Origin of the sequence: Chitinophaga filiformis, assembly GCF_900102545.1 — a bacterium.
GTDB classification, from domain to species: Bacteria; Bacteroidota; Bacteroidia; order Chitinophagales; family Chitinophagaceae; genus Chitinophaga; species Chitinophaga filiformis.
In genome coordinates this window covers 173,015-273,444 of record NZ_FNBN01000010.1, presented here as the reverse complement: position 1 = coordinate 273,444, position 100,430 = coordinate 173,015, and the positions used below count along the sequence as shown (strand labels likewise).

Annotated in this window: 36 protein-coding genes and 3 tRNA genes (1 of these 39 cut by a window edge); 30 read left to right on the top strand and 9 right to left on the bottom strand. The window is 45.7% G+C overall.

Annotated elements, in window-relative coordinates; all coding sequences use genetic code 11:
* From BLR32_RS29830 to BLR32_RS29720, 23 genes are all read left to right on the top strand, one after another.
* The coding region (locus BLR32_RS29830; protein ID WP_143011643.1) for an integrase core domain-containing protein at positions 1–234 on the top strand (234 nt) is incomplete at its 5' end.
* 1,262 nt (positions 235–1,496) lie between these two features.
* A complete protein-coding gene (nusG, locus tag BLR32_RS29825) occupies positions 1,497–2,003 on the top strand; it encodes a transcription termination/antitermination protein NusG (RefSeq protein ID WP_089837606.1) in 507 nt (168 codons plus the stop codon).
* Between the two features lie 92 nt (positions 2,004–2,095).
* The gene (gene sbnA / locus BLR32_RS29820) at positions 2,096–3,112 is read left to right on the top strand and encodes a 2,3-diaminopropionate biosynthesis protein SbnA (protein ID WP_089837604.1); all 1,017 of its coding nucleotides are present in this window, start codon (positions 2,096–2,098) and stop codon (positions 3,110–3,112) included.
* Between the two features lie 23 nt (positions 3,113–3,135).
* A complete protein-coding gene (locus tag BLR32_RS29815) occupies positions 3,136–4,104 on the top strand; it encodes a hypothetical protein (RefSeq protein WP_089837602.1) in 969 nt (322 codons plus the stop codon).
* Positions 4,105–4,127: 23 nt separating this feature from the next.
* Positions 4,128–4,517 carry a hypothetical protein gene (locus tag BLR32_RS29810; RefSeq protein ID WP_089837601.1) on the top strand — a complete coding sequence of 130 codons (390 nt, stop codon included), beginning with the start codon at positions 4,128–4,130 and terminating at the stop codon, positions 4,515–4,517.
* A gap of 17 nt (positions 4,518–4,534) precedes the next feature.
* Positions 4,535–6,289 carry a carbamoyltransferase family protein gene (locus BLR32_RS29805; protein WP_089837600.1) on the top strand — a complete coding sequence of 585 codons (1,755 nt, stop codon included), beginning with the start codon at positions 4,535–4,537 and terminating at the stop codon, positions 6,287–6,289.
* Positions 6,290–6,325: 36 nt separating this feature from the next.
* Entirely contained in the window at positions 6,326–8,377 is a 2,052-nt protein-coding gene (locus BLR32_RS29800) for a tetratricopeptide repeat protein (RefSeq protein ID WP_089837597.1), read from the top strand.
* A gap of 9 nt (positions 8,378–8,386) precedes the next feature.
* Entirely contained in the window at positions 8,387–20,830 is a 12,444-nt protein-coding gene (locus BLR32_RS29795) for a non-ribosomal peptide synthetase (protein ID WP_089837595.1), read from the top strand.
* A gap of 55 nt (positions 20,831–20,885) precedes the next feature.
* Entirely contained in the window at positions 20,886–22,292 is a 1,407-nt protein-coding gene (locus tag BLR32_RS29790; RefSeq protein WP_089837593.1) for an aspartate aminotransferase family protein, read from the top strand.
* Between the two features lie 12 nt (positions 22,293–22,304).
* Positions 22,305–23,183 carry a cupin-like domain-containing protein gene (locus tag BLR32_RS29785; protein WP_089837591.1) on the top strand — a complete coding sequence of 293 codons (879 nt, stop codon included), beginning with the start codon at positions 22,305–22,307 and terminating at the stop codon, positions 23,181–23,183.
* Between the two features lie 28 nt (positions 23,184–23,211).
* Entirely contained in the window at positions 23,212–32,013 is an 8,802-nt protein-coding gene (locus BLR32_RS29780; RefSeq protein ID WP_089837589.1) for a non-ribosomal peptide synthetase, read from the top strand.
* 45 nt (positions 32,014–32,058) lie between these two features.
* Complete coding sequence (locus BLR32_RS29775) at positions 32,059–38,559, top strand: non-ribosomal peptide synthetase (RefSeq protein ID WP_089837587.1); 6,501 nt, start codon at positions 32,059–32,061, stop codon at positions 38,557–38,559.
* Positions 38,556–44,366: a non-ribosomal peptide synthetase gene (locus BLR32_RS29770; protein WP_089837585.1), complete on the top strand. Its 5,811-nt coding sequence runs from the start codon at positions 38,556–38,558 to the stop codon at positions 44,364–44,366. The genes BLR32_RS29775 and BLR32_RS29770 overlap by 4 nt, the downstream gene beginning before the upstream one ends.
* A gap of 19 nt (positions 44,367–44,385) precedes the next feature.
* Positions 44,386–55,080, top strand: coding sequence for a non-ribosomal peptide synthetase (locus tag BLR32_RS29765; RefSeq protein WP_089837583.1), 10,695 nt, complete (start codon positions 44,386–44,388; stop codon positions 55,078–55,080).
* Between the two features lie 39 nt (positions 55,081–55,119).
* Entirely contained in the window at positions 55,120–67,563 is a 12,444-nt protein-coding gene (locus BLR32_RS29760; protein ID WP_089837581.1) for a non-ribosomal peptide synthetase, read from the top strand.
* Positions 67,564–67,589: 26 nt separating this feature from the next.
* A complete protein-coding gene (locus tag BLR32_RS29755) occupies positions 67,590–72,119 on the top strand; it encodes a non-ribosomal peptide synthetase (RefSeq protein WP_089837579.1) in 4,530 nt (1,509 codons plus the stop codon).
* 13 nt (positions 72,120–72,132) lie between these two features.
* Positions 72,133–73,041 carry a class I SAM-dependent methyltransferase gene (locus BLR32_RS29750; RefSeq protein ID WP_089837577.1) on the top strand — a complete coding sequence of 303 codons (909 nt, stop codon included), beginning with the start codon at positions 72,133–72,135 and terminating at the stop codon, positions 73,039–73,041.
* Positions 73,042–73,056: 15 nt separating this feature from the next.
* A complete protein-coding gene (locus tag BLR32_RS29745; protein ID WP_089837575.1) occupies positions 73,057–78,798 on the top strand; it encodes a non-ribosomal peptide synthetase in 5,742 nt (1,913 codons plus the stop codon).
* 13 nt (positions 78,799–78,811) lie between these two features.
* Entirely contained in the window at positions 78,812–79,513 is a 702-nt protein-coding gene (locus BLR32_RS29740) for a thioesterase II family protein (RefSeq protein WP_176842476.1), read from the top strand.
* 20 nt (positions 79,514–79,533) lie between these two features.
* The gene (locus tag BLR32_RS29735; protein ID WP_089837571.1) at positions 79,534–81,195 is read left to right on the top strand and encodes a cyclic peptide export ABC transporter; all 1,662 of its coding nucleotides are present in this window, start codon (positions 79,534–79,536) and stop codon (positions 81,193–81,195) included.
* Positions 81,196–81,229: 34 nt separating this feature from the next.
* A complete protein-coding gene (locus BLR32_RS29730; RefSeq protein ID WP_089837569.1) occupies positions 81,230–82,852 on the top strand; it encodes an MBL fold metallo-hydrolase in 1,623 nt (540 codons plus the stop codon).
* 220 nt (positions 82,853–83,072) lie between these two features.
* Positions 83,073–85,517, top strand: coding sequence for an outer membrane beta-barrel family protein (locus BLR32_RS29725; protein WP_089837567.1), 2,445 nt, complete (start codon positions 83,073–83,075; stop codon positions 85,515–85,517).
* A 118-nt stretch (positions 85,518–85,635) separates the two neighbouring features.
* Positions 85,636–88,122, top strand: coding sequence for a M1 family metallopeptidase (locus BLR32_RS29720; protein ID WP_176842475.1), 2,487 nt, complete (start codon positions 85,636–85,638; stop codon positions 88,120–88,122).
* A gap of 73 nt (positions 88,123–88,195) precedes the next feature.
* Here BLR32_RS29720 and BLR32_RS29715 read toward each other — a convergent pair whose 3' ends face one another.
* Together BLR32_RS29715 and BLR32_RS29710 are read right to left on the bottom strand one after the other, a co-directional pair.
* Positions 88,196–88,627: a GNAT family N-acetyltransferase gene (locus BLR32_RS29715; protein ID WP_089837563.1), complete on the bottom strand. Its 432-nt coding sequence runs from the start codon at positions 88,625–88,627 to the stop codon at positions 88,196–88,198.
* A 92-nt stretch (positions 88,628–88,719) separates the two neighbouring features.
* Positions 88,720–90,198 carry an aminotransferase-like domain-containing protein gene (locus BLR32_RS29710; RefSeq protein WP_089837561.1) on the bottom strand — a complete coding sequence of 493 codons (1,479 nt, stop codon included), beginning with the start codon at positions 90,196–90,198 and terminating at the stop codon, positions 88,720–88,722.
* A 265-nt stretch (positions 90,199–90,463) separates the two neighbouring features.
* Between BLR32_RS29710 and BLR32_RS29705 the strand changes: the two genes are divergently transcribed.
* Complete coding sequence (locus tag BLR32_RS29705) at positions 90,464–91,090, top strand: FMN-dependent NADH-azoreductase (RefSeq protein ID WP_089837559.1); 627 nt, start codon at positions 90,464–90,466, stop codon at positions 91,088–91,090.
* Between the two features lie 108 nt (positions 91,091–91,198).
* Here the strand turns inward: BLR32_RS29705 and BLR32_RS34280 are convergent, their stop codons facing one another.
* Complete coding sequence (locus BLR32_RS34280; RefSeq protein WP_218124276.1) at positions 91,199–91,357, bottom strand: DUF308 domain-containing protein; 159 nt, start codon at positions 91,355–91,357, stop codon at positions 91,199–91,201.
* 167 nt (positions 91,358–91,524) lie between these two features.
* Between BLR32_RS34280 and BLR32_RS29700 the strand changes: the two genes are divergently transcribed.
* Positions 91,525–93,276 (top strand): SGNH/GDSL hydrolase family protein, encoded by a 1,752-nt coding sequence (locus BLR32_RS29700; protein WP_089837557.1) that lies wholly within the window; start codon positions 91,525–91,527, stop codon positions 93,274–93,276.
* Between the two features lie 135 nt (positions 93,277–93,411).
* Here BLR32_RS29700 and BLR32_RS29695 read toward each other — a convergent pair whose 3' ends face one another.
* The gene (locus BLR32_RS29695) at positions 93,412–93,954 is read right to left on the bottom strand and encodes a hypothetical protein (protein ID WP_089837555.1); all 543 of its coding nucleotides are present in this window, start codon (positions 93,952–93,954) and stop codon (positions 93,412–93,414) included.
* Between the two features lie 215 nt (positions 93,955–94,169).
* On the opposite strand from BLR32_RS29695, the gene BLR32_RS29690 reads away from it, so the two are divergent.
* Positions 94,170–95,306, top strand: a complete 1,137-nt coding sequence (locus BLR32_RS29690) for a TlpA disulfide reductase family protein (RefSeq protein WP_176842473.1) — start codon at positions 94,170–94,172, stop codon at positions 95,304–95,306.
* Positions 95,307–95,358: 52 nt separating this feature from the next.
* Here BLR32_RS29690 and lepB read toward each other — a convergent pair whose 3' ends face one another.
* A complete protein-coding gene (lepB, locus tag BLR32_RS29685) occupies positions 95,359–95,634 on the bottom strand; it encodes a signal peptidase I (RefSeq protein WP_143011642.1) in 276 nt (91 codons plus the stop codon).
* Between the two features lie 109 nt (positions 95,635–95,743).
* On the opposite strand from lepB, the gene BLR32_RS29680 reads away from it, so the two are divergent.
* Positions 95,744–96,157 (top strand): sugar-binding protein, encoded by a 414-nt coding sequence (locus tag BLR32_RS29680; RefSeq protein WP_218124275.1) that lies wholly within the window; start codon positions 95,744–95,746, stop codon positions 96,155–96,157.
* Positions 96,158–96,212: 55 nt separating this feature from the next.
* Here BLR32_RS29680 and BLR32_RS29675 read toward each other — a convergent pair.
* Positions 96,213–96,296: transfer RNA gene (locus BLR32_RS29675), tRNA-Leu, on the bottom strand.
* 66 nt (positions 96,297–96,362) lie between these two features.
* Positions 96,363–97,532 carry a sensor histidine kinase gene (locus BLR32_RS29670; protein ID WP_245705554.1) on the bottom strand — a complete coding sequence of 390 codons (1,170 nt, stop codon included), beginning with the start codon at positions 97,530–97,532 and terminating at the stop codon, positions 96,363–96,365.
* Positions 97,533–97,625: 93 nt separating this feature from the next.
* On the opposite strand from BLR32_RS29670, the gene BLR32_RS29665 reads away from it, so the two are divergent.
* Together BLR32_RS29665 and BLR32_RS29660 are read left to right on the top strand one after the other, a co-directional pair.
* Positions 97,626–98,651 carry a glycosyltransferase family 2 protein gene (locus BLR32_RS29665; protein WP_089837624.1) on the top strand — a complete coding sequence of 342 codons (1,026 nt, stop codon included), beginning with the start codon at positions 97,626–97,628 and terminating at the stop codon, positions 98,649–98,651.
* 51 nt (positions 98,652–98,702) lie between these two features.
* Positions 98,703–98,903 (top strand): hypothetical protein, encoded by a 201-nt coding sequence (locus BLR32_RS29660; RefSeq protein ID WP_089837547.1) that lies wholly within the window; start codon positions 98,703–98,705, stop codon positions 98,901–98,903.
* Positions 98,904–99,499: 596 nt separating this feature from the next.
* Here BLR32_RS29660 and BLR32_RS29655 read toward each other — a convergent pair.
* Positions 99,500–99,575, bottom strand: a tRNA-Gly gene (locus tag BLR32_RS29655).
* Positions 99,576–99,729: 154 nt separating this feature from the next.
* Positions 99,730–99,805: transfer RNA gene (locus tag BLR32_RS29650), tRNA-Gly, on the bottom strand.
* A gap of 349 nt (positions 99,806–100,154) precedes the next feature.
* Between BLR32_RS29650 and BLR32_RS29645 the strand changes: the two genes are divergently transcribed.
* A protein-coding gene (locus tag BLR32_RS29645) for an alpha-N-arabinofuranosidase (RefSeq protein WP_089837545.1) crosses the window boundary here: on the top strand, positions 100,155–100,430 show its start. The gene runs 1,263 nt beyond the window's last position; only the first 276 of its 1,539 coding nucleotides appear in the window; it begins with the start codon at positions 100,155–100,157; its stop codon lies off the right edge, out of view.

Here is a 100,430-nt window from a genome sequence, read left to right as displayed (position 1 = left end):
AAGTCAGAATTTGGTCTGGACCGGTTATTTAAAAACTATGAAACCGCGGCGGCTATAGTAACAGCGTCTATCCGCATCTACAATGAACAAAGGCCTCATGCAAGCTGCGACTACCTAACTCCAAATCAGGCACATACAAAACAAGGGGAATTAGTAAGGAGATGGCGAACGAAGAGAAAAGATAGTCCTGGATCAGGATTAACAGCTGATACTGTCAACCTGATCCAGGACTAAAATCTAAACAAAACAACCTTTTTAGGATTATCTTTTAATATTGTAAAATTCAAACGGATTATCTCATCAAAACTGTAAACCTATACCAGGACAAGACAGTTTGTACGGCATTAATACCTGATTTAATACTGGTTCGGTACCATTCGGGAGCACAGAGATGCCTTCTCTACCGAACCTGAAACAAATTATACCATCCCCCACCAATTTATTTTGTTGTACCCACAGAACGCATATTGTTGCTCCTGATCATGTTAAGATTGTTTTCCCAGGTGACATAGAATTTTTTCAGTGGGCTATCCACGCCGATCGATAAAAACAGTAAGTAACATTCAGCGAATTACTGCATAAAAAAAATTGACCGCTGTTGGTTTTGTAAATCTTTTTATCTATTTTTACTCATATCTTGATAAGATACAAACAGGTCAAGAACGAAAGCCTTATTAATTGAAATTGTTGTAACCTGACTCATATAAAATGTTTTTAAATAACAATGTTCTTAGCTCCAAAGAATTCGTTTTATAAAGAGAACAGTGTATTGTCTAATAATATAAGGCCCGGTTTAAGTATCTGCAAAAATTTCAATAAATAGTCTGATTGTAATACTAAAGTTATTTTGTTTGTGTTATTATACTGATGAGATGTATGAGCCCAATAAATGAAATATTTGATCATTAAATGTATATTATTTCCCTTGTCACTACGGTAATGCCAAAATTGGACATTGATTGATGAGATCATCATCGGGGTTGGGATAGTGTGTGGGCGGGAGCGGCTTTGTTCTAAACATCTAATAGTTAAATTACTATATGGGACCAAAGATGCCAACTGGTTAAGACGGTTTTCATAATTATAAAAATTGCGTGCAAATGAGAAATCCAAAGCAAGAAATGATACAAAACTCAAAGTAACGTAGACAACCCAGTCCAGGAAATTCTAATAAGAATATTGTAATGTGATATTTGAGATTTTCCGGATAAAACCCTAAACAGATTGTCCAGATCTGGACCACAGCAAATTTGTTCTCGTTGTATCAACGGAGCATTTATGTTCATTCTTCATTCTAAACTGAAATATAAAGGGCTAGCCGTTTAGGAAGCTTCTTATATTGATTTCAGTTCTATCAAGTTTCATCACTAAGTCTAATAAAAGAGCAGGATTGTTACTCCCGCTAGCGATAGCTATTTTTTCTATTGTTCGTTTACCTATTGCACTCCATCAGAGATATTCCCGTACTCCAATTTTTCCATTAAAGAATACCCGAAATGACTAATCCACATGAAGGTTGGTATCTGATCTATACCAAGCCATGCCATGAAAAGAAAGTGCATGCCCGTTTGTCGGGTATTAATATCCAATCATTGCTTCCTATGCAAAAGACACTCAGGATATGGCATGACAGAAAGAAATATATAGATCAACCCCTGTTCCCCTCATATATATTTGTGTATCTGATGAACCGGAAAGACTATTATGATGTAATGGACCTGGATGGTGTGTTGCATTATGTCAGATCAGGTAAAGAAGTAGCACGGATCAGTAAGACGGTTATTGAGAATATAATGATAATAACCGAGCAAGGCAGGGCATTGGAAGTATCTGATAGTTATTTTGAGCCGGGACAGCAGGTGATGATCACTGAAGGTGCGCTGGCCGGCCTTACCTGCGAGATTGTTCAAAATAATAATAAAAAGAAATTGCTGGTGCGTGTTGATTTGTTGCAGCGAAATGTTTTGATGACACTACCCGTAGATCAACTGGTCGTTATATAAGTTACCCCTTTTTTCTTACCCGTCCCGATGTAAGCAGTGTTGCCGCCATCTGAAACGCCCGATACTGCCTGCATTACTTACCCATCATTACAATGAACCTCCATAGCCTGCCGGAAGGCATTCACAGGTCCGAAGAGAAACTGCTTCTGGACAAGCTGAATTATATTGGCAATTTTATCGGACAAACGCCGGTAAGAGAGCTGCCGCATGATCAGATACGACTGTTTGTAAAACTTGAATACAATAACTATTCAGGAAGTATCAAAGACAGGGCTGTATATAACATACTGTTAAACGGTATACGTAGTGGTGTTATCAATAGTAATACGACTATAGTTGAATCCAGCTCAGGCAATTTTGCCGTATCTCTGGCCTCGATCTGCAAGTGTCTTGGGCTTCGTTCCATCGTCGTGATTGATCCTAATATCAATCGTAGCTATGAACAGATACTGAGACGAATTGCCACAAGAGTGGTAAAAGTGTCAAAACGTGATGCCACCGGCGGATACCTGCTTACGAGACTGGATATGGTAGAGGAAATATGCCGTCAGGAAGAACATATCTTCTGGACCAATCAATATGGCAACGCAGATAATTATCTCGCTTATTACAATGGATTGGGCATAGAGCTCAACCAGACATTTGATAAGCTGGATTATGTATTTATTGGAGTTAGTACAGGCGGTACAATCGCCGGCATCTCCCGCCGGATAAAACAGAAATTCCCGCATGTAAAAGTGGTGGCGGTAGATGTAGAAGGGTCTGTTATCTTCGGAACACCGCCGGCCAAGCGTTATATCTCAGGACTGGGATCCAGTAAAGTACCGGGTATGATCAAAGAGGCGATCATCGATCAAGTAATACATGTATCAGAAATAAATGTCGTAAGAGGTTGCCAGGAATTATTTGACAGGTATGCCATTTTTGGCGGTGGCTCTACTGGCGCAATGTATTATGCTGTGAAGGATTTCTTTGCGGCAGCACATCCCGGCAATAACCATCATGTATTATTCCTTTGTCCGGATAAAGGATATCCTTATATGGACACTATCTATAATGAGGAATGGGTGAATCGTACGCTCCTCAATGCACCTGTCCCGGTTCCTTAATTAATCATAAAAGAAAACAAAGAATGATCTATCTATCTGACGAACACATAGACAGGATCGGTATTTCATGGCAGGATGTGATCAGTGTGATAGGTAATGCTGTGGATATGGTATCCAGAAAAGATTACAGGCAACCCGTAAAGCCCTATCTCCGGTACAGGAATATGGTGAACAGGATCATTGCTATGCCCGCATTTCTGGGTGGTGAGGTGAACGCTGCAGGTATTAAATGGATCGCCAGTTTTCCCGGAAATATACAACAGGGCCTTGCCAGGGCACATGCTGTTACTATCCTGAACGAAGCCGATACTGGTATCCCTTTCTGTATTATTAACACCAATAAAATCAGTGCTATCCGTACCGCGGGTGTAACAGGACTGATCATCAAATCCTTCCTGGAATCCCGCTCTGCTTTGCAAGCACCGCTTGAAATAGGCATCACGGGTTTTGGACCGATAGGAAGGATGCACCTGGATTTGCTCAGACAAATGTGGTGGGATGATATCGCGAAAGTGAGACTGTTTGATATCAGACCTGTAGATATATCCGGGCTTCCGGAAGACGTACTGGAGAAAGTAGAGATCGTGCATAGCTGGGAAGATGCTTATGTGCCTGCTGACATCTTTATCACCTGTACTGTTAGCAGTGCCCCTTATATTAATCTGCCGCCGAAAAAAGGTTCTCTGCAGGCCAATGTATCGTTGCGTGACTACCAGCCTCAGATGAGGGCATATATGGATAGGATCATTGTAGATGACTGGGAAGAAATATGCCGGGAAAAAACAGATATAGAGGTGATGCATCATGAAAATGGTCTGAACCCTGAAGATACTTTTTCCTTTACCACTCACGCACTGGATGAACTGTTTGCCGGTACCGGAACAGACGATGTAATTATGTTCAATCCCATGGGGATGGCTGTGTTTGACATTGCTACCGGATGGTGGTATTACAGAGAAGCAGAAGAAAAAGCAATAAAAGTAGAACTGTAAAATCAAGTATAAAATCCTTTGTTATGGATCATAATATCTTAGATGTTTCACTTGTTGAAGGAATGCAGACAATGCAATTGTTCAGTAAGGAGACTAATCTCGACGGGCTGGATAACCTTGCCGCCATCCCCGCATCACCTGCCGTATATGCTATTTGCGGGCGTGTAAATGGTAAACCTGCCAATCCCCGTTTTGTAGGTGCTACAATGAATCTCCGGGAAGCAGTGATCGCTCATTTTGGCGATGACGGGAAAGATAGTTGTCTGCAGGCATTCCTTCATTCTATCAAACTGAAAGACCTGGTATTTGAGATCATCTCAGAACCATCGCCAGCGGTGCTGGAGGCAAAGGCTGGTCAGTGGAAGGAAACGTTAAAACCTGTATGTAACGAAATTATCAACAAGGTCTACTGATTTTAAGTTCTGCTGTTATGAATATACTGGGTATTTCTGCATTGTATCATGATGCAGCCTGCTGCATACTCCGTGATGGAGTACTAATTGCAGCCGCACAGGAAGAAAGATTTTCCCGTATCAAGAATGATCCCTCCATGCCTTATCATGCAATGCAATATTGCCTGAAAGAGGCAGGGATTACGATAGATGATGTTTCCCTGTTGTCTTATTATGAGCTGCCCCAAAAGAAATTGTCGAGGCAATTGTATAGTGGTTTGCCGGATGTCAATGATGAGATCTTAAAAAGGATATCTCCTTATACGGTAGAACAGGAAATTGCGATCAGGCTGGGATATGAAGGGCCTGTTTGTTATGTACCTCACCACCTGTCACATGCTGCCAGCAGCTTTTGTTTCTCAGGATTTAATGAAGCTGCTATTCTCACGATGGATGGAGTAGGGGAGTGGGCTACCACCACCTATGGAACCGGGAGGGGAGTAAACATTGATCTGTTCGAAGAGGTGAACTATCCGCATTCCGTTGGCCTGTTATACAGTACTATTACCAGTTACCTGGGATTCAGTGTCAATGAGGGTGAATACAAAGTAATGGGATTGGCGCCTTATGGTACGCCGAAGTACCTGGATCAGTTCAGGCGTTTATTGCAATCACTGGATGAAGGACAATTCCAGCTGGACCTTTCTTATTTCGATTTTATGCGTCAGCAGAAAATGTATGCACCTGCGTTGTGTGAGCTGTTTGGTCAGCCGGCACGTGTAGCAGAATCTCCGTTGGAGCAGTTCCATAAAGATATCGCCAAAAGCCTGCAGGTGTTCCTGGAGGAGCTGATGCTGGAAAAAGCCACCTATCTGTATAACAGGACAGGGTTGAAGAATTTATGTCTTGCCGGAGGGGTGGCGCTGAACTGTGTTGCCAATGGCCGCATATTGCGGGAAGGACCTTTTGATGCGCTTTTCGTACAGCCGGCGGCAAATGATGCCGGTGGAGCCCTGGGGGCCGCTGCTGTGGCTTATATACAGGAAACGGGACAACCACTGCCGGAAGGCAAACTGAAGACCGCCTGTCTGGGGCCGGCTTATAGCGATAAAGAAATAATGAATAGTCTGAAAGGGATCTTCCTGAAGGCGAGTAGTTTCCGCCATGAACCGGAACGTTTGGTGAAACGCGTAGCCGAGCTGATTGCTGAAGGCAAAGTGATCGGGTGGTTCCAGGGCAGGATGGAATTTGGCCCGAGAGCACTGGGCAGCCGTTCTATCTTGGCAGATCCCCGTCATCCTGAAATGAGGAACAGGATTAATGCCATGGTGAAGAAAAGGGAAGGTTTCCGTCCTTTTGCTCCTATGGTGCTGGAAGAGAAGAAGGGAGACCACTTTGAACTGGATCACGCATCTCCTTTTATGCTGGAAACCTGCCAGGTGAAGTCGCCACTGGACCTGCCTGCCATCACACACGTTGACGGCTCTGCGAGGGTGCAGACCGTGAACCGCGAGGTAAATCCCTTAATGGCCTCCCTGCTGGATGCTTTTGATGCGCTGACCGGTTGCCCCATATTGCTCAATACTTCCTTTAATGTAAGGGGAGAGCCTATTGTATGTACTCCGCTGGACGCTATCAATTGTTTCATCAAAACGGATATTGACTGCCTGGTATTGGGCAACTATCTGTTCTATCGCGAGGAGAACAGGATGGACGTGATATCCCAGCTACTGGAGCTGTATGCCCAACAGCCTTCTGATGCTATCAGCTCACAGCTGTATACTTTTCTGTAATGCAGATCTTTTCATCAATTATAAATCCGTTACAACATGAGTGTAACTGAAAGTATCCGTAAAGAAGCTGCCGAACAACTGGCAGCATATATATCCAGGAGAGAGAACAGTATACCGGATATACTGGAAAAAATGGAAGCCTTCAGGATACAGCATGCTACCGAAACACCATCATTGTCTCCGGTAGTACAGCAAATTGGTATCTGGAAAGAGGAACACGGCACAGGAGCCTATGTGAGGGATAAAAAGCAAATGGGAGAATGGATAAAATGGGCCAGCCAACACAGGATATCGCTGACAACAGATAATAAGCGCATATTGCTGACCGGAGAATCTGTGGCCAGGGGCTCTTTTTATGGTAATGAATATGCGCCTGCTGCAGTCATAGAGCATGTACTGTCTTCAGTAGCCGGTGGGGAATTTGAAGTGACTGACCTTGCAAAGTCGGGCATGGAACCAGATGAAATGAGATCAGTGCTGAAGAGTGCCGCTGTTCTGCAACCAGCGATGGTGGTGATCATGGCTGGTAATAATTTCTTCTATAAGTTATATGGCGGGTTCCTGAACACACGCCTGGCATCTGATCTGCCAGTGGATGAGATTTCCTGTAAATGGTTGAAAGAAAAGGTAGACAATGCCTTGTCGCTTATCGTGAAAGATTTCCTGCAATATCTGCAGGAGTTATTTGTACAACGTGGCGTGCCAGTGCTATTTGTCATTCCTGCTTTTAACCTGGCAGACTGGAAAGTGACTGCCCATGAAACCAGTACCCCTGTACTTTCTGCAGGAGATACCGCATTATGGGAACAGCTTTGGAATGCCGCGAGGGAAGCCCATAAACAACAGGATTATGCCGGCGTACAGAAATGGTGTGATCAGCTGTTACAGATGGATGATACACAACCCTCCATATATGAACTGATGGGAGAGGCGGCCATGGCAGCTGGTCATTGGGATGAAGCCCGAAAATACCTGGAGGCAGCGAGGGATTATACCCTGTTATTCCGTTCCGTGGGTAAGCCTCGTATCCTATCCATTGTATATCACACCCTGTTGTCGGAAGCAAAGAAATATGGTATCCATACATTGGACCTGGCATCATTGCTGGCAAGGAATACAGACATATCCATTCCCGGCCGTAATTTTTTCATGGATTACTGTCATATGAACATGGCGGGTATCCAGTTGAGCATGGCGGCCGTAACCGCAGCTATTGCCGAACAGCTGCAGATCCCGGTGGATGATCCGGAAGTCTTTTACCAGCATGCAGCGGCAGTAGTTCCTTCTCCGGAAGCTACCTGCATGGCGCATATTTATGCTGCTATACACAACGCACATTACGGACAGGAATACCCGATTGTCCGGTTCCATATTGAGCAGGCTTTTAAGGCTGTTCCTACACTCACTGCCAGCTTCTGCAGGTCTTATGTCGATATGGCTTCAAGAAGGCTTGCTTCGCCACTAACGAGGAGTTTTTCAGACCTGTTCAACAACCTTGATGCAGGTATTGACAAGTATCCCGAAGCTGTCTTTCATCCGGTCAATGGAAAATTGCTGGACCTGATACTGACCGATGCCATGAATGATGTGCTTGAAGAAGCCGGAGAAATCACATCCGGAGAGTTGTCAGCATTAAGACTGTCTGAGCATGCAGTAGAGCAACATCAGGAAGTTGATCTGCTGGAGTCTTTTTATAGCCGGAGTACTTATGATTATTTCCCCGAGCAGTCAGAATATTATATCTCACGTAATGTCAGATCTGAATTTAATTTTTTCTCCCGGGCCACTGATACGCTTATCCTGAAGATCGTATACAGGAGCAAACATGCACTGGGAGGTAATATAAAGCTGGTGTTGAATGGCCGGCCGTTATACGATCAATTGCCTGCGGCTGCACACTGGATCTCTGATGCATTGCATATACCTGCCAATGACCTGCAGCCAGGGCTGAATAAACTGGAGATCCAATGGCCAGGCACTATTTATCAGCCGCCTCTGGAAGCCGTGCTCACCATGAGGGACGTCCTGGATGTCCTGTCGCCCGTAAGAGGAGAGCTCCACTATCTGACATTAGCAGTTTCAAAGTAATTAGCAGGAATGATGAAGGGAACAGCCCCAGGGTCATTGACCCTACCAGCCAGTCTGCGGCAAACTATCCGTGAGAATGGAAGGGACATTGTTTTTATCAATAGTGGAAACAGGGAAGAGACGCTTTCTTACAGGGAACTGTATGATACTGCGTTACAATACCTGGGAGGTCTGCAACAGCAGGGGATCAGGAAAGGCGATATGGCGGTATTACAGCTGGATGATAACAAGGCCTTTCTCCTCTTTTTCTGGGCATGCCTGCTGGGAGGCATTATCCCTGTACCATTATCCATCGGTACACAGGATGACCATAAGCAGAAGTTGTGGAACGTTTGGAAGACCCTTTCCAGGCCCTTCCTGGTAGCAGACCCCGCGCAGTTTGCGCAGATAGGGAAGTATGCTGTGAAGGAGGGTCTGAGCGATTGGCTGGCAGCATTGCAGGAAAGAAACGTGACGCCTGCCCTTATACAGGCTGCTGCCATTGCTGGCGAAGAATATGATTGCGCCCCGGAAGATGTGGCCTTTATACAGTTCTCTTCAGGTTCTACGGGAACACCGAAAGGTGTTGTGCTAACCCATGGGAACCTGTATTTTAATACCCTGGATATTAGTGAGCGTTGTAAGATAACTGCTGCTGATATTGCTTTAAGCTGGATGCCGCTTACCCATGATATGGGCCTGATCGGCTTCCATCTCACTGCTATGTTACGCGGGATACGTCAATGTATCATTGCTACTTCCTTATTTATCAGAAGGCCCTTGATATGGCCAGAAAGGGCCAGTGCTTTCAAAGCATCGTTGTTGTATTCTCCCAATTTTGGATATGAATACCTGATGGGGGCATTGGAGCCAGGTGCCGGTGCAGGATGGGATCTTTCCCCAGTGCGACTGATCTATAACGGAGCAGAGCCTATTTCCATTAACACCTGCCGGAAGTTCCAGGAACGCATGCAAGCATTTGGGATGCCAGCAGATGTCATTGCCCCCTGTTATGGGCTGGCAGAAGCCTCTGTAGCAGTTTCGATACAGGAGCCAGGGAACCCGCTGGTGGTATATAGTCTTCACCGTCAGTACCTGCATACCGGAGACAGGGTGCAGTATGTTCCCGCAGCCAGCAGGGAGGCCGTTGACTTTGTGGAAGTAGGTTATCCTATCACCCATTGCGCAGTCAGGATCTGCGATGATGGCGGGACTCCATTGGAAGACCTGCAGGTGGGCCAGATACTGGTGAGGGGAACGAATGTTACACAAGGATATTTTAATAACCCGGAGGCTACCAGTGCTATCCTCAAGGAGGATGGATGGTTAAAGACGGGAGATCTTGGTTTCATGCATGAAGGGCGGCTGGTGATTACGGGTCGTTCTAAGAACCTGATCATTGTAAATGGACAGAATTATTATCCCCAGGACCTGGAAAGGGCACTCGAAGATATAACTGGTCTGGAAACAGGCAGGGTAGCTGCAGCGGGAACAGTACATACGGGCAGGGATAAGAGCGGTGGAGAGCTGCTCATCTTTGCATTGTTCAAAGGCACTCCGGCAGCGTTTGTACCTGTAGTACAACAGATCACGCAGCGGTTATCGGAACGATTTGGATTATTGCCAGACAAAGTGATCGCTATCCATAGAATGCCAAAGACCACGAGTGGGAAAATCCAGTATTTTCAGCTGGTATCCAGGTATCTGGAAGGAGAGTTTGATGGATTTCTGGAACAGCTGCAGACCGTGCTGGAAGCCGGCGATAAGGATAAAGGATTGTTGCAGATAGCACTGGATTACGTGAGTGGTATTACCGGTAAACAAGTCAGTGAGGCAGATGCTCCTTTATCCATAGGTTTGAATAGTCTGCAAATGATGACGTTGAATAATCATTTGCAACAAAGAACGGGCAGGCAGATGGATGTAGCTGCGTTGTTTGAGCTGACTTCATTTAAAGATCTTGAAAGGCTGGCAGCACCTGTATCAGCAGAGACACAGGTGATCAGTAGTTCGTTTATATCATCCTGTTCGTTATCACATTCACAGAAAAGGATGTGGATGCAATGTGAGCTACAGGATATGTGGCATTCCTTCAACCTGTCTGTAGCCGCTTTTATTAAAGGGCCGCTGGATGTAGCCGCTCTTGAAAAAGCATTGACTAAGATGTTGGAACGGCATCCCGTATTAAGGGCCGTATTCCGGTATCAGCAAGGGGAACCTATACAGGAATTCCTTCCGGTGGAAGTGTTTGCCATTACGAAGATGCAGGCAGCACCTGAAGCAATATCTTCGCTGACAACTGATTTCGCTGGTCAGTCGTTCGGTCCGGAGAAACAATTGTGTAAAGTATTATTGCTGGAACTACCGGAGAGAGAGTATGTACTTCAGTTCACGTTCCATCATCTTATTTTTGACGGTTGGTCGGTGGGCATTTTCATGAAAGAGTTGAACAGCTTTTATGAAAGTTGCCGGCAACAGCAGGAATGTAATTTACCCTCATTGTATTATTACAGTGACCATGTGGCATGGGAAAAGCAATGCATTGAGAAGGGCTTATTTGAGAATGCCCGTCAATACTGGCAACAGGAGCTGGCTGGGTATGTACCGGAGCTGGGAGCGTTGCGGCAAACGAAAGAGGTGCAAAAAGGGCAGCATCCGGGGGCGACGATTTCTTTGGATGTTCCCACTTCACTTTTTGCTTCCCTGCAGGCATTTAGTCAGCAGGAATCAGTGACGATGATGATGTCCTTATTTACAGGGCTTCAATTACTTTATTACAAGCTTACGGGCAGGCAGGATAACCTGTTTGGCCTGGAAACTGCAGGCCGGACCCGCACAGAATGGGAAGGCGTGATCGGTTGCTTTTTGAATACACTTCCTGTGCGGGTACGTTTTGAAGAAGAAATATCTTTTCGTCAGCTGTTGCAGTTGGTAAAACAACAACTGCTGAACGGCTATAAATATCAGCAATATCCGGTAGACCTGTTAGTGGAGGAGACAGCGGCAGATGCTACTTCCGCTTTGTTCGACCTGTTGATTGTGTACCAGAACTTCGAACATGCACTCGAGATCCCTTCGCTAGGGGAACTACAGGTAATACCTCTTGAAATACCGGAACAGACAGCTATCGTTGATCTGCAGCTGGAGTTCAGGGAATATGCCGGCGGTCTTCGCGCCAACCTGCGTTATGATACCCGGTATTATGACCAGGCATTTGTACAGTTTTTCTTTGAACAGCTTTGTACATTCCTGGAGATAGCTATAGCTACACCGGAAACAAGAGTAGCTGATTTCTCTCTTGCGTCACCTGCATCGCATACATTTAATGCACCTGTTATCCCGGCCGCCTTCTTACCCGTTACAGCGCAGATCAAAACGCAGGATCCTGGCAGTATCGCCCTTATCTGCGGAGCACAGCATATCACTTACCAGGAGCTGGTGGAAGCATTTACCCGTCGTGCATCGTATTTGAACCAACTGTATCACATAAGCGGTGAAGACAGGGTAGGTATCCTGATGAACCGGAATGAGCAGATGATCATTGCTATGCTGACGATCATGGAGGCAGGGGCTGCCTATGTGCCACTGGACATTACTTTTCCTGCTTCCCGTATACAATTTATGTTGGAAGATAGTGGTGTGAAATGGCTGATCACCGACCAGGAGCTGGAGAATATCCCTGCGCATATTATGGTATTGCGCTGGAATGAGATAGAAGAAGTAGCTGTAGTGGGTGAAACAGCTATTCATGAACATGATCTGGCTTACCTGTTGTATACCTCCGGTTCTACCGGACAACCTAAAGGCGTATTGATAGAGCATGGTGCAGTAGCTGATTATGTGATGACCTTCCGGACTTACTTCGATATTGGTCGGGCTGACATTGTTGTACAGCAATCCGCACTCACTTTTGATACCCATATAGAAGAAATATATCCGGCATTATGTAGCGGTGCAGCTGTGCTGGTACTACCCGAAGGAGGAAAGGACATTCATGCGATGGTGACTGCCATACAAAAAGAGGGTGCTACCGTTTTAAGCACCACTCCTTTAGTGATCAGTGCATTGAATGAGCTGCCGGACCTGCCGGCGTCCCTTCGTTTACTTATAAGCGGAGGAGATGAGCTGAAGGCCGCTTACCTTGACAGGATCATTGGGAAAGTACCTGTTTTTAATACTTATGGGCCTACAGAATCTACAGTTTGTGCAGCATATCAGGAAGTAAAGACCTTGTCAGATGCAGCGAAGATTGGTAAGCCTATCAGGAACAGAAATATTTTTATTGTTGACAAAAACGACCGATTACTGCCTGTAGGCATAGTTGGAGAGATATACATCGGCGGCGCCGGATTGGCCAGGGGATATCAACGTTTGGAAAAGGAAACGCTTGCCAGGTTCATACACCTGGATGGGGATATCGCCATGCGTGTTTACAGAACCGGCGACCGCGGAAAATGGAATGCTGATGGCAGCATTACATTCCTCGGCAGACAGGATGACCAGGTAAAGATAAGAGGATACCGGATAGAGTTGACGGAAGTAGAAAAGGCACTTGCCGGGCATCCTGGTATAAAGGCGCTTGCAGCGAAGGTATGGGGCGAAGAAGCAAACAGATTTATTGCGGTGTATTATGTATGCAGGGTAGAAATATCAGAAGATGAGATACGGGAATATGCTGTTAATTGCCTGCCCGAATACATGATACCTGCGGCATTTGTGAGGATTGACAGTCTTCCTGAGAATGCCAATGGTAAAACAGATAGGAAGAAATTACCTTATCCATTATTGGAAAGCGGTGAAGGAACTGCTCCTGTTACTATTGAAGAGAAAGCACTCACTGCCGCCTGGAAAGAAGCATTGCAACTGGATACAGTGCATGTAACCACTAATTTTTTCCATGCAGGCGGTAATTCTATAAAGGCGGCAAAAGTAGCTGGCCGGTTGAGGGAAATGGGTTATGCTTTGCTGCGGATGGGGGATTTCTACCTGTATCCCACTGTCGGTAAGCTGGCAGCCAGGCTGACCCAACAGCCATCGACAGCTCTGCAGGGAATCATTAAAAAAGAAGTATATCCTTTAACCAATGCACAGCGCAGATTATGGTTCATACATCAGCTGGGCAATAAGCCTGCTGCCCTGAATCTCAACTGGGCGTACCGGATAAAGGGAGCACTGGATCTGGCCGCTTTTCAGCAGGCACTTGAAACACTGATTGCCCGTCATGATAGTTTACGTACCGTTTTCATTGAGAGAGATGGTGAGCCGCAGATGATGATATTACCGTCATTCCGCTTATCTGACTGGTTTGAACAGATTGAAGAAAGTGATATTGACCAGCTGATACAGCAGGAAGTGAAACGGACTTTTGATCTGGAGTATGGACCATTGATACATGTGACGCTTACAGTAGCTGCTCCGGATGTTTATATTTTCCTGCTCAATATCCATCACCTGATCACAGATGGATGGTCTATTCAGGTCTTCATCAGGGAGCTTTCTCTTTTATACAGATCATTCAAAGAAGGCACACCTTTATCACTGGCACCTGTTAATTTCCGCTTCCATGATTATGCACTTCAGTATGATCATTTTCTGGATAGCTTTCAGATGCAGGAGCACCGCGACTTCTGGCGCAGTGAGCTACAGGGAGAGATCCCGGCATTGGTGTTTCCTGCAAAAGAAGCCAGCCAGGTTCCTGTTACCAACAGATATACCAGGGTGTTAGGAAAGGACTTTATCAGTGGGCTTGAACAACTTGTCGCGGCAGAACAAGTAAGTGCCTTTATCGTTTTGCAATCATTACTCAATGTACTTTTCTATAAATATACTGGCAGCGAAGATATCCTGATAGCAACAGATACTGCACACAGGCCTTATCCGCAAATGGAAACGGCTATGGGCTATTTTCTGCATGAATTGGTCATTCGTACTGCTATTGATTCGAAAATATCTTTCCGGACTATGCTGCAGGCGGTCAAGCAAAAGGTGATCGAAGCATTTTCACATCAGGTATATCCTTATGATCTGGACACATTACCCGCCGGCTATAACAGAACAGCATCACCATTGTTCAATGTATTGTTATTGGTACAGAACTTTGACCGGAGCGACCGGTTTGAGCTACTGGATAGTGGACTCGAAATAGAACAGCTACCGATATCTTTAAAAGATGTACTGGTAGATCTTCAACTGGAATTCCATCTGAAAGCAGCGGGAGAGCTGGTGTTGGAAGCCAGGTACGATACCGCTAAATTTGATCACGCACTGATCGGACAGTTATTCACGCACTTTGAAGTATTAGGTAATACATTGCTGACGGTGCCGGATACCTTGCTGGGGGCTACAACAACAGGCGACTGGCAGCATAACTGGAATAATACGTTTACAGATCGCAGTCCGTTTATTCCCGTTCACAGAAGGATAACAGAGCAGTCTGTTATTCAGCCGAATGCTATTGCCATTACTTGTGAAAAGATACAGTATACTTATCGTCAGCTGAATGAAGCCGCTAATCAGCTCGCCCATCAGCTGATACAGGAAGGTGGTGCACCCGGGCAATGTACAGGCTTGCTGATGAACAGGTCAGCCTATCTGCCAATAGCGATACTGGCAGTATTGAAAGCAGGTAATACTTATGTACCTATGGACCCTGAGTATCCGGTAGTACGCCTGCAACATATGATCGATGAAACGTCGCCCCGTATTATCCTTACGGATCATGATACAGCTATTATTCCACCCGGTATCGCTGTTATTAACTGTACAGATAGCAGTACTTATCCTACACATGATCCTGAATGTGACATCAGGGAAGAAGATATCGCCTATATCATCTATACTTCAGGTTCGACTGGCATCCCTAAAGGTATTAAGATCAGTCATGGGGCTTTAGCAGACTATGTGCTGACTTTTGGGAAAGCTTTCAACATAACGGCAGCTGACAGGATTATACAACAATCTTCTATTTCTTTTGATGTATTGATAGAAGAAATATTCCCTGTACTGGCGGCAGGTGGTGGCCTGTATGTCCTTCCAGCAGGCGGAAGGGACGTTGATCAGCTAACCATGGTAATGCAGCAGCAGGGTATTACACTGCTTAGCACGACGCCTTATGTGATCGGTGAGCTGAATAAAACCGGGCTTGCGTTTCCTGATCTGCGCGTACTTATCAGCGGTGGCGAAGTCTTACACGCAGGGCATATCAGCAATCTGTTAGGAAAGGTGAGTATTTATAATACATATGGCCCTTCGGAATCTACTGTATGTGCTACTTATCATAAAGTAAATAGTGAAGATGATTGTCAATGGATCGGGCGGCCTATTGCCAACAGGCAAGTGTATCTGCTGGACACCGATCTGCAACAGGTACCTCCCCGGGTGAAGGGGGAGATCTACCTGGGCGGCAAAGGATTGACCACAGGATATGTGAAAATGACAGCAGCCCTGCAGGAAAAGTTTATTGAAAATCCCTTCAGGAAAGGAGAGTTACTGTACAGAACGGGTGACTATGGCATTGTAAACGGACAAGGATATCTGCAGTTCGCTGGTCGTATGGATGATCAGTTGAAGATACGTGGTTATAGAATTGAAGCAGGAGAGATCACTCATGTATGCGGTACATCCGGGTTGACGTCGGAAGTGCTGATCACTGTCTGGAAGGAAACAGCACAGCTGGTGATGTATTACACTACAAAGGATGGATTACCGCAGACCGGCTTATATGATTACTTATCTGCCCGCTTGCCGTTTTATATGGTGCCTTCACAATTTATTCACCTCCAGGCATTCCCTTTAACAGTTACCGGTAAGATAGACAGGAAGGCATTATCCACGCCGCAAACAACTGTGGCAGCGGAAGCGGTGCCTTTCCTGACACGCCAGGAAATAGCATTGGCCGATATCTGGAAAGATGTACTGGGTGTTACCGCCGCAGGAAGGAATGATCACTTTTTCCTGTCAGGAGGGAACTCCCTGAATGGAACGAAGCTGGTGAATAAGGTGCGTCAATACTTTTCAAAGGCGGTGCAGCTGCGGGACCTTTTTATGAAGCCTGTATTCCATCAGTTTGCAGAGGTGATCGCATTGGCGGCTGGCAGCACAGATAACGGGATCATACAGCCGGAGGAACAGGAATATTACCCTGTATCATATGCACAAAAGAGGATGTGGATACTACATCAGCTGGATACGCAAAAGACGGCTTATAATATTTCCTTCCAGACTAAGCTGGAAATGGAAGTAGATGAAAGGTTACTGGAGGAATGTGTACAATTATTGGTGAACAGGCACGAGAGTCTGCGCACTATTTTTCCCGTGGTACAGGGGGCGCCCGTACAAAAAATATTACCTGCAGATAAGTGTGTATTCAAACTGCATTTTAGCGGGAATAGTATGCCTGTTTTTAAACTGGATGAATGGCCATTGCTACAGATTACAATAGTAGATAAGTCTACCGTCGTTTGCACCATGCACCATATCATTGCAGATGGCAGCACCGTGAATATGCTGGCGAAAGAATTGTTTACATTATATAATGTTATAGAAGGTGGATTAGCACCGCTGTCCTATCAATATAAAGAATATACCATTGCGCAACAGCAAAGGATGATAGCTGGCGAGTTGTTGCCACAACGTGACTATTGGTATCAGCGTTTTGCAACGCCGGTAGTGCCGCTGGAACTGCCAGGCTGTACCAAACGCCCTGCAGTAAGAAGTTTTAAAGGAAATACACAGACGATCTCCCTGGATGCAACCCAATTGAAGCAGCTACGAGAAACTGCACAACAGGGGGAGGTGACCCTCTTTATGTCGCTGTTGGGAATAATAGGCGCTTTCCTGTACCGGTATACAGGTACAGAAGATATTGTGCTGGGTGTTCCTGTCTCCGGAAAAACTTTACCAGAGGTAGAGAATGTAGCAGGACTATTTGTGAATTCATTGCCATTGCGATTATCTGTGGAGGGTTCCGCTACGCTGAAGGACTTACTGGCAGCAGTCAGGAAGGTAGCGATGGAGGCCTATGAACACCAGGAATATCCTTTTGATCTGCTGGTTGATGGTTTGCAGCTGAACAGGGACCTGAGTCGTTCTCCGTTGTTTGATGTGATGGTCGTGATGCTGGAAGAGACCGGACAGACCTGGAAGCATGAAGATTACAGGCAGGTAGATGCAGGGATCAGTAAGTTTGATCTGAACTTTGATCTGGAAGAATATACAGATCATCTGAATATAAGAATACAGTTCAATGCAGATATTTTTAGTGAGGAGCTGATGACGCGTTTTACCCGATATTTTCAGCAATTTCTGGAGCATTGCCTGGAACAACCAGAAGTGCCTGTCAGTAGTTTATCTTATTTGCCGCTGGAAGAACAACAGGCTTTATCCGCTTTCAATCCGCCGTTTGTTACAAATGATGATCCTCATCTTTTCCATCTGCTGGAGATGCAGGCTATTTCCCGTCCAATGGAAACAGCGCTGATGTTCCGTGAGGAAAGGATCAGTTTCCACGCATTTAATGCACGTGTAAATCAGTTAGCGCATTATCTGATCGCTGTATATAATATTCAGCCAGGAACGCTGATAGGTGTTAGCCTGGAACGTTCTGCGGAGCTGGTGATCGCTATCTGGGCTATCTTAAGGACAGGTGCTGCCTATGTACCTGTTGATACAGTGTATCCGGCAGACAGGAAGGCCTATATCATTTCAGACAGCGGTATCTCATTACTGCTTACTGATACTGCTGTTGATACACCTAAGGTGTCCTGTGCAGTATGTTATCTTGATACGATTGCGCTGGATGGATATACCACAGAGAATCCTGCTATTTATCCCCGGGAAATGGCGCCTGCGTATGCGATCTATACTTCGGGCACAACAGGAAAGCCTAAAGGTGTAGAAATATCTCATGGCGCATTGCACAACCTGGTCATGTGGTTTGGTGAAATGCTTTACAGGTCTTCTGTCGGTATGCGCGTATTACTGACTGCCTCTGTTAATTTTGATGCATCAGTACAACAACTTTTTGCACCACTCGTATATGGTCATACGCTGGTGATTATTGATGAAGAGGTGAGAAGAGACCTGGCAGCATATACCTCGGTCCTTGCAACAGGGCAGATCACGATCACTGATCTGACACCATCATTCTTACATGTATTGTTGACTGCACTTGAGCAGAAGGTAGTATTGCCTCCGCTACGATATGTCATTACAGGAGGAGAGGCCCTGGATCCTGCACTGGTTAAGCGCTTCCAGGCACTATTTGGAAATACCGCCAGGTTGATCAACGTATATGGTGTAACAGAGGCTACCGTGAATTCTACCTGGGAATGGGCAGATGTCAATAGAAGGAAGAGTACTATTGGAAAGCCACTGAGAAACACAGGTATTTATCTGCTGGATAAGGATCTGCAGCCGGTGCCCGTAGGCATACCAGGACAGATCTGCATTGGAGGAGCTGGTGTAGGTACGGCTTATCTGAATAAGCCGGAGTTGACAGCCAGCAGATTTATCAACACTACCATTGATGGACGTCATACAAGAATATATCTGACAGGAGATACAGGACAATGGCTAGCTGATGGAACGATAGAATTTATCGGCAGAATGGACCGGCAGATAAAATTGCGGGGATATCGTATTGAGTTGGGCGAGATAGAATCGGCTATTCAATCACATCCTCTGATACAACAGGCATATGTAGTAGTGAGGAACGAGGAGCTGGTGGCATTTTATCAGTTAAAAACACCTGGAGATGCGTCAGTCATTACGGCTTTCGTTCAAACGCAATTGCCGCAGTATATGGTCCCATCCAGATGGGTGCAATTGGATGCTTTCCCTGTTACAACCAGTGGAAAGATCAATGAGGCGGCCCTGCCTTTCGATAGAGCGGAGCAGAAGACTGCAGATGTTGCTATAGCTGATCCATTCATATCGCAGATACGTACAGTTTGGAAAGAAGTGTTACAACTTGACCGGATAGGTGTTGCAGATAATTTCTTTTTGCACGGCGGGCATTCCCTGAATGCCATGTTGCTCGCAGCCAGGTTATCAGCTGTACTGCAACAGGAGGTGAGTTTACAGAACGTATTTGCTTTTCAGACCATTCAGGAACAGGCCGCTCATCTTAGAAAACAGGCTGCCACACAGCCACAGCTTCACGTGTTTGAAGAGCAGGAACATTATCCGTTATCCTTCGAACAACAGAAACTGTGGATCATAGATCAACAGGGAGGAAGTGAAGCGTATCTGATGCCTGCAGTATATGTCATAAAAGGCAGCTTAAATATTGATGCACTGGAAGCAGCATTTGCGGCACTTGTAGCAAGGCATGAAGTGTTGCGTACCCGTTTCCGTCTGGTAAACGGGATGGTACGGCAGGTGATAGCTTATGATCCATCTGTGAAAATAGCAATAGCTCAGGAGGGCATGGCTACGGCTGATGTATTGCAGGAAATGTTATCCCTTCCTTTTAATCTTCAGGAAGACCTGCTGATGCGGATGACGCTGTTGCAGCAGGCTCCGGAGCAATATCACCTTATTGTTGTGGCGCACCACATTGTTACTGATGGCTGGTCTGTTGGTATTATTATGAATGAGCTGACAGCTTTATATCATCATCTATTGTTGCCTTTAAAAACACGTCAGTATAAAGATGCCGTGTTAACACAACTGCAATGGATGGATACGCCAGACGCGGCAAAAGCGGCCCGGTATTGGTCTATGCAACTTGAAGCTGCAGCCGGGGCCGCAATATTCCCTTATGATCTTATCCCGGATGTGCAAAAGCAATGGACAGGGAAAACAAGCGTGTTTGAACTTGGTGGAGACCTGAAAGAACTCGCATCCATGCATGGCGTCAGCTTACATGCTGCTGTACTGGCAGGTACTTTTTTACTGATGCATGCTTTTGCCGCTCAGTCGCAATTAGTATTGGGCATACCTGTAGCAGGGAGAAGACAAGAGGATATGGAAGACCAGATCGGTTTTTATGTAAACACATTGCCGGTTGTATTGCAAATAAAAGAAAGCGATACTTTCATCACCCTCATGCAAAAGTTGCAGGACCAGGTAAGAGAAATCCTGCTTTACCAGCATTACCCACTGGAACAGGTAGTAGACGCACGTCGGCTGGAACTATACAATATGCTGGTGGTTTTTGAAAATGAAGACCGGCAGGAAATGGAATTACAGGCAGATGATATCGTCATTACTCCACTTGAAGTGGGCGATGAAACTACTAAGTATGACATGACGATCCTGTTTCGCGAGCATGCAGGAGGTATCCGCGTCCGGATCAAATACAGGACTGCAGTATTCAGCGACGCAAGAATAGCGTTTGTAAAGCAGCGATTGAATGAAATTGTGGAGATAGCAGTACAGGAGCCCTGGAAAACAACAGATGAGATCATTCGGTTACAACAACATACAGACCCGTTAACAGTAGGAATGATTGACATTCCTATTAATCTCTAAACAGGTAGTCGCCACCACGACCTCAATTATTTAACTCTTCTAGTTCGTAGAAATTATGGAAAACAAATTTGAAAAGTACCACCTCGCTGCCAGTGAGCGGATCATTAGTGCAAAGCTTCCTGGTCCAAGATCGGAGGCCATTTTGCAGCAGCAGCAATTGAAAGAATCGGAGATTGTGTCATACAGCAGAAGTATGCCTATTGCTATAAAGCGCGCAAAGGGGGCTGTGGTGGAAGACGAGGATGGCAACTATCTGATCGACTTCTTTTCCTTTGCAGGGGTGGTGAATGTTGGACATTGCAATGAATTCGTTATGCAATATGTGCGCCGGCAGCAGGAGAACCTTATACATGCACTCGATTTTCCTACTGAAAATAAAGTACAGTTCATTGATAAATTGCTGGGGCACCTGGATGCTTCAGTAAGGGATGAATTCAAAGTCGCTTTTACAGGTCCTACCGGTTCTGATGCCATTGAAGCAGCGATCAAGCTGGCCAAGCTCGCAACGGGCAGAACGGGCGTCATCGCTTTTCAGGGTTCCTATCATGGGATGAGCACTACCGCTTTGGCAACCACCAGTAGCGTGACATTCAGAACCGGCCTGGGTGCACTGACCCCCGATGTTCATTTTATTCCTTACAGCTATTGTTACAGATGTGCTTTTAATCAGCAGAAAAGTACCTGCAGATTGCAATGTGCATCCTATCTCAGATCAATACTGGAGAATCCACACTCCGGTATACAGAAGCCGGCAGCGATCCTCCTGGAGCCTATACAGGGTGAAGGCGGCATCGTGATCCCTGAAGATGATTTCCTGAGGGAGGTGGTTGCTATTGCACATGAACATGGCATCGTGGTCATATTTGATGAAATACAGGCAGGCTTCTTCCGTACGGGTAAGTTTCTTTCTTCCCAGCATAGCGGAGTAGTGCCGGATATCTATACGATGTCTAAAGGTATTGGCGGTGTTGGTTTCCCGCTGGCCGCCATTGTATATAACAAACGCATTGAGAAATGGAAGAGTGGTAAACATATTGGTACTTTCAGAAGTAACCAGGTGGGTATTGCCGCAGGTAATGGCGCCTTTGATTTTGTGGCCGGCAGCGGCCTGCAGGAGCATGTGGCTAAAATGTCATCCCTCATCCGGGCAAGGCTGAAAGAACTGGAAGGAAATGTTCCTTTTATCGGTGAAGTAAGGGGACGTGGTCTCTTTTTCGGGATCGAGTATGTAAAGGATAAGGAAACCAAGCAACCCGATAATGAGATCGTAGTGAAGATAAAGGAAGCATGCTTCCAGCGGGGACTATTGTTTGAGATCGGAGGGCAATATAACAATGTGATCAGGCTCCTGCCTCCCCTGATCATCACTGAAACTTTGATTGACAGAGCTCTGGCCATCTTTGAAGCGGTGAATTATTCCATGGCGCCTGCATTGGAAGCAAATGAAAATGTAACTGTTTAATGTTTTTTTGCTATGATCTCAATCGTTGAAAATATCGACAGGCACAGTTTCTACAGGGATTATGTAAAGCCGGGAAGGCCATTGGTGGTAAAAGGCGGCATTAGTGATATGCCGGCAGTACAGAAATGGAACAATGCCTATTTTAAGGAACTAGGCACTTCTGTCAACCTGCCTATCAAAACCGGTGACGTGAGTAAAGGCGAAAAGGTGATGATGTCATTAGCCGCTTATGCAGCACAACTGGAAACTTATGAGCGTGAGCTGGCCAGTGGTGTGACACCCGCTGAAAAGCCTGCTTATCTCCATGATGTTCCCATCTTTCATATTATGCCCCATCTGAAAGAAGATGTATCTTCTTTTCCGGTGTCTCTTTTCCCATCCTGGTATAAAGATAACTGGTGGAAGTTTGTACAGTTCTTCATGGGGCCTTCCAATAGTTTGACCCCGCTTCATTTCGATACCTTATGTACGCACAACCTGTTCTTCCAGATCAGTGGCAGCAAGCGGTTTTATATGGTAGCTGCCAGGGACCGTGATAAATGCTACCTGAAAAGCTGGCGCTGGGCAAAGGTGGACCTGGAGCATCCTGATTTTGACCAGTTTCCCTTGTTGCGTGAAGCACAAAGGGATGATGTGGTGATCGATCCGGGAGATATTCTGTTCATGCCTTCAGGCACGCTCCATCAGGTAAGAGGCTTGAGCGCTTCTATATCCTTTAATATCGACTGGCACACCAATGCGAGTGTATTAGCTGGATTGATATCCGGATTTCAGGGAGCTCCTTCAAAGAATGTATTTTATAATGCGGTTACTGCTGCAGGTCTGTACCTGGGTATCCCTTCCCGTTATCTGTTAAAATATTACCAGTCCTATCTCAACTACGTTTCCTGAGTAACCTTAAAATTTATCGTTCCCCATTATGGATCTGCAACAACAATCTGCCCTTGACTACTGGTTCAGGCAGTGTAAGAATAATAGTGATGGTCCTTTCTTTTTAACAGGCAGCCGCAGTTCAATTGCCTGCAACCTGTCTTCTGCCACCCTCGCGAAGCTGGAACAGGCGGGCAACCGACAGGATATGTCAACACTGGTGATCGTGCTGGCAGCATGGCTGGTACTGCTTAAAAGATACGGGCTTGATCAGCAGGTGGTGTTCATGCCGCCTGTGGTGGGTGGCCCGGTGCCTGTACCGGCAGAGAAAGGACAGCAGCTGTATTTCCGGTTTGACATTCATAAGGATACTGTTTTCAGGGAAATGGTCAATGGCTTATCCCTTGCGTTTAAAACAGCCCTGCAGCACCAGGATTATAACGCCGGGAAACTGGATGAACTGTTTGAAGCGAATGGTTTACCTGTGCGGACGGCTCATTATCAGGTGGGGATCGCACATGATAGCCTGCATGATATTCCTTCCTGTACGGAAAGGGCAGCACTGGCACTGGTGATACTCAAGGATCAGCCATGGCAGCTATATTATCAGGAAGGTATACTGCCAGGGCATTTACTGGACCAGTTGCCATTACACCTGGATCGGATATTATCTTCATTACTACATGAACCGGGGAAACCCGTATTGCAAAGTGCGATGCTTTCGGATGAAGAACTTGCACACCTTTATGCATTATCCGGCGAAGCGCAGCAGATACCTGTGAAAGGCCAGCTGTTACATGAGCTGTTTGAACAGACGGTTGAGGAACGCCCCCATGGTATAGTGCTGGTAGATAAAGAGGATAAGATCACTTACAAAGAGCTGGCAGAAGAAGCCAACAGGCTGGCTGGCTATTTATCAGGCGTGGCAGGTGTTCGCCCGGGTGATGTGGTGGCCCTGCTGATGACACATGATAAATGGGCAATCATCAGCATACTGGGTATCTTAAAGGCAGGGGCCACTTATCTGCCAATAGATACAGCATATCCTGCAGAGCGGATCGCTTATATGATCCATGATGCAAAGGCTGTATTGACGATCAGTAATGTGCCCGTATCCATTCCTGGTATACCGGTGTTGGAAATGGAATGGTGGGAAGGGGAAAGAAACCTGTATCCGTCAAATACAACATTGCCGGTAGTGACAGCTGATACAGCCGCCTACATTATCTATACTTCCGGTTCCACTGGTCATCCCAAAGGAGTGGCTATTACACATGTCCAGGTATGTCAGCTGCTGGCATCCCTGCAACATGAAATGGGCTTCGGAACGGGATTACATTATATATTGAATGCCTCCTTATCCTTTGATGCAGCCGTCAAGGAAATATTCCTGCCGCTGGCATACAAGGGTACGTTGCACTTACCGCCTGATTATCGTAACATCCCTCAGTTGGCAGATTATCTGCAGCAACACCATATCAATGTGCTGCATGCATCTCCACTTTACTGGGAAGCATTATTGCCGTTATTGCCATCAGTCCCCCTGCAATATATTTCTTGTGGTGGAGATGTATTGTCTTCCAGGCTGGCGGCCGACATCCGGAAGCAATTGCCTGAAGCAGTATTTATGAATCTGTATGGGCCTACGGAAACATGTATCAACGCCACCGGATACCGGATAAATCATGTAACGACCTCAGTACCTATTGGCAGCGCATTACCCGGCTATAGTGTGTTTGTCGTGGATAGGGAAGGGAGTTTGTTGCCATTGGGTATGGCAGGAGAATTGTGTATTGCGGGGCAGGGGATTGCAGCCGGATATATCAATAATAAAGCTGCTACGGAACAGGCTTTTGTAAGTCTTGAAATCAACGGTGTGCGGCGCTTATATCGTACAGGCGATAAAGTGAAATGGAATGAGCAGGGCGAGCTGGAATTCCTGGGGAGAATGGATCAGCAGGTCAAGATCAGGGGATACCGTATTGAGCCGGAAGAAGTAAGGCTGGCTATTCTGAAAGACAACAGAGTGGCTGAAGCTTATGTAACGGCCGATAATGGTGCTGATGGTGTACCTGTGCTGGTGGCTTATCTGCGCATGACAACAGCAGAGTCGCCGGAAGTGGTGAAAACTTTCGTGTCGGCACAACTACCAGCTTATATGCTGCCCTCAAAATGGGTGGTAGTGAAACATTTTCCAAGGAATACCGCTGGTAAGATCGATAAAACAAAATTGCCCGATCCGGAAGATATACAACAATACATTGCACCCGTTAAGGCCACGGAAAAAGCGTTGGCTGTAATGTGGAAAGATGTATTGAAGATAGACCATGCAGGGTTGCATGATCATTTCTTTGACCGTGGAGGTCATTCCTTGAGTGCTATCCGCCTGTTATCAGTCATTATTCAGCAGTTACAGGTAAAGCTTGAGTTGAACGATATATTTACTTTCCCCGTACTGAAGGACATGGCGGCCAGGATTGATCAGCAAACAGGTGTACCTGTTCTATCAATTCCTATAGCACCTTCGGCGGCTTATTATCCTGTTTCTCCCGCCCAGCAGCGATTATGGATCATTGACCGGTTGGAAGAAGGAAAGGCGCCATATAATATTCCGCTGGCCTTTCAGATCAACGGCAAACTAGATGAGGCGGCGTTGTTCAAAGCGCTCGACATTATTTCCAGGCAATACGATATCCTGCGTACTTCATTTATTGAAATAGATGGCGCACCTTATATGCAGGTGCAGGACGCAAGTACTTTTCAACCGGCGGTAGAGAAAGTATGGTATTCTGCGCATCCGGAAGAACTTTGTGCTGCAGCCGCCGCACGTCCGTTTGTGCTTGAGCAGTCGCCGCTATGGCGGTTGTTGCTTATCTACGTGGAAGGTGGTGTAGTTGGTATGCTAACCTTCCACCATATCATCGCTGATGGATGGTCAATGCACGTATTTACAGATACATTGTTGTCCCTGTATAAAGATATAGCTACGGGGAAATCCCCGCTTCACCAGCCGCTTTCACTACAGTATAAAGATTATGCGGTATGGATGAGGGAAAATATGCAGTCGGAAAAAATGCTGGCTGCGCAACGGTATTGGGAAGGGGAATTTGAAAAGGGCGTAACACCTGTGGCCTTACCGGCAGACAATACCAGACCTTTAGTAAAGGCATACCAGGGGCATGCAATCTATACATCTTTTCCAGCAGATCTGGCAGATAAGCTCCAGCGGTTTTCACAACAACAAGAGGTAACGCCGTTTGTTATTTTACTGGCAGCTTTCCGCTTATTGTTATACCGGTATACAGCACAGCCGGATATTGTGATCGGGGTGCCTGTTTCCGGCAGGGAACAGGGCGCATTGGATCAGCAGATCGGATTCTTTGTCAACATACTGCCTGTTCTGCTACATATCACAGAAGAAGATAATTTTCATACCCTTATACAAAGGGAAAAAGCGCACCTGCTTGAAAGTTACAGGCACCAGGATTATCCATTCGATAAACTGGTGGAGATATTGAAGATAGAGCGGGATAGCAGTCGTTCTCCTTTGTTTGATGTCATGTTTGGTTCCTGGCCGGGTAATGAACTCATGGATAAAGCATTGCTTCCTGATCAACAATTGTCTTCCTTTGAGATGCCTGTTACTACCAGCAAGTATGATCTGCTGCTGAATGTAGAAACAGTTGAAGGTAACTACCGTATCTACACAGAGTACGATACGGCTTTGTTCAGCGAAATGCGTATCAGGCAGATGATGGATCATTACCTGTTATTACTTGATGCTGCACTGGACCATGCAGCAGATACCATTACCTCCCTTGATTATATTACTACTGCTGAATACAATACCTTATTAAATGACTTCCAGTCACAGCGGCTGGTGTATCCTTATCATCCTTCTCTTTATCACCTGTTCATGCACCAGGTGGCATTAGTGCCTGGTCGCAAAGCGGTGATTGCTGATGAGGGAACATTGGATTACGCCACACTTTCCGGAAAGGTGAACCAATTGGCAGCAGCCCTTATTGCGCATGGGATAACACCCGGACAGCCGGTGGGGATCATTATGAAGCGTTCATCAGTATTGTTGATAAGTATCCTGGCAATCCATAAGGCAGGTGCATTTTATGTGCCGTTAAGTCCTTCATTACCGATACACCGTATCAGTTACATACTACAGGATGCAGCGGTAAAAGTAGTGTTGACAGATGCAGATCTGGTCACAGTTGTCGAGAATGAAGCAGATGTACTTATCCCGGAATTATTGCTGGCAGCCACCTATGAAGGAGAAGAGGTGCCCGCGCAAACAGGAAGTCTTGCCTACATGATCTATACATCAGGATCAACGGGAGAACCGAAGGGTGTGGCTATTACACATCAACAGGTGATGAACACCCTGTGGGCATTGCAGGAGCTTTATCCGTCAGGCGAAGAAGATACCTGGTTGTTAAAAACGAACTATACATTTGATGTATCCGTATCAGAGCTTTTTGGATGGATTCCCGGAGGTAGTAAGGTGGCGATATTGCGGGAAGGAGAAGAAAAAGAGCTGCACCTTTTGCTGGAAGCCATCCGAAGAAAGAAGATTACACATATCAGCTTTGTGCCTTCCTTATTTACCTTGTTCTTTGATACGCTGAAAACAGATAAGGAAGCCTTCAGGTTGCTCAGGTATATATTGATCGCAGGAGAAGCCTTCCCTGAGAAGCTGGTTATGGCTATACATGCCGGAGGCTGGGCAGAAAAGGTATTTAATCTGTATGGCCCTACTGAAGCCAGCATCTATACCACCGCCTTTGCACTGGAAGATTATCAGGAAGGAAAACCTGTATACATTGGCAAGCCTTTGCCTAATGTGAAGGTCTATATCCTTGATGCCAATGATCGCCTGGTGGCGTCTGGTGTCTATGGGGAACTATGTATAGGTGGCCCTGGTGTAAGTAATGGTTATTGGAACAATCCTGCGCTAACGGCGGCGCGTTTTACCCGGGATCCTTTTGGTGAAGGTATTTTATACAGATCAGGTGATCTGGCACGCTGGAGTAATGATGGTAATATTGAATACCTGGGCAGGAAAGATGAACAGGTTAAGATCAATGGGTACCGCGTGGAAACTGGTGAAATAGAACACGTACTGGAAAAAGCACCAGGCATCCGACAGGCGATAGTAGTAAAGAAAACGGATCATGCCGGTAATGCCAGGCTAATAGCATATGTCACTACCGATGGTGTTGCCGACACTACATCCCTCAGTGTATTTGCAGGCCAGTGGCTGCCTTCTTATATGATACCTGTAATGTATGTTGTACTGGATGTTATGCCTGTCAGCAGTAGTGGTAAGATCGACAGGAAAGCACTACCTGATCCTGATTTCAGCGTTGGCAGCGAAGAAGGTAGCTATACGCCGCCGGAAGCACCTTCGCAGGAGCAGCTTGCACGTCTCTGGAGCCAATTGTTATCTGTAGATAAGCCGGGCATCCATGATAATTTCTTCCGGCTGGGAGGAAACTCATTACTAGCCATCAAGTTGAGCGCAGCTATCAGAAAGGAATACAATGTGGTGCTGGCGGTAAAGGATATATTTCGTTTCCCTACCATTGCACAGCTGGATACCTTTATGGGCACCCTGAAAAAGGATTCCACACAGTTGGTAGCAGCGGCTGCTCATGGGCCTTTGCCATTGTCCTTTTCCCAGGAACGTTTCTGGCTGCTGGATAAATGGGGACAGGGAGCGACCTATCATATACCGGTTGTATTGCGACTGAAAGGCGATCTTAATATTGCAGCACTGGAAAATGCTTTGTCTGTCGTTATACAAAGACATAGCGCATTACGTACCCTGGTCCGTGAAAAGAATGGTATACCTTTTCAGCATATTGTTGATGCTGCATCATGGAAACTAACAATAACAGAAGATATTCGTTTTAGTGACAGTGCCTACCTGGACACATATATCCATGCGTTTGTTTACAATGCCTTTGATCTTTCAGTAGACCTGCCTGTGCGCGGCAGCCTGTTAAAGATAAATCCACAGGAGCACCTCTTCCTGCTCACGTTCCATCATATTGCTATTGATATATGGTCAGTGTACCTGATGGGAGATGAGATCGGGCGCTTATATAAAGATGGCGCTGCGCAATTGGAACTATTACCAGTACAATACGCTGACTATGCCCTGTGGCAACGCCGGCAAATGGAGACCGGTGAACTGGCGCAACGATTGCAGCACTGGAAGGAGGAACTGAAAGATATTGGTCCGCTGGAAATGCCTGCAGATCATATCCGGCCTGCCGTAAATGAATACAACGGTAATACTTACAGGGCCGTTATTAACCCCGAAATAACCACTCGTATCAGGCAATTGGCAGCTGGTTATAATACGACACTGTTTGTTGCACTGCTATCTGTATTCAAGGTATTACTGCATCGATATACAGGCAAGCAGGATATTGCTGTAGGTGTTCCGGTAGCTAACCGCGACCTGGAGGATGTCTCTTCCCTGGTAGGCTGTTTTATCAATACCATTGTGTTGAGGAGCCAGGTAAAACCTGATATGCCTTTTGAACAACTGTTGCAGGAGTTGAGCAGGCATGCCGCAATTGCTTATGCCCATCAGGATGTGCCTTTTGAAATGGTCCTGGAACAATTGGGTGGATCAGGTGATCGCAATGCACTCTTTGAAGTGATGTTTGATTTGCAGGATATGCCTGCATCCACGCCGCTGGAACTGGATGGTATTGCAATTGAAGAAGTGAAATTTCAAAGGACAAAGGCTTTCTTTGATCTCAATTTTGCGTTGAGCACTGATCGTATTAATGGTACCATTATACTGGATGTGGAATATAATACGGCTCTTTTTGAAGCGGCCCGTATAGAACAACTGGTAAACCATTACATCACATTGTTGCAATCAGTCATTCAGGATCAACAATGTTTAGTAGGTAACATGCAGTTACTGACAGTTGCCGATCATGTCATGCTGACCACGTTCAGCGGAGAAAAAGTGGTGTTCCCTCAAACAAATTCTATCCTGGATATGATCAGAGAGCAGGGTGTACAACATCCTGATAGAATGGCTGTCCTCTTTAATGACAGGGGAATCTCCTTCAGGCAACTGGAAGAACAGTCCAATCAGCTCGCTCATTATCTGCAGGAGCAGGGCATACAAAAAGAAGCAACAGTGGCCATATGGCTCAACCGTTCGGTGGAGGTGGTTGTAGCTATGCTGGGTATACTGAAAGCAGGAGCCTCTTATCTACCCATCGATCCTGCCTATCCACCTGAAAGGGTAGCTTATATGCTGGAAGATGCTGCTGCCACAATGATGATCACAGATTCCCCGGATGTTGTGAAAGAAAATATCCTTGTGATCCCTGTAGATCAGTTGCCGGTTATAATGAGTCGTTATTCTCCTGATCCGGTAGCAACAGATATTCACCCGCAACAATTAGCGTATACTATTTATACCTCCGGTTCCACCGGACAGCCGAAAGGTGTGATGATCGCACACCGTAACCTGGTCAATATTACTTATGGCTGGCGGTGGAAATTTGACCTGGATAAGCAAAGGACGGTCGTGTTATCGCTGGCCAGCATTGCTTTTGATGTGTTTACCGGCGACTTGTGCAGGGCATTGCCCAATGGCGGTACACTGGTGATAGCTGATACCAGGAACCTTGACTGGGGAGAGCTTTATTCGGTCATGCAAAAACATCAGGTTACCTACATTGAATCAACGCCAGCGGTAATTACGAACCTGTTCAGTCATATTGATAAACATTCTCTTGATATCTCCTTCCTCCGGGTGATGGTTTCCTGTGCAGATGCTTTGCCTGCGGAGAAATATATTTATCTCCGGAAGCGGTTCCTGTCTTCCCGTTTACGTGTTCTTAATAGTTATGGCATTACAGAAACGACGATAGATTGTTCCGGCTATGAACAGGATACACCTATCATCGGAATTACGCCTATTGGCCGTTCTTTGCCCAATATCTTCTATTATATCCTGGATGAGCAGCAGCAGCAGGTACCTGTCAATGTATGGGGCGAACTGTACGTAGGAGGAGATGGTGTGGGAATAGGATACCGTAATAAGCCGGTGCTGACTGCTGAGCGGTTTATCAATATCATGATCGGTGGGGAAATGAAACGTGTATACAAGAGTGGCGACATTGCCAGGTGGACACCGGATGGGAATGTAGTGTTTGGCGGCAGAAGGGACGATCAGGTCAAGGTACGTGGATTCAGGATCGAGTTGTCAGAGATTGTTAATAACCTGTTGCAATACCCGTCTGTGAAAAGCGCAGTAGCAGTGGTACATGCTACTCCGGGTAACACAGCGGAAAAATATATATGCGCGTACTATGTTGCAGATGACAACACTGTTGAATCGCCTACTGTGTCTGCACTCCGTAATTTTCTGCAGGATAAACTGCCCCATTACATGGTACCTCAATATTTCATCCGGCTGGATGCTATTCCTGTGACCTCCAACAAAAAAGTAGATAAGAAGCGTTTGCCACTACCTGAAACCGCAGGGTTGCAGTCGGGTCAGGAGATCGTGCTTCCTGCCAATGAAGTGGAGTCAACGCTGTATACGCTATGGACGGATGTGCTGAAAGGAGTTCCCTTTGGCGTTACGGACAACTTCTTTGAAATAGGTGGAAACTCACTGAAGGCAGTGCAGTTGCTTGCATTGATCAACGAGCAATGTTTCACCGATATTAAAATGAGAACGTTTATTGCCAGCCCGGTGATACGGGAGCTTAGTCAGCATGTGATCAGGTTCTATGAAGAGCAGAAGGAATTATTCGAGGAAGCACTGGAAGACGGCGCCGGTGATCAGGCATAAATCATAAACAACGAGCAATTTATTCTTCATTGATACAATCAGGTAATGAAAAATATTTTCAACGAATTACAGCAACTTACTGCTGAGCAACGGGAAAAAATAAAAGAGAAGCTCCGCCAGAAAGGTGTACAGGGCCAGGATGTAGGGCGTATATCTGTAGCTCCCGCACAGCCTTACTATCCATTGTCTTCAGCGCAGAAGCGCATGTATACCATGTTCAGTATTGAACCGCAAACCACTGTTTACAATATGCCGGTGGTATTGATGCTGAAGGGAATACTGGATGTAGCACGGCTCGAAAATGCCTTTTTGAGTTTAGTTGAGCGCCATGAATCATTGCGTACTTCCTTTCATGTAATAGATGGGCAGGTGGTACAAAAGATAAATGATGTATCCTCTTTCCGCATGGAGTATGAGGTCCGGGAAGGTTGGCAGTCCGGCGGTAAAGAGATTGAAGCAATGATAAAAGATTTTATCCGGCCTTTTGATCTTTCCCGCGCGCCACTGGTCAGGATAAAACTGGTAAAGATTGCATCACAGGAAGGAACGATACACCTGTTGTTACAGGATAAACATCACATTGTTTCGGATGGTACATCAGAGCTGCTACTCAATAAAGAATTAATTGCCCTGTATGCTGGTGAAGAGCTGCAACCACTGTCAATACAATATAAAGACTACGCTGTATGGCAACAGGAACAGCTCCATACTTCATGGTTTGAGCAGCAAAGGAAATACTGGATGAACAGGTTCGGTGGACATTTACAGGTGCTTGATCTGCCTACAGATTTTCCCCGCCCGGGTGTCAAATCTTTCAGGGGCGATTATTATGCATTCAGCCTGGATAAGGAGCTTACTACCTCTCTTAATAAACTGGCTATTGCCGGTAATGTTACCTTATACTCGGTACTGTTCAGTCTTTTCAAGGTATTACTGTATCGTTATTCCGGAGAGAAGGAGCTGATCATCGCTTCTGATACGGCTAACAGGACCCGTCCGGAATTGCAGGAGATCACAGGTATGTTCATTAATAAACTGGTCATTAAATCATTCCCTGCGGATGACCTGCCTTTTGATGTCTTTTTAAAACAGGTACACGAAACATTTGCTGCTGCATTGGAAAATCAGGATTACCAGTTTGATATGCTGGTACAGGACCTGAATATATCCAGAGAAACTTCCAGGAACCCCATCTTTGATATTTCCATGGGATTCCAGAATATGGATAAGCTGGAATCTGTAGTATTGCCTGAAATAGAGATATTACCCTATCATCAGGAAGGGCTTGCTTCTTCGCGGCTGGACCTGCACATGGACGGTTTTGAGCGGGATGGTCAATTACATTTTACGTTTGAATACAGTACCGATCTTTTCAGATTGGAAACTATTTTAAGAATGGCGGGACATTATCAGCAGATAGCCCGCGAAGTAGTAGCTGCGCCTGGAACACTGCTTGGAAAGATCAATGTATTGCAACCGCAGGAAACCAATTTCCTGTTACATGAACTGAACAACAGGACACTACCCTATGAAAAGGACAAGACAATACAGGAAGTATTTGAACGGCAGGTATCGCTTTATCCGGATCATATCGCTGTGAGCAGTGATGAGGAAGTGCTTACTTATACACAGCTGAATAGCAAAGCTAACCAGCTGGCACACCTGCTGAGAAGTAAAGGTGTACAGCGTAATCAACCGGTAGCCTTGCTCATGAGCCGGTCTGTTGAAATGGTGATTGGCAGCCTGGCTATCCTGAAGGCAGGCGCCTGTTATGTACCTGTGGATAGCCGATATCCTCCTGAAAGGATCCATTATATCTTAAAGGATTGTGGCGCAGGTATTGTACTGGCCACTATGAATGATGCCTTCCTGAGAATATTCGACAATGCTGATTTCTTTGGTATTGACTGGGTGATGACTGATGATCCGGATATTTTTTCCGGCGATACCGGCAATCCCGAAAATGTGAACATCCCGGATGATCTGGCTTATATTATTTATACTTCTGCTACTACCGGCCAGTCTAAGGGTGTAATGGTAGTTCATCAGGGATTACAAAACCTGGTAGCGAACAATAAGTATAGCTTTAATATCAGTGCCGAGGATCGGGTATTGCAATTTGCCACCCTGAGTTTTGATGCTTCTGTATTTGAAGTGTTTACCGCTTTGCTTACAGGTGCTGCACTATATATCGTACCTGAGGGCGTGATACAGGATTATGGCCGTTTTGAACAATACCTGAATGAGAAAGGGATCACCATGACGCTATTGCCTCCCGTGTATGCGCAGCACCTTGAGCCTGCAAATTTACACAGCCTGCGTGTGCTGTTTACCGGTGGTTCTGCCAGCAATCTTGAACTGGAAAAGAAATGGAAGAGCCGTGTACAATATGTCAATGCATATGGACCAACAGAAGCCACTGTAGTAGCCAGTTATTTTATCAGTGATCCTATGGTATCGCTGGAAACTACATACGGTGTCGTGCCTATTGGTCAGCCGCTCTATAATACACAGTTATATGTGCTGAACGACCTGCTGCAACCTGTACCTGTAGGAGTCACAGGCGAATTGTGTATTGCGGGGGATAGCGTCGCAAAAGGATATTGGGGGCAGGAAGAGCTGACTGTTGCAGCCTTTGTAGATAATCCTTTTGGAGAAGGTAAGATATACAGAAGTGGGGACCTGGTAGCGTGGTTGCCTGATGGGAACCTCGCGTTCAGGGGAAGAAAGGATGATCAGGTAAAGATCAGGGGATTCAGGATTGAGCCTTTAGGAGTAGAGAAGGTACTCTTAAAACATCCGGCAGTAAAAGAGGGAGCTGTGCTGGCTATTGCAGATGAAAGCAACCCCGGTGAAAAATTCCTGTGTGCTTATTATACATTGGAAGATAACAATGCGCCTAAACCTTCAACTGCAGACATAGCCCGTTTTATGGAGCAGTCACTGCCTGCATATATGATCCCGCAGTACTTTATATGGCTGGAAGAAATGCCATTGAATCTGAATGGTAAGGTAGACAGGAAGCTGTTGCCATTACCTGAAGAGCAACCATCCAATGCTGGCGGAGATGAGCAGGAAATGAGCCCCCTGGAGCAATCACTGGCAGCCATCTGGCGGTCGGTCCTGAAGAAAGACAACATAGGTTTGAATGATAATTTCTTCTCATTGGGAGGCGATTCCATTAAGGCCATTACGCTGGTGAGTATGATCAATAAGGAGATGAACCTGGGGTTGGTGATCAATAACATCTTTGCCAATCAGACAGTAGGATTGCTGGCCTCCTTTATCAGCCGGCAATCCGGAGAGGCCGTAGATATTCCTTCCCTGACAGTAGCGCGGGATGCAATTGCCGGATGGAAAGAACGACAACTGCAAACGGAAACTGGCTGGAAGCTGGATGAAAATGTGGAAGACCTGTACCCGATGAGCGATATTCAGGCGGGTATGTTCTTTCACTATATGGTGGATCGCAGGCTGTACAATAACCAGATTGTATTTGAGATCGTTGACGCTGATTTTCAATGGAGCAGGATAGAGGATACTTTCCGGCAGCTGGCACAACGACATAACATATTACGCACCGGTTTTTACCTGAACGGATTTGAAGGCCCTGCCACCCTGCTTTATAAGGAGGTGGATATTGATAGTAAGCTTCATTTTGAAGACCTGTCACATCTGAACAAGGAGCAACAGGAAAATTACCTGCAGGAATATATGGAGGAAGACAGGCGAATAGGTTTTGAGCTGACCACACCAGGTCTATGGCGTGCTGCGGTATTTCAGATATCATCTGCTGTATATGCCATCATGCTTGCCTGTCATCACGCTATTATGGATGGATGGAGTGATGCGGTATTCCTGACAGAATTCAGCCAGCTCTGTCAGGGATTGAAAGAAGGAGTACCAGTTGCGCTTACACCGTTAAAATGTACTTACAAAGATTATGTTGCCGATCAATGGAGATATAAACATGCACCTTCCGTAAAACAATACTGGGCTGGTTTATTGGAAGGATACGAAAGATTGCCATTGCCATTGAGCAAAAAGGTAAAAGACACCGGAGCGATCTCGAAGAGCAGCCACTATTTTTATGTGGATAAAGACCTGCAGGCAGCCATGCTGCGATTTGCACAGGAAAATGATATGAATTTAAAGCATATCTGCCTTGCAGCTTATTTGTGCATGCTGCAGCTTACTACCGGTAAACAGGACCTGACTATAGGCTTACTGACCCACGGCAGACCTGAATTGGAAGATGCTGTAAAAATACTGGGTTGTTTCCTGAATACGGTCCCTTTCCGTACGAGTTTTGACAGGATCTATTATGCACGTGAAGTCCTGGATATGGTCAAAACATCCCTGGATGCACAACAGGGAGTGGACAGGCTACCACTGACGGATATTGTCGCAGCAACAGGCGAGCGATCCAGTGCCCTGAATTCACTGTTCGATGTGTTCTTCGGTTACCTCAATTTCCATGTATATGAGCAGGCTGCAGAAGGTATACAGGCTGGCTCCCTTTCTAAAGGGTTTGGACTGAATAACACCTGGTTTGATTGCCTTGTACAATACTATGATGAGATATGTATTTCCTTTCATTACCTGGATGGGCTGTATTCTTCTGATGAATTGAAGCGACTGGAAACTTACTATGTGAATTTGCTGAAACGTTTGGTGGGCTATCCGCAGGAGGTGATCCGTAACATCGATATCATCGCTCCTGTAGAAACAGAACAGGTACAGCGCCTATTTAACCTGACGGGTTCTGATGAGGGCCGGCAGGAGACAGTAGTTTCCCTATTCCGCCAGCAGGCGAAACTATCCGGGGATGCTATCGCTGTAATAAGCGGTACGCAACAACTGAGCTATGCTGAACTGCATAAAAGATCAGATCAACTGGCTGCCTTACTGGTAGAGAAAGGCGTAGGACGGGATGTACCGGTAGTATTACTGGCGGCGTATACTGCGGAGATGGTAATCGGTGTACTGGCTATACTAAAGGCGGGCGGTTGTTATGTGCCTGTAGATCCGGCTTATCCTGCCGACAGACAACAGGTCATGATCAGGGAGTGTGGAGCTTCTATTATCGTCGCAGAAGATATACGACAGGCCGGTAACTTCGTGGGGCTGGACGTCATTGCAGTGAATCAGGATCTTACTTCAGCGCATGCCCTACCTGCTGTCGATGTAAAGGCGACCGACCTGGCCTATATCATGTATACCTCGGGAACAACGGGTGTTCCCAAAGGTGTGATGGTAGAACACAGGAGTATTGTCAGGCTGGTGAATGAACCAAATTATGTACAGTTAGGGAAAGATACCAGGATATTAATGACAGGCGCCGTGTCTTTCGATGCCACCACTTTTGAGATGTGGGGAGCCTTGCTGAATGGAGGTACATTACATCTGCTGTCTCATGATGAGCTAATGGATGCCGGTATATTGAAACAATATATTCATGCCAATAGCATCAATACAATGTGGTTCACGGCTTCCTGGTTCAATCAGCTGGTAGATCTGGATGTTACTATATTTAATGGTTTGCAGTATATACTGGTGGGTGGTGAAAAGCTTTCACCTGCGCATGTTAACCGCTTATACAGATCCACTGTACCGGGATCATTACAGATCATTAATGGTTATGGTCCTACAGAGAACACAACCTTCTCACTTTGTCTGCCAGTCAGACATGAATACGAAACAGATATTCCATTAGGTTATCCGATCAACGAAACGCAGGTATATATCCTGGACCCATATCGCCAGCCTGTGCCGGTAGGCGTTCCAGGAGAAATATATCTGGCTGGCGAAGGATTGGCCAGGGGATATTTCCGGCAGCCGGTGCTGACGGCAGAAAAGTTTGTAACGCTTTATCTGCCACATCCTGAAAGAGCATATGCAAGTGGTGATATAGGTTATTGGCAGGCAGATGGAACGGTGGTCTTTGCAGGCAGGAAGGACGAGCAGGTGAAGATCAGGGGACATCGTATAGAGCCCGCCGAGATAGAACAGGTACTCCTGCAGCACCCACAGGTGGCGAATGCTGTCGTAAATGTGTTTGTTACAGACCTGAAAGAAAAAGTACTGGTAGCCTATGTAATTGCGAAGGCAGGTGACGGCCTGGAAGCCACCATACTTAAAAAATACCTGAGTGGCCTGTTGCCTCACTTTATGGTGCCAGAGCACTTCTTCTTTATGGAGAAATTCCCGCTTACTTCCAATGGGAAGATCGACAGGAAACTATTGCCTGATCCGGTCATACATACAGCTGGCAATTATGTGCCTCCACGCAACGAGACTGAAACCCTGCTGGCAGGTATCTGGGAAGAGGTATTGGGTATTCGTCCAATCGGTATTGCCGACAACTTCTTTGAGCTGGGAGGGCATTCACTGAAAGCTTCTCTGACCATTTCCAGGATGACCATGCAGGGCGTGGAAGCGGTCTCAATTCGCGATATCTTTAAAAATCCCACCATTGAATTACTGGCAGAAGAATTAGGTAAAAGGAAACGGGTATCTGCTGAGTTAAAAGTGATCGATCTATGAGAATAGCACAATTGATCAACCGCTTGAAGGATGATGATACCTATATCCGGCTAACAGCCGAAGACCGATTGCAGGTAGTATTTCCCGACGGACATGTACCGGATGAAACATTGCTGGGAATATTGAAGGAGAGGAGGGAAGAGGTGATCCTGTACCTGAAGCATGCGGATAAGAAGATCCCGGTAAAACCATTGGAGGAACAAACAGATTACCCCTGTTCTCCCTCACAGAAACGGCTTTGGGTATTACAACAATTGATCGGCGCATCAGCCGCCTATCATGTTTCTGTCGCTTATCGCTTCTCAGGTGTTATTGATCTGAGCCGGTTCGAAACAGCACTGCGTAGGTTGACAGAGAAACATGAAGTCATGCGCACTTGTCTCATCGTTAAGGATAACGAGCCAAGACAGCGTATCCTTCCTGAAGCAGTGCATTACTTTTCTTTTAAAGACGTGGCTGTCACGGAAGAAGCGCTGATAGCCGAAATACAGGCTTTTAAGGAGCAACCTTTCCAATTAAGTGAAGGACAACTCTTCCGGGTAGGAATGTGGAAGAGAGAGGGTGGGGACTATTATTTTATGCTGGTGATGCATCATGTTATCAGCGATGGATGGTCAGTAGAAGTCTTAATGGAGGAGTTGATCCGCTACTATAACGGAGATATGGCGGTGACTGAGATGCCGGCTGTACAATACAAAGAATACGCAGTGTGGCTGAATGCCTTATCTGAAGCAGGTAGGATGGAGCAACACCGCCAATATTGGCTGGATACGCTACATGGCGAATTGCCCGTATTGAATATACCTACAGATCTGCCAAGACCTGTGATACAAACGTATAATGGACAGCATATACAGTATGAGTTTCCCGTAGCTGTGGTGAGCGCATTCTCCGACATGGTGAAAGGAAAACAAGCTTCTGTGTTTATGGGCATTATGGCGCTGATCAACACACTTTTCCACAGGTATACCGGACAACAGGACATTATTGTAGGAACGCCTATTGCCGGAAGGCCGGACAATGCGTTTGAGCGGCAGCTAGGTTTTTATGTCAATACAGTGGTATTGCGTACCAGGGTTTCCGGAGAAGATTCATTCTTCTCTCTGCTGGAACAGACCCGGGATAATGTACTGGCAGCTTATGAGCACCAGCTGTATCCTTTTGATAAGCTGGTAGAAGAGGTAAGTGTACACCGGGATGTAAGCCGTTCGCCCGTTTTTGATGTTATGATCAATTACCAGGAGGGTAGTTATCTTTCAGATAGAACGCCGGTCAATACTGATCTTGAAGTGGCTGCCCTGGTGATAGAAGACAGGACCAGCCAGTTTGATCTGTCTTTTGATTTTACCTTATCGGGCAATGTATTGAAAGTATTGGTAGAATATAATACAGACCTGTTCATGGCCGACCGTATCCATCGTATGATAGGGCATTTGCAGGGATTGATGGATAGTGTGACCTTACAGCCATCCGTGCATATTAATGTGTTGAATTATATAGGCGCCGAAGAGCGGCGGCTATTGTTACACATCCTGAATGAGCAACAGGAAACTATCAATTGTAATCATACTATGCATGGCCTGTTTGAAGAACAGGCAGCCAGGCATCCACAGCGGCCAGCGGTAATACACGGGGCTAGCGTACTGGATTTTGCCACGTTGAATGAACAGGCCAATCAGGTGGCTCACCAGCTCGTACAGCAGGGGATCCAAAAAGGGCAGTTTGTGGGCGTATTCCTCGAAAGGGGTGCGCAGCTGGCAATAGCCATGATGGCCATTTACAAGGCAGGGGGCGTGTATGTACCCGTTGATCATGGTAACCCTTCGTCCCGCATACAGCTGTTGCTGAAAGATGCTACCCCTTTTGCAGTCATCACCAATTCAGCACTTTTGCAACGGGAGTTGCCTTGTTTTGAACAGATTCAACTGGAAGTGCTGATCCTTATGGATGAATGGACAACGGTATTACCTTATCCCATATTCGATAAATCAGCATGGCGCCAGATGTCCACCTCAAATGTGGATGGCCCTTCCACTCCGGAAGACTGGGCATATATGATCTATACATCTGGCACTACCGGAAAGCCAAAAGGGGCCATCCTGCGACATAACGGGGCGCTGAACCATATGATGAATGAGTTCCATGCGCTGTCATTACCAGATGGCTTCCGTTTCCTGCAAAGCGCCAATATCTCTTCTGATATATCAGTATGGCAATTCGTTGCTCCCTGGATGTTGGGAGGCGCCTGTGTGATTGTGGATAAGGAAGATTTGCAGGTGTATGATCGCCTGTTGCAGATATTAGATCAGCAGGCAGTGACCATGACAGAGTTTGTACCGTCTTACTTTAGCCAGCTGCTTTCTTTCATGGAGCGTTATCCAGACAGCCGTCCTCCGCTACAGCATATGCAATGGATGATGTTGTCAGGAGAAGAAGTGACTGTAGACGCGGTAAATGGCTGGAAAAGATTATATCCGCATGTCAATGTACTGAATGCATATGGCCCTACAGAAGCCTCTGATGATATTACACATTTGCTCATTTATGAACCATTGCGGACGGGCATAACAAAAGTCCCTATTGGCAGACCTTTTATCAACCTGAATATATTCCTGGTAGATAAACAGCTGCAGCTGGTACCTTTTGGATATCATGGTGAAATATGTGTATCCGGTGTAGGTGTAGGCGTGGGGTATTGGAACCTGCCGGAAAAAACGAAAGAAGTATTTGTGCCGAACCCTTTTGAAGGAACTGCGGGCGACAGGATATATCGTACAGGAGATCTGGGAAGATGGCTGCCGGATGGGAATCTGGAATTTGGTGGAAGGATAGACCAGCAGGTAAAGATCCGGGGTTTCAGAGTAGAAGTAGCAGAAATTGAAAGCGTATGCAGGGAGCATGATTTTGTAAAGGATGCCGTCGTATTGCTGCAACCGGGAAAAGAGGGAGAAAAGAAATTAGTTGCTTATCTGCTCCCGGCAGATCAGGAGATGAGCGAGCGGCAGCTCATCGAAATCATCAGGCAATACCTGGCAGAGAAACTGCCAGACCATATGGTGCCGCCGGTATATGTAGTGATGGAACAGTTCCCTACAGGATTGAGTGACAAAGTAGATAGAAAAGCCCTGCCCGGACTTGATGAGATCACAGCAACAGAAGTGCTGGCCCTGCCGGAAGGACACCTGGAAATGCAGTTGCAAAAGATATGGAAACAGGTGCTTAACAAGGAAGCTATCGGTGTACACTCCAACTTTTTTGAGAGCGGAGGCCATTCGCTGAAAGCAATACAGATGACTTCCAGGATCTATCATGACCTCGGAGTGAGACTGGCATTGAAAGATATCTTTATTAACCCTACCATCCGGCAGCAGGCGGCACTGATCGAAGCGTCTGTTGTGGAAAAGCTGCCTGCGCTGCAACCTGCACCGGAAGCTACTTATTATCCGCTGTCAAATGCCCAGCAACGCATCTGGATCTCGGAAAGACTATATGAGAACAGTATGGCGTATAACATGCCGATGAAGTATGTATTTAACGGACAACTGGATACTGCTGCTTTAGAAAAGGCATTGTTCACTATTATCGACCGGCATGAAATACTCAGGACACGCTTCTTTGAACTGGACGGTATTCCCTATCAGCAGGTGATCCCCATGGCGGAAGTGGCGCCATATTTCAGCGTACATGCAATAGGTGAGGCTATTACCGTGAATGATATTGTATGGCAACCATTTGACCTGGAGAAAGGAGTGTTGTTGCGTGTGGATATTTTGCCCGTAACAGCCACACAATACCTGCTACTGATGGTATCGCACCATATTATTTCAGATGGATGGTCAGAAGATATTTTCCTGAATGAGCTCGTGTTATTATATGATCACTTCAGGAAAGGGGAAGCGCCTTCCCTGTCGCCACTTTCCTTACAGTATAAAGATTATGCGGTATGGCAACAATCGTTCCTCCGTAGTACTATAGCGGCAGAACAACTGCAATACTGGCTGCGGCAATTTGCCGGACCTGTACCAATGCTGGAACTTCCCATAGACTTTCCCCGGGCAGAGAAAAAGACATTTGAGGCAATAGATTTCAAGCTGGAGCTGGACCTGGTAACAGCAGAGAAAATAAAGATGCTGGCAACCGCCACAGGTTCCAGTACCTATATGATATTGTTGTCCGCTATCTATGTTTTCTTATACAGATATACAGGGCAAACAGACCTGGTCATAGGCTCACCCGTAGCGGCGCGGAACCATTTGCAGCTGGAAGATCAGATCGGGTGTTATATGAATACTCTGGCCCTACGTGTACAATTAGATGCTAATATATCCTTCAGGGAATTGCTGGAACAGGTGAAACAAAATACGCTGAATGCATTTGATCACCAGGATTACCCTTTTGACCTCCTGCTCAGCAAACTGCAATATGAGCGATATGAGAACCGCCTGCCATTGTTTGATGTAGGATTTACCTGGTTGAATACCATTGGGCATGGAGATGTGGAGCAGGTGTATGAACAAGGCGACTACACGGTACTTCCCTATACAGACGGTGCCGGCACTGTAAAATCTGATTGCTGGATACATGCATGGGAAGATACGGCCGGCGCCATCGGCGTAGTGCTGTCATTCAATAAAGGACTTTTCAGGCCACAAACGGCCAGCTCAATGACAGACGACCTGGGTCAGTTGATCCATCATTTTGTTCATCAGCCCGATAGTGAGATCCATTTGATCACAGATATGCTGGTGGCAGCGCATAAAAAATTAACTACAATGAACAGGAATGAAACCAAGAAAAAGAATCTTGAAAAATTCTTTAACATTCAGACGCAGCCTGCTGCAGAAAAAAGCATCATCCGCGAGTCTGTGATCCCTGGAAATGGTGGTGGCCTGAAGCTGGTAACAGCAGCTATGCCGGGCGTGAATCTTCCAAGGTGGCTGGATAGTAACAGAGCAACTGTAGATAAGTGGCTGGCTGAATATGGCGGTATATTATTCAGAGGGTTTAATGTAGACACCAATGAGCGGGTGCAGGAAACTGCTGATAGTTTTAGCGGACAACAGCTGCGCTATTTTGACCAGACCTCTCCCAGAAGTGCGCTGACAGGTGCATTATATACCTCTACAGATCATCCGAGTGATCAGGTGATACATATGCACAATGAACTGTCTTATTCTTTTCAATGGCCTTTGCATATTATGTTCTGTTGTCTCATACCTTCTGAAGAAGGAGGTGAAACGCCGGTAGCAGACGTGAGGCAGGTATGGAAGTTATTAAGTGAAGAAACACGCCGTAAGTTCAGGGCCAACGGTGTAAAATATGTGCGGAACATGCGGCCGGGAGTAGGACTTTCCTGGCAACAGGTGTTCCAGACCAATGAGAAAGAAAAAGCAGCGCAGCATTTTATTGCCAATAAGATCGCATACGAATGGAAAAGCGATGATCATTTACATACAGAATGGACATTGCCAGCTGTGCAACAGCATCCGCTTACACAGGAAGAAGTATGGTTCAATCATTGCTTTTTTTATAATGAGCATATGATAGAGTCATCCATGTATGAGGTGTTATCGGCCGCCGGAGAATTACCGTTCAATACCTATTATGGGAATGGCGAGCCGGTAGAAGCAGCTACCATACAGGAAATCGTGTCAGCGTTTGAAGCAGCGAAGATCTCGTTTCCCTGGGAGAAGGGAGATGCATTGCTACTGGACAACATGTTAATGGCGCACGGTCGTAACCCTTATAAAGGCAACAGAAAGATAGCGGTTGCCATGTTTAACCCACAGTCTACCCCTATAGCGTAATCCTTCACAGAACAGATCTATGGAAAATATATTTCAAGTTTCTCCTTTACAAAGGAGGCTAATGACGTTGGCTGCCGCCGGACAGGAAGGAATGGGCCATGCATGTAGTATCTACCTGTCTGGTACACCAGATAAAGCACGTTGGGCCACAGCCCTGAACCGCATTGTATCACGGCATGATATTTTCCGGACAGCATTTGTCAGCAGCCCCTATGTAGCGTTTGCCTGTCAGCAGGTGGCGGAGGAAATGCAGCTTATCCTGGAAATAAGATCGGTTACAGCACTTGATGAAGCAGTAAGTACTGCTATCCGGGAAATTGTTGCCGGCAAAGCAACAATAGCGGCAACGCTGTTATTAGCAGAAAACGGGCAATCTGTCCTGGTATTGGGTATATCAGCCATGTCCGGAGATCTGATCACACTACAGCATATTGTCGAAGAACTGATTGCGTGGTATGAGACCGGGGAAGACATTGCTACGGATAACGTAGCATCATATATCCAATATTCGGAATGGCACAATCAGTTGCTGGAAGAAGGTGATGAAGATGCACGTGCTTTCTGGAAAGATAATGACATTCAGCAGCAGCGATATGTTTTTCAGGCCAATACGCTGCATCAACCACCTGTTCATCCGGCTACATATACAACAGGCATTACCGGCAGTTTATTGCAGGAACTGCATGCCTTTTGTGATCAGCAACAGTTGCAGACTGAAGAGGTATTACTGGCATGCTGGTATTTGTTGCTGGGCAGGTATACGGCCCATGCTGATCCTGATCTGGGGAAGATAGAAAGTTGCCGGAGTTATGAAGCGTTTGAAAAGATCAGTGGTCCTTTTGCGCAGATATTGCCGCTACGGGTAGCTATCAGCCGGGAACAGTCTGTGTTGGAAGTGATCGGCTTACTGGCCGGTAAACTGGAAGAAATAAGGCAATGGCAGGATATGTATGCACCTGATGAAGTTACCTCCCTGTTGAAAGGAGCGTATTCCTTTACGAAAGCTGGTTTTGGCTTTACAGATGGGCGGACATGGATACCTGTTGCGTGGCGTACAAAGTATCGTATAGGTGATACATATAGTTATGCTGACAGGAATTTACTGGCATTGAATTGTCAGCAAGGTACAGATCGTCTTTCACTGGTGTGCTATTATGAGCCTGAGAATGTGCCTTCAGTGAATGTACATGCACTGGTGGATTCCCTGAAAGAGCTGTTGTCTGGTGTAGTGAGTGGTCGTATAACTACCGTAGCTCAAGCACAGGATATTTTCCCCGGAGAGTATGAGACTATTGTACATCATTTTAGTAAAGAACTAAGCGGTGTACCTGTTGAAAAGACTTTGCCGGAGGCATGGATGGCACAGGTAAAAGAGCGCCCTCAAGGAATAGCTGTTGTGTATGAAGATACTACCCTCACTTATCAGCAGCTGGATGGGCAGGCCAATCAGCTGGCACATTGTCTGGTAGAAAGCCATGGCTTACAACCCGGTGATAAGGTTGTCGTACAGTTACCACGTAGTGCGGATATGATGGTGGTATTAATGGGTATCCTGAAAGCTGGTGGCAGTTATGTGCCGGCAGATATGACATTACCTGGAGAGCGTTTACAGTATATCATTGAAGATAGTCATGCAAAATTGCTAATCACTGCTCAGGCTCATACCAGTGACCACACTGTTGTAACAACCCCTGCTGCCTTGCTGGCGGCAGCAGCAAAATATGCTACTACTACCCCCGGGATAATAGTATCTCCGGAGATGGTATGCTATAGTATCTATACTTCCGGTACCACCGGCAAACCCAAAGGAGTAGAGGTTACACATGCTAATCTTGCAAATTACCTGCAGTGGCTTGTACGCGAATTTTCCATCAATGCGAATGACAGCACACTTATTTTCTCTTCCATTGCTTTTGACCTGGTCTATACTACTTTGTGGTCTTCCCTGTATGCAGGTGCAAAAATGTACATATTGTCGGATTCAGAGCAGTGGAGCCTGGAAACGCTGGCAGACGCTATTACAGAAAATCGGATCACTTATATAAAGCTAACGCCTTCCCATCTTGGATTGATAGTGAACCATCCTGAATTTGAGAAGGTAGTAGCGGGATTTTCCCTGCGCCTGATTGTTTCCGGTGGAGAAATGCTATCTCCTGCTTTCCCTGAAAAATATTTATCTGCCCATCCTGATTGCATTTTCGTAAATCACTATGGTCCTACTGAAACAACCATTGGCACTGTTTTTACACGCATTGATGCCACCAGTGTTAGCCATTTCCGAGATTTTCCTGTAATAGGAAGACCCATTACCAACAACCAGGTATATATACTGGATGAAGCTGGTAATGTAGTGCCGGCTGGTGTGCAGGGAGAGCTTTGTGTAGCTGGCGCCGGTGTGGCCAAAGGATACATTGGCGCTCCTGATTTAACAGCAGAGAAATTTATTACTCATCCGCTGGTGCCAGGCCTGCGCCTGTACAAAACGGGTGATCTTGCACGCTGGCAACACGATGGAAATATTGTATTCACAGGAAGAAAAGATCACCAGGTAAAGATCAGGGGATATAGAGTGGAGCTGCAGGAAATAGAGCAGGTGTTGAAGAGAATACCCGGTATCGGCAATGCTTTAGTGATCACTTACAAACATGATGGCAGTGATCACGTGGCTGCCTATTACACAGGACAGGAGCTGCAGGCGGTCAGTCTCCGGCAACAGTTGGAACGCTTTCTTCCCGCTTATATGATCCCTGCTGTATTGATCCATCTTGCGCAGTTTCCAATGACACCCAATGGCAAGATAGACAGGAAACAACTACCTGATCCTCGACTGCAGGTACAGGAAGGAAGCGCCATATCAGAACCTTCCTCTCCACGTGAACTTATTTTTGCCAAAGCATGGAAAGAAGTGTTGCGTTATGATCCTGTATCCCTTCGTGATAATTTCCTGCGTAAGGGCGGCGATTCTATAAAGGCTATCCAGCTCGTATCAAAACTGTTGAAAGAAGGTATTGCTATCAGGGTCTTTGATGTGTTCAGATATCCAGAGCTGGAACAGCTGATTAAAAATACAGCTGTGGGACAATCTGAAAATATGACATCTTATGAGACCGTTGCAGCTGCTGGTCTTACTCCTGTACAATCATGGTTGTTACATGGAACGCTCAAAAATGTACATCATTTTAATCAGTCGGTGCTTTTAAAGGGACGGTTTGAAACAGGGCTTATAAAAGCGGTACTTGATACTATTACCACACATCATGATGTATTCAGGGTCACTTTTCGTAAAGAAGACCAGCAATGGATGCAGGTGGTATCAGGACAGTATGCTCCTTTTACGTTGGAGGAAACTGATCTTCGGGAAGTAGCATATCCCTTTGCTGAATTAAGAAAACATGCGAATGCCCTACAGGCATCTTTTGATATTACTACAGGCCCTCTGTTGCGTGTGGGATTATTCCGAATGGCAGATGCGGATCGTTTGTTGATCGTGATGCATCATTTAATTACAGATGGCGTATCATGGCGCATCTTCCTGGAGGATATGGCTACGCTGATAGCACAAAGTGAGAGAAAAGATCAGATGACATTAGGCACGCCATCCAATGCCTGGCTGCAATGGTCTGCAGCCTTACAACAATATGCAACAGCTCCCGTGGTGAAGGAAGAGCTTTCCTACTGGCAGGCACAGGATGAAGCAGCAAGTGTTGCCGGGATTCCATTGAAGGCTGGTGATGGATCTGTAGAGAGAGATAGTCTCAGTTTTACACTGGATACTACTGTGACAGAATTATTACGCACCGGATTGCATGAACGCTGTGACGCTACGATGAATGAAGCCTTGCTGGCTGCTGTATCCAAAGGTCTTTCGTTGGTATACGATATGAAAAAAGTAGCGCTGGCAGTGGAAGGGCATGGTCGTATAGATATTATACCGGGGATGGATATTTCCAGAACAATAGGCTGGTTCACCAGTATTTATCCATTGGTACTCGATGCAGAAAAGGGAACAGATCCTATCGCACTTTTAAAGGCAACTAAACATACTTTAGCGCAGGTCCCTTCCGGAGGTGTGGGATATGGTATCCTGAAATACCTGGACAATCAACCCCTGAATAATGTACCGCAGGTTTGCTTCAACTACCTGGGACAATTCCATACCGGTGAGGATGATGGTCCATTCCAATTTGCTGAAGAGGAAAGAGGTATGGAAAGTGATCCGGAAAACCAGGGCGCCTTCCCGTTGAATATTACATCAGTGCTGAGTGGTGCGCAGCTGACGGTCGAATTCAATTATGATATGGCCCGTTTCAGCAGGAAAGCCATTCAACGTATTGGAGAAGAGATCAGATTAGTATTGCTGGATATTGCACATGCCTGTAATAAGCCTGCAACGGTAGCCTATAAGTACACACTGACGGGGCTCGCTGACCATATTATTCACTCGCTTGAACAGCGGTATCCTGTTGATGATGTTTTACCACTTTCTCCGTTACAGGCAGGATTGTTTTTCCATAGTAAGCAATCCTCGCGGTCAGATGATGCATACTTCCGGCAGCAAAGCTATCGGTTGAAGGGACGACTAGTGCCTTCAAAAGTGCAGCAGGTATTTGATCTGCTATTCCTGCGCCATGAGATATTGCGGGCGCTTTTTGAGGATGAAACTGTCGGACAACCGGTAATGGTCATTCTCAAAGAAAGGAAAGTTGATTTTGTATATACTGATCTTTCAGCAGAGACAGATGTGGAGGCTGCAGCAGCATCCCTCCGCTATGCAGATAAAGAAAGAGGATTTGACCTCGTGCATGATGTGCTGATGCGGGTAAGCGTATTGAAGCTGGCAGAAGAACTGTATGAGATCAACTGGAGTTATCATCATATTATCATGGATGGATGGTCATCTTCCATACTGGCCAATGAGTTTATGGAACTGTACGGCACGAAGGAAGTGACAGCGCATACAGCTGTACCTTATGGTAAGTATATCCGCTGGATCATGGAGAAAGATAAAACAGGCGCGGACAAATACTGGCAGGAATATCTTTCCGGATATGATTCATTGGCTACATTACCCGGGAAAAAGAAAAAGGGGCATGCTTATAAAAAAGCACAGCACACCATACAGCTATCAGCTGAAAAAACGACGGCACTGGCAGCACTGGCAGCTAACGAACAGCTGACATTGAACAGCGTGGTGCAGGTAGCCTGGGCTACTTTATTGGGACGTTATTCCTTGCAGGAAGACGTCGTATTTGGTGTGGTTGTTTCCGGCAGGCCACCTGAAATAGAAGATGTAGAGAGGATCGTAGGATTATTTATTAATGTGATCCCTGTAAGGGTGCAGGTGAAAGGGAACCGGTCGCTGATGGAACTGTGTCGCCAGGTGCAATATGAACAGGCGCAATCACAGATGTACCAGTATTCCCAGTTGGCAGATATTCAGGCTGCTGCGGGACCTGGGAAAGTATTGTTTGATCATTTCATAGGGTTTGAGAACTTCCCGTTTGAAGAAACCAATGCTGATACAGATCTATCAATAGCGTTGTCTTCCAATCAGGAAGAAACAACCTACGATCTGTATATCACCTTTGTTCCCGGTCGTCAGCTGACGGCTCATTTTTCCTACAATGAACATGTCTATGACCCTGCTTTCATCAGCGATATTGCCGGCAGGTTTACCCTGATCCTGGACCAGCTGATGAAAGACCATAGCCTGGGAGCTGGTGATATTGAACTGACAGATGTTACGGAACGCCAGCAGTTGTTGGAGGCACCCGCCGGTTTAATTGCTGCTGAAAAAGACCTGATCGCCTGTTTCGAAGAACAGGTCCTGTATGCTCCCGACTTACCGGCATTTAGTATCCGTCAGCATCAGTTGAGTTATCAGGAGTGCAATGCACAAGCTAACCGTCTGGCCAATTACCTGATCAAAGCAGGTATACAACCAGGACAATGTGTGGCCATATGGATGGCGCGTTCAGAATGGACGGTGATCGCTATGCTGGGTATATTGAAAGCGGGAGCAGCTTTCCTGCCAATTGACCCTGTATTGCCTGAGGATCGTATCAGTTATATGTTGCAGGAGACAGCAGCTGTAGTGCTGATCACAGATATGAATGAGATGTTCCGCGCGATGGGAGTCTTCAGTGGCCATCTGATAGCCCTGGATGTACAAATGGCAGATCTGGATACAGATGATACCAATCCTCAGGTAGCAGTTACGCCAGCAGACCTGGCCTATGTGATCTTTACCTCTGGATCCACAGGAAAGCCTAAAGGAGTCGCCATTACCAGGGGGAATTTTAATTATTACCTGGGATGGGCCAATCAGTATTATTTCTATAATAGCAGCGGGTTCTCATTCCCATTCTTTACCGCAGTAGGGTTTGATCTTACCCTTACCAGTATATTCTCAACCTTAATGAGGGGAGATACGCTTTATATCATGGGAGGGAATGAGACCGGTGATATCTTGCACGAGATATTTGACCAGGGAAGTAATATCAGGGCTGTAAAATTAACCCCCTCTCATATTAACCTGTTGCCTTTCCTGAATATACAGCGCACAGATGTGAGCCATGTGATCGTAGGAGGTGAGGCGCTTACCATAGAGCAGATACGGATCCTGCGCAATATCAATCCGGCTGTTCGCATCTTCAATGAGTATGGTCCAACAGAAACTACGGTAGGCTGTACAGTGTCGGAGATTCCATTCTATCCTTCCGGTATTACTATTGGCAAACCTATTGAAGGAACGCAGGTATTCATACTGGATCAGTATGGCAGATTGCAACCTCCCGGAATTCCCGGTGAAATAACGATAGCTGGTCCGGGCGTCGGAAAGGGTTATTTGCACCAGCCGGAAGATGACGGTCTTAAGTTTACTATCAGTACTTATACGGGGCAACGCATCTATCGTACAGGAGATAAAGGAAAATGGCTGCCTGATGGCGATCTCGCTTATATGGGCAGGATGGATGATCAGGTAAAGATACGTGGGCATCGTATAGAGCCCGGAGAGGTTCAGCAGTTGATAGATGAATGTGAAGCCGTGCAGGCCAGTACGGTGATCGTGGCAGAAGACAGCAAGGGCGAAAAGATGCTGGTAGCCTATGTGGTTTGGAAAGGGGTAGAAGCTGAAGAAAGCCTTATGCAGCAATTACAGGCCAGGGTGCCGGATTATATGCTGCCTTCCCGTTTTATCGCCCTGCATCATCTGCCGCTTACGGTGAACGGTAAGGTGGATAAAGCAGCCCTTCCTTCACCTGAGCCACATGGAGGTGCATCTGGTGGTTATGTAGCGCCTTCATCACTGCTGGAAGAAAGGCTGGTAGCGATCTGGGAAGAAGTATTGGATGTAAAGCATATCGGCGTGAATGATAACTTTTTCCAGCTGGGGGGACATTCGCTGAAGGTAGTGATGGTGATCTCGAAGATCGCCAGGGAACTGGGTGTGAAAGTGGATATCCGGGTAGTGTTCGATCAACCTACTATTGCCAGATTAGCTACTGTGATTCAGCAGATAGATAATACCAGCGTACAGGCTATTCCTTTATTACCTGAATCAGATTATTACGAAGTATCCAATGGCCAGCAACGTTTGTGGTTCATGGACCGGTTGGGGAAAGGAAGTACAGCATATAATATCACTGCACCTGTATACATCCATGGCGAGCTGCATAAGCCTGCACTGGAAAAGGCTTTTGCCGGTCTGATTGCACGGCATGAAAGCCTGCGCACAACCTTCCTGATGGAAGATGATATCCTTTATCAGCAGATACATCCTGTAGATACTTTCAATTTCAATATCGGTTACAATGATCTGCTGACTGTCGAACATAAAGAAGCTGCCGCTATCCGGATACTGGAGGAAGCAATGAATACTTCCTTCCACCTGGAGAAGGGCCCTTTATTCCGGGTACAACTGGTGCAGTTGCAACAGCAGAAAAGCCTGCTGATCATTTCCATGCACCATATCGTTTCTGATGGATGGTCAATGGAAATAATGATCCACGAACTGAGAAGCCTTTATCTTTCCTTCGTTACAGGCATACCTGCCAACCTTGATCCTTTACCGATACAGTATAAGGAATATGCCGCATGGCAGAACCTGCAGTTGCGGGAATCTCATATGCAGGATCACCGTAATTTCTGGCTTCAAAAGCTGGAAGGTGAATTACCGTTGCTGGAATTACCGACAGATGTTTCGCTCTCTAAAGAACAATCATCTGAAGGCAGGACAGTGAAGATCCTCTTTAGCCAACAGGAATCTGAGATCCTGCACAAACTGGGAGAAGAGCACCAGGCGTCTCTTTTCATGACCCTGGTAACGGCGGTGAAGGCGTTGTTATACTACTATACAGGGCAACAGGACCTGATCATTGGTATTCCCGTTTCGGGACGTGATAAAGCGGAGCTTGAATCTATGATCGGCTTCTTTGTGAATATGCTTCCTATCCGTACGAAGATCGGTGATGAAGATACCTTCTCCGCATTGCTGGAGAAGGTCAGGTTTAATATACTGGAAGCCTTCGATCACCAGGTCTATCCATTCGACCGGCTGGTGGAAGAGCTGGACCAGCCCCGGAATAATTTTCATTCGCCCGTGTTTGATGTGATTATTTCCCTGCAACACTCCCTGTTTACAAACAATCATACCGCTGTTCCTGGCGATATCCATATTGAACCGTTTGAGCTGCCTTCCAATTTAAGCAAGTATCATCTCTCCTTTAATTTCTCTGCAACAGATGAACAGCTGCAATTGGAGCTGCAATACAATACTGGTTTATTCCATGACGACAGGATAAGGAATATGATATCGCACCTTAAGCAACTGTTTTTGTCTGTGGCGGCGAACACGCATATTCCATTACAGGACATTAATTATTTATCTCCCAGGGAGATGACCATCCTCGAATCATTTTCGGGTAATACGCCTTTCCCATACCCTTCCACTGCCAGTATCCATTCGCTGTTTGAAGCGACTGCCAATCAATACCCTGAGGCTACAGCAGTAGTTTGTGAAGACAGGACATTGAGTTATCGCATGCTGAACAGTCTTACCAATAAGATGGCCAGGGCGCTGAGAACAACATTCGGCGCAAAAGTGCAGGATCGCATATTGCTACGCATGCAGCCGGGTGAAAATATGCTGGCCTGTATCCTGGCAGTATTGAAAGCAGGCGGCACGTATGTGCCGATAGACCCTGCTTATCCTGATGAGAATGTCCGGTTTATCATGGAAGACGCAGGTGCTGTATTGCAGATCATTGATGGGGATAAGGAGGGGACCCTTTCCGTTGCAGCATTGCTGGCTGCTTCGGAAACCTACCCTGATGATAATGGTGTTTGTGATGTAACCGCAGATGATATCGCATATATCATTTACACTTCCGGATCAACAGGCATCCCCAAAGGGGTAATGGTACCTCATCGTGGTGTAGTGCGTTTGGTAACAGGCAACGTTGTGCCGAGAACAGTGTATGGAAAACAGGCATTGCTTGCTTCCAGCTTTGGGTTTGATGGTTCTGTTGACAGTATTTACGATACCCTGCTGCATGGCGGTACTTTGCATATCGTATCTAAAGATCTTCTGCTGTCAATAGCCGCGCTGGAAGAGTATATCAAACAACAGCGTATCGAAACTATGTTTATTCCAACAGCTTTATTCAACCTGCTGATAGAACATGCGCCAGCCATAGGTCGTACAATGGACTGGATCATCTTTGGCGGAGAAGAAGCCTCTGTATGGCATGTCCGGAAATGTTTAGCAGAAGCAGGACCTCAATTTGTGCTTTATAATGTATATGGGCCTACAGAAAATACAGTTTATTCCACCATTTGTGCGATGACTGATGTTTCACAACCTGTTACCATTGGGAAACCTGTTTCCAATACATCCGTATTCATTTTTGATAAAGGGCTCAGACCAGTGCCTGTGGGCGTCGATGGAGAGATCTATCTGGGAGGGGCCGGGCTGGCTGCTGCTTACCTGAAGCGGGACGAACTGACAAAAGAGAAATTTATTGTACACCAGGGCATGCGTCTTTATAAGACCGGAGATAAAGGGAGATGGAGCCCGACAGGGGATGTTATTTTCAGAGGAAGGATAGACCGGCAGGTGAAAATAAGAGGATTCCGTATTGAGCCCGGAGAGATTGAATATGCCATTAAACAGTTGCCGGGTATACAGCATGTAACTGTGGCGGTGCAGGGTGCGGGGATAGAAAAAGCACTGGTCGCATGGCTCGTAATGGAGCCAGGTATGCCTGCCCCTGATCTGAAACAGGCCTTGGCTGAAAGACTGCCATTCCATATGATCCCGGCTGCGGTGGCTGTTATTGCCGAAGTGCCACTGAACGTAAATGGCAAGGTAGATCTTTCCAGATTGCCGGCCCCGGAAATGGCTCCCCTAAAGCAATATGTACCACCTGTCACTGCCACCGAGCAATTGCTGGCAGGTATCTGGGAGGATGTGTTGGGTATACGGCCTATCGGTATACACGACGATTTCTTTGATATTGGTGGCCATTCATTAAAAGCCACACAGATCATTGCACGTATTGTGAAAATGACGGGTCTTCATATTGATCTGAGAAAGTTCTTTGGGCAACCGAATATCTGCCAGCTGGCGATGCTGATGGATCAGCTACAATCTGAGGCGCCTGTTGCAACTGCTGCCAGGGGAGAGCAGGAAGTAGAAGAGTTCTTCCTGTAACCAACATTATCTGATACAAAACATTTAAAAGTATTATTGATGGAAAGGCTTATTGCTGACTTGAAAAAGCAACAGGTGAAGGTCATGCTGCAGGATGATAAACTGCGGCTGGTAGCGCCAAAAAATACCGTTTCTGAAGTATTGCTGGCAGAGATCAAAAATCACAGGAATGAACTGATTGCCTATCTGGAGAAATATCCCGATGCCTTTGAGGAAAAGGATGGAGTAACGATCACTGAAGAGCAGGATCATTATCCGGCATCAGACGCGCAGCGCAGGATGTGGGTACTAAACCAGTTTGGAGATAATAACAGGGCGTATAATATCCCCATGACATATATCATCCGTTCTCACGTCGAACCTGTCGCTTTTGAGCAGGCATTCAGACGGGTTGTGGAACGGCATGAGAGCCTGCGGACGGTGTTCGTTGAATGGAATGGGGAACTCCGGCAACGGGTGCTTGGTTCTGTTACTACGGCATTCCGTTTTGACTATATTGATCTGTGCCAGGCAAAGGATATAAACGCTGCTGCGGAAAATATCCTGCAACAGGAAGGACTTACCGTCTTTCCGCTGGAGCAGGGGCCATTACTGACAAGTAAGTTGGTGAAGACCGGAGAGCAGCAATTTTATTTCCTGCTCAATATGCACCATATCATTTCTGATGGATGGTCTATTGAAACTTTATTGAAGGAACTGCTTTTCTATTATAATAACCATGTAAATGGTACACAGCATACACTTCCTCCATTGACCATTCAGTACAGGGATTTTACAATCTGGCAACAACAGCTGTTGAGTGCGGGGAAATTGAGTGCTGCAGGTGCTTACTGGAATAACCGTTTCTCCGGAGGAGCACCTGTGCTGGATCTGCCGGCAGACAGGCCACGGCCACCTATTATGACAGCCAGTGGCCGGCAACAATGGTTCTCACTGGATGCCTCTCTCTCGGCTAAATTACAGGAACTGACAAGGCAGGAACGGGTATCCTGGTTCATGTTCTTTGTTGCCTCTTTTAAAGCTTTATTCTTTAAGTATACCGGGCAGGAAGATATCGTCATTGGTACACCAGTTGCTAATCGCACCAGTGAAGATATGAATGGACAGATAGGGCTTTATATGAACACCCTGGCCTTACGTACAAAGATTAGTGCTGAAGCGCCTTTCTCAGCCCTGCTGCACCAGGTAAAAGAAACAATCCTCGATGCCAGCACATACCAGGAGTATCCATTTGACCGATTGGTAGATGACCTCTCCCTAAAAAGAGACCTGAGCCGTTCTCCCTTGTTTGATGTCATGATAACCGTGCCTGCCGATGCTACCAGTATTGATGCGGGGATGTCTGATACTGATACTATGGACATTCATGCTATTCCTGGTAATACGGATACCGCGCAGTTTGATCTATCTATCGACGTGGTAAGGAAAGGGGCAATTTTTGATGTCAGCATCATTTATAACACAGATATCTTTGATGATTGGCGCATTACAAACATGTTCAGCCATTATCATCAATTGTTAGCCGCTATTGTCAGCCAGCCGGCATCTCCTTTATATGCCCTGGAGCATTTAACAGCTGAGGAAAAGGAACAATTGATCTATGGATTTAATGGCTCTGGTCAACATGCACCTGTCCCCGATAAAAGCTATGTTGAATACTTTGAAGAACAGGTAAAGCAAACACCACATCATATCGCGATACAGTGTGGAACAGAAACGCTGACATACAGCCAGCTCGATGCCTTGTCTGACCAGCTGGCCCAATGGCTGCTGGCGCAGGGGTTAAAGAAGGGCGATTTCGTTCCATTATTATTTGAGCGTTCTATCGATACACTGGTAAGCATAATAGCCATTTTCAAAGCAGGTGGTGCATTTATGTTACTCGATCCTGCTTATCCTTTAAAACGCATGATTGACCTGTTGACAGATACCCGGGCAGGTATACTGATCACCCGCTCAGCTAATATCAGCGAATGGCCCGCTTTCTGGGAAAGTGTGGCTGCAGCTACTGAACTGCAAACCATATTATTGCTGGATCGGGCTACATCGTCTTCAGTTGGCAACCTAAGGCTTGCCGGAACGGATGAATATAGCCATCATCCTGCTATAAAGCCAGCGGTAAAGCTCCTGCCGGACGATACCAGTTTTATTATTTATACCTCTGGTTCTACCGGAAAACCCAAAGGTGCACTGAATCTGCACATTGGTATGGTCAACCATTGTCAGATTATGATCCGCCGGTTTGAAATAGATGAAAATAGTGTAGTGGCACAAACAGCACCGGTAAGTTTTGATATTTCCGTATGGCAGTTAATTACAGGTGTACTCACCGGCGCGAAGACAGTGATCTATCCACAGTCATTGATCCATAACCCTGCTGCCTTACTGAGAGAAATGCAAAAGGACCAGGTGACAGTACTACAATGGGTGCCGTCTTACCTGACAGCTATCCTCCAGGAGCTGGCGCAATATCCTGATGAGAACTTTTTCCCTGCCCTGAAATACCTGATCTTATGTGGAGAAGCCATCCGCCCTTTACTGGTAAAGGAATGGTTCAGGTATTATCCCCGCGTGAAAGTAGCCAACGCTTATGGACCTGCAGAAGCTTCGGATGATGTAACAATGAATGTGGTCAGTGCAGCCACCTTTGATGATAAGATCAGCATTGGTAGGCCGGTAGATAATTGCCGTATCTATATACTCGATAAATATCACAGGTTATGTCCTGTAGGACAGATAGGAGAGATCTGTGTGGCAGGTATCGCTGTCGGCGGTGGTTATCTCAATGAACCGCAAAAGACAGCGGCGGTATTTCATAAAGATCCTTTTACATCCGTCGGTCAAATGATGTATTGTACAGGAGATCTGGGATATTGGCTGCCTGACGGCAATCTTGAATTCATTGGCAGGAAAGACCACCAGGTGAAGATCAGGGGCCAGAGAGTAGAGCTGGGAGAAGTGGAAGTGCTGTTGCTCCGGCATCCGGCCATAAAACAGGTGATCGTGCTGGATATAATCGATGAGCAACAGAACACGGACCTGGTTGCTTTTATAGTGGCTGCACCGGAAGCAGAAAATCCTGATACCACTACCATCAAATCATGGCTCGAACAACAGGTACCCGCCTTCATGGTACCTTCCCGGTTTCTTGTGCTGAATGAAATGCCATTGACCGACAATGGTAAAGTAGACCGTAAGCAATTAAGGCAAACCATCCATGATCAGCAATACCTGGCAGAGGAACAACTGGTCGCACCGTCGAATGAGAGAGAAAAACAATTGTTGAAATTATGGCGGGAAATATTGCGCCTTGACCGTATATCTGTGACTGCCAACTTCTTTGATATCGGTGGTCATTCATTAAAAGCGGTCAGGTTGATTTCTGCTATTTATAAAGAAATGGGTTGTCGCCTGGACCTAAAGGATATATTTATCAATGCGACTATTCAAAAGCAGGCGGCATTATTAAAAGACCAGCATATTCATGCATATACTTCCATACATCCCGTTCCTGTACAGGAATATTATGATGTATCTCATGCGCAGCGCAGGATCTGGCTGTCAGAGCAGATCCATACCACTGGTGCGTATAATATTCCTGAATCTTTTGAACTGATAGGTGATATTGACGATACATTGTTCGACAAGGCGTTCCGCTATCTTATTCAACGGCACGAAATATTACGGACAACTTTTATTACCGTTGATGGTGTACCCAAGCAGGTTGTACATCCCGTTGCCAATTTCCCTTTCAGGGTGGAGCTGACAGACCTGCGTACGGTGGCCGATAAAGAGGCCGTGGCGTCAAAGCTGGTAGATCAGGAGGCCTGGCGCCCTTTCCGGCTTGACACAGCGCCTTTAATGTATGCACGGCTGATTCAGATGGAAGATCAGCGGTATATTTTCATCTTTACCATGCATCATATTATTTCTGATGGATGGTCCCTTGATATTATTATACGGGAAGTACTGACTGTTTACAGGGCTTATCTTGCCGGTAAGGAACCGGATCTGGCGCCGTTGAGAATACATTATAAAGATTATAGTGCATGGCAGCTGGCTGCATTATCCGGGGAGCCATATCATGCTCATAAGGATTACTGGATGTCCCGGTTTGCAGACGGCGTTCCTGTGTTGGAACTTCAGACAGACGCGGTAAGACCTTCACGAAAAACATACAATGGGGCAACGGTAAACAGCCGGCTAAGCAGGGAACTCAAACTGGGACTGGAGCAATTGGGAAGAAAGGCTGATGCTACGATGTTTATGTTGATGATCAGCGCAGTGAATGCTTTGCTGTATAAATATACCGGACAGGAAGATATAGTGACGGGGGCATCGGTGTCGGATAGGGATCACCCTGAGCTGGAAGACCAGATAGGGTTCTTTGTCAACATGCTGCCATTGCGCAATAGGTTTAATGGGGATGATAGTTTTATTGCGCTGTTGAATACAGTGAAGGGCACTACTTTGGATGGATTTGCCCACCAGGTTTATCCCTTCGATATGATCGTGGATGATCTGAAGCTGGAAAGGGACCTGAGCCGGAATCCGCTTTTTGATATTGCGATCACCATGCAGGATACGGATACAGGCGAAGATGCTGTGGCGTTGCTGGAAGACATCCGGGTGAATGACTATAGCAAGAAAACCAAGCTGGCAAAGTTTGATCTTACCTTCTTCTTTGCATCGCATGATGGAGGCATAGAAATGACGGTCCTTTACAACACAGACCTGTTTAGTGAACACAGGATGCGGAGGATGACAGCGCATTTTGAGCAGTTGTTGCAGGCGGTGGTAAAAATGCCTGATCAGCCATTACGCTTTGTACCATATCTGACGGCGCAGGAACTGGAAAGGATCATGAGATTTTCTGTTCCTCCGGTACCTGTTACCAATGTTGGTTTGCTGGTGCATGAAATGATAGAAGAGCAGGCAAAACTGCATCCGGATGAGGCAGCGGTTATTTATAAAGGAACGCGTCTCTCTTATCAATCATTGAATGAACAGGCGAATCAGCTAGCGCATTACATGCGCCAGCAACTGCAGATTAAACCTGGTGATCTGGTGGGCGTAATGATGGAGCGTTCTGAAAAAATGATCATCAGCTTATTGGCGATTATGAAAGCCGGTGCTGCATGGCTGCCTATAGAAGTGTCTTTCCCCGATAGAAGGAAAGCACTTATCCTCGAAGATGCGTCGCCCGTATTGCTGATTACGGAATCGAACTATATGTTCAGCCTGGATTATTACAGTGGTCAGCTTTTCATTACCGATATTCAATGGGGTGATCTGCCGCAGGAGAAGGATAACCTTGTCCTCATGCAAACTCCGGAAGATCCTGTTTATGTAATTTATACATCCGGTTCTACAGGCAAGCCTAAGGGAGTCACCATCCCTTATCGTGCCCTTGCGGCCTATGTGAGCTGGTTTAAAACGATATTTGATACAGGTTTGGGCGACAGTACGCTGATGCTGTCTTCTATTGCCTTTGACCTTGGCTATACCAGTTTGTGGGGCGCGCTCACAACTGGGGCCTCTTTGGTAATAGGTAAAGGAGGTGACTATTTTGACCGGGAAGAATTTGTGCAATTGCTCATAGATGAAAATGTCACTTTCCTCAAACTGACGCCTTCGCATCTCGATGTACTGGTGAATGATCCTGCATTTGGCGAAGAGGCTCCCCGGATGAGTTTACGGCTCATTATTACCGGCGGTGAAAGTATCCGTCCGGATGATATTCATACCTTATTGCAGGCATTCCCTCAATGTAAGGTGGTGAACCATTATGGGCCTACTGAAACAACCATTGGTACGCTGGCCGGTGTGTACGATAAAGAGCGTCCTGTCTTAGGCCGGCCGATAGCGGATAACAAGGTATTTATACTCGATTCGGGGTTGCAACACCTGCCGGTGGGGATCACAGGAGAGATCTGCGTAGCGGGAACTGGTTTAGCCATCGGTTACCTGCATCAGGAAGCATTGACACAGCAGAAATTTGTAAGGGCTCCATGGGGAGAAGGAGAACGTTTATACCGGACCGGCGACCTGGGATATTATACAGAAGGTGGTGAAGTCGTGTTTGTAGGCCGCCGGGATAACCAGGTGAAGATTCGTGGATACCGTGTGGAAACAGACGATATAGAGGCGGTACTACTAAGACATGAAGCTATCCGGAATGCGCTGGTGATTGCTTTGAAACAGGAAGAGCAATATTCCCTGGTGGCTTATTATCAGGAGAGTATTCCCCTTACGGAGGATATCCTGAGGGACTATCTGAAGGACACATTGCCGGACTATATGATACCGGCCACTTTTATACAGGTGGAGGAGTTCCCGTTAACAGCAAACGGAAAGATAGACAGACGGTTGTTGCCGTTGCCGGGAGGTGCAAAGAAGATTGTCATGCAGGCGGCCAGAACACTGATAGAAGAAAAGCTGGTGGAAGTATGGAAAGAGGTATTGGGACATGCGGAGGTCAGCACGCTTGCTAATTTCTTTTCAGTGGGCGGCGACTCTATCAAAGCGATCCAGGTGGCTTCCAGGATGAGCCGCGCCGGATTCAGGATAGGTGTAAAAGAGATCTTTGAAAATCCTGTGCTGATCGATCTGGCGAGGTATGTAAAGGAGATTGCCAGAACAGCTTCGCAATTGCCTGTACAGGGTGTGATGCCATTGACGCCTATTCAGCAGCGCTTCCTGGCGTCTGGTTATTTGCAAATGCAGCATTACAATCAGAGTGTCCTCTTCAAAGCCGGGCACCGGTGGTCAGAACAAGGGTTGCGTGATGTCTTTGCTATTATTCAGACACATCATGATGCACTTCGCATCACGTTCAGACAGAATGTTGCCGGTCATTGGATTGCGGAGAATAAAGGCCCTGAGCTGCTACCGGATATTACCAGGATTGATCTTCTTACAGCCGCTGAACCATTGCAGGATATGGCCCTTATCGCCGATCAGTTGCAGGCATCTATTGACCTGGAACATGGCCCGCTGATGAAGGTGGTGCTGTTCCAACTGCCGGATGGCGACAGGTTGTTGATCATTGTACATCACCTGGTGATGGATGGTATATCCTGGAGAATATTGAGTGAAGATATTCAGTCTTTATATGAGCAATATGAAAAAGGACAATCCCTTGCCTTGCCATTAAAGACAGATGCTTATAAATTATGGGCAGAAAAGTTACATGCCTATGCACAAACAGATGATTGCAGGCAGGAGTTGAAATACTGGCTATCGCTGACTGAACAGCCATTGCCTTCTTTGCCCAGGGATCATGAGATTGTGTCTAATACATTGGCAGATAGAGGGGCGGATACTTTTGAGCTGGATGAAGCTACAACGGTACAGTTATTAGAGAAGGTACCCAATGCATTTGGTACTGAGGTGAATGATATCCTGTTGACGGCGCTGAGCTGCGCACTGGAGAAAACATTCAATATCCGCAAATGCCTTGTTGCGCTGGAAGGTCATGGCAGAGAAGAGATATTCGGCGAAGAGGTAGATATCACCCGTACCATCGGATGGTTCACCAATGTGTACCCGGTGCTACTGGATATTTCACGGGCAGATACACTTTCCAGGAAGATCATACATGTAAAGGAATCCCTGCATCGTGTGCCACAGAAAGGGATCAGGTACGGAATATTGAAATACCTGGGAGACGAGGCTACACAACAGGCATTACATACGCAACAGCAACCTGTCATCAGTTTTAACTACCTGGGAGAGTTTAAGCCCGGATTGGCGCTGGCCGAAGAAGATCATGGGCGTAATACGGATGAAAGCTGGAACGCATTTTATTCCCTTGATGTTGGTGGCATTGTCATCAATAAAAAGTTGCAACTTTCCATAGAGTATAATGTAAAGGAATATGATGCTGCTACAATAGATACCCTTATCCAGGCTTACAAAACATCTCTGCTGGAAGTGATCAGCAACTGTCTGCAACAGCAAAAACGGATATTGACGCCCTGCGACCTGACCTTTAAAGATATACCGGAAGCGTTGCTGGAGAAACTGACAAAAGAAATGGATATTGAAGATATATATCCATTGTCGCCGCTGCAGGCAGGTATGCTATTCCTGGCAGGCGTGCAGACAGAAGATGCCTATTACCGTCAGGTATATTATTCTTTAAAGGGGCAGTTGCAGGAAAAGTTTGTGGAGAAAAGCTTACAGGGGCTATTTGTGCGACATGATATACTGCGGACGGCATTCTCAGAAAACCTTACGGATACGCCGCTTCAGATCGTGCTGAAAAACAGGAAGCCTTTCTTTAAATTTATTGATCTGTCAGACAGTGAGCCGGCTGCGCAGCGATCATATGTGGATGCATACAGGGCATCCGATAAATCGCGGGGCTTCAGGCTGGATAAAGATGTTTTGATGCGGATGACGGTGTTCAAATTATCTGACAGTGAGTTTGATATTGTATGGAGTTATCATCATATCCTGATGGATGGTTGGTGTTCAGCTATTCTCATCAATGAATTCTTTGAGCATTATAATGCTCTTTTACAGGGGGTAACACCTGACCTCAATGCAGTAACTCCTTACAGGGATTATATCCTGTATCTGGAAAAACAGGATAAGGCGGCTTCGCTGGCGCATTGGCGCAAATACCTGTCAGGATATACTGAACTGGCTACACTGCCTGCCTGGAAGCAGGTATTAACTACACAGTATGAAGAAGGTAAGGTAAGCTTGCATATTCCTGAGCAGCTGACAAAGACGCTGCATACAATTGCTGCCGGAAAAGGTGTTACACAGAACGTACTGCTGCAATCAGTATGGGGGTTGTTGTTAGGTCTTTATAATAACCGTGAAGATGTGGTGTTCGGCGCCGTTGTTTCCGGAAGACCGGAGGTGATACCGGGTATTGAATCGATGGTCGGCCTTTTTGTAAACACGATCCCTGTAAGGGTTCGTTTTGAAGATGATCAGACATTTTCAGACCTGCTGTATCAAATGCAGGTACAACAGGTAGCCAACGCCCCCTATCATTACTGCCAGCTTGCAGATATCCAGCGGGTATCAGATGCAGGTACACAATTACTGGATCATATCATGGTCTTTGAAAATTATCCGCTGGCGGAAAAGGTAGATGAGCAGGTAGCCACTATCAACGAGCGCGATAAAGGAGTATGGCAGTTTACTATAGACAATCTGGAATACGAAGAACGTAGCCATTATAATTTTTATCTGATCATCACACCGGGAGAAACCATTTCGGTGCAGTTCGGATATAATCAGCAGTATTATGACAGCGCACTGGTAGAACAGCTTTCCAGGCATTTTTCCTCATTACTGGGAGCGATCGCGGCAGATCCCGAACAGCCGCTCAGTAGGTTGTTAGGGCTTACGCTAAAAGAACAGGCATCGCTATATGTTCATTTGCCCTATAATAGAGAATCAACGATTTTAGAGGAGTTCCGGCAGATGGTAACTGCTTATCCGGATGCTGTTGCTGTTATCAGTGAAACCGCCCGGCTTACCTATAATCAGCTGAATGATGCTGCCAGTAAAGTTGCTGCTTATCTGCTGCAACATAAGCAGGTTAGCAAAGGAATGCCGGTGGGTGTGATGACTGACAGGTCAATATACATGCCGATTGCTATTTTGGGCATCCTGAAAGCAGGGGCGGTGTATGTACCTATTGATCCTGCATATCCACTCCAACGGAAGATGAGTATTATCTCTGACACAGGGATGCAATACCTCTTAAGCGATCTGAAAGAAGAATTACCTGCATGCGAGCTGTTATCTGTGCAGGAGCTCATCCAGTCGAATGAACCTGCCACCGGTATCCATGTACAGGCCGATGATCTGGCTTATATCATATATACATCGGGATCTACCGGAGTCCCTAATGGCGTAATGATCCATCATCGGGGTGCTGTCAACATGGTGGTCAGTCAGCGGCATTATTTTAAAATATCACCTGATGACAGGATATTGCAGTTTGCCTCTCTTTCTTTTGATGCCTCTGTATGGGAATGTATGATGGCGCTCCTTTCCGGAGCCTCCCTGGTAATGGCGGACAAAGCAGTGATCGAAGATCCCCGTCGCTTTGCTGATTATATTTCAGCACAGCAGGTGACGGTCATGACCTTACCGCCGGTCTATCTTTCTGTGCTGCCGGAAACGGCCCTGAAAGGGATACGGGTACTGATCACAGCAGGTGAGGAAGCACGTGTCAGGGATCTCACTGCCTATAGTGCCACTATGGATTGTTGGAATGCTTATGGTCCTTCAGAGTGTTCTGTATGTGTGTCTATGTACAAAGTGTCGCCCGAAGACGAAAACAGACCCCGTGTTCCTATCGGAGCGCCGATAGGCAACACCCGTGTATATATCATGGACCAGCATCACCGCGTATTACCTGCCGGCGTTACCGGCGAGATTTGCGTAGAAGGTGATGGTGTGGGAACAGGTTACTGGGGTCGTGAAGAACTAACCGCCAAAAAGTTCATCACTGTCGACGGCAGGCGTTTATATCGTACAGGAGATGTAGGGCGCTGGTTGCCTGACGGAAACCTTGAATTCCTGGGAAGGGTAGATGACCAGGTGAAGATAAGGGGCCACCGTATTGAGACAGGAGAGATCCTGAATACGATCCGGCAATACCCAGGTGTAACAGAAGCCTTTGTTACTACCGGTACCTCAGGTGAGGATAAATACCTGGTTGGTTATTTTGTGGCATCTCCTGTTGTAAAAGATGAGCTGTTGTTTAAATATCTCCAGGATGCCTTGCCTGCATATATGGTTCCTGCAAACATGATCAGGCTGGATAAATTCCCGCTCACACCTAATGGTAAGATAGATAAGAAGGGATTGCCAACCGTGCAGGAAAAAACACATGCTGATACGCGCACATTGCCTGTCACTACAGAAGAAATTTTGCTCGCAGAAATATGGGAGAAGGTATTGGGAAGGACCAGTCCTGTCAGCGCTGATGATAATTTTTATCAGGTAGGTGGCGATTCCATCAAGGCTATGCAGATAGCAGCCCGTCTTCACAGGATGGGATATGGCACGACCGCCCGCGATATTTTACAATATCCTGTGCTGTCGCAATTGGCAACTACTTTGAAGAAAGACAGACAACAGGCAGATCAGTCGGCAGTAAGCGGAGAACTACCTTTAACCCATATTCAGCATTGGTTCTTTGAGAACGGCGGGCCGGTGCATCACTTTAACCAGTCTGTCACACTACGCTTTAAGGAGAAGGTAGCTCCTGATATTTTGAAGGAGGTCCTAAGAAGATTGCAGGTCCATCATGATGCATTACGAATGACCTTCACGTTGCAGAACGGTAAATGGATCCAGCAGAATCAGGGGCCCGAGCTCGCACTGTTCTGGCAGGAGCATGATCTTAGTGGCAGTATAACGCCGCAGGATGATCTGGCAATGTGGTCAGCGCATTATCAACGATCGCTCAACCTGGAAACAGGCCCCCTGATGAAACCTGTTTTGTTCCATATGTCAGACGGCGACCGGTTGTTGATCGTCATGCATCACCTCATAGTAGATGGCGTATCCTGGCGTATCCTGCTGGAAGATATTCATACCTTATGTCTTCAGCTGAAGGAAGGAGAGGAGCCTGTATTGCCGCCTAAGACCCATTCTTACCTCCACTGGGCAACGTCATTATTACAATATGCTGATAACTCCGCATTGTTACAGGAAAAGGCATACTGGTCGCACATTGCTTCACAGTTTAATGGCGAGCGCAGGAAATACCGGTTGGATGAACTTCACCAGCATCGGTTTATCCTGGACAGAGATACTACCACCGCTTTAACCGGAGCGGCCAATGCTGCATTCCAGACAGAAGCGAATGACCTGATAATGGCAGGTTTTGCCTTAGCCATGAAAAAGGTGTTCGGCACGGCCCCCCTGCTTTTATCTATGGAAGGGCATGGCAGGGAACAGATCGTTCCCGGTATTGATGTAGGACGTACAGTAGGATGGTTCACTTCTCTTTACCCGTTGATGATCACCATCGGGGATGATATCAGGAATGCGATCATTCATACTAAAGAGTCGCTGCGGAGTGTGCCTGCGAAAGGAATCGGTTATGGCGTGCTCAGATATCTTACGCCGGGAGCATTGCCGGGAGGTTATCCTGCTATCAGTTATAATTACCTTGGCCAGTTTGATGAAGTGGCCTCCCTTGAGCTGTTTGAGATAACAGGTGAGGAAGGACCAAACTTCAGTAATGACAGGGAATGGGACTTCCACCTTTCCATATCTTCTTTCATTAAGGATGGCAGCTTGTCTTTCAATCTCGCCTATCATTCCGGATTATTTACGCATGAATCGATCCGCCAGCTGGAGATAGCGATAGCTGATGGTTTAAAGGACATTGTTGCCTATTGCGCAGACAGGGAACAGGTAGCTACTCCAAGTGATATGACCCTGAAAGGCTTGTCTATGAATGAGCTGGACCTTCTTAGCAAAGGCCTGCATTAACTCAGATCTTAAAAATATTCTCCCTAATGAGCATCGTTGATGTATATCCATTGTCACCGTTACAAAACGGTATCTTATACCACAGCCTTCGCGAAGAGGCTGCCAGCGTATACCTGTTACAATTTTCCTACAACCTGGAAGGCTATCTGGAGCCGGCCCTGGTAGAAGAAGCTTTTAATGAGCTATTCAGGCGGCACGATATCCTGCGTACTGCTTTTAACTACGATGATCTCAAGAAGCCCGTTCAGCTGGTGTTACGTGAAAGGCAGATCGAGTTTAACCAGGAAGACCTCCGATCATTATCTCATGAAGAACAGCTGGACCATATTCGTCATTTCAGGCAGTTAGACCAGGCCAGAGGATTTGATCTCAGGAAGGATGTGCTGATGAGGGTAGCCTTGTTAAGACTGCAGGACCAGCAATATGAGATGATCTGGAGCTTTCATCATATCCTGATGGATGGATGGTGTATGAGTATCCTGATCCATGAATTGCTGGCTATTTATCATAGTTTGCTGGGAAAGAGCAGACATAACCTGCCGCCGGTCACTCCATACAGACGGTATATACAATGGTTGGAAGAGCAGAACAGTCAACGGGCCCTGGAATACTGGAATCAATATCTGGAAGGTTTTGAAACAGCCACGCCGCTAAAGAAACAGGGAAAACAGCCAGGTTTTTTACAGCAGGAGGAGATCGTAATACTGGATAGGCAACTAACAGATCGCCTGGTACAATATACCGGGAAATTAGGCGTGACATTGAACGCGTTGATACAGACTGCCTGGGGTGTATTGCTGGGCAGGTATAATAATACCGGGGATGTCGTCTTTGGTACGATCGTTTCCGGCAGACCTCCAGGCATTGCCGGAATTGAGACCATGATAGGCCTATTTATCAATGCGATACCTGTACGGGTAAAATTTGACAGCAATGATACCTTTGCGGCAATCGCAGCGCAGGTGCATGGTGATGGCGTAGCAGGCATTAACTATCACTTTAGCCAGCTGGCAGATATTCAGTCATTAACCCCAATGGGTAACCAGCTGATAGATCATCTGCTCGTTTTTGAAAACTATCCCATTGAAGAACAGATTGAAGGGATCGTATTACAGCAACAGGCCACAGATGCTCATTCCTTCCAGGTGGAAAATATCAATATCTATGAGCATTCCAATTATGATCTGAGCCTGGTGATCGTACCGGGAAAAGCGTTGATGTTTAAATTCCGGTATAACAGTTTTGCCTATCCCGCTCCATATATCAAAAAACTGGCTGCTCATTTCACTACTATCCTTGAACAGATTAGTCATGAGCCGGATGTGCATACCGGACAATTGGAAATATTGACGGACAAAGAAAAGGCGGAATTACTGCGAATAGGGAAAGGTACCCTGAGTATGGTTCCGGAACCCGCCACCTTTGTTACCATGTTTGAAAGTATGGTGACTAAAGTACCTGCGCAGCCTGCAGTAAGATGGGATAAAGGTGTACTGACATACAGCGAGCTAAATGAAAAGGCAAATATTGCGGCGCATACCTTACAACATAAATATGGATTGAAAAAAGGAGACCTGGTAGCTTTGATAATAGAACGGTCTGAATGGTCTGTTATCAGTATACTGGCCATACTGAAAGCCGGAGGTGTATATGTTCCCATTGACGTGGGCTATCCTGCACAACGTATCCGCGATATATTAGCGCATACAGATGTAAACCTGTTGATCACTGATTCTTCAGCATTATTCACGGTGATGGAATATTATCATCGGTCACTGGTAGCTATTGATATAGAGCTGAATGAATGGGAAGCGAAGACCGATAATCTTCCTGTGGTAAGTGCTCCTCAGGATCTTTCTTATATCATTTATACTTCCGGTTCTACCGGCAAGCCTAATGGCGTCATGATCACCCATGAAGGGCAGGTAAACATGTTCAGGTCACAAATGGAATTGTTTAGCCCGGGCCCGGATGATCATATCCTGCAATTTGCTTCATTATCTTTTGATGCTTCCGTGTGGGAGATCACTATGGCATTGTTATCCGGCGCTACGTTGGAGCTGATCACAAAAGATAAGATCAACAACGCCGTTGAATTTATCAGATATATTAACCAGCAGCAGGTGACCATCGCTACATTACCGCCGGTATATGTAAAAAGCATAGCGATCCACGAGGCCACAACTTTACGCATTCTGATCACGGCAGGAGAGGAAGCCTATCCGGAAGACGTAATGAAGTACGCTGTACAATTCAGGTATTTTAATGCCTACGGTCCTTCCGAATATTCCGTGTGTATCAGCGCCTATGAGCTTGCGGCAGGAAAGAAGGTGAGCCACATCGTACCAATAGGCAATGCTTTGCTTAACACCAGCATATATATCCTCGATAATCATCTCCGCCTGGTACCTGAAGGTATGCCGGGAGAAATATGCGTGAGCGGAAAAGGAATTTCAAAAGGATATCTGTATAACCAGGAATTAACGGATGTCCGCTTTGTACCATCTCCTTTTGAAGATGGTGAAAAACTATATCGTACAGGAGATTATGGCAGATGGAATGAAGATCATCAACTTGAATTCCTGGGACGAAAGGATGCACAGGTAAAGATCCGTGGCCACCGGGTAGAAGTGGGAGAGGTCATTAATAAGCTGAAAGCCCTGGAGATACTTCAGGATGCGGTGGTTATTACAGATAAGGACCACACTACAGGTACTACCGTGTTGAAAGCTTATTATGTGGCGCCAGAACCTGTCAGCGAATTTTTAATAAGAGAGGAACTGGCTGCTGTGCTGCCTGATTATATGATCCCTTCCTTCTTCACCTGGATCGAAAAGATACCCCTGAACAATAATGGAAAGCTGGATAAAAAGCTGCTGCCGGAAACAGGTCAGCCCACCGGTCAGCAGGAAACAATAACAGATCAGGATGAAAAGGAACTGGCTGCCATCTGGAGTGAGATCCTGGGTGTTCCAGTTGTCAGCAGTCAGCAGCATTTTTTCCATATGGGGGGGCACTCTTTAAAAGTGATCCAATTGATATCGAGGGTGCAAAAGCAGTTTTCCATTTATATGGACCTGAAAGATGTATTTGAGCATCCTGTGTTAAAACAACAGATAGCATTTATTCGCAAAATGCAGCAGGGGGGATTTGAGAATATCAACGTATTACCAGAGCAGCCATACTATCCCATCTCACACGCCCAGAAAAGGCTTTGGATATTACAACAGCTGGAGAAAGACAGTACTGCCTACAACATTCCCCATGCTTATCGTATTGCAAGCGCCGTGAACAGGTTTGCCCTCGAAAAGGCATTTGCTTATATGGTGAAAAGACATGAAGTGCTGCGTACGGTTATCCACAAGGTGGAAAATGAACCTGTACAAGTGGTCCAGGCTCCGGGATACTTCCAGCCAGTGACGCATTTTGAGGACCTGTCTGATAGTGACCAGCCACTGAAAACAGCTAAGGCGATCGCTTCCCGCGAGGGAAGCCGGGTATTCGATATGGAAGAAGGACCGCTCTTCTATTTTAAGATCCTGCAGTTGGGAAAAGAAGATCATGTACTAGTATTAAACTTCCATCACATCATCATGGATGGCTGGTCTATGGACATCTTTGTACGCGAGCTGCTGGATGCTTATACTGCTTACTGTAATGGTATGGAGACAAGTCATGCACCGCTTCGCGTACAATATAAAGAGTATGCAGCCTGGCAAAATAAACAGCTGGGAGGAGCCCTGTTAAAGGAACACCGGAAATTCTGGATGGACGTCTTCAAAACAGGTGTACCCCGCCTGCAATTACCTTTGGACCATCCGCGTCCGGCAGAGCGTTCTTCTGAAGGAAAATGGATGTCTTTCCGGCTGGAAGAGGATGCTAGCCGCGCAGTAGATGCCTGGTTAAAGGAAAAAGATATTACCATGTTTATGGGAGTAAGGGCGATCGTACAACTGCTCTTATATTTTTATACCGGACAAACTGATATCGTAACAGGTTCCCCGGTGGCAGGAAGAAATCATATTGACCTCGAGCATGTACTCGGGTTCATGGTCAATATCCTGCCTGTTCGGGTGGGCGGAGCCGCGGAGAATACTTTTGATCAGTTGCTGGCTGATGTAAAGAAAGCAGTGCTGGATAGTTTCCGTTACCAGTTATACCCGTTTGATCAACTGGTGGAAGATCTTGCCGCGCCTGTGCCTCCGGGGCATTCTCCTGTATTTGATGTAATGGTGACATTACAACATAGCAACGACATACCAGACGGACAGGGACAGGAACTGGTATTAACAGAACTGGATGCCGGGTATGCTGTCAGTAAATATGATATCTCCTTCATCTTCACGAAAGATGCGCAGGGTATTACTGTGTCCATCGAGTATGCCTCTACGCTGTTTAATGAGTCCCGTATCCATTTGATGCAGGAATATCTGAAGAAGATAATGTTGACTCTCCCTGAAGCCGGCCATGAGACTTTACTCTCACTGAAGCAATCCATCATGGGAAAAGCTATCAGGGAAAAAGCAAGGAAGGACCTGTTTTTCGACCTCAATTAATGCTTATAATGTTATGATAAATACGGAAAGAGATATTCACCTCAGTTTGCTGACAGCACTGGAAAAGGTGCATGATCGCTATTATGAAATAACAGCGCCTGCAGACAGGATCTCATTATTACTGGATACCTGCAATAAGGCGGTCAGTAGTATGGACCCGGTCATAGGTAGTAATCTCCAAAGGATCATTGGTCACTATATGCAGACTGCATCCGTGGATTATGAATGGCTGATAGGTTTCCTGTTGGGAAGGATCAATAATCCCATCGATCGGAAAATGATGGAACGGGAGAACAGGGATGATTTTGACGGGAAGTACCAGACCCTTACCAGTGCTATCTTAAGCCAGTATGAGCTGCCCGAAGAAGTCAGTGTTGAAAGATATGAAGGGGCCAATCGTTATAACCCAAGCCCCGTTGTAGCAGTAAAGATAGCGCTGGCAAAGCTGGCAAAATATGGTGTTCGTTTTAGTGACTTTGTATTTATAGACGTTGGCAGCGGAATGGGAAGAGTCCTCCTGCAGGCAGCAGATCATCCGTTTCACAGGATCATCGGAATAGAACTATCCGCGCATCTGCATAACATCGCCTTGTCTAATATAGCAGTCTATCAGCCTCCGGAAATGCAATGCCGTGATATTACCTCACAATGTGTTAATGCGCTCGAATTTGATTTTCCGGAAAAAGACATGGTATTATACTTCTGGCTTCCTTTTGACGAAAATATAGCTGTTGCCTTTTTCAATCGCCTGGAAAGCTTTGCAAAGCAACATCAGGTGAGGATAGTATTGATCTTCCTTGAAGTCTATTATGAATGTGTAGGGAAATCTGCCTTCTTCAGCAAGAGGGAGTCTTTCCAGGTGCCGGTTACGACTGTTAACGAGCACTCTTTCTTCTCAATGACCATTTTCTCCAACTTTTGATCTAAGCCTGTAGGTATGGAATTACAATTGCAAATTGAACAGGCCAGGGAATACTGGCTTTCGAAATTCTCTGAACTGGAAGAAGCCGGGGTTGTTTTTACCGGAGGAAAACAGGGCAATGGCCCCGTAAAAACTTATCATTGCCAGCTAAGCCCGGAGCTGTCCCTGCAAATTGATAAAGTATCAAGAAAAGATCCTGCCGCCATATTTCTGGTGATGCTGGCAGGATTGTATGTGACCGGCAGGTGTTATATGTCGCAGGAAACGCTGATCGTATCCACTTCTTCCTGTATACTGGAAGAGGAGTCGGGTGATGTGGATGGCTTATGTCTGTTGAAGCTCGTCGCCGCGCCTGAGAGTAAATTAAGCGACCTGTTGACCATGTGTAAAGAAGAGCTTTACAGTGCGTTGGATTTCAAAGTAGAAAATATGCAGGATGTGCTGGGTCAGACCACCCGGCAGCATGCTGCAGATGCCCTTAAAATATGGAACATCGGATTGGTGCTGGATGCCTTTAATCATCAGGCAGACATCACAGGTGTATCTAATATTTTCAGGGTATATAGAGAGGATGAAGGTTTTCATATTGAAGTATCGGGTGATAACGGCCATACAGACAGGTTTATGCAGGGGTTTCTGCAGCAATGGGTGTTCCTGCTGGAGAAGATGTTGTCTGATCCCCGGGAAACATTAAATAACCTGATCGCATTACGGCCGGAAGAAACAGCCTATTTGCTGGCAATGGCACATGCAAGCACTGTGCAGCCAGCCTTTAATAACATTCCGGACTTTATCATAAAGCAATTGCGGATGTATCCGCACAAGGTGGCAATTGTATATGAGGAGCAGCATTTGACAAACGAAGAACTGGATCATTATTCAGATAATGTAGCATGCTGGCTGAGAGAAGAGCATGCCGTAAAAGCAGGGGATAGGGTAGGCGTGCTGATGAAGCGTTCAGAATGGATGCCCGTGATACTATTGGGTATCTTAAGATCGGGCGCATGTTATGTACCTATTGATCCGGATTATCCTGCTCAGCGTGTCAATTACATCCTTAACGATTCCAGGCCCGTGCTGCTTATTGCCGGAGAGCGGGAAACAGCAGGCAGGCCAGCTCTTTCCTGTAAAGTACAATCTCTTGAAGTGCTAAAAGATATTATCCGCGCACGTACACCATCTGCAGGCACTTCTCATATAATGCCGGATAACCTGGCATACATTATTTATACTTCCGGTAGTACCGGCGAGCCGAAAGGTGTCATGATCACGCATTATAATGCGGCTGTATTTATTGAATGGGCTTTGCATGAATTTGGCAGCACACCATTTGAGATCACCTTTGCGGGTACTTCCTATTGTTTTGATCTCTCTGTCTTTGAGCTGTTCTTTACACTGGCGGCAGGAAAAACGGTACGTATACTCGATTCCTCGCTGCAGATACCCGATTATTTGCAACAGGATGATAAGATACTGCTGAATACTGTACCTTCTGTGATCGTTGAATTGCTGCATGCAGATGTTGCTTTTGATACGGTAGTGGCTGTTAATATGGCCGGAGAACCATTGCCCTTATTCATTAAAGAGAAACTGGACTGTGATCGCCTGGAGGTCCGCAATCTGTACGGGCCTTCCGAAGACACTACATATACCACTGTATACAGGCTTCGCTCTTCAGATAAAAGCATCTCGATCGGAAGACCTGTCGCTAATACGGATATTTATATGCTGGACGACCATGGCCGTTTGTTGCCACATGGTGTGGTTGGGGAGATATGCATTTCCGGAGATGGTCTTGCAGACGGGTATCTGTTCCGTGAAGCACTGACGAAAGAAAAGTTTGTACAGAACCCTTTTTATCCTGGAAAGCGGATGTACAGAACAGGAGATCTTGGTAGGTGGGAAGAGGATGGGAATATCACCTATATGGGAAGAAAGGATCACCAGGTGAAGATCAGGGGATACCGGATCGAACTGGGGGAGGTAGAAGCCGCCTTAAGTAAATGTGAAGGTGTAAAGGTGGCGCTGGTGATTGCCTGTAAAGATGAGGAAGGCAAGCAATTTCTGGTGGCTTATGTTACCGGGGAGGACCTGCTGGAATCGTCATTGCTCAGGATGCAGTTGTCGGCGATGCTGCCGGAGTTTATGATCCCGGCCACAATCATTGTGCTGCAACGTTTCCCGCTTACACCCAATGGTAAGATTGATCGGAAGGCATTACCCGATCCTTTGCAGATAAATGGGCAGGATAACTCATTCGCGCCGCCTGCTACACCGCAGGAACATACGTTGCTGGAGATCTGGCAGGATGTGCTGAAAAAGAAGACAATTGGCGTACTTGACAATTTCTTTGCCATCGGTGGAGATTCTCTAAAAGCGACGCGTTTGGTTTACCAGGTATACAAACGCCTTCACCTGGACATTACGATCAGGCATGTATTCGACCATCCTACTATCAGAACACTTGCCTCGTTGTTGCGCAACCTGGAGAGAAAAGAGTATATGCCGATAACACAGGTAGCTGAAACTACATTATACGAATTATCGCCATCCCAGAAAGCTATCTGGATCGAAGATTATCTGAATGATGGGCAATTGAGCTCTTTTAACATTCCACGAGCTGTTTTTGTGGATGATATTGATCCGGTCATATTTGCAAAGGCTTTTCGCATGGTGGTAGAGCGTCATGAAACCCTGCGTACGAATATTGTGATCATAGACGGAGAGCCCTGGCAGCAGGTGTGCCCGGTTGAGGCATGTACTAATCAAATGCATTTTGAAGATCTGCGGCATGACATTCCGGAAAAGGATGCCTATCTGCAAATGATCGCAAAAGAAGCGGCTATGCAACCTTTCCGCCTGGATAGTGATCCATTGATCACGGCAGCTTTATGGCAGGTGACTGATACGCGATTCCTCTTTTTGATGAACATTCATCATATCATTTCGGATGGATGGTCACTTGAAATACTCATGTCAGAGTTGCTGGGTAATTATTCCCTATTAAAGGAAAAAGGGATGGTAAAGCGAAAGCCATTACCAATACAGTATAGAGATTATATCGCCTGGCTTTATGAGCAGATCTCCCTGGATAAGATGGGCCGGCATATGGAATACTGGATGAATTGTTTCCGGGAACTTCCGCCACCACTCAACTTTTTATCAGATATCGAGAGGGGGGAGCGGAGATTGTATCGTGGCAGAACTGTTGCAATACTGATCGACAAGCCCACTACTACCCGCATCCACCAGCTGGCTCTTAAAAATGGCGCTTCTCTGTTTATGACGCTGTTGTCTGTCATGAAGGCACTGCTTTTCAGATATACAGGCAGGGAAGATATGGTGATAGGTACACCGGTAGCAGGCAGGGATCATCCTGATACTGAAGAGCTGATTGGCCTTTTTGTCCATAATGTGCTGATCCGTACAAAGTTTTCGGGAAATGAGAGTTTCCTGGACCTGTTACAGAAAGTGAAGGAAAGTACCATGGATGCATTTGAGCACCAGGTATGTCCGGTGGAACAAATACTGGAAGGGCTGAATATAGAAAGAAAGGTCAACCAGAATCCCCTGTACGATGTAATGGTTGTATTGCAGAATGCGGATATCACTTTGCAGCAGGAACCGGTAGAACAAGGTGTTGAAATACAGTCTTACCATGTAGGTGCAGACGTAAGCCAGGTAGACCTGCTGGTGAATTTTACAGAAGAAGCAGTAGGTGTCAGGGCGGAATTCCAGTATGATGCTGATCTGTTCAGGGCTGAATGGATGGAAGCCTTTGTTCGTCACTTTGAAAATCTGCTGCAGGCTGTTATTGCAGATCCTTCCGTGCCTTTATATGCATTCCCGATATTAATGCAGGATGAACAGCAAAGGATCGCCGCCTTTGAGGAGGCGGCAGCTGTTGCAAATAGTCACAGGGTAGCAGACGGATATATGCAGTTACTTCCAATGGGGGTAAGAGGTAATCTATATGCCAGGGCTGCCGATAGTGAACAATGGATGCCTACCGGCGAGCTGGCATACTGGAAAACAGACGGCACTTTAGTTAATCTTGGAAAAGGAGGTGATAATGTCAGGGCGTCTTTAAAAAAGACCGCTCCTGCGAAATTGAAAACGTTTAATGATACACTGGATACGAAAGACGAGGTCGTGCAGATACTTCAGCAGATGTGGAAGGAGATATTAAAGCATGATGGCTTCGGGATCAATGATAACTTCTTCCTGATCGGCGGCCATTCTCTCAAGGCTTTCAGGATGCTGTCGCTGGTAGAGCGTCAATTCAAAGTAAAGCTCAAACTGATGGATGTGTTTATGGCTCCAACCATCCGCCAGCTGGCTGTCGTTATCAGACAGCATGGAAAGAACAGGTTAGCAGATGCGATTGCTCCCGTTGAAGAGCAATCCAGGTATATGGCCGATAACCGCCAGAAGAAGATTTATACCAGGATCCAGTTTGCATGGTCGCCCAGACCCTATAATGTAACCGGGTCTTTCACATTACAGCACATAGATGCTGGATTGTTTGCAGAAACAGTACGGGAATTGATGCGCAGGCATGAAGCTTTGCGGACAAGCTTCGTTTTTGAGGATGGCGATCTTTACCAGGTGGCGCATGCTGCTGCTGACCCTTTGCCGGTTACGTACCTTGATTTTGTCAATATGGAAAACAGGGATGCGCTGCTGGATGAGCTGTTTGCTGAATATCGCGATCATCCATTTGACCTCCACCGGCCATACCTGTGGAAGATAGCACTGGTAAGGATGAGTGAAGCATTATACACGATCATATTATCTGTGCAGCATGCCATTGGCGACGGCGGATCATTGCAGATACTGTCAGATGATTTTAATACCATCTATGAGCAGTTGGAGCAGGGTATACAGATCAGGCAGGAAAAAGGCAGGATACAATTGAAGGATTATTGCGCATGGCAAAATAAACGCTTACAGGAAGAAGGAGAGGCGTTGACATCATACTGGCAACAACAATTGTACCCTTATATCAATAGCCATAGAGGGTATCGTAAGGAGATGGAGACAACAATGGACCAGCATTTTGTACCGCTGACCACTGTACAAAAGAACTTCATCTTCGGGAAGGTAAGCACTGCCCGGCCGTTTACAGGCAGTATGTATACTTCCTTACTGCCAGCTGCAGACTGGCAGACGCTGACTACATTAGCGGCATCTTTAAACAGTGGATATTTCAATGTATTGACTGCCGCTTTATTTGCCTGGTTAGCGCGTTTTACCAACGAACAACAACTGGTGATCGGCGCTCCTGTATCTTACCGCCAACGTGAAGAACTGACAGGCATGATGGGATACCTGGTTGAGATCATGCTGATACCTGTAGCCATCACGCCAGGCATCACCTTTGGAGAGCTGGTGAATAAGACAAGGGCGGTGGCACAGGAGTCAGGTGACCATCTCTATCCCTTCGAGCAGCTACTGGACAAGCTGGACCTGCCACTATCTGCGATCGGTAAAGTATTGCTGCATCTGAGGAACCTGGACCTGACAACGAATAATGAATTCCCTGCTGAAAAGATAGGACAGCATACAGGCAATGCCGCTCCGCAGTTTGAGCTGAATATGAAATGCGACCTGTTTAAGAACGGGCTGGTGATCAATTGTGAATACTGGCCGGAAAAGTATGACAGCAGCTATATTCAGACTTTTACGGAAGGATATATTATCCTCTTACAGCAGCTGGTACATCACCCCGACACAGTTATTATTCCACTTACCTGAACACTTTATAAGCATGACCATTTTTTGTTTCCCGTTTGCAGGGGGAAGTAAACATTCCTTCAGAGGATATCAGCCATACGTGCCTCCCGGTGTGCACCTCGTACCATTAGAATTGCCGGGGAGAGGTGCCAGGATCATGGAACCTCTCATAGATGACCTTCATTTAATGGTAGAAGATATTATGCGGCAGATAAAAAGTGATCTGAATAAGAGCTATTCTTTATATGGACATAGTATGGGAGCCTTGCTGGTCTATCTGGTAGCGCATCGCATTCAACAGGAGGGCTACCATCCACCCCGTCATCTCTTTCTTACAGGTTGCCGTGCACCTGTTACACTAAAAAAAGACAGGACTACCCATCAGTTGCCCGCAGACGAATTCTGGAAAAAAATCGAAGACCTGGGTGGCTTACCGGATGGAATAGTCAAGGACCGCACATTTATGGAATATTTTGAACCGATCCTCAGGTCCGATTTTAAAGCAGTGGAAACATTTGTGTATAACCCGGTAGCCCCGCTGTCTGTTCCGATTTCAGTAATAGTGGGTACAGAAGAAAACATGACAGATGATGACCTGGAAGGCTGGAAGCAGGAAACAACAGCAGCTGTAAAGATCAGAAAACTGCCAGGCAATCATTTTTTCATTTTTCAGCATGAGCGGGAGATCATGAGACAGATCACGCATGAACTGGGAATAGTGCTTTCGGAGATTTAATCCTTAAAATCATTTCGGTAATGGAGTTTTTTAAGTTGCTTTTCAAGCGATCCAAGTTCTTCTATATTTCTATCGCATTGCTGGGAATCATCAACGCTTTATTGAATATAGGATTACTGTTGCTCATCAATAACGCAATCAGTGGTAGTCATACTTTTGCATTCCAGCAATATGAATGGGCAGGTTTCCTTTTGCTCGTCCTTTTGTCTGCGGTCTGTAGCAGGGTCTTTCAGGTACAGATGATCAAACTTACTACACAGGTTAATTTTGACTTTGAGCTGAATATCCTGCAAAAGGTACAGCGTGCCGCTTATCCTGATGTTGTAAAGCTGGGGAATGAACGGATCATCACGGCAGTAAATGATGTACGTACACTAGTGAACCTTCCTGAAGTATCAATGAATGCTATTAATGCAGCCATTACGATGTGCTGTTGTTTTGTATACCTGTTTTATATTTCATGGGCGGGGGCATTACTTATCATGGGATTAATGGTGTCCCTACTTATATTTTATCTGATCAGGAACAGGAAGATCGAGAAAGACCTGAATGAGGTTCGTAGTTTACAGAACCATTATTATCGTTACCTGGGCGATCTGTTAATGGGGTTTAAGGAGATCAAAACCGATGTTATCAGGACAAGGAACATTTATTCCCGGTTCTTTTTAAAGAACCGTTCTGAAGCCAGGGCACTCACTAAAAAGTCCAGCATCAGGTATGCCACCAATGAGCTGATAGGTACCTATAGCTGGTACATTGTAATAGGTGTAATACTGTTTGCCATTCCCCTGGTAGTCAAAACAGACGCGAAACTGATCAGCGCTTTTCTTATCACTATCCTGTACATGATAGGTCCGGTAGCGATACTCGTCACCCTGATACCCACTTATACGAATGTGCGGATAGCCTTGAAAAGGTTGACAGAGTTTAACCGGATCGTTAATAATCAGTTGCCGGATAATGCATGGGCAGAAGAAGGCATGATACAGGGACAAAAAGAATTCTCCTCTATTTCTTTCCGTAACGTCACGTATGCCTATAAGGATGCAAAAAGTGATGTCTCCTTTGGCCTGGGGCCTTTGAACCTTGATATTCAAAGGGGAGAGATCGTTTTTATCAAAGGCGGGAATGGTAGTGGAAAGACCACTTTTGTCAACATCCTCACTGGCCTATATGCACCACATGCAGGTAGCATTTATCTGAACGGAGCGCTTTTACCTGCTGGCGATAGTGCAGCTACCAGACAGCTTATCGCAGCTGTATTTGCCAGCCCTTATCTATTTACAGAGAATTATAATGACTATGATATACGTCCGGAAAACCAGTTCCTGCAGATCTTATTACGACAGCTTGACCTGAGTGAAAAAGCCCGGTTTGAAAATAATACGATCAGCCCACATTTATCCAAAGGACAACAGAAAAGACTGGCACTGATCATGGCACTACTGGAAGACAAGCCTGTGCTGGTACTGGACGAATGGGCGGCGGACCAGGACCCTGCTTACAGGAGGTTCTTTTACGATCAGTTATTGCCCGAGCTGCAGCGTAAAGGGAAAACAGTCATCGCCATCACCCATGATGATCAATATTACCACTGTTGTAACCGCCTTGTCCGTTTTGATTACGGGAAGGTAACAGAAATACAGATCATCAGGGAAGAACCATTGTTACAAACCATTTAATAAAGTAAATATTCATTTTTAAATACTGAAGTCTATGAATGAGAATCCAATGTATTTGTTGCCAAATGTGATCCTGGAACCCCTGTTTGACCGCTGGTATGCCTGGAGCCATTTGATTTCGCCAGCAACAGCTGCCATGAACATTACCGGCAGGCATCTTAAGATCATGAACTCGTATATACAGGCGCCTCAGATACATGCGGCTGCCGTGAAGAACCCTAAAATGCGTGGGGGCCCGTTCATGGATCTGGGTGGTGGAAGAGTGGACGAAGTGAAGGCATTACGCGATAGGACACTAACTGAACACAAAGAACTGGTGGAGCTTTCAGATGCCCTGAAGGAGTTGGATCAATTGCTGATAACCAAAGCGAAGGGATTTACCCTGCAACCATTGTACAGAGAGATCCCTGAAATACTGAAAGGGTATGTAGAACTGGTGTACGACCTCAATAACCAGCCTGCCTATAGGATCTTTGAATCGCTGTTGTATAAGAGTAAATATTATAAGCCTTCAGCGCAGAGTATTGCTATCAGTATTACAAATAATGACGAGCGTCCTTTTGTATTAAGTACCCCTCGTCTGAACGAGCCCGGCGTAATTCATCTGGATATTCCTTTTAAAGATAGTGCGATTGATAAATTGTCCAGGATGAAGCGCGAGGCTGGCTCTGTATCAGAAATTGCGAAGTTGTTGGGTGTGAAAGAAGAGGATATGCCATTGTTCTCTACTTTCTTCACAGATACACCTCCTCAGCCATATAAACCTTACACGGGCAATAAGGTAAGGATGCGTTATTTCGGGCACGCCTGCATCCTGGTTGAGACGAAGGATGTAAGCATCCTGATCGATCCGGTGGTGAGCTATTATGGTTATCCCCAGGAAGTAGACCGCTTCTCTGATATGGATCTCCCTGAGCATATCGATTATGTGCTGATCACTCATAACCACCAGGACCATATCTTGTTTGAAACCCTGCTGCCATTGAGGCATAAGATCGGCAACATCGTGGTACCCCGTACATCTAGCGGTTCCTTGCAGGATCCAAACCTTCGCTATATGTTCAATTCGATTGGGTTTAATAATGTGATCGAGATCGAGGATATGCAAACCATCCGTTTCCATGATTGCAGTATCACCGGGCTTCCGTTTATCGGCGAACATGGTGACCTGAACATCCAGACAAAGATCTGCCACCATGTAAAGCTGGGCGCTTTTACGATGTTGTTTATGGCAGATTCCTGCAATGTATCGTCAGAACTATATAAGCACATTCATGATGCAGTAGGCGACGTGGATGTAATATTCCTGGGAATGGAATGTGAGGGCGCTCCGCTGACCTGGTTATATGGCCCGCTTATGACCAAAGAATTGAACAGGGATATGGATCAGACACGTCGCTTTGCCGGATCAGATTTTGAACAGGGCAGGGCGCTGGTAGAGATATTCCATCCTTCTGAGATGTATGTATATGCAATGGGACAGGAACCCTGGCTGGAATTTATCAGCAGCATAAAATATACGCCTGAGTCACACCCGATTGTACAATCCAATAAACTCGTTGAATATTGCGCTGGTGTAGGCGTTATTGCAGAGCGTTTATTTGGCGAAAAGGAGATATTATATAGTAAAGTGAAAGAAAACGCTACAGCGCTGTAAAAAAGGTCCCTGCTCCTGCGGTTACAGACGGGGAGCAGGGAATTGTACATTGTTTTTCCCTGTATTGATGCAGCGGATCGCCGGAGAAATGTCGGATTTTAGGGCAAGGGAGAAACGGGTGCATTAAAAATTATATATTACAAGACAAGACCCTGATTGAAATCTAAGCGTGAGTGGACAATCTGATGGATAGCGTCCGAATCCTTATAAACCATTTTATATGACCAAATCGTTGACCTTCTTTTGTTTGTTTTTTCTGTTTGTTACCCGTCTGACAGCCCAGAATATTAACAGGGGTGAAATATCCGGGATTTTGGTTGACGAAAAGGCGAATAAACGTAATAATGTTGATCTGAGTCTCCTACTTGCCAAAGATTCTTCTATTTCGAAGATTGGTGTTACTGATGAAACAGGGCATTTTCAGTTTGAGAATGTTCCCTATGGTAATTATTATATAGCTGTCATGGAAGGCGGCATGCGTAAGATTGTTTCTGATGTGTTGATGATATCGGAAGGAAATCCAACACATACGGGAATGACATTAAAGTCTGCAGTATTGCAGCGGGAATTGTCCGGAGTGACTGTGATCGCACAGAAACCACTGATAGAGCGGAAGCTGGACCGGATCATATTGAATGTTGAAAATAGTCCTCTTGCAGCCGGTAACTCTGCATTGGAAGTGATCGGTCGTGCTCCCGGCGTGTCAGTGGATAATGAGGGGCTGATCCGCCTGAAAGGTAAACAGGGCGTCAATGTGCTGATCGACGGTAAGTCTACCTACCTGGCGCCTTCCGATCTGGCAAATATGTTAAGGGCTACCGATGGCAGCAACATCCAGTCTGTTGAGATTATTACCAACCCTTCTGCGAAGTATGATGCTACGGGATCTTCCGGTATTATCAATATTAAACTGAAGAAGAATAAATCATATGGCGTTAGTGGTTCTCTTATTGTGGGAAGTGGTTACGGTAATTATTATAAAGGCAATACTGGTATTTCTTTTAATTACCGGAATAAAAAGGTTAGCTTTTTCGCTACTTATAACTATCTCTATAATAAGCGGAACAGGGATATGAATGTAAATCGTGCGAACGAGACTGCTGAGGAAACTACGTATTTTTTACAGAACAGCAGAACGATCAGGGAATTGTCGAATAACAATTTCAAAACAGGTATAGACTATAGTATCAGCCCCAAAAGTACGGTAGGGTTTATGTTCACCGGGTATGCCAACAATACGAAGACGAAGGGTGGCGCCACTACTTTTATGTTCCGTGATCCTGCATCCAGGGATACTCTTATCACTGACCTGTCTGACGGACAATCCCGTTTCAGAAATTATGCGTTCAATCTCAATTATAAGACAAGGTTCGATTCCCTCGGGCGCGAGTTAACCGTAGACCTGGATTATTCGAAATTCAATAACAAAGACCTGTTCCATTATGATAATCATACTGAAGAATATGTGTCAAAGCGGAAGATCGATTCTTTCTTCCTGCAAAATACAACGCCTGCCAGTATAGAAGTGCGTTCAGCAAAGGCGGATTATGTCCATCCTTTTATCAATGGCCTCCGTATGGAACTGGGTGTAAAGGCAGCCCTGGTAAGGACAGATAATAATCTGGTCGCAGATTCGCTGGTCAATAATGCATGGACGCCAACCAACAGAAGCAACCGGTTTGTGTATGATGAGAATGTGTATGCGGGTTATCTTAACCTCAATAAGGAATTTAAGAATACCAAAATTCAGGCAGGCCTGAGGGTTGAGAAGACACATTCTAAAGGCAATTCCATCACCTTGTCGAAGGTAGTGAGCAGGGACTATCTCAACCTGTTCCCGACATTGTATATCGGACAGAAGCTGGGTAAGGACCATGAACTGACTTTTTCTTATGGCAGAAGAATTAACCGGCCTAATTATGAAGACCTGAATCCATTTATTTATTTCGTGGACAGGTATACCCTTAGGGAAGGAAATCCTTTCCTGAATCCACAGTATTCTGATCAGGCCTCGCTGTCTTATGTGTTGAAGGATACTTATTCTGCTACTCTTGCTGCAAGCAGGACCAATGATGTGATCACCCCCGTATTGCTAACAGATACTATTAACAAGATCCTGTATCAGACTAACCAGAACCTGGCAAAGGAGCTGGAGCTGAACCTCAATTTTGGAATACCGGTCCAGATTGCAAAGTGGTGGACAATGAGTAATGATATTACCATCTTTTACCTGAAGTATAAAACACCTGAATTATTAGGGAGTCCGCTTGATATCGGTAAAAAAGGGCTTTTTGTGAATAGTGCTAACTCTTTCGTCATCAGTAAGCGGATACAGGCAGAGCTGGTGGCTGATTATAAATCGCCCTTTGTATATGGCACCGTTGAGTTCTTTAAGCCCCAGTTTTATATGGATATGGGCATTAACTATTCTCTGTTACAGAAAAGAGCTAACCTCAAAGTTGCCCTCAGCGATATCCTGAATACACAGGAACAGCATTTAAGAAGTGTTATCCCGGCAGTCAACTATTCTATCAAGCAAAAGAATGAGACCCGTGTAGTCAGGGTAACCTTTACTTACCGTTTTGGCCGTAAGGAGGTGAAGGCCGTGAAGAGCCGGAACAGCAACGTTGAGGAAGAGACAAGAAGGGCACAGCGCAGTAACTGATTTTCCATCTTTTTATCTTTTAAGGAACAGTCCAGGCAATCCTGTTGCCGGGGGGACTTGTGTTGCCCATTACTACCATCTGATCATTTTATCCCAAATCATGTTTAATACTGAGTTTATGAAAAACTTTCTGTTTGTCTTATGGATGAGCTGTTATCTTCCTGTGACCGCACAAGTATCTGCGACAACTGATACACTTTGGAAACAACAGTTCAGGGGAAGTGAAGCACGTATCAATGATCTTGTTCACGTAAGGCTGGAGCTGAAACCTGACTTTGTAAGCCGCAGTATGGCGGGAAAAGCATGGATCACCTTAAAGCCTCATTTTTATCCAACGGATTCTTTGTGTCTGGATGCTAAGAAGATGGTTATTGAAAAAGTAGGGATCGTTAGTGACAAGGGTGATATTACTCCCTTGAAATATATCTATAAGGACAGTGCGCGATTGTATATTCGTTTAAACAAGCTGTATGCAGGGAATGAGAAGTATCAGGTGTACATTGCTTACAAGGCGCGAGATAACGAAGAACGTACTGATAATGCGTCAGTAGAACCAGCTTACAAAGGGTTACATTTTATTAATCCGGATGGGAAGGATAAAGAGGTGCCGGCACAATGCTGGACGCATGGTCAGACAGAGTATACCAGTTATTGGGCGCCTGTGATAGATCGTCCCAATCAGCGGGCAACCACTGAAATAGCATTGACAGTACCGGCGAAATTCGTTTCTCTTTCAAACGGTACCCTCGCCGGCAAGCAGGATAACCCTGATGGCACAAGGACCGACCGCTGGAAAATGGAACAGCCGCATGCACCTTTTTTGTTCTTCATTGGTGCAGGGGATTTTAAACTGATAACGGATAAGTATAAGAATATCCCTGTCAGCTATTATATTCCAACAGCGTATGAAAGTACTGCCAACAGGATATTCGGACGTACGCCTGCAATCATGGAATTCTTTTCCGAGAAGTTTGGAATGGAATATCCATGGAGTAAATTAAGCCTGATAACTGGTCATCAGTTTGGTGCAGCAGGCATGGAAAATACGACAGCGGTTCTCTTCACGGATAATATGTTGAAAAATGAGCGTCAGCTTACCGATGAGACGGCAGATGAAGATGTGATAGTGCATGAGATCGCGCATCAATGGTTGGGGGATCTTGTAACGCCTGAAAGCTGGAGTAATTTATTTTTAAGTGAGGCCTTTGCTACTTACAGCGAATATTTATGGAAAGAGCATGTTTACGGGAAAGAAGTCGCGGAGCAGGATATCTATAAATTATTATCGAAATATACAGAAGATCCCAGGAACAGTAAGAAAGCACTGGCGAGGCACTATTACCGGTATAGGGAATCGTTGTTTGATGCTGTCAGCTATAACAAGGGTGCATGTGTGTTGCATCTTTTGCGGAATTATGTTGGAGATGATGCATTCTTCCAGGCGGTGAAACTTTACCTCAAGCGGTACAGTTTTCAATCGGTAGAGGCCAGTGACCTGAGGGAAGCATTTGAGGAGGTAACCGGACAAGACCTGAACTGGTTCTGGAACCAATGGTTTTATAATCCTGGACATCCTGTGCTGGATATTAATTACAGTTATAATGACGTGAAGAAGGAGGTGATGGTAACGGTTAGTCAGACACAACAGACAGGGAGTATTTTTAAATTACCTGTATACATAGATGTATATACCGGAGGACAAAAGCAGCGGCATAAAGTATGGGTGGACAATAACCAGGCGACTTTCAGTTTCCCGGCGGATCAAAAGCCCACCCTGGTGAATTTTGATGGCGACAGGACACTTGTCTGTGAGCGGAAAGAGAACAAAACTACGGCAGAATACGTGTTTCAATATCAGTATTCAGATAAACAGGCAGATAAGATAGATGCGGTGGTGTATGCTTTACAGCATACATCTGATGGCGATGCAGCAAAATTTTTACTGGCTGTTATACAGGATGATAAGGCCAGTTATAGATATAAGGAGTTAATATTGAAGGCATTTAAATCGTCTGGCGTGCCGGATAATTTTGTTGGTGAAACAGAGAAGATAGCTGCTGGTTCCAAACATGCAAGCAACAGGGCGCTGGCAGCGGAGTTGCTGGGAAACCTTCGTCAGCAGAAATACATTCCTTTATTTGAGCAGGCATTGAAAGATTCTTCCTATACTGTAGCAGGGGCTGCGCTGAATGCATTGGCTAAAATTGATCAGGCCAGGGCCATTGCTGTATTGCCAGACCTCAGGAAGGATAACCGCGGAGCGCTGAGTGCGGCAATCGCGAAAGTGGAAGTGTTCACCAAGACTGACGCCGACTTTGATAATATGTATGCCACCTTCACCTCTCAGGACCTGAGGGCGGCGTATGACGAGAATTTTAATACCATGTTCAACTTTATTACCTACATGAAAGGAGTAAAGGACATGGATCATTTTAAAAAGGCGGTGGGGGCAGTAATGGCATTCCGTACCAGGATAACACCTTATTCCATGGAGTTGAAGGGGATGATCGATGACGCGCTGCTGGCAGTAAAGACCAGTAAACAGGAGCAGGGTGTAAAGGATCATGTGAAGTTGATAGAAAAAGAATTACACGATAGTAAATAAAGTAAAAGTAATGGGAAAACCCCGCGCATTTGTGCGCGGGGTTCGTTATTATTTGTGCTAACCCGGAACTTTATTATTTAATTCCCTTCGCCAGATGATGGCAGGCCATCACATATCCTTTACTAAGATATAGCCGATGTGCCGGATGTAAGGCATACCCACTATCCAGGTGAACATTCTCTATTCCCCTTTCTTTTGCCTGCTGATGTACATAATCCAGTAAAGCTCCTGCATAACCATGACCTCTGTATTCAGGTAAAGTAAAAAGATCATCAATGTAAATGATCTTCCCTGTCATGAGGTGGTGCAGCGTTCTGAAGCCCGTAAAAGCCACCGCTTTTTTGCTATCTTCTGATAGAACGTAAACCAGTTCAAATCGCTCCTCCTGCATCATTTGCTGCACTTGTTCTATTAAGGATACCGGATTAACGTTCGGTCTGAACTGAAGGATTGCTTCCTTTGCAAGTTCAATGTCTTCTGTTGTTTGTGCTTTTACTATTTTCATATGGCGTTGTATTAAATTCTACAACGCAAAATTAAAAGTGCAGAAAGTGCGCATCAGGGACCAGATGATTATTATTGGGTGTACCACCGTAATTATTTCCTCAGACTATCTGCTGACTTTCTTAAAATGTGTACGGCCTCTTTCATTTCTTCCTCCTGAAGAGAAGCAAAACCAAACCTGCATGCGTTGAACCCGCCGTTTGTTTCCTCATTGTAAACACTTCCTGTAAAGGTCAGTCCCATTGTGCCGGCCTTCTTAACTATTTTAGATAACGGATATGCTGGCCTGAACTTTAGCCACAAGGCCATGCCACCGGTAGGCTTTGTAAAATTAACAACATCACTTAATTCATTGCTGATCAGATCAGACAAAAAATCACAACGTTGTGCATACAACTTGTTTGCTTTCTTTATATGTCGCGCAAGTTCTCCATTGTCTATCAGCCGGGTGATGGTTTGTTCCATGAGAACTTCTCCTCTTAAATCTATAAGCGCTCTTAGTTTGGCTGCTGACTGCACAAATTCCTGTGTCGCGATCATATATCCCAGCCGGAAGGGTGTACCCAGCACTTTTGTAAGTGATCCGATATAGATGATATTTCCTCCATGGTTTCCACTCGCCAGTGGCAGATAAGGATCATACCGATACCGGAAGTCGTAATCATAGTCGTCTTCAATAACAGCAAGATCATATGCTTTTATCAGCTGCAACAGATGATTCCGCCGCTGAACACTCATTGTAACTGTAGTGGGATGATGGTGATGCGGAATCACATATAGTAATCGCACATCATTGTTTTTGAGGATTTCTTCCAATGGCGTTGTACACATACCTTCTTCATCTACCGGTACGCGGATGAGCTGTGCACCAAGCTGCCCGAAGAGCATACTTGCCAGCAAATAACAGGGATCGCTGACCACTACTTTATCTCCCGGTTGGATGATCAATGATGCTGCAATGTAAATAGCCATTTGTGCCCCGCGGGAAGTAAGCAGGTTTTCCATGCTAATGTCCATTCCCCGTGTCTGGTTAAGGAAGGCACATAGGGACCTCCTGAAATCAGGGGAGCCTTCTGCATGCCATTCTGTACCGATCCTGTTCAGTGTAGTAGATTCCAGCACGCTCCTGTATTCCTTTATGATAGCTTCCGCGGGAAGAATAGAAATATCGGGAAAGCCGTCATTGATGACGATCCGCGAATTAGCAATGGATACGGAAGGATAAAATACTGTTTCGAGTTTTTCAAACCCGAAACCACTGATCCCTTTATATGCCCCTAATCTGTTTGTATTATATGATCTCGGTCTGACCACCGGTAAACGTAAGGATACGGCATAGCCTTTACGGGGTAGATTGTCTATCCAGTCTTCCGTTACCAATGCATTATAAGCTGCCATGATGGTCTTCCTGTGCAACTGCAGATCATTAGCCAGTATACGGGTACTGGGAAGTTCAGTGCCTGGCAGTAGTTTCCCTTCCTGGATCAGCTTAATAAATTGAAGAGCAAGCTGTCTGTATACAGCTACAGTACTCTTTTTATCTATAACTATTAGATTTTTATAAGGAAGCATGTCGGAAAATTTATCTGTCACTCATTGCACAGGTCGAAGATAGGCAGGGAGCAGATGAAATCAAAATGGGTGAAATTTTGATTGAACGTTCGTTCAAAAAAATGCCATCAAAAATTCAGCAGCTGCTGGACTACCTGAGTATATGCTTCTGGTACCTCATGCAGATATCAGAGCGTAATACTTTTGTACCCGTAAAATTAAAAATAGGTAAGAGGAAGACGATTAGATGGTTGGAATTTTATAAATCTTAGAAAATAACAGGAATATGAGTAGAGTACTGGTCATTAATGCAAGCGCAAGGAAAGACAGATCTTTTAGCAGGATTTTAACAGAGATATTCGTTGGCAGATGGAAACAGAAAAATCCGGAAAGTAGCGTGGTGCATCGTGAAGTGGGACAGGAAAACATTCCACATGTTTCCGAAGCATGGATAGCAGGTGCTTTCAAACCCGCTCACTTACGTACAGAAGAAGACGCAGCAGCACTCAGCGTGAGTAACGTGTTGATCAGCGAACTAAAGGAAGCAGATATTATTGTTTTGGGCGCACCAATGTATAACTGGTCAATTCCCAGTTCCCTGAAAGCCTATATTGACCAGGTACTCCGTGTAAATGAGACCGTACTGATCGAACCAGGGAAGCCTGATCCATACACGGGACTTCTGAAAAATAAGAAAGCGTTCTTATTACTTGTACGCGGAAATAAAGGTTACGAACCGGGTGAGTATTTTGAGCATATGAATTTTCAGACGAATTATCTGAAAACTGTATTCCGTATTATGGGGATTCATGATGTTGAGGTTGTTCTGTTGAATGGCGCAGCGCATGGCGAGGAAACATCGTCAGCCGCATTGGCAGCTGCGCGTGAAAAAATAGAGGAAATGATCAATTGATAGGTATTTGTGAGGATCAGATAGGAATATCACTTAGTGGTGACTAAGAAAGGTGAAAAATTGCCGGGCAGGGTTTAGGCTGCCCGGCATTTTTTATAATCAACTGTGTCAATATTCTTCCGCTGCGCCTCTTATGATCTGAAAAATGCCGAACAACACGACAAATACGGCGTAAGGAATGTGAGTGCCCCGGATCACCAGGTTGGGGACGGCAAAAAGGCCAATCCCGACTATCAGGAGTACGACTCCTATCACTAATCTGGCCATAGTTTTTTTAATAAAATTAGGGGCCTGGCGAGTTGCCGGCAATACCAACTAGTTTGTATTTATTACCGGGGAGTCCGGGAATTTTAAAGTAATGTTTCGTTATATAAATTCAGATAGGCGGTGTATATTGTATATCGCTGTTGTTTTAAATAACGAATCAGTATATCATGCTTAAAAAGTTACTTTTCCTGCTGACTTTTATCTGCTTTGAAGCGGAAACCTATGCTCAGTCCAGTTATGACTGGCATGATGCCAAATGGACTATAGGCGTTTGTGAGCAGGATGCCAATCATCTCTTTTATCGCCTGCCTGCGAGGCTGGAAGGAAAGGTGCCTACTGGCGTGTGGAAGCAATCAGTAAATAGCGCGGGGGAGTATCTTCATTTCAAAACCACTGCCCGCAGTTTTATTATAAAATACATAGTGGCTGGAAAGAGCTATGCCCTGCCTCACATGCCTGCTACGGGTGTAAGTGGGGTGGATTTATACGGAAAAGATATGCATGGTGAATGGAACTGGTCGCCGCCCGCAAAATATTCTTTCGGCGATACCTGTGTGTATGAGTATCGTAACCTTAGCATTGCCGCAGGTGCACAGGCTGATTTCTACCTGTACCTGCCTTTATATGCAAGTTTACAGTGGATTACCGTAGGTGTACCGGAGGGACAGCGATTTGAATATACAGGTCCGCATAAGGACAAACCTATTGTGGCATACGGTACCTCTATCATGCAGGGTGCAGTGGCTTCAAGGGCTGGAATGGCATGGACGAATATACTGGAGAGAAAGTTAAGCCGGAAAGTGATCAATCTCGGCTTCAGCGGAAATGGTCGCTTCGATGCACCTGTTTTTGATCTGATGGCAGGCGTTGATGCGAAACTCTATATATTGGATTGTATGCCCAATCTGGTAAGCAAAAAAGCTTATCCGGCTGATACCATCCGACAGCGCCTCATATACGGGATAAATAAGCTGCGGGAGCAGCATCCTGCTGTACCCATTTTACTGGCAGAACATGCAGCAGGTAATATGCCTTTAGGGATGGATACAACTGTTATCAATGCATTTCATGAAGCCAGCAATACCATTACGGAGATTTTCAATGAGCTGAAGAAAAATGGTGTGAAGGATATTTACATGTTAACAGAGAAAGAGATCAATTTTGACATTAACAGTACTACCGATGGTACACATCCTAATGATTATGGCATGATGCAATATGCGGTGGCCTACGAAAAGAAGATACGTGAAATACTGCATGAACCCACCGGTGAGCTGTCAACACAATATCCCGTTGAACAATATCGTGATGGCTTTGACTGGCGGAAACGGCATGAGGATATCATCGCCAATATTGAAAAGAACAATCCCCAGGTAATTATCTTTGGTAATTCCATTATTAACTATTGGGGTGGCGAGCCTAAAGGCGAAAAAGTAGCTGGTCGTGGAGAGGCTGCCTGGCAACAGTACATGGCGCCCCTGCAGGTACAGAATGCTGGTTTTGGCTGGGATAGAGTAGAAAATGTATTATGGCGGGTGTATCATGGTGAGCTGGATCAATTTAAGGGGAATAAGATTGTTGTCATGATCGGTACCAACAATCTGGGCCTGAATACAGATGAGGATATTGTGAAAGGACTTACCTTCCTTTTACAACAAGTCAGATATAGAAAGCCGGAAGCTACCATCTTTTTAGGTGGTATTCTTCCCCGTAGGGATATGCTGCAACGGGTATTGACGTTAAATCCCAAAATAAAAGCAATGGCGGCGGCTAATGGGTATAAGTTTTTTGACCTATCGAAGAGCTTTATGAATGGTAATGCACTGAATGATGGATTGTTTACAGGAGACGGCTTGCACCCGAATGAGAAAGGGTATGAGGTGTTAGGTGAACGGTTGAATGGGGTGTTAAGAAAATAGGAGAGACGGGAATACTTATCTGGTAAAATAAATAGCAGGACATAAAAAAGGACAGCAAATTTTCGGCTGTCCTTTTTTGCATTTATGTGGCTGATGTTTTGAGGGATATGCAAGTAGCAATAACCTCTTTAAACACTATTTTTCCGCTAATAAACGCGCTGCCTTTTCCAGATGTTCTGTTATCAGATTAATCATCTGAGCACGTGTTTCAGGATCGTCTGCAAAGTCATCGGAGGAACTAACTGTTGTAGAGACCGATTCGAGGATTTCCGGCAGGCTTTCCGCATCACTACCGGAGATAATGTCAATCAGATCAAGAATAACCCTATAGAGGTAAATAACTGGTACAACAGCACGGTCATCTGCATAAACGCCGAATTCGTAGGAAGTATTGCCTTTTAATATCACAGAAACAGTAGTCTCGAAAAGCGACTCCGGCGCCATCTCGCTATCCTCTTCTTCTTCCCATGCCTCCTGCTCATCTCCGTTATTCTCAGCCGTTTCCTCCCATTCTTCAGCTTCTTCCTCTTCTTCCTCTGGTTCATATTGCCATTCTGATAAAACGACAATAATACCCTGTTTCAGCATGTTGTTCGTGAAGGCATAGCTTATCTGAGAGCCTTCTTCATCGGTATATGATAGAAATTCTATCCCTTTTTTCGATAATAGTTTTTCCATTGCTTTAAATTTTGGCCGGCAAAATAACATTTTATTTATATATGAAGTGTATTGACATAGCTATGCAGGCCAAATTTTTATTGCGAACAGGGCCGGGTAACGGGTTATTTATATATAAAACAGCATTCACCCTGAAATGCAACATGGTGTTAAATTACAATTGTGGTTTGATAAATTGCAGTAATAGCTTTATACTTGTCGGAAGCATATATGTTATGATAAATTCCCGTAAATCTACCAGGCAGGCCTTGCTATATATGTTGATGTTGTATTCTATCAGTCTTCATGCACAGGATAAACCGGTCTCGGGCTTTACCATCAGTGGCAATATAAGTGGGACGAAGGACGGCTCCCAGGTAAGACTGGTTGACATAGAGCAGCAAAAGATCATTGATTCCAGCATAACCCAAAACGGCGCTTTTATCCTGAAAGGTCATGTTGCCGAACCTACTACCTGCTGGATAGAATGTAATAACGAATATGCAACTATACAGGTAGAAAATACGGTAATGACTTTCTCGTCACCGTTGAAAGACATGAAGTTACATTCAACCACTCGGGGTGGAAGAGAGCAATCACTGCAAAATGAATTAAATAACCTGCAACGGAGATATGAAAGCATCTATACCTACGCATATGACAGCCTGAAGAATAAACTATACAGTAGTGCCAAACAAAAAGAACATTTGATGAAGGTCTTCAATGAGGCGCAGGACACCTACATGAATATCTATGTGGCGTTCGGTCTTAAACACATCGACTCATACCTTGGGCTGGATATTATATTCCGGAATCGTCAAAAAATTTCTAAAGACTCCATTCTGCTACTATACAACAGTTTGCCAGAAATGCTGAAAGGTACCGATAGGGCCAGGGCTTTAAAGATTTATGCCAGTGAAAATCTGGCGCGGAAGGGCGAGCGCTTCCTGGATTTTGAAGTCTGCTCTATTGATGGCAAGCCTTTTAAGTTGTCAGATATTAAAGGCAAATACATTTACCTGGCATTCGGCAGCTTCAGCTGCGGCCCCTGCCGCAAAGAGAACCGGGAACTGGCAAAAATATACGGAACGCTTGGCAAACAATTGGATATCGTGAACTTCTCATTGGATGTAAACCGGAATGAATGGGAAACCGCTGCAAAAAAAGACGGGGTCGTGTGGCATAGTGTATCAGATATGATGGGGATGACAGGAAAGATTAAAACGCTTTATGATGTACAGGGCATGCCCACCTCTTTTTTGATTGATCCTGCAGGTGTGATTGTTGAACGCTTTGACGGCTATCATGAGGACACCATTGAGAAAATAACAAGCATTGTTACAAAGAAGAAGGCTATCATGGTTCAATATTAAATAATTAACAGGTAGAGCAGTAAGTGACTGACCGCTCTGCCTGCACCAGGTATCAATATATCAATTTGCCGACCCGGCTCCAGGTAAACGGCTTCACAGGACAGAGTACAAAAGCCGCCTTTCCTATGATGAGTTCCTCCGGTACCAGCCCCCAGGCCCTGGAATCAGTTGAATAATCTCTGTTATCTCCCATCATAAAATAGTAGTTCTTTCTGAAAGTGTATGTATTAATCATCCTTCTATTGGTCACACTGTGCATGCAGCGTTGTTCCTTTTCTCCAAAGCCTGTAAGTCGTTTGGCCGGTGATATCAAGGCTTGTAATATCATACATACAGATTTCAATATAGCTATTACGAATGTGCGCAACTATTGTGATGCGCGGGAGCATTTTACACTTGATAAACCAACGAAAGTTCAGGTAACCTGTAACGGTGAGATGTTAATTGGTACCACGAATGGAAAGCGGGATGTGTTTGAGCTGTATTTGGATTTGACTGGTGAACGCAAGATGACCTACAACTCTGCTTATAATAAATTCTTTTACTTTTCGGAAGTTGATGGAAGTAGTGAACATACGAAAGTAGCATTTGATAGTATCAGTCCTACACGATATAATATTGAGATATTTCTTCCGGCATCATTGTTAGGTCAGCCGTTGAAAAAAGGACGTCGTCTCGGTTTCGATTGTGCATTGAGTGATAACGATAATGGATTTGAGCAGGAGAAACAGGTGGCCTGGCATTCGTCAAACAGCGATATCTGGTTGGATCCGAGGCTTTGGGGCATACTGATGCTGGCTAAAATAAGGAACCCCGAAATTATTTACAACCCGAAGAGATCAGACATTTAATCATAGATGTGGACACAAAAAAACGGAGAAGATAATGAAATCTTCTCCGTTAGTGTGCGGAAGAGGAGATTCGAACTCCCAAGCCCTTTCAGGCACTACCACCTCAAAGTAGCGCGTCTACCAATTTCGCCACCTCCGCAGGTCTGAAGTGGGTGCAAATTTAAGCGCTTTTTGATAATGAACAAATTTAATTAATAACTATTGTTCATTTTCTGAGCAAAATCCTAAACGTCGTCCCCTTGTTAAGCTCGGATGAACGCACTGTCAGCCTGCCTTTATGGTACTCTTCAATAATGCGTTTGGCCAGTGAAAGCCCCAGTCCCCAACCTCTCTTTTTGGTGCTGAATCCGGGTTTGAAAACTTTTTCAAAGTTGGCTTTGGGGATACCTTTCCCACTGTCGGTGATGTCTATGACGATATTGGCAGGATGATTTTCAATGTAAATATCAATAGTGCCTTTGCCTTCCATGGCGTCCAGCGCATTCTTCAGCAGGTTTTCAATGACCCAGTCAAATAGTGCCGGAGAGATCATGGAGGGAATCTCATGTTCCTGGCAGTGCATGGTCAGCACGACTTTCTGCGGCGCTCTTTTCCGGATGTAGGTCACCATGGCCTCTACCTGGCTCACCACATCACGTTCCTCCAGTTGCGGTACACTGCCTATTTTGGAGAAACGTTCGGTGATAAGTTTCAGCCGGTCCACATCTTTCCGCAGTTCGGCAGCCACCAGTTCATTGGCCTCATTGTCTTTGAGGATCTCTATCCATGCCTCTATGGAGGAAAGGGGAGTACCCAGCTGGTGAGCGGTTTCTTTGGCCATCCCCACCCATAAGAGGTTCTGGATGGCGCGGTTTGAACTGGATAAAGCCACCAGTACAATGCTGATGAACAGCGCTACTACAATGAGTTGTATGTAAGGGTAGTAGCGTACCTGCTTGAGGATCAGTGAATCGCCGTAGTAGATATAATTATAGAGATTGTTTTTCGCATCGATCTCCATGATGAAAGGCGGGTGCTGGTTCTTGAAAGTAGCCAGTTCTTCTTCCATGTATCGGGGATTGCGGGAAAGCCTGGTGGTATCGAGGTTACGGGAGTCGATGATGTGGCCGTTCTCATTGGTGATAATAACGGGAATGCTGGTATTATTTGTAATGATTTCGACAGCCAGATTGAGGTTTGCCTCGTTGGAAGCCTGGAGCAATTCACGGTTGGCGGCCACCCAGGTAGCCACTTTTTTGGTTTCCTCTTCTTCCAGTTTGCTGGCAATGCTGCTTACGTACCAGATCGTACCGACAATGATAATCACTGCCGTGGATACCAGTACAAACTTCCAGCCGATGACCTTTTTAAACATACTGGCATCTAAATTAAGCATAAACCGCAATTAGTGTGAAGGTGCTCCGAAGCTATTATAATTTGTTGCATATTTGTAGCGCAAAAATTATTGTTCACGCGTAAAGAGTTGCTTTTGTCTGTATTACCATCGGTAGCTGTTGTTATTTTGAATTGGAATGGACGTAGTTTTCTGGAAAAGTTCCTGCCTTCGGTATGCAGTTCCACTTACAGGAATCTGCAGCTGTATGTGGCGGATAATGCTTCAACAGATGATAGTGTGGCGTTTGTGCGTGCTAATTTTCCGGAAGTTAAGATAATTCAGAATCCCGCCAATGATGGCTTTGCAGGAGGCTATAATGAAGCCCTGCAGCACGTTAAGGCTGATATATACATATTACTCAACCAGGATGTGGAAGTGGAACCTGGATGGATCGAGCCGGTAGTGGCCCAGATGATGGAAGACGACCGTATAGCTGCCTGTCAGCCGAAACTGCGGTTTTATGATAAGAAGACTGAATTTGAGTATGCCGGGGCGGCGGGAGGCTGGATGGACATATTGGGATATACCTTCTGCAGGGGCAGGATACTGTATACAACAGAGGAAGATAGGGGACAATATGATGATGCCCAGGACATTTTCTGGGCTACCGGCGCCGCTTTATTCATCCGTTCCGCCTGTTTTCATGAAGTAGGGGGCTTTGACGCCGATTTCTTCGCCCATATGGAGGAGGTGGACCTCTGCTGGCGCCTGAAAAGGGCAGGATACAGGATCTGTTATTGCCCGGAATCTGTTGTGTATCATGTGGGAGGAGGTAGTCTGCCACAGGGCAATCCCCGTAAACTTTATCTGAACTTCCGGAATAACCTGATGATGCTCTGGAAGAACCTGCATCCGGCTGACCGCTGGATCATCTTATTCCAGCGCGTTTTCCTTGACCTGCTGGCAGCTTTGAAGAGCCTGGTGGCAGGCAAGCCGAAAGATATGAAGGCCATTTTCAGGGCTTACCGGGATTATTTCCGCTGGAGACGCAGGTACGAGTTCTCGAAAGACCGCCTGCCACAGAAACGATTGCTTGATATGACCGGCGTGTTCCATGGGATTATGATCTGGCGATATTATTTCCTGAATCGCAAGACTTTCGGAACATTGGAAAAATAACTTGCAATATTATTTGACATGATGTAAGTTTGCAATGCGAAATTTTTAGCTATGGAACACAATACTGTTGAAAATAAGAATGACTTTACCGGTAGCTGGGTATCATCTTCCCGTTTCCTGTTTTATGTGACAATCTTCTGCATCCTGTCTTTTGTATTAGGCGGTTGCTATAATCTGTTCAAGCATCGCTATCAGGGTAAACCTGAAGTTGCTGTACCGGAAAATACCCTGTACAATCCAAAGTATAAATAAGCTCACTTAATCATATTAGCGAGAGCCCCCTGGTCTGACCAGGGGGCTTTTTTATTGCCTTCAGCCGTCCTATATGGCTGCCGAAAGGGTCCTGTTGCCGTACTGTTCTCTATTGTAATTCATATACAAACTATAGTCTAACCATATATAAGCCATATATAAGCCATATATAAGCCATATCTCTATAAATATGGGTTATATATGGCTTATATATGGCTTATATATGGGTTATATATGGGTTATCTCACCGAATACACTATGGTAAAGACCTTACAAGGATTATATAAAATACTTGTTTTGTAAGATGTTGGTTGTTAATTAGTATGTATATTATGTTCAACCTGTATAAGAAGGTAGAGAAGCGAAAAACGCATTATTTAAGGCAGATATAGCCGGGAATGGCAGGGCTGGCTGTAAAGGTGGAAAATGACATAGAAACCGCTATTCTGGAGAATTACTGATAGAGAAAACGCTAGGCTCGGTTGGCAGGTGGAAGACCCGGAATATGTTCGTCAGGGAAATGGATCAGGAACCGGAAAATAGCCCCGTACAGGGCAAAAAAAAGTCCTGATGTGATAACACCAGGACTTTTACTGTGGAGCGGAAGACCGGGCTCGAACCGGCCACCCCGACCTTGGCAAGGTCGTGCTCTACCAAATGAGCTACTTCCGCGTATTTGAGATGCAGTTTCTATTCAGCTATTGCTTATTTAAACCGACCTCTATAATTAAGAACTTTTGATGGCCCCATCCGTGTTGTATGCAATTGGCATTGCAGGCTGGAGCAATAAAAAAGTCCTGGTGTTATTTACAGCAGGACTTCTCTGTGGAGCGGAAGACCGGGCTCGAACCGGCCACCCCGACCTTGGCAAGGTCGTGCTCTACCAAATGAGCTACTTCCGCATATCTGAGATGCAATTTTTAATCAGTAATTACCTGTTTAAACTGACCTCTTTAATTAAGAACTTTTTGTTTCCGTTCGCGCTGTTCGCGATTGGGATTGCAAATGTACAATATTGTCCGAAATCGCAAAATATTTGTGCTGTTTTTTTCAAAAAAAGTTGAGACACTTTCCATTACGCTGGAAGGATAATAGTAATGCTGCTTATTTGTCGGGTGATGAAATACAGCAGGAACAAGGATCTTAGAGGAAATAAAATAGTTGTATGATTGACAGTTATTTTTTCTATCTTGTGCCTGTTCCACGTCTTCACTCATGTTGATAAGTCAGTTTATACATAAATTCTAAATTATGAAAAAGAAGCTATCGCTCCTGTTACTGGTGCTTTTCATTTACACGGCAAAGGCACAAAATACGGCAAGCCTGGTGGTACAGCCTAAATCTGATCATACCATCAGCCGTCATATCTACGGACATTTTTCTGAGCACCTTGGGCATTGTATTTATGATGGCTTCTGGGTTGATCCTTCCCTGAATGTACCTAAAAAGGACCGTATACGTCTGGATGTGGTAGAGGCACTGAAAAAGATCCATATCCCTAACCTGCGCTGGCCGGGAGGTTGTTTT

Excerpts from the sequence above, each read along its gene's own strand:
- nusG (WP_089837606.1), top strand. The coding sequence starts at position 1,497 with ATGACTAATCCACATGAAGGTTGGTATCTGATCTATACCAAGCCATGC.
- sbnA (WP_089837604.1), top strand. The coding sequence starts at position 2,096 with ATGAACCTCCATAGCCTGCCGGAAGGCATTCACAGGTCCGAAGAGAAA.
- BLR32_RS29815 (WP_089837602.1), top strand. The coding sequence starts at position 3,136 with ATGATCTATCTATCTGACGAACACATAGACAGGATCGGTATTTCATGG.
- BLR32_RS29810 (WP_089837601.1), top strand. The coding sequence starts at position 4,128 with ATGGATCATAATATCTTAGATGTTTCACTTGTTGAAGGAATGCAGACA.
- BLR32_RS29805 (WP_089837600.1), top strand. The coding sequence starts at position 4,535 with ATGAATATACTGGGTATTTCTGCATTGTATCATGATGCAGCCTGCTGC.
- BLR32_RS29800 (WP_089837597.1), top strand. The coding sequence starts at position 6,326 with ATGAGTGTAACTGAAAGTATCCGTAAAGAAGCTGCCGAACAACTGGCA.
- BLR32_RS29795 (WP_089837595.1), top strand. The coding sequence starts at position 8,387 with ATGATGAAGGGAACAGCCCCAGGGTCATTGACCCTACCAGCCAGTCTG.
- BLR32_RS29790 (WP_089837593.1), top strand. The coding sequence starts at position 20,886 with ATGGAAAACAAATTTGAAAAGTACCACCTCGCTGCCAGTGAGCGGATC.
- BLR32_RS29785 (WP_089837591.1), top strand. The coding sequence starts at position 22,305 with ATGATCTCAATCGTTGAAAATATCGACAGGCACAGTTTCTACAGGGAT.
- BLR32_RS29780 (WP_089837589.1), top strand. The coding sequence starts at position 23,212 with ATGGATCTGCAACAACAATCTGCCCTTGACTACTGGTTCAGGCAGTGT.
- BLR32_RS29775 (WP_089837587.1), top strand. The coding sequence starts at position 32,059 with ATGAAAAATATTTTCAACGAATTACAGCAACTTACTGCTGAGCAACGG.
- BLR32_RS29770 (WP_089837585.1), top strand. The coding sequence starts at position 38,556 with ATGAGAATAGCACAATTGATCAACCGCTTGAAGGATGATGATACCTAT.
- BLR32_RS29765 (WP_089837583.1), top strand. The coding sequence starts at position 44,386 with ATGGAAAATATATTTCAAGTTTCTCCTTTACAAAGGAGGCTAATGACG.
- BLR32_RS29760 (WP_089837581.1), top strand. The coding sequence starts at position 55,120 with ATGGAAAGGCTTATTGCTGACTTGAAAAAGCAACAGGTGAAGGTCATG.
- BLR32_RS29755 (WP_089837579.1), top strand. The coding sequence starts at position 67,590 with ATGAGCATCGTTGATGTATATCCATTGTCACCGTTACAAAACGGTATC.
- BLR32_RS29750 (WP_089837577.1), top strand. The coding sequence starts at position 72,133 with ATGATAAATACGGAAAGAGATATTCACCTCAGTTTGCTGACAGCACTG.
- BLR32_RS29745 (WP_089837575.1), top strand. The coding sequence starts at position 73,057 with ATGGAATTACAATTGCAAATTGAACAGGCCAGGGAATACTGGCTTTCG.
- BLR32_RS29740 (WP_176842476.1), top strand. The coding sequence starts at position 78,812 with ATGACCATTTTTTGTTTCCCGTTTGCAGGGGGAAGTAAACATTCCTTC.
- BLR32_RS29735 (WP_089837571.1), top strand. The coding sequence starts at position 79,534 with ATGGAGTTTTTTAAGTTGCTTTTCAAGCGATCCAAGTTCTTCTATATT.
- BLR32_RS29730 (WP_089837569.1), top strand. The coding sequence starts at position 81,230 with ATGAATGAGAATCCAATGTATTTGTTGCCAAATGTGATCCTGGAACCC.
- BLR32_RS29725 (WP_089837567.1), top strand. The coding sequence starts at position 83,073 with ATGACCAAATCGTTGACCTTCTTTTGTTTGTTTTTTCTGTTTGTTACC.
- BLR32_RS29720 (WP_176842475.1), top strand. The coding sequence starts at position 85,636 with ATGAAAAACTTTCTGTTTGTCTTATGGATGAGCTGTTATCTTCCTGTG.
- BLR32_RS29715 (WP_089837563.1), bottom strand. The coding sequence starts at position 88,627 with ATGAAAATAGTAAAAGCACAAACAACAGAAGACATTGAACTTGCAAAG.
- BLR32_RS29710 (WP_089837561.1), bottom strand. The coding sequence starts at position 90,198 with ATGCTTCCTTATAAAAATCTAATAGTTATAGATAAAAAGAGTACTGTA.
- BLR32_RS29705 (WP_089837559.1), top strand. The coding sequence starts at position 90,464 with ATGAGTAGAGTACTGGTCATTAATGCAAGCGCAAGGAAAGACAGATCT.
- BLR32_RS34280 (WP_218124276.1), bottom strand. The coding sequence starts at position 91,357 with ATGGCCAGATTAGTGATAGGAGTCGTACTCCTGATAGTCGGGATTGGC.
- BLR32_RS29700 (WP_089837557.1), top strand. The coding sequence starts at position 91,525 with ATGCTTAAAAAGTTACTTTTCCTGCTGACTTTTATCTGCTTTGAAGCG.
- BLR32_RS29695 (WP_089837555.1), bottom strand. The coding sequence starts at position 93,954 with ATGGAAAAACTATTATCGAAAAAAGGGATAGAATTTCTATCATATACC.
- BLR32_RS29690 (WP_176842473.1), top strand. The coding sequence starts at position 94,170 with ATGATAAATTCCCGTAAATCTACCAGGCAGGCCTTGCTATATATGTTG.
- lepB (WP_143011642.1), bottom strand. The coding sequence starts at position 95,634 with ATGATATTACAAGCCTTGATATCACCGGCCAAACGACTTACAGGCTTT.
- BLR32_RS29680 (WP_218124275.1), top strand. The coding sequence starts at position 95,744 with ATGTTAATTGGTACCACGAATGGAAAGCGGGATGTGTTTGAGCTGTAT.
- BLR32_RS29670 (WP_245705554.1), bottom strand. The coding sequence starts at position 97,532 with ATGCTTAATTTAGATGCCAGTATGTTTAAAAAGGTCATCGGCTGGAAG.
- BLR32_RS29660 (WP_089837547.1), top strand. The coding sequence starts at position 98,703 with ATGGAACACAATACTGTTGAAAATAAGAATGACTTTACCGGTAGCTGG.